This window comes from Umezawaea sp. NPDC059074, from assembly GCF_042738955.1.
Lineage (GTDB): Bacteria > Actinomycetota > Actinomycetes > Mycobacteriales > Pseudonocardiaceae > Umezawaea.
The window spans coordinates 57672-173014 of sequence record NZ_JBHYHC010000004.1 but is presented as its reverse complement, the minus strand read 5'-3'; the positions used below and the strand labels follow the sequence as shown (position 1 = coordinate 173014).

General features: G+C 71.4%; 98 protein-coding genes (2 of these 98 cut by a window edge). 63 read left to right on the top strand and 35 right to left on the bottom strand.

The genetic code is table 11. The features are described 5' to 3' along the window. From ACFWW9_RS03555 to ACFWW9_RS03525, 7 genes are all read left to right on the top strand, one after another. A protein-coding gene (locus ACFWW9_RS03555) for an MFS transporter (protein WP_390370964.1) crosses the window boundary here: on the top strand, positions 1–347 show its final stretch. The gene continues 889 nt to the left of window position 1, outside the view; 347 of the gene's 1236 nt are visible here — the last part of the coding sequence; its start codon lies off the left edge, out of view; the stop codon is at positions 345–347. A 208-nt stretch (positions 348–555) separates the two neighbouring features. Continuing rightward, on the top strand, positions 556–1314 hold the full coding sequence (locus tag ACFWW9_RS03550) for a class I SAM-dependent methyltransferase (protein WP_390370962.1): 759 nt from the start codon (positions 556–558) through the stop codon (positions 1312–1314). Continuing rightward, the gene (gene ectB, locus ACFWW9_RS03545) at positions 1311–2576 is read left to right on the top strand and encodes a diaminobutyrate--2-oxoglutarate transaminase (RefSeq protein ID WP_390370960.1); all 1266 of its coding nucleotides are present in this window, start codon (positions 1311–1313) and stop codon (positions 2574–2576) included. Before ACFWW9_RS03550 ends, ectB begins: the two co-directional genes overlap by 4 nt. A 35-nt stretch (positions 2577–2611) precedes the next feature. Next, positions 2612–3595 carry an isopenicillin N synthase family dioxygenase gene (locus ACFWW9_RS03540; protein ID WP_390370959.1) on the top strand — a complete coding sequence of 328 codons (984 nt, stop codon included), beginning with the start codon at positions 2612–2614 and terminating at the stop codon, positions 3593–3595. Beyond that, positions 3592–4275 carry a 7-cyano-7-deazaguanine synthase gene (locus tag ACFWW9_RS03535; RefSeq protein ID WP_390370957.1) on the top strand — a complete coding sequence of 228 codons (684 nt, stop codon included), beginning with the start codon at positions 3592–3594 and terminating at the stop codon, positions 4273–4275. Before ACFWW9_RS03540 ends, ACFWW9_RS03535 begins: the two co-directional genes overlap by 4 nt. A 55-nt stretch (positions 4276–4330) precedes the next feature. Beyond that, positions 4331–4924, top strand: coding sequence for a GTP cyclohydrolase I (folE, locus tag ACFWW9_RS03530; protein ID WP_390370955.1), 594 nt, complete (start codon positions 4331–4333; stop codon positions 4922–4924). Positions 4925–5012: 88 nt separating this feature from the next. Continuing rightward, positions 5013–5585: a TetR/AcrR family transcriptional regulator gene (locus ACFWW9_RS03525; RefSeq protein ID WP_390370954.1), complete on the top strand. Its 573-nt coding sequence runs from the start codon at positions 5013–5015 to the stop codon at positions 5583–5585. Positions 5586–5606: 21 nt separating this feature from the next. Here the strand turns inward: ACFWW9_RS03525 and ACFWW9_RS03520 are convergent, their stop codons facing one another. After that, positions 5607–6572, bottom strand: a complete 966-nt coding sequence (locus ACFWW9_RS03520) for a PDR/VanB family oxidoreductase (RefSeq protein WP_390370953.1) — start codon at positions 6570–6572, stop codon at positions 5607–5609. Positions 6573–6796: 224 nt separating this feature from the next. Here ACFWW9_RS03520 and ACFWW9_RS03515 point away from each other — a divergent pair, with 224 nt between their 5' ends. Genes ACFWW9_RS03515 through ACFWW9_RS03505 form a run of 3 tightly spaced genes read left to right on the top strand, consistent with a single transcriptional unit; the run spans position 6797 to position 9319 of the window. Next, positions 6797–7177, top strand: coding sequence for a DsrE family protein (locus ACFWW9_RS03515; protein ID WP_390370951.1), 381 nt, complete (start codon positions 6797–6799; stop codon positions 7175–7177). A 4-nt stretch (positions 7178–7181) separates the two neighbouring features. Then, a complete protein-coding gene (locus tag ACFWW9_RS03510; protein WP_390370950.1) occupies positions 7182–8084 on the top strand; it encodes a pyridoxamine 5'-phosphate oxidase family protein in 903 nt (300 codons plus the stop codon). 53 nt (positions 8085–8137) lie between these two features. After that, entirely contained in the window at positions 8138–9319 is a 1182-nt protein-coding gene (locus ACFWW9_RS03505; RefSeq protein ID WP_390370948.1) for a trans-sulfuration enzyme family protein, read from the top strand. A 2-nt stretch (positions 9320–9321) separates the two neighbouring features. Here the strand turns inward: ACFWW9_RS03505 and ACFWW9_RS03500 are convergent, their stop codons facing one another. The 7 genes from ACFWW9_RS03500 to ACFWW9_RS03470 form a co-directional block, all read right to left on the bottom strand. Then, on the bottom strand, positions 9322–9831 hold the full coding sequence (locus ACFWW9_RS03500; protein WP_390370947.1) for a hypothetical protein: 510 nt from the start codon (positions 9829–9831) through the stop codon (positions 9322–9324). An 11-nt stretch (positions 9832–9842) separates the two neighbouring features. Further along, entirely contained in the window at positions 9843–14228 is a 4386-nt protein-coding gene (locus ACFWW9_RS03495; RefSeq protein ID WP_390370946.1) for an RHS repeat-associated core domain-containing protein, read from the bottom strand. Continuing rightward, a complete protein-coding gene (locus tag ACFWW9_RS03490; protein ID WP_390370945.1) occupies positions 14225–14542 on the bottom strand; it encodes a type VII secretion target in 318 nt (105 codons plus the stop codon). Before ACFWW9_RS03490 ends, ACFWW9_RS03495 begins: the two co-directional genes overlap by 4 nt. Then, positions 14539–14958: a YbaB/EbfC family nucleoid-associated protein gene (locus ACFWW9_RS03485; RefSeq protein WP_390370943.1), complete on the bottom strand. Its 420-nt coding sequence runs from the start codon at positions 14956–14958 to the stop codon at positions 14539–14541. The genes ACFWW9_RS03490 and ACFWW9_RS03485 overlap by 4 nt, the downstream gene beginning before the upstream one ends. A gap of 144 nt (positions 14959–15102) precedes the next feature. Further along, positions 15103–16950, bottom strand: a complete 1848-nt coding sequence (locus ACFWW9_RS03480) for a RiPP maturation radical SAM C-methyltransferase (RefSeq protein ID WP_390370942.1) — start codon at positions 16948–16950, stop codon at positions 15103–15105. Then, on the bottom strand, positions 16940–17287 hold the full coding sequence (locus ACFWW9_RS03475) for a hypothetical protein (RefSeq protein WP_390370940.1): 348 nt from the start codon (positions 17285–17287) through the stop codon (positions 16940–16942). The genes ACFWW9_RS03480 and ACFWW9_RS03475 overlap by 11 nt, the downstream gene beginning before the upstream one ends. After that, the gene (locus ACFWW9_RS03470; RefSeq protein WP_390370939.1) at positions 17284–20061 is read right to left on the bottom strand and encodes a BTAD domain-containing putative transcriptional regulator; all 2778 of its coding nucleotides are present in this window, start codon (positions 20059–20061) and stop codon (positions 17284–17286) included. Before ACFWW9_RS03470 ends, ACFWW9_RS03475 begins: the two co-directional genes overlap by 4 nt. A gap of 168 nt (positions 20062–20229) precedes the next feature. Here ACFWW9_RS03470 and ACFWW9_RS03465 point away from each other — a divergent pair, with 168 nt between their 5' ends. Then, a complete protein-coding gene (locus ACFWW9_RS03465; protein WP_390370937.1) occupies positions 20230–20805 on the top strand; it encodes an RNA polymerase sigma factor in 576 nt (191 codons plus the stop codon). A gap of 113 nt (positions 20806–20918) precedes the next feature. Further along, positions 20919–21482: a hypothetical protein gene (locus ACFWW9_RS03460; protein WP_390370936.1), complete on the top strand. Its 564-nt coding sequence runs from the start codon at positions 20919–20921 to the stop codon at positions 21480–21482. Positions 21483–21606: 124 nt separating this feature from the next. On the opposite strand, the gene ACFWW9_RS03455 is transcribed toward ACFWW9_RS03460, so the two are convergent. Beyond that, entirely contained in the window at positions 21607–22401 is a 795-nt protein-coding gene (locus ACFWW9_RS03455) for an SDR family NAD(P)-dependent oxidoreductase (RefSeq protein WP_390370934.1), read from the bottom strand. A gap of 57 nt (positions 22402–22458) precedes the next feature. Here ACFWW9_RS03455 and ACFWW9_RS03450 point away from each other — a divergent pair, with 57 nt between their 5' ends. Further along, positions 22459–22899 carry a MarR family winged helix-turn-helix transcriptional regulator gene (locus ACFWW9_RS03450; RefSeq protein ID WP_390370932.1) on the top strand — a complete coding sequence of 147 codons (441 nt, stop codon included), beginning with the start codon at positions 22459–22461 and terminating at the stop codon, positions 22897–22899. A gap of 5 nt (positions 22900–22904) precedes the next feature. On the opposite strand, the gene ACFWW9_RS03445 is transcribed toward ACFWW9_RS03450, so the two are convergent. Further along, positions 22905–23543 (bottom strand): DNA alkylation repair protein, encoded by a 639-nt coding sequence (locus ACFWW9_RS03445; protein WP_390370978.1) that lies wholly within the window; start codon positions 23541–23543, stop codon positions 22905–22907. 50 nt (positions 23544–23593) lie between these two features. Beyond that, positions 23594–25528, bottom strand: coding sequence for an asparagine synthase (glutamine-hydrolyzing) (asnB, locus tag ACFWW9_RS03440; RefSeq protein ID WP_390370930.1), 1935 nt, complete (start codon positions 25526–25528; stop codon positions 23594–23596). A gap of 354 nt (positions 25529–25882) precedes the next feature. Here asnB and ACFWW9_RS03435 point away from each other — a divergent pair, with 354 nt between their 5' ends. The 11 genes from ACFWW9_RS03435 to ACFWW9_RS03385 all read left to right on the top strand — a co-directional run bounded on the left by ACFWW9_RS03435 (position 25883) and on the right by ACFWW9_RS03385 (position 39102). Next, positions 25883–26479, top strand: a complete 597-nt coding sequence (locus ACFWW9_RS03435) for a TIR domain-containing protein (RefSeq protein WP_390370929.1) — start codon at positions 25883–25885, stop codon at positions 26477–26479. Then, the gene (locus ACFWW9_RS03430; protein WP_390370928.1) at positions 26476–28119 is read left to right on the top strand and encodes a tyrosine-protein kinase family protein; all 1644 of its coding nucleotides are present in this window, start codon (positions 26476–26478) and stop codon (positions 28117–28119) included. The genes ACFWW9_RS03435 and ACFWW9_RS03430 overlap by 4 nt, the downstream gene beginning before the upstream one ends. An 11-nt stretch (positions 28120–28130) precedes the next feature. Beyond that, a complete protein-coding gene (locus ACFWW9_RS03425; protein ID WP_390370926.1) occupies positions 28131–28736 on the top strand; it encodes a hypothetical protein in 606 nt (201 codons plus the stop codon). Beyond that, a complete protein-coding gene (locus ACFWW9_RS03420; protein ID WP_390370924.1) occupies positions 28733–31837 on the top strand; it encodes a helicase HerA domain-containing protein in 3105 nt (1034 codons plus the stop codon). Before ACFWW9_RS03425 ends, ACFWW9_RS03420 begins: the two co-directional genes overlap by 4 nt. A 159-nt stretch (positions 31838–31996) precedes the next feature. Further along, entirely contained in the window at positions 31997–32266 is a 270-nt protein-coding gene (locus tag ACFWW9_RS03415; RefSeq protein ID WP_390370922.1) for a hypothetical protein, read from the top strand. Between the two features lie 347 nt (positions 32267–32613). After that, positions 32614–33102, top strand: coding sequence for a hypothetical protein (locus tag ACFWW9_RS03410; protein WP_390370920.1), 489 nt, complete (start codon positions 32614–32616; stop codon positions 33100–33102). Positions 33103–33363: 261 nt separating this feature from the next. After that, positions 33364–34275, top strand: coding sequence for a sulfate adenylyltransferase subunit CysD (cysD, locus tag ACFWW9_RS03405; protein WP_390370918.1), 912 nt, complete (start codon positions 33364–33366; stop codon positions 34273–34275). Further along, positions 34275–36098, top strand: coding sequence for a sulfate adenylyltransferase subunit CysN (gene cysN, locus ACFWW9_RS03400; protein WP_390370916.1), 1824 nt, complete (start codon positions 34275–34277; stop codon positions 36096–36098). Before cysD ends, cysN begins: the two co-directional genes overlap by 1 nt. Beyond that, a complete protein-coding gene (locus ACFWW9_RS03395; RefSeq protein ID WP_390370914.1) occupies positions 36095–36835 on the top strand; it encodes a 3'(2'),5'-bisphosphate nucleotidase CysQ in 741 nt (246 codons plus the stop codon). The genes cysN and ACFWW9_RS03395 overlap by 4 nt, the downstream gene beginning before the upstream one ends. Before the next feature lie 84 nt (positions 36836–36919). Next, positions 36920–37792, top strand: a complete 873-nt coding sequence (locus tag ACFWW9_RS03390; RefSeq protein WP_390370912.1) for a LysR substrate-binding domain-containing protein — start codon at positions 36920–36922, stop codon at positions 37790–37792. Between the two features lie 11 nt (positions 37793–37803). Then, on the top strand, positions 37804–39102 hold the full coding sequence (locus ACFWW9_RS03385; protein WP_390370910.1) for an FAD/NAD(P)-binding protein: 1299 nt from the start codon (positions 37804–37806) through the stop codon (positions 39100–39102). A gap of 50 nt (positions 39103–39152) precedes the next feature. Here ACFWW9_RS03385 and ACFWW9_RS03380 read toward each other — a convergent pair whose 3' ends face one another. The 5 genes from ACFWW9_RS03380 to ACFWW9_RS03360 form a co-directional block, all read right to left on the bottom strand. Continuing rightward, positions 39153–40805 (bottom strand): hypothetical protein, encoded by a 1653-nt coding sequence (locus ACFWW9_RS03380; protein ID WP_390370909.1) that lies wholly within the window; start codon positions 40803–40805, stop codon positions 39153–39155. Between the two features lie 318 nt (positions 40806–41123). Then, a complete protein-coding gene (locus ACFWW9_RS03375) occupies positions 41124–43016 on the bottom strand; it encodes a M20/M25/M40 family metallo-hydrolase (protein WP_390370907.1) in 1893 nt (630 codons plus the stop codon). 14 nt (positions 43017–43030) lie between these two features. After that, a complete protein-coding gene (locus ACFWW9_RS03370) occupies positions 43031–43801 on the bottom strand; it encodes an SDR family NAD(P)-dependent oxidoreductase (RefSeq protein WP_390370905.1) in 771 nt (256 codons plus the stop codon). Positions 43802–43812: 11 nt separating this feature from the next. After that, the gene (locus tag ACFWW9_RS03365) at positions 43813–44733 is read right to left on the bottom strand and encodes a sulfotransferase (protein ID WP_390370903.1); all 921 of its coding nucleotides are present in this window, start codon (positions 44731–44733) and stop codon (positions 43813–43815) included. Beyond that, on the bottom strand, positions 44726–45589 hold the full coding sequence (locus ACFWW9_RS03360; protein WP_390370902.1) for a family 3 encapsulin nanocompartment shell protein: 864 nt from the start codon (positions 45587–45589) through the stop codon (positions 44726–44728). Before ACFWW9_RS03360 ends, ACFWW9_RS03365 begins: the two co-directional genes overlap by 8 nt. Positions 45590–45824: 235 nt before the next feature. On the opposite strand from ACFWW9_RS03360, the gene ACFWW9_RS03355 reads away from it, so the two are divergent. The 7 genes from ACFWW9_RS03355 to ACFWW9_RS03325 are packed head-to-tail and all read left to right on the top strand — an operon-like array spanning position 45825 to position 52529. Then, entirely contained in the window at positions 45825–46007 is a 183-nt protein-coding gene (locus tag ACFWW9_RS03355; protein ID WP_390370900.1) for a lysine biosynthesis protein LysW, read from the top strand. A 27-nt stretch (positions 46008–46034) separates the two neighbouring features. Further along, positions 46035–46901 (top strand): RimK family alpha-L-glutamate ligase, encoded by an 867-nt coding sequence (locus ACFWW9_RS03350; RefSeq protein ID WP_390370898.1) that lies wholly within the window; start codon positions 46035–46037, stop codon positions 46899–46901. Continuing rightward, complete coding sequence (gene argC, locus ACFWW9_RS03345) at positions 46898–47923, top strand: N-acetyl-gamma-glutamyl-phosphate reductase (RefSeq protein WP_390370896.1); 1026 nt, start codon at positions 46898–46900, stop codon at positions 47921–47923. The genes ACFWW9_RS03350 and argC overlap by 4 nt, the downstream gene beginning before the upstream one ends. Positions 47924–47960: 37 nt before the next feature. Continuing rightward, on the top strand, positions 47961–48821 hold the full coding sequence (locus ACFWW9_RS03340; RefSeq protein ID WP_390370894.1) for a transketolase: 861 nt from the start codon (positions 47961–47963) through the stop codon (positions 48819–48821). Beyond that, positions 48818–49759: a transketolase family protein gene (locus tag ACFWW9_RS03335; RefSeq protein WP_390370892.1), complete on the top strand. Its 942-nt coding sequence runs from the start codon at positions 48818–48820 to the stop codon at positions 49757–49759. Before ACFWW9_RS03340 ends, ACFWW9_RS03335 begins: the two co-directional genes overlap by 4 nt. Before the next feature lie 5 nt (positions 49760–49764). After that, on the top strand, positions 49765–51375 hold the full coding sequence (locus ACFWW9_RS03330) for an AMP-binding protein (RefSeq protein ID WP_390370890.1): 1611 nt from the start codon (positions 49765–49767) through the stop codon (positions 51373–51375). 8 nt (positions 51376–51383) lie between these two features. After that, positions 51384–52529: an acyl-CoA dehydrogenase family protein gene (locus ACFWW9_RS03325; protein ID WP_390370888.1), complete on the top strand. Its 1146-nt coding sequence runs from the start codon at positions 51384–51386 to the stop codon at positions 52527–52529. Positions 52530–52687: 158 nt separating this feature from the next. On the opposite strand, the gene ACFWW9_RS03320 is transcribed toward ACFWW9_RS03325, so the two are convergent. Next, entirely contained in the window at positions 52688–53248 is a 561-nt protein-coding gene (locus tag ACFWW9_RS03320) for a CGNR zinc finger domain-containing protein (protein WP_390370886.1), read from the bottom strand. Between the two features lie 483 nt (positions 53249–53731). Between ACFWW9_RS03320 and ACFWW9_RS03315 the strand changes: the two genes are divergently transcribed. From ACFWW9_RS03315 to ACFWW9_RS03245, 15 genes are all read left to right on the top strand, one after another. After that, positions 53732–55168: an MFS transporter gene (locus ACFWW9_RS03315; RefSeq protein WP_390370884.1), complete on the top strand. Its 1437-nt coding sequence runs from the start codon at positions 53732–53734 to the stop codon at positions 55166–55168. Between the two features lie 285 nt (positions 55169–55453). After that, positions 55454–55672, top strand: a complete 219-nt coding sequence (locus ACFWW9_RS03310; protein WP_390370883.1) for a hypothetical protein — start codon at positions 55454–55456, stop codon at positions 55670–55672. A 19-nt stretch (positions 55673–55691) separates the two neighbouring features. Next, the gene (locus ACFWW9_RS03305; RefSeq protein ID WP_390370881.1) at positions 55692–56855 is read left to right on the top strand and encodes a 3-hydroxybenzoate 6-monooxygenase; all 1164 of its coding nucleotides are present in this window, start codon (positions 55692–55694) and stop codon (positions 56853–56855) included. Between the two features lie 134 nt (positions 56856–56989). Further along, on the top strand, positions 56990–58003 hold the full coding sequence (locus ACFWW9_RS03300; RefSeq protein ID WP_390370879.1) for a ketoacyl-ACP synthase III family protein: 1014 nt from the start codon (positions 56990–56992) through the stop codon (positions 58001–58003). Between the two features lie 15 nt (positions 58004–58018). Further along, positions 58019–59107: a 3-deoxy-7-phosphoheptulonate synthase gene (locus ACFWW9_RS03295; RefSeq protein WP_390370877.1), complete on the top strand. Its 1089-nt coding sequence runs from the start codon at positions 58019–58021 to the stop codon at positions 59105–59107. Positions 59108–59129: 22 nt separating this feature from the next. Then, positions 59130–61451 (top strand): amino acid adenylation domain-containing protein, encoded by a 2322-nt coding sequence (locus tag ACFWW9_RS03290; RefSeq protein ID WP_390370875.1) that lies wholly within the window; start codon positions 59130–59132, stop codon positions 61449–61451. Between the two features lie 206 nt (positions 61452–61657). Next, complete coding sequence (locus tag ACFWW9_RS03285) at positions 61658–63004, top strand: salicylate synthase (protein WP_390370874.1); 1347 nt, start codon at positions 61658–61660, stop codon at positions 63002–63004. Continuing rightward, positions 63001–64056, top strand: a complete 1056-nt coding sequence (locus ACFWW9_RS03280) for a ketoacyl-ACP synthase III family protein (protein WP_390370873.1) — start codon at positions 63001–63003, stop codon at positions 64054–64056. Before ACFWW9_RS03285 ends, ACFWW9_RS03280 begins: the two co-directional genes overlap by 4 nt. 2 nt (positions 64057–64058) lie before the next feature. Continuing rightward, positions 64059–65729, top strand: coding sequence for a (2,3-dihydroxybenzoyl)adenylate synthase (locus tag ACFWW9_RS03275; RefSeq protein ID WP_390370872.1), 1671 nt, complete (start codon positions 64059–64061; stop codon positions 65727–65729). A 2-nt stretch (positions 65730–65731) separates the two neighbouring features. After that, positions 65732–65989, top strand: coding sequence for a phosphopantetheine-binding protein (locus ACFWW9_RS03270; RefSeq protein ID WP_390370871.1), 258 nt, complete (start codon positions 65732–65734; stop codon positions 65987–65989). Further along, positions 65986–67458: an amidohydrolase family protein gene (locus tag ACFWW9_RS03265; RefSeq protein WP_390370869.1), complete on the top strand. Its 1473-nt coding sequence runs from the start codon at positions 65986–65988 to the stop codon at positions 67456–67458. The genes ACFWW9_RS03270 and ACFWW9_RS03265 overlap by 4 nt, the downstream gene beginning before the upstream one ends. Next, the gene (locus ACFWW9_RS03260; protein ID WP_390370868.1) at positions 67455–68231 is read left to right on the top strand and encodes a 2,3-dihydro-2,3-dihydroxybenzoate dehydrogenase; all 777 of its coding nucleotides are present in this window, start codon (positions 67455–67457) and stop codon (positions 68229–68231) included. The genes ACFWW9_RS03265 and ACFWW9_RS03260 overlap by 4 nt, the downstream gene beginning before the upstream one ends. A gap of 26 nt (positions 68232–68257) precedes the next feature. Then, a complete protein-coding gene (locus ACFWW9_RS03255) occupies positions 68258–68902 on the top strand; it encodes an isochorismatase family protein (RefSeq protein WP_390370866.1) in 645 nt (214 codons plus the stop codon). Between the two features lie 118 nt (positions 68903–69020). Next, a complete protein-coding gene (locus ACFWW9_RS03250; RefSeq protein ID WP_390370864.1) occupies positions 69021–70910 on the top strand; it encodes an anthranilate synthase family protein in 1890 nt (629 codons plus the stop codon). 379 nt (positions 70911–71289) lie between these two features. Further along, positions 71290–71895 (top strand): DNA-binding response regulator, encoded by a 606-nt coding sequence (locus ACFWW9_RS03245; protein ID WP_390370862.1) that lies wholly within the window; start codon positions 71290–71292, stop codon positions 71893–71895. Here ACFWW9_RS03245 and ACFWW9_RS03240 read toward each other — a convergent pair. After that, positions 71892–73067, bottom strand: coding sequence for a sensor histidine kinase (locus ACFWW9_RS03240; protein ID WP_390370860.1), 1176 nt, complete (start codon positions 73065–73067; stop codon positions 71892–71894). The genes ACFWW9_RS03245 and ACFWW9_RS03240 overlap by 4 nt on opposite strands. A gap of 265 nt (positions 73068–73332) precedes the next feature. Between ACFWW9_RS03240 and ACFWW9_RS03235 the strand changes: the two genes are divergently transcribed. Both ACFWW9_RS03235 and ACFWW9_RS03230 read left to right on the top strand, forming a co-directional pair. Continuing rightward, a complete protein-coding gene (locus ACFWW9_RS03235) occupies positions 73333–74133 on the top strand; it encodes a BTAD domain-containing putative transcriptional regulator (RefSeq protein ID WP_390370858.1) in 801 nt (266 codons plus the stop codon). 74 nt (positions 74134–74207) lie between these two features. Next, entirely contained in the window at positions 74208–74813 is a 606-nt protein-coding gene (locus ACFWW9_RS03230) for a DNA-binding response regulator (protein ID WP_390370856.1), read from the top strand. A gap of 234 nt (positions 74814–75047) precedes the next feature. On the opposite strand, the gene ACFWW9_RS03225 is transcribed toward ACFWW9_RS03230, so the two are convergent. The 4 genes from ACFWW9_RS03225 to ACFWW9_RS03210 all read right to left on the bottom strand — a co-directional run bounded on the left by ACFWW9_RS03225 (position 75048) and on the right by ACFWW9_RS03210 (position 80600). Beyond that, entirely contained in the window at positions 75048–77393 is a 2346-nt protein-coding gene (locus tag ACFWW9_RS03225; protein ID WP_390370854.1) for a sensor histidine kinase, read from the bottom strand. A gap of 79 nt (positions 77394–77472) precedes the next feature. Further along, positions 77473–78111, bottom strand: coding sequence for a hypothetical protein (locus ACFWW9_RS03220; protein ID WP_390370852.1), 639 nt, complete (start codon positions 78109–78111; stop codon positions 77473–77475). Positions 78112–78155: 44 nt separating this feature from the next. Further along, complete coding sequence (locus ACFWW9_RS03215; RefSeq protein ID WP_390370851.1) at positions 78156–80420, bottom strand: TOMM precursor leader peptide-binding protein; 2265 nt, start codon at positions 80418–80420, stop codon at positions 78156–78158. A gap of 18 nt (positions 80421–80438) precedes the next feature. After that, positions 80439–80600 (bottom strand): hypothetical protein, encoded by a 162-nt coding sequence (locus tag ACFWW9_RS03210; RefSeq protein ID WP_390370849.1) that lies wholly within the window; start codon positions 80598–80600, stop codon positions 80439–80441. A gap of 239 nt (positions 80601–80839) precedes the next feature. Here ACFWW9_RS03210 and ACFWW9_RS03205 point away from each other — a divergent pair, with 239 nt between their 5' ends. Together ACFWW9_RS03205 and ACFWW9_RS03200 are read left to right on the top strand one after the other, a co-directional pair. Beyond that, positions 80840–81625: a BTAD domain-containing putative transcriptional regulator gene (locus tag ACFWW9_RS03205; protein WP_390370848.1), complete on the top strand. Its 786-nt coding sequence runs from the start codon at positions 80840–80842 to the stop codon at positions 81623–81625. A gap of 78 nt (positions 81626–81703) precedes the next feature. Continuing rightward, positions 81704–81907: a hypothetical protein gene (locus ACFWW9_RS03200; protein WP_390370846.1), complete on the top strand. Its 204-nt coding sequence runs from the start codon at positions 81704–81706 to the stop codon at positions 81905–81907. A 145-nt stretch (positions 81908–82052) separates the two neighbouring features. Here ACFWW9_RS03200 and ACFWW9_RS03195 read toward each other — a convergent pair whose 3' ends face one another. The 5 genes from ACFWW9_RS03195 to ACFWW9_RS03175 all read right to left on the bottom strand — a co-directional run bounded on the left by ACFWW9_RS03195 (position 82053) and on the right by ACFWW9_RS03175 (position 87975). After that, positions 82053–82637, bottom strand: coding sequence for a YdeI family protein (locus ACFWW9_RS03195; protein ID WP_390370845.1), 585 nt, complete (start codon positions 82635–82637; stop codon positions 82053–82055). Positions 82638–82734: 97 nt separating this feature from the next. Further along, positions 82735–84618 carry an NAD(P)-binding domain-containing protein gene (locus tag ACFWW9_RS03190; RefSeq protein ID WP_390370844.1) on the bottom strand — a complete coding sequence of 628 codons (1884 nt, stop codon included), beginning with the start codon at positions 84616–84618 and terminating at the stop codon, positions 82735–82737. 212 nt (positions 84619–84830) lie between these two features. Then, positions 84831–85310 carry an SRPBCC family protein gene (locus tag ACFWW9_RS03185; protein WP_390370843.1) on the bottom strand — a complete coding sequence of 160 codons (480 nt, stop codon included), beginning with the start codon at positions 85308–85310 and terminating at the stop codon, positions 84831–84833. Next, positions 85307–86890 (bottom strand): aldehyde dehydrogenase family protein, encoded by a 1584-nt coding sequence (locus tag ACFWW9_RS03180; protein WP_390370842.1) that lies wholly within the window; start codon positions 86888–86890, stop codon positions 85307–85309. Before ACFWW9_RS03180 ends, ACFWW9_RS03185 begins: the two co-directional genes overlap by 4 nt. 140 nt (positions 86891–87030) lie before the next feature. Continuing rightward, entirely contained in the window at positions 87031–87975 is a 945-nt protein-coding gene (locus tag ACFWW9_RS03175) for a helix-turn-helix transcriptional regulator (protein WP_390370840.1), read from the bottom strand. Between the two features lie 91 nt (positions 87976–88066). Between ACFWW9_RS03175 and ACFWW9_RS03170 the strand changes: the two genes are divergently transcribed. After that, positions 88067–88483, top strand: coding sequence for a VOC family protein (locus ACFWW9_RS03170; protein WP_390370839.1), 417 nt, complete (start codon positions 88067–88069; stop codon positions 88481–88483). 123 nt (positions 88484–88606) lie between these two features. Continuing rightward, positions 88607–89488, top strand: a complete 882-nt coding sequence (locus ACFWW9_RS03165) for a TIGR01777 family oxidoreductase (protein WP_390370837.1) — start codon at positions 88607–88609, stop codon at positions 89486–89488. Between the two features lie 64 nt (positions 89489–89552). Here ACFWW9_RS03165 and ACFWW9_RS03160 read toward each other — a convergent pair whose 3' ends face one another. After that, complete coding sequence (locus tag ACFWW9_RS03160) at positions 89553–90086, bottom strand: pyridoxamine 5'-phosphate oxidase family protein (protein WP_390370835.1); 534 nt, start codon at positions 90084–90086, stop codon at positions 89553–89555. A gap of 216 nt (positions 90087–90302) precedes the next feature. Here ACFWW9_RS03160 and ACFWW9_RS03155 point away from each other — a divergent pair, with 216 nt between their 5' ends. Then, positions 90303–91109, top strand: a complete 807-nt coding sequence (locus tag ACFWW9_RS03155) for an alpha/beta fold hydrolase (protein ID WP_390370833.1) — start codon at positions 90303–90305, stop codon at positions 91107–91109. 3 nt (positions 91110–91112) lie between these two features. Here the strand turns inward: ACFWW9_RS03155 and ACFWW9_RS03150 are convergent, their stop codons facing one another. Beyond that, a complete protein-coding gene (locus ACFWW9_RS03150) occupies positions 91113–93932 on the bottom strand; it encodes a TIR domain-containing protein (RefSeq protein ID WP_390370832.1) in 2820 nt (939 codons plus the stop codon). A 170-nt stretch (positions 93933–94102) separates the two neighbouring features. Here ACFWW9_RS03150 and ACFWW9_RS03145 point away from each other — a divergent pair, with 170 nt between their 5' ends. The 3 genes from ACFWW9_RS03145 to ACFWW9_RS03135 all read left to right on the top strand — a co-directional run bounded on the left by ACFWW9_RS03145 (position 94103) and on the right by ACFWW9_RS03135 (position 100376). Continuing rightward, entirely contained in the window at positions 94103–95923 is a 1821-nt protein-coding gene (locus ACFWW9_RS03145) for a protein kinase (protein WP_390370830.1), read from the top strand. Next, on the top strand, positions 95920–98076 hold the full coding sequence (locus ACFWW9_RS03140) for an ATP-binding cassette domain-containing protein (protein WP_390370828.1): 2157 nt from the start codon (positions 95920–95922) through the stop codon (positions 98074–98076). Before ACFWW9_RS03145 ends, ACFWW9_RS03140 begins: the two co-directional genes overlap by 4 nt. 68 nt (positions 98077–98144) lie before the next feature. Further along, positions 98145–100376, top strand: a complete 2232-nt coding sequence (locus ACFWW9_RS03135) for a tetratricopeptide repeat protein (protein ID WP_390370826.1) — start codon at positions 98145–98147, stop codon at positions 100374–100376. Here the strand turns inward: ACFWW9_RS03135 and ACFWW9_RS03130 are convergent. From ACFWW9_RS03130 to ACFWW9_RS03110, 5 genes are all read right to left on the bottom strand, one after another. Continuing rightward, positions 100373–103240 carry a TIR domain-containing protein gene (locus ACFWW9_RS03130; RefSeq protein WP_390370824.1) on the bottom strand — a complete coding sequence of 956 codons (2868 nt, stop codon included), beginning with the start codon at positions 103238–103240 and terminating at the stop codon, positions 100373–100375. The genes ACFWW9_RS03135 and ACFWW9_RS03130 overlap by 4 nt on opposite strands. Before the next feature lie 81 nt (positions 103241–103321). After that, positions 103322–105436 carry a tetratricopeptide repeat protein gene (locus ACFWW9_RS03125; RefSeq protein WP_390370822.1) on the bottom strand — a complete coding sequence of 705 codons (2115 nt, stop codon included), beginning with the start codon at positions 105434–105436 and terminating at the stop codon, positions 103322–103324. 30 nt (positions 105437–105466) lie between these two features. Beyond that, complete coding sequence (locus ACFWW9_RS03120; protein ID WP_390370820.1) at positions 105467–106477, bottom strand: SEFIR domain-containing protein; 1011 nt, start codon at positions 106475–106477, stop codon at positions 105467–105469. Continuing rightward, complete coding sequence (locus ACFWW9_RS03115) at positions 106474–107625, bottom strand: toll/interleukin-1 receptor domain-containing protein (protein ID WP_390370819.1); 1152 nt, start codon at positions 107623–107625, stop codon at positions 106474–106476. Before ACFWW9_RS03115 ends, ACFWW9_RS03120 begins: the two co-directional genes overlap by 4 nt. A gap of 111 nt (positions 107626–107736) precedes the next feature. Further along, entirely contained in the window at positions 107737–108321 is a 585-nt protein-coding gene (locus ACFWW9_RS03110) for an RDD family protein (RefSeq protein WP_390370818.1), read from the bottom strand. 191 nt (positions 108322–108512) lie between these two features. Between ACFWW9_RS03110 and ACFWW9_RS03105 the strand changes: the two genes are divergently transcribed. Genes ACFWW9_RS03105 through ACFWW9_RS03085 form a run of 5 tightly spaced genes read left to right on the top strand, consistent with a single transcriptional unit; the run spans position 108513 to position 113190 of the window. Then, the gene (locus ACFWW9_RS03105) at positions 108513–109457 is read left to right on the top strand and encodes a flavin reductase family protein (RefSeq protein ID WP_390370816.1); all 945 of its coding nucleotides are present in this window, start codon (positions 108513–108515) and stop codon (positions 109455–109457) included. Between the two features lie 31 nt (positions 109458–109488). Further along, the gene (locus ACFWW9_RS03100; protein WP_390370815.1) at positions 109489–110556 is read left to right on the top strand and encodes an LLM class flavin-dependent oxidoreductase; all 1068 of its coding nucleotides are present in this window, start codon (positions 109489–109491) and stop codon (positions 110554–110556) included. Next, entirely contained in the window at positions 110553–111311 is a 759-nt protein-coding gene (locus ACFWW9_RS03095; RefSeq protein WP_390370814.1) for an alpha/beta fold hydrolase, read from the top strand. The genes ACFWW9_RS03100 and ACFWW9_RS03095 overlap by 4 nt, the downstream gene beginning before the upstream one ends. Further along, the gene (locus ACFWW9_RS03090; protein ID WP_390370812.1) at positions 111308–111691 is read left to right on the top strand and encodes a carboxymuconolactone decarboxylase family protein; all 384 of its coding nucleotides are present in this window, start codon (positions 111308–111310) and stop codon (positions 111689–111691) included. The genes ACFWW9_RS03095 and ACFWW9_RS03090 overlap by 4 nt, the downstream gene beginning before the upstream one ends. Before the next feature lie 20 nt (positions 111692–111711). Then, positions 111712–113190, top strand: coding sequence for an aldehyde dehydrogenase family protein (locus ACFWW9_RS03085; RefSeq protein WP_390370810.1), 1479 nt, complete (start codon positions 111712–111714; stop codon positions 113188–113190). Here the strand turns inward: ACFWW9_RS03085 and ACFWW9_RS03080 are convergent. Further along, positions 113177–113914, bottom strand: coding sequence for a FadR/GntR family transcriptional regulator (locus ACFWW9_RS03080; RefSeq protein WP_390370809.1), 738 nt, complete (start codon positions 113912–113914; stop codon positions 113177–113179). The genes ACFWW9_RS03085 and ACFWW9_RS03080 overlap by 14 nt on opposite strands. Positions 113915–114280: 366 nt before the next feature. Between ACFWW9_RS03080 and ACFWW9_RS03075 the strand changes: the two genes are divergently transcribed. Together ACFWW9_RS03075 and ACFWW9_RS03070 are read left to right on the top strand one after the other, a co-directional pair. Next, positions 114281–115213 carry an ABC transporter substrate-binding protein gene (locus ACFWW9_RS03075; protein WP_390370807.1) on the top strand — a complete coding sequence of 311 codons (933 nt, stop codon included), beginning with the start codon at positions 114281–114283 and terminating at the stop codon, positions 115211–115213. Next, positions 115210–115343, top strand: the start of a protein-coding gene (locus ACFWW9_RS03070; RefSeq protein ID WP_390370805.1) for an amino acid ABC transporter permease. It continues 760 nt past the right edge of the window; 134 of the gene's 894 nt are visible here — the first part of the coding sequence; the start codon lies at positions 115210–115212; its stop codon lies off the right edge, out of view. The genes ACFWW9_RS03075 and ACFWW9_RS03070 overlap by 4 nt, the downstream gene beginning before the upstream one ends.

The window sequence follows — 115343 nt, the reverse complement described above, 5'->3', positions numbered from 1 at the left end:
CCAGCTTCACCTGGACGGCGGTCCTGGTCGTGGCCGCGGCGCTCATGGGCATGGCGGTGGGGCCCAGCTTCGTCGGCCTGTACACGACCGTCGGCGAGCAGTCCCCGGCGAGCATGGCCGCGGAGACCCAGTCGTGGATCAGCTCGTTCGTGTCGCTGGGCGGAGCCCTGGGGGCGGCGCTCAGCGGCGTCGTCATCCAGTCGCTCGGGCCGGGGGCGCTGCTGGTCGCCGCGGCGCTGTCCCTCGCCGTGGCCGCCGTGGTGGCGCACGTGGCCGTGCGGACGAAAGCGGCGGAGCTGCCGCCCGTGGACGACACCCGTCGGGTCGCGACCACGGCGGGGCGTTGACGGTCTTTTCCCTCGACGGCGCTTTTCGGGGAATTGCCGATCGCAGCGGCAGAAACGGGCAGAATCGGATAGCGCGAGGCAGTTTGGCCTTCACCGGTGGATTTGCTTCCCGGCGGGACCGTAGGGTCGAAGTCACAGCTTCCGGCAAGGGATTTCCGCCATCGTCGGATCCTTCTCCCGCTCACCTCGCAAAGGAGGGGATTGCCCGATGAATCCGGAGTTCTACTCCAAGGTCGCCGAGAAGTTCGGCGGCTACTCCAGTGGGGCGCGGCGCACGACGGTCCACCCCGAGGAGGACCCGGAGGTCCTCTTCGACCGGATCACCACGGAGCTGGCCGACCCGGCGGCGCGGCTGCTGGACGTGGGGTGCGCGGACGGGCGGAACCTGCTCGCGATCGCCCCGTCGTTCGGCCACGCCCACGGCGTCGACCTCTCCCCGGAGATGCTCGACTCGGCGGCTCGCTCGCTCGCCGAGTCCGGGCTGGACCACGTGGAGTTCTCGCTGCGCGACGCCTCCTCGACCGGTTTCCCCGACGGCGCTTTCGACGTGATCACCTCCCGTCGCGGGCCGCTGTTCGCCGAGGAGTTCCACCGGTTGCTGCGACCCGGCGGCTCGCTGGTCCACCTGGGCATCGGCGAGCAGGACGTGCGGGCGCTCAAGGAGGTCTTCGGCCGCGGCCAGCTCTACCGCCGCTGGGAGGGCGACCCCGTGTCCCACGAGGAACGCGGTCGGCTGGAGCGGGCGGGGTTCACCGTGCTGCGCGAGCAGGCCGTGCCGTTCCAGGAGTACTTCCACACCGCAGCCGACCTCACCCGCTTCCTGGAGGCGGTGCCGATCTTCGAGGACTTCGACCAGGACCGGGACCGCGAGCTCTTCGACCGGTACGTCGAGGCGGCCTCCGAGGAGCGCGGCATCCTGCTGGACCGGCACTGGTTCGTGCTGCACGCCCGCCGGGGTGACCGGTGAGCGTCTTCGAGGCACTGGAGTCCGGTGTCCGCAGCTACAGCCGCTCCTGGCCGGTCGTGTTCGCCCGCGGGCGCGGCGCCCGCCTGTTCTCCGAGCAGGGCAGGCCGTACCTGGACTTCTTCGCGGGCGCGGGAGCCCTGAACTACGGGCACAACGAGCCGAACCAGCAGAAGGCGCTGCTCGACTACATCGCGGGCGACGGCGTGACGCACTCGCTGGACATGTTCACGACGGCGAAGCGCGACTTCCTGGAGACCTTCGACGAGCTGGTCCTGCGCCCACGTGAAGCCGACTACAAGGTGGTCTTCGCGGGGCCGGGCGGCACCAACGCCGTCGAGGCCGCCCTCAAGCTCGCCCGCCGGGTCACCGGCCGCCAGCTCGTCATCAGCTTCACCCGCGGGTTCCACGGCATGACGTTGGGCGCGCTGGCCGTCAGCGGCAACGCCCGCAAGCGCGCCGCCGCGGGCGTGCAGCTGACCAACGTCGTGTCGATGCCGTACGACGGGTACCTCGGCAGCGACCGGTCGGACCTCGAGTACCTCCTCGGACGGCTGCTCTCCGATCCCGCGAGCGGGTTGGACCTCCCCGCCGCGGTCATCGTCGAGACGGTCCAGGGCGAGGGCGGCGTCAACGTCGCGCGCGTCGAGTGGCTGCGCGGGCTTTCGGACCTGTGCCGTCGGCACGGCATCCTGCTGATCGTCGACGACGTCCAGATGGGCTGCGGGCGGACCGGCGGGTTCTTCAGCTACGAGGACGCCGGGATCGTGCCGGACATGGTCTGCCTGTCGAAGTCCATCGGCGGCTACGGCCTCCCGCTGTCCCTCACGCTGATCCGGCCCGAGCTGGACGTCTGGAAGCCCGGCGACCACAGCGGGACGTTCCGCGGGGTGTCGCTGGCGTTCGTGACGGGAGCGCAGGCGTTGCGCACCTACTGGAGCGACAAGGCGTTGGAGCGGTCCACGCGGACGAAGGGCGACCACGTCGCCGCCGCGCTGCGGAGCACGGCGGACCGGTTCGCCTCGGCGGGGCTGGAGGTCCGGGGCCGCGGTCTGGTGTGGGGCCTGGACTTCGGCGCCGCGGGGGAGGCCGGAACGGCCGCGAAGGTGTGCGCCGCGGCGTTCGACCGCGGCCTGCTCGTGGAGACCTCGGGCGCGCTGGGCGAGGTGGTCAAGCTGCTGCCGCCGCTGATCGTCGACGACGCCGAGCTGGCAGAGGGCCTCCAGATCATCGACGACAGCGTCGGAAGCGTCCTCGGCGGGTGAGCGCGCACGCAAGCACAGCAAGGAAGGACCCGGTCATGTCCCCAGGTGTACCGACGATCGACCTCGCCCGCTGGGTGGACGGCTCGGCCGCCGAGCGCGCGGCCATCGGCGAGCGGCTGGACACGGCCCTGCGCCGCACCGGCATGTTCCTGCTGAGCGGCCACGGCGTGCCGCGCGAGGCGGTGGACGAGCTGCGCGCGCGGGCACGGGAGTTCTTCGCCCTGCCGCGGGACGTGAAGGCGCGGTACGCGGTCGAGGCGGCCTGCGACGGCGGCTGGCTGGAGATGCACCCGCCCGGCGGGGTCGGCGTGGAGGTCGAGCACACCGCCGGACCGCCGGACCTGCACGAGTCGTTCTACGCGGGGCCGGGGCACGCCACCGGTGACGCGGAGCGCGACCGCGTCAACTACCCGGCCAACCGCTGGCCCGCCGAACTCCCCGCGTTGCGGACGGCGGTCGAGGACTACACCGGCCACCTGCTCCGGGTGTCGCGCGTGGTCAACGAGATGTTCGCGACCACGCTCGGGCTGCCCGCCGATTTCTTCACCTCGCGGGCCGAACGGGCGACGTGGACCCAAAACCTCAGCCTCTACCCCTCGCTGAACGCGATCGGCGGCGTGGCGGACGGCCAGTTCCGCAACGGGCCCCACACCGACCTCGGCACGTTCACGGTGCTCAGCCGCCAGCTCGGCGTGGGCGGCCTGCAAGGCCACGACGACGAGGAAGGCTGGTTCGCGCCCCCGTACGACCCGGACGCGCTCATCGTCAACCTCGGCGACCTGATGGAGCTGTGGACCGACGGGCGGTGGCGGGCGCTGCTGCACCGGGTGCTCCCGCCCAGCGCCACCGCGCCGGACGAGGAACTGCTGTCGCTGGTGTTCTTCTTCGAGACCGACCCCGACACGATGGTCGAACCGCTGCCCGCACCGCTGGGCGGTGGCCGTGGGGCGGCTCCCGTCCGGGCCCGGCAGAGCGTGCTGGACAAGCTCGGCGTGACGGTCGGGGGCGAGGTCCGATGAAGGTCGTGGCCGTGGTGTCCGGCGGCATCGACTCCGTGGTGATGGCCCACCACCTCGCCGCGCAGGGGCACGAGCTGCACCTGGTGTCGGTCGACTACGGGCAGCGCCACCGCAAGGAACTGGACTGCGCGGCCGCAGCGGCCCGCAGGCTCGGCGCGCCCTACGAGCAGGTCGACCTGCGGGGGCTGAGCGGCGTGATGCGCGGGTCCTCGCTGACCGATCCGGGGGTCGACGTCCCCCGGCCGGACCGGCCGACCGCGGGGAACCCCAACATCGTCCCCAACCGCAACGCGGTGCTGCTGTCCGTCGCGTTCGCCCTGGCGGTCAGCGTGTCCGCGCGGGCCGTGTCGGTCGGCGTGATGGCCGAGGACGTCGGGCCCTCCGACACCTCGCCCGAGTTCCTGCGGCGGTTCCTGGAGATGGAACGCGTGGCGACGCGCGGCTCGGTCGACGAGGAGCTCGAACTCCTGGCGCCGCTGATCGAACTCCCCAAGACCGGGGTGATCTCGCTCGGCGAGGAGCTGGGCGTTCCGTGGGAGCGGACGTGGACGTGCTTCCGGGGCGAGGAGGTGCACTGCGGAGCCTGCGCGGCGTGCACGGAGCGGCGCGGGGCGTTCACCAGCCTCGGGCTGGCCGATCCCGTCCCGTACCGGGAACCCGCGCTCCCGTTGTCCACCTAGGACGTCCGGCGGCGCGACCCTGACGTAACCCGCAGTACGAGAGGAAGCAGCACGGATGTCATCGACGGTCGACATGGAAGACTGGGCGAGCGGCCGGATCAGCTCGGGGAGCGAGGACCCCCTGGTCGACATCGGCCGCCGACTGCTCAAGGAAATCGGCGAGGACCCCGACCGCGACGGTCTGCGCACCACGCCGGAGCGCTTCGCGCGCTGGTGGCGGGAGTTCATCGACTACGACCCCGGCACCATCTCGACGCTGTTCGAGACCACGACGAGCGACCAGATGGTCACGGTGTCCGACATCGAGGTGTGGTCGCTGTGCGAGCACCACCTGCTGCCCTTCCGGTGCTCCATCACCATCTCCTACCGGCCGACCGGGAGCCTGCTCGGCCTGTCGAAGTTCGCGCGCATCGCCCACCGGCACGCCCACCGCCTCCAGGTGCAGGAGCGGTTGGTCAGCGACATCGCCCGTGACGTGTCGGCCATCACCGGCAGCCCGGACGTGGCCGTCGTCGCCAGGGGGGAGCACCTCTGCATGACGATGCGCGGGATCAAGACGAGCGCGAACATGACGTCGACCTCGTACCTCGGCGCGTTCGGCGACGACGCGACCCTGCGCGCCGAACTGCTGGCGATCACGCGCCCCTGACCGGGGTTCGAGGCGCACCCCCGGCACCGGAGCGGCCGGTCTCGGGGGTGCCGAGCGTATTTGACTGAAAGTTCGGTAACATGGGGGGATGGCGCGACCACCTTCCATCGACGAAGCCGACCTGCTGGACCTGCTCGTGTCGGTGTTCCGCGAGAAGGGGTTCGACGGGACCGCGATCGGCGACCTGTCGGCGGTCTCCGGACTCCAGCGGGCGAGCCTCTACCACCGGTTCCCGGACGGCAAGGAGCAGATGGCGGACGTCGTCCTCGCCAAGGTCGGCAAGCGGTTCCTGTGGATCCTGGAGCCGATGCGGGAGGAGCGGGACGTCGCCGAGGGCGTGGAGGAGACCGCCCGCCGCCTCGGTGACTTCTACGGCGCGGGCGCGTTGTCCTGCGTGCTGGACACGATGACGCTGGCCGGGACGCCGGAGAAGATCCGGGAGCACGCGCGGGCGCTCGCCAGGACGTGGATCGACGCCATGGCCGAGGCGTCGCGGCGGGCCGGGCGTCCGGCCGACGAGGCGACGCGCGCCGCGAAGGACGCGTTCCTCCGCATCGAGGGCGCTCTGGTGCTGGCGCGGGTGACCGGCGACACCGAGGTCTTCGCGGAGACCGTGGCGCTGCTGCCGGGCATCCTGCTGCCGGGGCCGGAGGAGGGCTAGTCCTCGGGCCCCGGCCACCGGTCACAGGTCGAGCACCAGCCTGGGGCAGCGGGAGCGGGAGACGCAGATCATCATCGTGTCGACGGGCTCGGAGTGGTCCAGGTAGTCGTCCCGGTGATCGGGAACGCCCTCCAGCACCCGCGTCTCGCAGGTGCCGCAGAACCCCTGCGTGCACGAGTAGTCCGCCTCGACGCCCGCCTCCAGCAGGGCGTCCAGCACCGTGACGCCGTCCTCGACGCGAACGTCCACTCCGGACACCGCGCAGTGGACGTCGAACGCCGCGCCCTCGGGTGGGACGCCGTCCGCGATGAAGCGCTCGACGTGCAGTGAGCCGGGTTCCCAAGCGGCGCAGGCGTTTTCCACGGCCTCGACCATCGACTCGGGGCCGCAGCAGTACACGGCGGTGCCCGCGGTCGGCGTGCCCAGGACGTCGGCGATCGGGACGCGCCCCCCGGTGTCGCTCGGCACGAGGTGGACGCGGTCGCCGAACGCGCGCAGGTCGTCGGCGAAGGCCATGGTGGACGCGGACCTGCCGCCGTACCAGAGGGTCCAGGGCGTGCCGGACCGCTCGGCCTCGACGACCATCGGCAGGATCGGCGTGATGCCCACGCCGCCCGCCACGAACACGTAGCGCTCGGCCGGGTCGAGGGCGAAGAGGTTCCTCGGCGCGCCGACGGTGAGCGAGGCGCCCTCGACGGCGTGGTCGTGGAGCCAGGCGGAGCCGCCGCGCGAGGGTTGTTCGAGCAGCACGGCGACGCGCCAGCGCGACCGGTCCGCCGGGTCGCCGCACAGCGAGTACTGGCGGGTCGTCCCGGTCGGGAGGGTCACGTCGACGTGCGCGCCGGGCCGCCACGGCGGCAGGTCGCGGCCGTCGGCGGCCACGAGGGTCAGGGCGACCACGCCGGTCGCGACCTCGGCGCGCGCGGCGACCGTGACGTCCAGCCGCTCCTCGGTCGTGACGGGTGGCAGGGCTTGGTCGACGCTCATGGGGACTCCTCGGGGAGGGGATCGGAAGGCAATACCGAACGTACGGTAAAAAACCGCGAACGCAAATCCGAGTCCCGTTTCGGACGTGCATCCGTTGGGGTGCAAAGGAAGCGGTCGGATCGGACGATGGCGGTCGGCGGTGAGGTGTCCTGGGTCACTTGATATTTACCGATCGTTCGGTAACGTGAGTGCCGTCAGCCCTTCCGAGCACGAGGAGCACGTTCATGAGCAGCAAGACCGCCGTAGTGGTGCTGTCCGACCCGTCCACCGGCACCGAGGAGGCCGTGGGCCGGGTGTTCAACGCCTTGGCCGCGGCCTGGGACTTCGCGCAGGGCGGCGAGGCCCTGGTGGTCTTCCAGGGCACGGGCACCCGGTGGCCCGCGGTGCTGGCGGACCCGGCCCACCCCGCGCACGAGCTGTACACCGCGGTGAAGAAGCAGGTCGCCACGGTGGCGTCCGGCGGCTGCGCGATCACCTTCGGCGCGACCGAGGGCCTGGAGGGCGAGGGCATCTCCACGGTCGCCCAGAACCAGGCTCCGGGCACCGTCGGTGTCGGCAGCCTGCGCGAACTGGCCCAGTCCGGCTACACCGTCCTGACCTTCTGACGTCGTGGCCGACCTCGCCGATCGACTCGCCTTCCACCCCGGCGAGCTCGCGGCTCAGCGGGTGGCCGGCACCTCCGAGTTGGCGGCGAGGGTCCGGCCGATCATCTCGGGCGCGATCCCGCGCGGCGCGTTCGACTTCCTGACCCGCCAGCGGATGCTGGTCTTGGGCGCCCAGGACCGCGACGGACGACCGTGGGCGACCACGCTCGTCGGGCAGGAGGGGTTCCTGTCCGCCCTCGACGAGCACACCCTGCGGGCGGGAGCCCGTGTGGTGGGCACGGACCCGCTGGCCGAGGTGCTGCGGGACGAGGCGGACGTCGGGACCCTGGTCATCGACCTGGTGGCGCGCAAGCGATTGCGGATCAACGGGCGGTGGCGGCCGGTGGACGGGGGCGGTGAGGTCGACGTGCACCAGGCGTTCGGCAACTGCCCCAAGTACATCCAGGCGCGGGTCATGCGGGACGACGAGTCCGCGGACTTCCACCCGGTGGCGCACCGGGGGCGGGAGCTGGACACGCTCCAGTCCGTCCTGGTGTCGACCGCCGACACGTTCTTCGTCGGGACGGCCGCCGCGGGCGGCGTGGACGTCTCGCACCGCGGTGGCAACCCCGGTTTCGTGAAGGTCCTCTCGGCCACCGAGCTGAGCTGGCCGGACTACGTGGGCAACGCGATGATGATGACCGCGGGCAACATCGGCCTGAACCCCTTGGCGGGCCTGCTGTTCCCGGACTGGGAGTCGGGGTCGACGTTGCAGCTGACCGGGACCGCCGAGGTCCGCCGGACCGAGGGCTCCACGCGCGGCCCGGAGAACGGCCAGGAGACGGTGTTCACGATCGCCGAGTCCGTCTGGACGGAGAACGCCTTCCCCGCGGGCTGGTCGGAACCGGCCTACTCGCGCTTCAACTGAGCAGGGGGTCGGGCGCCTCCCCGCCCGACCCCCGACCCGAGTGGACGGTGACGATGACGCACATCCCGAACCTGACGACCCGCGCCGCGCGAGCAGGCGCCCACAGCCCGCCGGGGCGGGCCCTGCCGCTGGCGCCCGCGCTGCACCAGACCACGGTGAACACCTACCCGGACCTGGCCGCGCTGCACCGGGTCCTCGACGGCGAGGAGGACGGGCAGGTCTACTACCGCTTCGGCCACTACAACGGCCAGGTGCTCGAACGGGCCGTCGCCGACCTGGAGGGCGCGGCCGACGCGGTGGCCACGGCGTCCGGCATGGCCGCCCTCACCGGCGTCGTGCTCGCCCTCGTCGAGTCTGGCGGTCACGTCGTCGCCGACCGCAACGCCTACGGCGGCACCCGCCACCTGCTCGACGTCGACCTGCCGCGGCTCGGCATCGAGACCACCCTGGTCGACGCCGCGGACCTCGCCGAGGTGGAACGGGCCCTCACCCGGCGCACCGGGCTCCTGCTCGTGGAGGCGCTGACCAACCCGACGGTGCGCGTGCCGGACCTGCCCGCCCTCGTGGACCTCGCCGCGGGCTTCGGAACCACGGTCGCCGTCGACGCGACGTTCGCCAGCCCGGCGCTGGTCCGGCCGCTCGACCACGGCGCGGACCTGGTCTGGCACAGCGTCCCCAAGTACCTCGGCGGCCACTCCGCGGCCATGGGCGGCGTCGTCGCGGGCGACGCGGGCCTCGTCGACCTGGTCCGCCAGTCCGTCGTCAGCCTCGGCGCGACCCTCGGCCCGTTCGACGCGTGGATGGCCCTGCTGGGCCTGAAAACCCTTCCCCTGCGGATGCGGGCGCACACCCAGGGCGCGGTGGCCGTCGCCGCGTTCCTCGCCGCGCACCCGGCGGTCGCGCACGTCCACCACCCGAGCCTGCCCGGCCACCCGCACGCCACCACCGCGGCCCGGCTCTACCCCGAGGGAACGGGCGGGATGCTCTCGTTCGAGCTGGCAGGCGGACGCCCGGCCGTCGACGACCTCATCCGCCGCCTCGGCCCGGCCATCCCGCTGTCCCCGAGCCTCGCCGACGTGGCGACGACCCTCGTCCACCCCGCCACGACCACCCACCGCTCACTGCCGCCGGACGAGCTGGCGCTGCTCGGCGTCACCGAGGGCCTGATCCGCCTCTCGGTCGGCGTCGAGGACCCCGCCGACCTCGTCGCCGAACTCGGTGCGGCCCTCGGCTGACGTCACCAGCCCTCGACGAGTCCCCACCAGAGCGAGGACTCGTCGACGGTGGGGTCCTTCTCCCGCACGACCTCGAAGAACCGGTCCAGCCGGTCGTAGGTCTCGTCGTCGAACGGCGCGGCGCGCAGGGCGGTGTTCACGCCGTACCAGCGCCACGCCGTCTCGACGAGCAGCGCGCCGGAGCCGTTGATCCAGAACCGGGGGACGGTCGACGTCTCCAGGGTGGAGAAGCCCTCGACCGTGCCGGTGTCGGCGGCGGTGAGCACGTCCGCGTTCGCGAGCGTGCCGAGCCGGTAGCGGACCTGGTCCTCGTCCTCGACCACCGCGTCGAACGTCGGCTGGAACTGCGTCGGCGCGACGACCGGCAAGCCCCACCGCCGGTAGGCCCCGACGTCGGCGGCGGGCAGCCGCCACGCCGCCGCCGACTCGGGCGGCACGACCCGCACCGAGGGCACGACCAGCTCGTCCAGGGGCGCGGTGAGCGAGTGCTCGTACAGTTCGAGTGGCTCCACGGCGTCGAATCCTACGGGTGGCCCTGGGACATCCACCGGTTGATCGCCGACCAGTTCTCCCTCCGGGTGCCGTCCAGGCTCCAGGTGATGGCGGCGTTCTTGTACTGGCCGACGACGCCCGCGCAGTCGTGGTTGGGCATCGAGCAGGGCACGCGTTCGGAGTAGATCCGGGTCACCTGGTCCGGTTGGATGCCGCGGGCCTGGAGCTCGGCCTGCATGATCTGCTCGGAGTGCAGACCACCGGGGTCGTTGGCCTGCACCAGGTACTGCTTGCCGGTCGGCGTCTCGTACTCGTACACGGCGACGTTCTGGTGCGAGCCGACGCCCTCGGACAGCCGGCGCTCGTAGGCCATCTTGGACAGGTCGGTCTCGCCCAGCCGCACCGGGCCCTGCCTGCCGCACACCGCGAGCCCGTACGGGTCGATGAACAGCAGCGGGTTGCCCGCGTACGCGTAGTGGTTGGGCGACGGCGCGAGCCCGAGCGGGTCGGGGCCGGTGTAGCGGCCGGTCCGCGGGTCGTAGTAGCGGAAGACGTTGTAGTGCAGGCCGGTCTCGGCGTCGTGGTACTGGCCGGGGAAGCGCAGCGGGCAGTCGGTGGTGGCCCGCGCGCCCAGCAGCGCGCCCCACGCCGAGAACGCGGCCTGCCAGCTCAGCCCGCCGCCCGCGTCGACCAGCGCGGTCGGCCTGCCGATGTGGTCGGTGACGACCGCGTGGAACCCGGCGGCGTCGAGCTGCGCGAGCGGCGTGAACGTGCCCGCCTCGTGCACCCACGTCGTGACCCCGACGCCGGCGACGTGCTGCTCGGCCAGGTCGAAGCCGTCCCAGGCGAAGTCGACGCGCAGCTCGCCGCAGACCTTGGCGCGGCGGCGGCCGAGCGCGTCGTAGAGGTAGTGCCACGTCCGACCGTCCGGTGTGGACACCGCGACGAGCTGGTCGTAGGCGTTCCACGTGTAGCGGGACAGCAGGACCTGGCCGGAGAGCGTGCGCTGCCGGACCTCGCTCACGCGGCCCTGGCCGTCGTAGGTGTACGTCGTGCGGCCCGCGGAGCGGAGCAGGCCGCGATCGAACTCCCGCTGTCCCTCGGTATCGCCGCCGGGCAGCCACGCGGCCGCGGTGACGTTGCCCGCGAGGTCGTAGTCGTAGCGCTCGGTGTTCTCCGGCGAGAGGACCGCGGCCACGCGGCCCATCACGTCGAGTTCGACGCGTTTCGCGCCGTCACCGACCAGTTGGCCGTCCGGTCGCCAGCGGAATTGCTTGCGCTGCCCCGCCACGTCCTGGGTGAGGAGCCGCCCGGCGGCGTCCCAGGACTGGGTCAGCACCGGACGGGCGTCGAGGTGGTGGGCGGTGGCGCGGCCGAGGCGGTCGCGGTCGACCGTCAGCGCGTGGCCACCCGCCCGCACCGAGGCCAGACCGCCCAGCGGGGCGTAGCCGTAGTCCACGGCCGTGCCCGAGGGCGTCACCCGGCGCACCCGCCTGCCTGCGGTGTCGTAGCTGTTGACCAGCGCGTGGCCGTTGAACGTCTCGTTGAGCACCCGGCCCGCGGCGTCGCGGGTGAACGTCAGCTCGCCCGTCCCGTTGACCGCGCGGGTCAACTGCCCCCGCGAGTCGTACTCGTAGGTGATCTCCCCGTCGTCGCTGAGCTGCCGGACGCGACGGCCCAGGGCGTCGTGGTCGAACGTGACGGTCTGGCCCGCGCCGTTGGTGCTGGCCACGACCCGGCCCGCCGCGTCGTGGGCGTAGGTGACGACGCGGCCGTGGAAGTCCCGCTCCCGCACCAGGTTCCCGGCCGGGTCGTACTCGTAGGTCCACGTCCGGCCCTGCGCGTTCGTCACGGCGGTGACGCGCTGCTCGGTGTCGTAGGCGAACGCCGTCCGCGCGCCGTCTGCGGTGGTCCGCGCGGCGGGCAGGTCGAAGTCGCCGATCTCGAACGCCGTGCGCCTGCCCCCGGCGTCGACGTGCTCGACGAGGTTGTCCTCGCCGTCGTAGCGCCAGGTCTCCCGGCCGCCGTCCGGCCCGAGCCGCCACGCGGGCTGGCCGTCGACGGTCCAGCCGTAGCGGGTCGTGCCCTCCAACGGGTCGACCACGGCGACGAGCCTGCCGAAGACGTCGCGCTCGTACCGGTGGCGGTTGCCGCGCGGGTCGACCATGGTGATCGGCAGGCCCGCGGCGTTGCAGGTGATGACGCTGGTCGCGCCGGTCGCGTCCGTCCGGCTCGCGAGGTGCCCGTACGCGTCGTAGGTCGTGCGGGTCGTCCCGCCCGGACCGGTCTCGGCGAGGAGGTTGCCGCGGTCGTCGTAGGTGTACTCCGTGGTCGCGACACCGTCGGAGACCGAAGTGGACAGTCCGAACCCGTTGTACGCCAGGCTTCGCGTCGATCCGGTCGGCTCGACGATCTCGACGACGTGCCCGGCCTCGTCGTAGCGGTAGCGCGTCGTGTTGCCCAGCGCGTCCGTGCGGGCGAGCAGGCGGTCGTAGCGGTCCCACTCGCTGGTCACGCTGTGCCCCAAGGGATCCACGACCCGGACGATCTGCCGCAGCGCGTTGAGGTGGTAGACCGACTCGTTGCCGAGCGAGTCCTGCACGGTCGTCGCCGAGTCGTCGTAGCGGAAGCGGGCGTTGAGGATGCCGCCGGTGCCCTCGGCCCACGCCACCCGGCCGCGCGCGTCGAAGTGGTAGCGGTACTGCGTGCCCTTGCGGTCGGTCCAGCCGACGATCCGCCCCTCGCCGTCGTAGTCGAAGACGTGCGGCCTGCCGGACGCGTTGGTCACGTGCGTCAGGTCGCCGGTCTCGTTGTAGCCGAACGACATCAGCGGGATGTCACCGAGCCGGTAGCCGGTGACCCGGCCGCGCGCGGTCTCGACGGTGACGCGGTAGCCGCCGGAATGCCTGATCTCCGTGGGCATCCCGTCCGCGTCGGTGAGGAAGTCGATGCGGTGGTCGTTGCGGTCGGTGATCGCCCGCAGCGGCGCGAGGCCCGCCACGCCGGACGGCGCGAAGTGCAGGACGTGCCCGTCGGGCCGGGTGATCCGGTACGTGCCGTCGAGGTCCAGCGCCAGCGGCCAGCGCGGGCCCTCCACCGGCAGGACCGCCGCGCCCGGCGTGGGCGTGGGGTAGACGAGCAGGATCGCGTCCGCACCGGCGAAGCACACGCCTTGGGCGTCGACCTCCAACCGCTGGTCCACCGTGGACGCCCAGGACCGGCCGAACAGCCTGCCGACGCGGTAGGAGGAGATGTGCGTCCGTCGCAGCACGAGACCGAGGTCGGCGGGCAGGGTGACGTCGGTCTGGGTGAGGAACATGTCGCCGGTGACGACGTCGACCGGGTCGCCGCAGCCCGTGCGGTTCTCCGCCTCCTGCACGGTCGACCGCGGGTCCTCGGTCTGGCTCCGCACGGAGGAGTCCTCGCCGGGCGGCTTCCCGTTGCCCAAGGGCTCGCCGGGAGTGCCCTCGGCGGTGGAGGCGTGCGTCTCGCCGCCGGGCGGGGCGTGCTCGCCGCCCGCGGGGTGCGGTTCCGCGCTGGAGACGTGGGTTTCCCCGCCCGCGCTGGACACGTGCGTCTCGCCGCCACCACCGCCCGTGTGCGGTTCGGCCGACGACACGTGCGTGCCGCCCTCGCTGGCGTGCAGGCGCGGCTCCTCGACGTGCCCGTGCAGCGCGGCCATCACCTTCTGCACGCCCTGCCAGATCTCCTCCAGCTTGCTCATGATCGGCCGCAGCTTCTCGACCGAGTTGATCAGCTTCTTGATCGTCGCGCCGATCTTCTCCGTCCACGCCGCGACCTGCTCGACGACCTGCGCGATGACGAACGGCGTGCCGAGGCCGAGCGAGAACACCTCCTCCAGCGCGTCCTGGATGAAGTCGCCGACGGCCTGCGTGACCATGTCCCGCACCAGGGCGCGCACGACGCCCGTGATGATGCCGACGACCTTCACGACGGTGCTGATGGCGTTCGCGCAGGTCGCGATCGTGGAGAGGCCGTCGGCCCGCTCCGCGACGTGCTTGCGGTAGGCGTCGGCCGCAGGTCCGGACCAGGACGCCGTGTCCTTCGCGACCGCGTCCGCGAGGCTCTTCCCCGCGTCCTGCACGGCTTTCGCCACGTTCGCCCACGTCTGCGAGTACGCGGCGATCTGGTCGCCGTCGCCCGCGAGCTGGTTCAGCGCGTCCTGCAACGGCTTGACGTGCTCGATCAACCAGTTGAGGCCGTAGGAGATGAGCGTGCCGACCGGGTTCATCGCCATGGTCAGCAGGTCCATGCCCGCGCCGAGCGTGGAGATGCCGCCCTCGACCCAGCTCCCGGACTCGACCGCGTCGTAGACGCCCGCCGCGTCGTCGATCAGGTTGATGCCGGTGTGCCAGGTCGTGGAGTCCTGCTTCTGGGCCAGGAGGGGGTTGCTCACGAGACTCTCCCCTCGATGGCGGAGAAGCCGCTCGCGTTGGACCGGTCGACGGTGTCGTAGTGGTCGGCGGTCGCCGTGATCTCCTTGCCCGTCTCGGTCATCGCGGACTGCGCGGCCCGCAGCGCGAGCACGCCGGGAGCGCTGACGGCCATCACGATCGGCACGAACAGCGGGCCGCAGATCATCCCGTAGGCCTGCACGCCGACCGTGACCTGCTGGGCGGCGTCCACGGCCTGGCCCAGGGTGTCGGCGACCTTGCGCAGCGACTCGACGTGGGTGTGCAGGTCGCTCGGGGTGACCTGGTAGCCGGTCATCGGTCCATCACCGACCCGAAGTCGTCATCGTCGTCGGACTTGGGCGGGCGCGGCGTCTCGTCGGTCTGCGGCTCGGGGAACCGGGCGCGGTAGGTGCCGACGACGGTGTCCACGGTCTGCTTGTCGTCGCCGATCGTCTCGGCCATCACCTCGGCGAGCTTCTCCGGCAGCCGGGCCTGCGCCCGGCGCATGGTGAGCAGGACGGCCCTCGCCAGCTCGTCGTGGTCCTTGATCCGCAGGTCCGTGACGTTGCCGCCGGAGTCGATCGACACGGTCACCGGGCCTTCCACCTCGGTGACGGAGATCGACTGCGCCTGGACGCGCATCTCCTGGTAGCGCTCGGCTTTCGCCTTCGCCTGCGCGACCCACGCGTCGATCCCCGCGCTCGCGCTTCCGTTCGCCGCCGGACCAGTCATCACGATCCCCTCCACCGAGTTCGAGCGCTCGGTGCGACGAACACTCTGTTCCCGGAGTTCCCGTGCGAGCGCGGAAATCCTTGAGCGCCATCCGATTGGCGCATGACAAACGGGAGCGTTCCCCGCAAACCGCCCAAGAGGACGTCAGCGGCCGGGAGTGGCGGGCAGGGCCAGCGCCAGTGCCAGGTCCTCGTCCAGGAACAGGAGACCGCGCTCCTGGAACCGGCGGAACGCGTCCCGGACGACCTCGACCGACAGGTCCGTCCCGAGTTCGGCCCGGACGGCCGCCGCGGTGCGCGGCCGGTCGACGCAGGCGAGGTAGATCTCCGCGAGGGTGTCGTGGAACGCGTACGTCCCGTCCTGGCCCTGGTGCCGCGCGTCGGTGATCTGGAGGAACCCCGGCGCGGACCGGTAGACGAGAGCGGGGCGGTCGGGCGACCGCCAAGCCGCTCTCCACGCCGTCACGGCCATCCGCAGCGCGGTGTACGCGGACGGGGGGAGAGCGGGGGCGTACTCGAACACGTAGGCGATCCGGTCCAGCGCCATCCCGGCCGGGTACACCAGCCGGTAGCTCGCCTCCGGGACGGGCGGTCCCAGGCCGAACCGGTCCGGCTGGGCGTGCAGGGGGCTGAAGCGCTCGAGCCAGAGCCGGTCGGCGCTCTCCGGCGGACGCAGGTGGACGAGGTGCGGGACGACCGCCGTCTGCCGCGCGTAGTCCTCCGCGGTCTCGCCGGGGAACCCCCACAGGACGTTCCAGGACACGTCGATCCCGTAGTACGCCGCCCAGCGGAGCAGGTTGACGTTCTGCGCGGCGCGGACGCCCTTGTCCATCAGCCGCAGCACGGCGGAGCTGAGCGACTCCAGGCCCGGCTGCACCCGCGTGACGCCACCGCGCGCGAGGACCGCCAGCTGCGCCCTGGTCAGGTTCGCCTTCACCTCGTAGAAGATCTCGTAGTCGGCCCGGCTGTCGGCGATGGCCGGGAACAGCTCCTTCAGGTACCGCGGGTCGAGGATGTTGTCGACAGCCTCGAAGCGGAAGGCGCGGTACCGCCTCGACTGGTGGGCGAGCTCGTCGAGCACGCGCCTCGGCGACTTGGAGCGGAACCGCATCGTCGACCCGTTCAGGCCGCAGAACGTGCAGTGGTGCTTGGCGCCCCACCAGCACCCCCTGGCGGACTCGAAGGGGATCCGGACGTCGTGGACGGGCAGTCCCCGCTTCGCCATCCGGTCGAAGTACTCGCCGTACTCCGGGTCCGGCAGGTCGTCCAGCCGCTCGTGCGGCGGTGCGGGCGGGGTCGCGACCACGTCGTCGCCCACCCGCCGGGCCACTCCGGGAACCGCCGCCGGGTCGGTCCCGGCGGCGAGCGCGGACAGCAGCTCGGGGAAGGCCCGGTCGCCCTCGCCGATGACGGCGAAGTCGACGCACTCCACGGCGCGGACCAGTTCCAGGCCCATCTCCCCGTCGAAGTTCGCGCCGCCGAACACCGTCACGGTCGCCGGGAACCGCCGCTTCAGCCGCCGCGCCAGCGCGATCGACGCGGCGGTCTGCTGGAAGGTCGCGCTGAAGCCGACGACCCGCGCCTCGTCCTCGGCGAACTCGGCGACCAGGCCGTCGAGGAACGCCGGGACGTCCTGGTCGCGGATCCGCAGCAGCCGGTCCCGCGCGCTCTCGGACGGACTCGCCAGGTGGCCGAGTTCGTCGGCGAACTCCAGCAGCAGCTCGTCCTCCTGGTCGGGAGCGGCGTCCCCGAAGGCCTCGCGGGAGAACAGCCACTCGCCGACCAGCCTCGCGCACTGGTCGGCGAGCAGCCGGTACAGGTCCACGCCGATCCGGGCCGCGAAGTCGACGTTCGCGTGCAGGGTGCGCACCGGGAAACCGTGCCGCCGCCCGATCGCCGCCAGCAGTCCTAATTGGATGGACGGCCGGTCGACGTGCATGAACGGCATGGACACGAGGACCGTGGGCCACGCGGCGCACTGGTCAGTCGTCATCGTCCACGGAGCTGACACCAGCGGGCGAGGACTTGACGATCATCGCGTTCCTGGCTCCGAACGCGTCGAGATCGGTCACGTCGCACACCAGTTCCGAGGTGGCGTAGCCCGTGATCAGGCCGACGGTGGTCGGTGTGAACGCCGTGTCGAACTGCTCCTCGATGGACAGGCGTCTCACCGGAGCGAGGCCGGAGATGGGATCCCAGGCCGCGACCTCGCGCGCCACCTTGATGATGGAGGCCAGCAGGTCGCTCTGGTCCAAGGGCAGGTCGCCTTTCAGGGCACGCAGCTTGGTGAAGAGCTTCTCGGCGGTCGAGTCGCTTTCGGGGGTGGTCATGATCTTCCTTTCGGTCGGTTCTGCTCCGTGGGGTCGAGGTCAGCCAGCTTCGCCCGCACCTTGGCGGCGTCGATGTGGCCGAGCTGGTCGAGGATCTCCAGCGCGTGCAGCCAAGCGGCGCGGGTCGCGTCGAGGTCGCCCGTCGCGCGGTGCACGTCGCCGAGCGACGTGAGGGCGTAGGCCTCGCTGAAGCGGTAGCCGGACTCGCGGAACAGGTCGACGGCGGCGAGGTAGCAGTCGACGGCCCGCGCGTGGTGGCCGAGGTGTTCGTGGGAGTAGCCGAGGCTGTGCCAGGTCTGGCCCGCGCTGAGCTGGTCGCCCAATGTCGCCTGGAGGGCCAGCGCCCGTTCGCAGTGTTCGATCGCCACGAGGTGGTCGCCCGCCAGCGCGTGGAACCAGCCGACCGCGTTCAGGCACTTGGCCTGCCCCACCTCGTGCCCGGCCGAGGTGAACAGCGCCAGCGCCCGCTCCGCGTGGGCGAGCGCCTCGGTGGTCCGCTCCTGCCGTTCGAGCATCCACGAGAGGTAGTACCGCACGTGGGCCTGCCCGACCCGGTCGTCCGCGTCGCGGTACAGGTCGAGCGCGACGGCGAACCGGAAGCGGGCGTCCTCGTACTTCTCGAACCACACGTGGGCGCACCCCACGTAGCACTGCGCGAAGGCCTGCTTCACCGGGTCGCCCAGCCGTCGCGCGGCGGCCAGCGCCACGGTGAGGGAGTCGGCCTCGTCGTGCCAGTGCCCCTGGTAGGCGAAGAAGCGCCGCATCGTCCAGGTCAGCTCCCACACCTCGGCGTCGAACTCGGGGTCCTGGTGCAGGGCGGCGAGCAGCACCTGGTGCTCGGTGTCGAACCACTCCAGCGCGCCCCCGTGGTCGGACGCCAGTTCCGGGGTCACGCCCGGTGCGAGCGCGGTCAGGGTGGGCGGGTCTTCCCGGCGCGGGTCGAGCAGCCGGTCGGCGTGGTTGGCGCTGTGCAGGTAGTGGCCGAGCACCCGGTGGGTGGCGGCGAGCCGGTCGGCCTCGGAGTCGAGCGAGCGGGCCAGTTCCCGTGCGTACGCGCGCAGCAGGTCGTGGCAGCCGTAACGGCCGGGGCTGCGTTCGTCGACGAGGTGGGCCCCGGCCAGTTCCGCCAGCAGCGGGCGCGCGCCGCCAGGGGGAGACCCGGCCAGGCTCGTCGCCGCGCGGGTGCCCAGGTCGGGGCCGGGGTGCAGTCCGATCAGCCGGAACAGCCGCGCCGCCGGAGCGCTGAGCTGGAGGTAGGACCAGGAGAACACGGCACGCGGGTCGGTGGCCGGGTCGACGCCCGCGAACTCGTCCAGCCCGCCCCTCGCCTCGCGCAGCTCGCGGGCCAGCGCGGCGAGGGGGAACCGGGGGTGCAGCGCGGCCCGCGCAGCCACCACCGAGAGGGCCAGCGGGAGCCGGGCGCACAGGTCCACGATCTCGTCGACGGCGTGGGGTTCGGCCGCTGTCCGCCGCGCGCCGAGACGTCCGGCCAGCAGCTCCCGCGCCTCGTCGACGTCGAGCAGGTCGACGGGCACCGGGCGAGCGCCGTCGACGACCAGGCCGGAGAGCTGGTCGCGGCTGGTCACCAGCGCCCGGCCGTCCGGCGAGCCGGGTAACAGCGGGCGCACCTGCTCGGCGTTGCGCGCGTTGTCCAGCACCACCAGCACCCGCCGGTTCGCGAGCAGGCTGCGGTACAGCCCGACCTGGGCGTCCAGGCCCGCCGGGAGCTGCCGGGAGGGGACCCCGAACGCGTCCAGGAAGCCGCGCACGGCCTCGGCCGGGGCGACCGGCGACCCGGTCGGGTCGAAGCCGCGCAGGTTCACGTAGAGCTGCCCGTCGGGGAAGTCGGCTCGGGCCCGGTGCGCCCAGTGCACGGCCAGCGCGGTCTTCCCGACCCCCGCCGTGCCGGACACCACGACGATCCGCGCCGTCCGAACGCCGTCGTCGAGGTCCCGCAGCTCCTCCGCGCGACCGGCGAAACCGGGGACGTCGGGCGGGAGCTGCGCGGGCGTCGCCGTCGTCGGGCCCCGGTGCGACGACGGCGCTTCGCCGCGCAGGATCGTGGCGTGCAGGGCGCGCAGTTCGGGACCGGGATCCGTGCCCAGTTCGTCGGCGAGCCTGCGCCGGACGACGGCGTACCGCTCCACGGCCTCCGCGCCCCGGCTCGCCGCGTGCAGGGCGCGCATGAGCAGCCCCTCCAACGGCTCCGACAGCGGGTACTCCGCGACCAGGTCGGGCAGCGCGTCGAGCACCGCGTCGGCCCGGCCGAGGTCGAGCTCGACCTCGCCCCACCGCAGGACCGCGTCCAACCGCCGCCGCTGCCAGCTCTCCCGGACCTGGTCCACCCACGCGCCCGGCACGCCCGCGAGCGGCGTCCCCCGCCACAGGCTCAACGCCTCCGCCAGCACCGCGGCCCGGTCGACGTCCTCGGTCCTCGGGTTCCGGCCCCGGTCGACCAATCGGGAAAACCGGTGCAGGTCGATCAGATCGGGATCGACGTCGAGGACGTAGCCCGCATTCCTGCGGTCTATTCGCGCGATTCCGCCGGCTTTCTTGAGGATTTGTCGGATTCGGCTGACGTGTGAATACAGCACATTGCGCGCCTCGGCGGGAGGGGCGTCGTCCCACACCCGGTCGATGAGGGTCTCGATCGCGACCGGCCGCCCAGCGTCCACCGCCAACACCGCCAGCACGGCCTGCTGACGTGGGGTTCCGAGGTCCAGCGGCCCGTCGTCGACGTGGAGTCGCACCTCCCCGAACAGCCGGAGTTCCATGCCGCGGGCTCCTGGTGCTCGACGGGGCAGGAAATGCGCGCCCGTCGATGCTGCCCGCTCCGCAAGGTCGCCGCAAGGTCGTCGACCAGGGAGTGCCGGAATCGTGAATCGGGTGGAGCCCGGCGCGGAACGGCCGAGTCGGGGCCGCGGTGAACGGGGAGGGCGGAAATGCGCCGCGAAACGTCCGTGGGGGTGCTGCTGGAAAGCGCCGCGCGAGGGTCCGAAACGGCGTGGCGGGACCTCGTCCGCCGCTACACGCCACTGGTGGCGGCGATCTGCCGCCGGTACGGGGTCGTCGGCGCGGACGCCGAGGACGTCGGCGGGAACGTCTGGCTGCGGGTCGTGCTGCACGCGGCCGCGATCCGCGAGCCGGAGGCGTTGCCCGGCTGGCTGGCCACGACCACCCGGCACGAGTGCGTGGCGCTGCTGCGCGCCAAGCACCGCGAGGTCCCCGACGACCGGGAGGCCGTCGACCTCGCCGAACCGGGCGCGGACGCGGACCTGCTCGGCGACGAGCGGCGGGCCACCGTGCGCCGCGAGGTCGCCAGGCTGCCGAAGCGCGACCGGGACCTGGTGACGATGCTGCTCTCCGACGCCTCGCCGTCCTACGCGGAGATCAGCGCGAGCCTCGGCATGCCGATCGGCACGATCGGGCCGACCAGGCAGCGGTGCCTGGCGCGGCTCCGGCGCACCACCGCCATCGCGGCCCTGCTGGACGACGAGGTCCACGGCCGGTCCGCCTAGCGTCGTTGTGCGGCTCATGGTTGTCGGACGGCCCGCGACCCCGGCCTGATACGCGTATCACGCCGGGGTCCCGCTCCGTCTGCCTCTCCGACAACGACGACGAGGAGTCCGACATGAGCGTCACGCTGACCGAGTCCGAACTGGCCGCCCTGTACTGGTGGCCGTTCCCGCCGCCGGAGGACGAGTTCGGCTGGGACTACGGCTTCGTCGCCCTGCGGCACCGGTTCACCGCCACCGCGGCCGACGAGCGGGCGGCGTCCCCCGACGACCGGGTGCGGTGGGTGGCGCTCGCGGCGGGCACGGCGATCGACCGGGCGTTCGTCCTCCAGCAGACCGCCGACCACCTCGGCGGCGACGCGGTGCGGGCGGCGAACCGCGCGGCCTTCGGGCTCTACGTCGACGGTGTCGTCGCCTCGCCCCCGAAGTGCGAGGTGCGGCAGCGGGCGGCGGGCTGGACCACGGTGGTCGTGGGCGGGATCGTGATCAAGATCCCGCCGGTGTCGGAGCCGCCCGTGCCGCCGCACTGGGACTCCGACGAGCGCCTGTCGCGGGTCGACCTGATCGGCGTCGCCACCAGGTTCCAGGCCGCGGCCGCCGTGACGACCTCGCCCGAACTGGGCGAGGACCTGCTCACCGCGGCCGAGTCCCTGTTCGCCGCGGCCGAGGAACGGTTGTAGGGCCGCGTTTCGCGCGAGTGGAGGTGAGTGGAGAAGTGAAGATCGTCCTCACGCCGGGCGTGGCCGTGAAGCTGTGCTGCTGGGTGCTGGTCCTCGGTCTCGTGTGCGGCTGCTTGCTCTGGGGTTAGGCGGTTTCCGGCTCCCGCGCGACCGGCGTGCCGTGGACCGGCACGCCGGAGCGCGCGGCCAAAGTGTCGAAGGCCCGTTGTTCCGCGGCGCGCTTCTCGGTGAAGTCGGGGTCGGCGGTGAAGCCGAAGCCGACCTCCGGGTGGGAGCCGTCCAGCAGCGGGAACACGGTGTCGCAGAACTCGTCCAGGTCCGCGCCGTGCGCCTGGCCGGGGCCCGCGAGTTCGGTCGCCACGGCAGGCGGGATCAGTTCCACCACGCGGATCGGCGTGGCTTGCAGCGCGTGGCGCAGGGTCATCGTGTAGCTGTGCATCGCGGCCTTGGCGGCGCTGTAGACCGGGGCGAACGCCTGGGGGAAGAAGGCTCCGCCGGAGGTGACGTTGACCAGCACGCCGGGGCGGCCGTGGGCCAGCATGAGAGGGACGAGCAGCCGTCCCAGGTGGATCGGCGCGGCGAACAGGATGTCGATCTCGTACTGGACCTCGGGCCAGGGGGCGTGGTCGGAGGCGATGCCCACCCGGCGCTGGACGCCCGCGTTGTTGATCAGGACGTCGAGGTCCGGCATGGTCCGCCGGACGTGGTCGGCCAGGTCCTGGCGCCCCTCGGGGGTGCCGATGTCGTTGGCGAGGGTCTCGACGCCCGGCAGACGGTCGGCGACCGCCGCGAGCTTGGCGGCGTTCCGGCCGGTGATCATGACGCGGTGTCCCGCCGCGTGGTGCCGTTCGGCCAGGCCGAGGCCGATGCCCGAGCCGCCGCCGGTGACGAGCACCGAGTGCTTCGCTTGAGTTGCCATGTAAACTATCATGCGCCCACGGTTGTTTACATGGCAACTCGAGGTAGGGTGACCCGCATGACGCAGCCGCTCGACGACGCCGAGATGGCCCGGTGGATCGCCTGGAAACGCGCGAACGACGCCGTCCTCGCCGCGGTCGCGCAGGAGATCCACACCGCGGCCGGGCTGTCCGCGGCCGACTTCTCGGTCCTGTCGCGCGTGATCGAGAACGGCGAGGGCGCCCTGCCCCAGCAGGACCTCGGCGCGATGCTGGACTGGAAAGCCGCCCGCCTGTCCCGCCAGCTCTCCCGCATGGCCGAGCGCGGGCTGCTGCGGCGCGAGACCGCACAGGGCAGGCGCGTGCTGGTCGTGGCCACCGACGAGGGCCGGGCCGCGCTGTCCGTCGCCCGCCCGGCGCACGCGGCCGCGGTCCGCCGCGCCCTGCTCGACCCCGTTCCCGCCTCCGCCGACTTCTGGACGGTCGTCCGCGACCTCGCGGCACCGTCCGGGCAGGGGTGACCGGGTCAGCCCTGCCTGCTCACCATCTCGGCGATCCACGCCGGGGCGAACGGGGACGTGCAGTTCGGCGGCGTCGGGTAGTCCTTGAGCACTTCGAGGCGTTCGCCGATGGCCACGGCCCGCGCGCGGTGGTCGGCGTGGGAGATGCCGATCTGGGCCAGGCAGTGGTTCATCGCCCACTGCAACCGGTCCGGCGCGTCCTTCATCTCCGCCTCGATCGTGTCCAGCAGGGCGACCAGGTCCACGCCGTCGGGGGTCTTCGCCACCCGGTCCACCGTCAACGCCCACCCGGCGCTCGCGACCACCGGGTCCGGGTCGGCCTGCCAGACGGCCCGCAGCGCCTCGGCGTGCGGACCCTTCTTCACGACGTAGTTCACCAGCCAGTCGTGCACCTTGGGCTTGCGCGCCTCGCGGAGCATCACGTCCAGCTCGTCGCGGGTGAACGCCTTGGGACGGCACACCAGCAGGGCCAGCAGGCGGGCGGCGGTGTCGCCGGTGGCCCACAGCTCCACGGCCAGGTCCTGCTGGGTCTTGAGCCGCTTGGCGACCGCCCGGAGCTTGCTCAGGTTCACGCCGTGGTCGTCGCCGTGCTTCTCGTTCACGGCGCGCGCTTTCGGGTCCTCCAACGCGGCCAGTTCGGCCATCACCTCGGTAACGGTCACGAAGAGCCTCCCGGCCGCGTTGGAGGGAAAGGTCAGAGCCTGACCTGGTAGTTGTACTGCGGAACGTGCACCCGGATGCGGTTCTCCACGAAGATGCCGTGCCAGATCATGAACACCAGCAGCGCCCAGATCTGCCTGCTGCGGTCGAACTCGCCCTGCTTGTGCTCGTCCAGCAGTGCCGCGACGGCGTTCTTGTTCAGCAGGTGCGCGGTCTGGGAGTCGGCGATGATGCCGCGCGCCCAGTCGAACATCTCGTCCTTGAGCCAGTGCCGGATCGGCACCGGGAAGCCGAGCTTCGGGCGGTTCAGCACGTGCGGCGGGATGATCTTGGCCAGCGCCCGGCGCAGCGCGTACTTCGTGGTGCCCTCGGTGAGCTTCTGGTCGGTCGGGATGTCCGCGGCGACCTTGAACACCTCGGCGTCCAGGAACGGCACGCGCAGCTCCAGCGAGTTCGCCATGGTCACCTTGTCCGCCTTGGCGAGGATGTCGCCGCGCAGCCAGGTGAACAGGTCGACGTGCTGCATCCGCGCCACCGGGTCCCAGTTGCGGGAGATCTCGTACCAGGGCGCGGTGACGTCCATGAAGCCGATGCTCGGGTCGTAGTCGCGCAGCACCGCGCGCAGCTGCGCGTCGCGGAAGTTGCGCGCGTTGCCGTAGTAGCGCTCCTCCAACGAGAGCGCGCCGCGGCGCAGCAGGTCCTTGCCGCGCGTGCCCTCCGGGATCTTGCCGGACACCTTGCCCATCAGCTTGCGGACACCGCCGGGCACCTTCTCGAACGGCGCCAGCGACAGCGGCTCGTGGTAGATCGTGTAGCCGCCGAACAGCTCGTCCGCGCCCTCGCCGGACAGCACCGCCTTGACGTGCTTGCGGGCCTCGCGGGCGATGAACCACAGCGGCACCAGCGACGGGTCCGCCACCGGGTCGTCCAGGTACCAGGTGATCAGCGGCAGCTCGTCCATCATCTCCTGCGGGGAGACGACGCGGATGACGTGCCGCACGCCGATGGCCGCCGCGGTCTCGGCCGCGACGTCCACCTCGGAGTAGCCCTGGCGCTCGAAGCCCGACGTGAACGCGATCAGGTTCGGGTTGTGCTGCTTGGCGAGCGTCGCCGTGGCGGTGGAGTCGATGCCGCCGGACAGGAACGCGCCGACCGTGACGTCCGGGTCGGAGATCATGTGCTTGGCCACCGAGTCGCGCATGACGTTCGCGATGCGCTCGTACAGCGCCTCGGCCTCGAAGGGGCCGTTGACCGGCGTGGTGGTGAAGACCGGGTTGAAGTACCGGCTGAACTGCACCTGGCCGCCGGGGCGGACGTAGAACGAGGTGCCGGACTCGACCCGGCGAACACCGGTGTGCAGCGACTCGGGCTCGGGCACGTACTGGAGCACCAGGTAGTGCTGCAACGCCTTGCGGTCCAGCTCCTCGGTGACGCCCAGCACCGGCGACAGCTCCAGCAGGCTCTTCTTCTCGCTGGAGAACGCCACGCCGCCCATGCCCGCCGAGTAGTACAGCGGCTTGATGCCGAACGGGTCGCGCGCGCCGAAGATCACCTTCTCCTGGGAGTCCCAGATCAGGAAGGCGAACATGCCGCGCAGCTTGCGCACGGCGTCCGGGCCGTAGTGGTGGAACGCGGCGACGATCGACTCGCCGTCGCCCTGGGTGGCGAAGGCCGTGCCGAACTTCCGGGACAGCTCCGCCCGGATCTCGCGGTAGTTGTAGATCTCGCCGTTGAAGTTCAGCGTGTACCGCGTCGGTGTCTCCGGCGGACCCCACACCAGCGGCTGGTGCGAGTGCTCGAGGTCGATGAAGGCCAGTCGGTTGAAGCCGTACACGACCTCCGCGTCGGCCCAGGTGTCCGTCTCGTCGGGGCCGCGGTGGCGCTGGCAGCGCAGCGCGGACGCGACGGCGCCCCGAGCGGCGGCCGCGGCGGTCTCAGTGGCGCAGATCAGTCCAAGCAGGCCGCACATCTAGACGTTCACACCTCGGGTAGGTCGAAGGGGGCTCGCCCGGCGTGCGTGGCACGGCCGCCGGCGGTCGCCTCAAGTTACACAGGCTGGGCTTGGTGGTGTCGTCGCCCATGCGCGTCGAACCGGCGGGACACCGCCCGTTGTGGTCTCGACCACGTGCCGGTCGGCGGCCGGGTTGTCCTCACCACCGTGGGACGCGCACGAGCCCCCGACGTTGCTCCGTCGGCCGGGGAACCTGGCCGAGCAGGCGGGAATCCGGTCGCGGGCTCGGTGTCCACCCAGTCCTGTTTTTGTGCCGTTAATGTCCACTTTTTGTCCACTTGGTCCCGGCGACTGGCACCTACTATCTGCTCCGTGTCCGGCTACAAGTTCGATCTCTTCATCAGTTACAGCCGCGAGGGCAGCGTCCAGAAATGGCTGCTGAACCATTTCCACGAGAAGCTGAAGGAGTGCCTGGCCGATCAGTACGCCCCGCCGTTGACGGTCTACGTGGACCGCACGATGCCGAGGGGCGTGCACTGGCCGGAGAACCTGCGATCAGCCTTGCGGCACAGCAAGATCATGCTCCAGCTGCTCACCCCGCCGTACTTCACCTCGCCCTGGTGCATGGCCGAGCTGCGGAGCATGCGGGCGAGGGAGGAAATGCTCGGACTGGCCGGTCCCGAGATCTCCCAGGGGCTGATCTACCCGATCCTGTACTCCGATTCGGAGAATTTCCCGGAAGAGGAGATGTACCGGGCCTGGGTGGACTTCAAGGAGTACGCGCACCCTGATCCGCCTTACCAGCAGACCGTCGATTTCGTGAATTTCCACAAGAGGGTCAACGAGCTCGCGGCCGACCTGGTCCAGCTGGTGCGGCAGGTGCCCGACTGGCGGCCGGACTGGCCGCTGGTCGAGCCGCCGGAGCCCCTGCTCCTCCCGCGACCGCCGTTGCCGAGGTTCGTCGCGTGACAGCGGGCACGGTGATCACGTTCTACTCGTACAAGGGTGGCGTCGGACGCAGCTTCACCCTGGCCAACGTCGCGGTGCTGCTCGCGCGCTGGGGGTACCGCGTGCTCGCCGTCGACTGGGACCTGGAAGCGCCGGGGCTGCACCACTACTTCGCGCCGGTGCTGACCAAGGAGCCCGACGGGGGTGTCGTCGACCTCGCGTACGAGTTCCTCGCGGGCGAGGAGGGGCCCGGCGCGCACGCCGTCCCCGTCGAGTTCGACGGCGGTTCGCTGGACCTGATCGCCGCCGGGCGGGTGGAGGCGGGCAGGCTGCACAGCTCCTACTCGCGGCGGATGCAGGACATCGACTGGGAGGACCTGTACCGGCTGGGGTTCGCCGACTTCCTGGAACGGGTCCGCGGGCGGTGGATCGCCGAGTACGACTTCGTGCTGCTCGACAGCCGGACCGGCGTCTCCGACATCGCGGGCATCTGCACCGCGCACCTGCCCGACCGGCTGGTCGTCGTGTTCACCGCCAACGACCAGAACCTCAACGACGTCGTGGACGTCGTCCAGCGCGCGGACCAGGCCAGGGACCGCATGCCCTACGACCGGCCGCGGCACGTGGTGCTCCCCGTGCTGTCCCGGCTGGACAACCGGGTGGAGTACGAGCGGGCCGAGAAGTGGCAGCGCCGCTGCGCCGAGGTCGTCGCGCCGCTGTTCCGCAACTGGCTGGTCAAGAGCATCTCCGAGGACCTGATGCTGCGGCACCTCACCGTGCCCTACGTGTCCTACTGGAGCTTCGGCGAGCAGTTGCCCGTGCTGGAGGAGCGCGCGCCGTCGGCGGACCAGATCTCGTTCGCCCTGGAGACGGTCGCGGCGGTGATCGCGCAGCAGTTCGACCGCACCGACGTGCTGGCCGACAACCGGGACGCCTACGTGGCGTCCGCGCGCGGCCGTCGTCAGGACTTCACCCTGGACCTGCTGGTGTCCGGCCCGCGGGCGTTGATGCGCGCCACGAACGAGCTGGTCGAGGAACTGCGCGTGCTCGGCCTGCGCGCCGAGTGGTCCGGCTCGGGGGACCGGGACTTCCTGGAGCAGATGGGCGACCCCGGCGAGCACCTGTGCCTCGTGGTGGACGGGACCCTGAGCCGCTGGCAGACCACCGAGGCCGAGCGGTTCGTGCGGCACGCGCTCGGCGTGGACGGCGCCCAGCGGCAGCTGTTCTGCGTGCTGACCCGCGGCACGGACCGCGAGCGGCTGCCCGGCTTCCTGCGCAACCTGCGGCACCTGGAGTTCGACCAGGCCGTGCGACCCGTGCGCGTGGCGCGGGAGTTGTACGGCCTCATCAAGGCGACCCCGGTGGCAGAAAGCCCGCCGGACCTCGAAGCGCTGCGGACCGCCGCGGCCGCGTTGCGGGGCCTGCCGGACGACATGGCCTCGATCAAGCGGATCGCCCTGGTCGAGGAGATCGTCCAGGGCATGGCGGAGGCCCTCGACGGCCACGACTTCGCCGCGCTGCTGGAGCAGGCGGCGGACCTGGAGGTGCTGGGCAGGGGACGCGGTGGCGGCCACCGGTTCACCCCGCCCCCCTCCGTTCGGCACGCGGTCGAGCGCCTGCGCGACCGGATCGATCGTCGGATCGACGCGTTCACCCACTGAAAGGCGGCCTGATGTCGGACAAGTACGGGACCAGCGGCAGGGCGGCACTCCTGGTGCTGATGCTGGAGAACCGGGAGGTACCGAACACCGAGCTGGTGGCGCAGCACAAGATCAAACTCGGGCCCAAGGAACGCGCGGCGCTGAACGAGGACGGTCTCCTGGAGACCGCGATGGACGCCCGGCCGTACCGGCACCGGATCACCGACAAGGGCATCGACTGGTGCGCCACCGACATCGTCGAGACAGAGCTGCCGCCGCGGTCGGGTCCGCGGGCGCGGGCCCACCGGGAGCTGCTGCGCCGCGTCGTCCCGTTCCTCCAGAGCCACGGGCTGCTGGCCCAAGCGATCCGCTCCGGAGCGCTGGAGTCGTTGATCCGCGCGGTCTACCTGGATCTGGCCGACGGGCCGCAGGACTGGATCCGGCTGGCGCGGATCCGCCCCGGCCTCAACGGCGCGACCAAGAGCGAGGTGGACGAGGCGCTGGTGAAGATGCTGAAGACGGGGACGGTGCACCTGGCCCCCGACTCCAACCGCAAGGTCCTGACCGAGGCCGACCACGAGGCGGCGATCCGGATCGGCAACGAGGACCTGCACCTCATCGCGATCGAGGAGTCATGACCGAAGACCTGCGCGAAGCGCTGGCCGTGCTGCGCTTCAACTCGGCCGAGACACCGGACGACGTCTGGCACACCTCCCCGTCCCACATCGAGGGCCTGCACACGCAGCCGGAGCGCCGCATCCAGGCGGGGATCGCGGACGCGCGGGCCAGCATCGGGCCGAGCCCGGTCGGGCTGGTGCTCCAGGGGCGCAAGGGCGTGGGCAAGACCCACCTGCTGGGGTCGGTGCGCCGCATGGTGCAGCAGGAGGGCGGCTACTTCTTCCTGATCGAGCTGACGTCGGGCGACGCCTTCTGGGACGACGTGGCCGACGCGATGCGCAGCGAGCTGCGCCGGGCCGACGACGCGGGCGAGCTCCAGCTCACCTCGTTGCTGGCGCAGCTGTGCCGGGGAGCCGACGTGTCGGAGGAGGTCACGCGGGCGGTGCTGGGCGAGGCCGAGCTGACTCCGGACCACCTGCGCGCCTTCGTCACCGGCCTGCGCAAGGTGGACAGCCGGATCGCGGTGGAGTGCGGCGACACGATCCGCGCGTTGACGCTGTACGCCTCCGAGCACGCCGACGTCGGCCTGGCCTACCTCCAGGGTTCCGACGACGCGGAGGAGGAACGCCGCCACTGGGGCATGCAGACGAGGTCCAAGCCGTCCCGGACGCTGGTGCGCGACATCTCGCGGGTGCTGGCGATGACCGGCCCCTGCGTGATCGCCGTCGATCAGCTGGACACGCTGGTCAACAAGAGCCAGGACGCCATCGAGGACAGGGCGACGACGGGAACCGAGCTGGCGCAGGAGATCGCGCTCATCTCGGACGGGCTGATGCAGCTCCGCGAGACGACCAGGCGGACGTTGACCGTCGTGGCCTGCCTGCCGAACACGTGGGCGCAGCTGAAGTCGATCGCCAGCGACACGGTGTCCGACCGCTTCACCACGACGCCCATCCTGGCCGCCATCCTCGACCCCGAGATCGGCCGGACGCTGGTGGGGAAGTGGCTCGGGGTGATCTACCAGCGGTACGGGTTCACCCCGCCGCACCCGACCTGGCCGGTGGCGCCGAGCGCGTTCGGCGAGGCGTGGATCGCCCACACGCCGAGGGACCTGCTCAAGCGCATCCACGCGCACGCCGAGACGTGCCTGTACGGCGACATCCGGGAGATGACGTCGTTCGACGAGCAGCAGGCTCCCGAGGCGCCCGCGCCCGCCGGTCCGGAGCCGGGCTACTTCGCGGAGTTCGACGCCCGGTTCGCGCTGCTGCGGGAGAAGGCCGACGTCGCGGCGGCGGACCTCAAGCAGTACAACGAGAACGAGCTGATGCCGTCGTTGCTGCTGGCCGGGCTGAAGTCGTGGATCACCGAGGTCGGCAACGACGAGCTGAAGTGGCGCCACGAACCGCTGCCGGAGGAGGACATGCGGCTGCACGCGGGGCTGTGCCTCACGGTGAACGAGGCGCTGGACACCGACGAGCGCTGGGGGTTCCGGCTCATCGCGAGCAGCCACGGCAACCGGGTGCTGCGCAAGCTGCGCGAAGCCCGTGCCGCCGCGCAGGTCCGGGCCGGGTCGAACAACCGGCACCTGGTGCTGATCCGCAACGCCGACAAGGGGTGGACGGGGCAGAAGACCAAGGTCGAGGTCGCCGCGCTGGAGCAGGCGGGCGGGCAGCGGGTGGACGTCTCGGACGACGACCTGCGGACGTTCAGCGCGCTCAAGGAGATGCTGTCCGCGCAGACGCACCAGCTGCTGTCGTGGCTGGTGGCCCGCAAACCGGCCAGCAGCACCACGTTCCTGCGGGAGATCCTGCCCGACCCGGCGAAGACCAGGACCGGCCACCAGGAGACCCGGCCCCCGCCGTCGGCCTCGCCCTCACCGGCTTTCCAGCCCCCGCCGTCGGCGGGGGAGATCGTGCTCGGGACGCGCGGCGAGATCCGCGTCGAGCTGGAGTCGCTGCGCAAGCACGCCATCATCTTCGCGGGCTCCGGCAGCGGGAAGACCGTGCTGCTGCGGCGGATCGTCGAGGAGTGCGCCCTGCGGGGCGTCTCGGCGATCGTGCTGGACCCGAACAACGACCTCGCGCGGCTGGGCGACGCGTGGCCGGAACCCCCGGCGGACTGGGGCCCCGGCGACGCCGAACGGGCCGCCGAGTACCTCGCCGAGACCGAGGTCGTGGTGTGGACACCCGGCAGGGCGAGCGGACGCCCGCTCAGCTTCCACCCGTTGCCGGACTTCGCGGAGGTCCGCGAGGACGCCGACGAGTTCGCCGCGTCGGTCGAGGCCGCCGTGGCACGACTGGTCCCGCACGCCCGCGTCGCGAACGGCACGAAGTCCGCCGTCCGAGGCCGAGCCGTGCTGCGCGAGGCCATGACGTACTACGCGCGGCGAGGGGATCGTGACCTGGCAAGGTTCGTCGACGTCCTGGCCGACCTCCCGGAGGGGGTGAGCAGCCTCAGCACCGCCGTGGCGACAGCCGCTGACCTGGCGGAAACCCTGCGGGCGGCCATGGTCAACGACCCCTTGCTAGGAGATCCAGGCGCTCCAACGGATCCAGCCGCACTCCTCACCCCGACCCGTGGCAAACGCGCCCGGATCTCGGTGATCAGCTTCATCGGCCTGCCGTCGGAGGAACAACGCCAGGGCTTCGTGAGCCAGTTGCACCTGGAGTTGTTCGCCTGGATCAAACGCAACCCGGCCGCCGACCGCCCGTTGGGCGGCCTGCTCGTGATGGACGAGGCCCAAACGATCACGCCGCCAACCACGTCAACAGCCAGCACCAGAACCACGATCCTGCTGGCCTCCCAGGCCCGCAAGTACGGCCTGGGCCTACTACTGGCCACGCAGGCTCCGAAGGGCGTCCACAACCAGGTCGTGGGCAACGCCACCACCCAGTTCTACGGCAGGCTCAACAGCCCGGCCCAGATCGCCGCGGCAACGGACATGGCCAGAGCGAAGGGCACCACGATAGGCGACATCTCGAAACTCGAACGCGGCCAGTTCTACGCCACCGGCGACACCTTTACCTTCCGCCGCATCCACACCCCGCTGTGCCTGAGCCACCACCCCCCAAGCCCACTACGCCTGGAGGAGGTCCTGGACCGCGCCCGCGAGGGGCTGTAACCACAAGGGACCGCGCCCGATCGGGGTGCGGTCCCTTGTGGACGGTCTGGGGTAGTTCGGGCCCGCAGTGGCCAAAAAGCGGTCATTTGCCCCGTTTCGCTGGTCCGTGCGCGGAGGGCGTTTTACCGTCGACCACCGGTGATCACTGGCACAGGAGGGGTGACGACGGTGGGACTCGACAGCGATCGCAAGCAACTCGCGGCGAAGCGCAAGGAGCACGACGAGGTCAAGGGGAAGGCCGACGAGCTTCGCCGCAAGGCCCAGGAGAAGCACGAGGAGGCGCGGAAGGCCTCGGCCGACGTGCAGAAGTTCCAGAAGGAGGCCAAGGTGCTGGACCGCAAGGTCGCGGCGCGGGCCGCCGACATCGGACGCCTCCAGGGCAGGATCTCGAGGACCGAGGTCGCCGAGGCCAAGCGGGCCGCCCGCTAGCCCGGACCTGCTCCTCCGAGCCCGCCGATTCCGGGGAACCGGGATCGGCGGGCTTTTCGTCGTGGTCCGAATGGGTCATCGCCCTGATCGCGTCAAATTCGTAACCCTGTTACCGTCATGGCCCCACCGTTTTTCCTCACGGTCGAGTTCTGTCCTGCTCATGGTGTTTCCGAGTTGTGAGCGGAATTCGAGGATCGTGCGACCGGAGGTCCAGGGACGCCTTACAGGATCGTGTCCGACCGACTCTGGGAGGAACGATGGGCGACGCCGGGAAGGTGTGCGAGACACCGGTCTGCGCGCATCTCGTCAAGGCCGGATTTCGTTTGTGCGGCCAGTGCAGGCAGGGGGTGGCTCGGGAGCTCCTGTCGTTGCCCGTGCTGTTCCGGGACTGCGACGCTGGGCCGCCTGGGATCGTGGACGTGCGGGAGGCCGGGCGGGTGTGCGCGGACATCGTGGACATCCTGTCCTCCTGGTGTTCGCTCGTGGTGTGCGAGCGCGGCGGGATCGCGCCCGCCACGAAGACGGTCGAGGACATGGTGGTCTTCCTCGACATGAACCTGGTGTGGCTCGCCAAGCACGACGCCGGGGGTGACTTCGTCGTGGAGGTGCGGGAACTGGCCGCCGCCGCGCGCGGGGTCGTCGTGCCCCGCGAGGTGCTGGGCGTGTGCGACCGCGGCGGTTGTGGGCGGGACATCGTGGCCGGTGGCGTCGACGTGCGGTGCGAGGCCGGGCACGAGTGGCGGCCCGCGGAGTGGCTGTCGCTGGGCAAGCGGGTGCGGAGCACCGCGGTCACCGGGCAGCGGGCGCGCAAGCGGCGGTCCGGGCGGCGGTCGTGAGCGCGGAGCCGCGGACCTGGTCCTGCGGAGGCAGGCGAACGACGGCGCGGCGCGTGCTGGTGAAGGTGCCGAAGCGCTGAATTCCGGGTGGCCCTTCCCCGAAGCGGGGAATGGGCATTTCCTCGAAAAGCATTTCGTTTATCAAGTGAAAGTGTGTTCCGACTGTTGTCGGGGTGGATGGGGAAGTGCCACGCTATTTCACGCGGCACCGTCGTGTCGATCTGCTCCTGCTCTCTCTCATCTCGAAGGGATGGGTCATTCGTGACTATCACGTACGAGCTCTCTCATCTGAGGGCGCTTGAAGCCGAGGCAGTGCACATCTTCCGCGAGGTCGCCGCGACCTTCGAGAAGCCGGTGCTGCTGTTCTCCGGCGGCAAGGACTCGGTGGTGATGCTCCACCTCGCCGCGAAGGCGTTCTGGCCCGCGCCGCTGCCGTTCCCGGTGATGCACGTGGACACCGGGCACAACTTCGACGAGGTCATCGACTACCGCGACGTCACGGTGGCCAAGCTCGGCATCCGGCTCGTCGTCAGCAGCGTGCAGGACGACATCGACGCGGGCCGCGTCGTGGAGGAGACCGGGGCGGGCGCGAGCCGGAACCGGCTCCAGACCGCGGCCCTGCTGCGCGGCATCACCGAGAACGGCTTCACGGCCGCGTTCGGCGGGGCCCGGCGCGACGAGGAGAAGGCGCGGGCCAAGGAGCGGGTGTTCAGCTTCCGCGACCAGTACGGCGCGTGGGACCCGCGCAACCAGCGGCCCGAGCTGTGGAACCTCTACAACGGCAAGCACCGCAAGGGCGAGCACATCCGGGTGTTCCCGCTGTCCAACTGGACCGAGCTGGACATCTGGCAGTACATCCAGGACGAGGAGATCCCCCTGCCGTCGATCTACTACGCGCACCGCCGGGCCGTGGTGCCGCGCGACGGGATGCTGTTGGCGCACACCAGGTTCCTGGAGCTCCAGGAGGGCGAGGAGCCGGTGGAGATGCTGGTGCGCTTCCGCACCGTCGGCGACGCCACGTGCACCGGCTGCGTCGAGTCCGACGCCGTGACGCCCGAGCAGGTGGTCGAGGAGGTCGCCTCCACGCGGGTCACCGAGCGCGGGGCCACGCGGGCGGACGACCGGATTTCCGAAGCGGGCATGGAAGACCGCAAGAAAGAGGGGTACTTCTGATGGGACCGCTACTCCGGATCGCCACCGCCGGCAGCGTGGACGACGGCAAGTCGACCCTGATCGGCCGCCTGCTCTACGACTCCAAGACCATCTTCACCGACCAGCTCGCCGCGGTCGAGCGCACCAGCCGCGAACGCGGTGACGACACGCCCGACCTGTCGCTGCTGACCGACGGCCTGCGCGCCGAGCGCGAGCAGGGCATCACGATCGACGTCGCCTACCGCTACTTCGCCACGCCCAAGCGGAAGTTCGTCGTCGCGGACACCCCCGGCCACCTCCAGTACACGCGCAACATGGTGACCGGCGCGTCCACCGCGGACCTGGCGCTCATCCTCGTGGACGCCCGCAAGGGCGTGCTGGAGCAGTCCCGCAGGCACGCGTTCATCGCCAGCCTGCTGGGCATCCCGCACCTCGTGGTGTGCGTGAACAAGATGGACCTCGTCGGGTGGTCGAAGGAGCGGTTCGAGGAGATCCGCGAGGACTTCCGCCGCTTCGCCATGAAGCTCGACGTGCACGACCTGTCGTTCGTGCCGATGTCCGCGCTGCTCGGCGACAACGTCGTGAACCGCAGCACGGAGATGTCCTGGTACGAGGGTTCCTCGCTGCTGCACCACCTGGAGGAGGTGCACGTCGCGTCGGACCAGAACCTGATCGACGCGCGGTTCCCGGTGCAGTACGTGATCCGGCCGCACCAGGACTTCCGCGGTTACGCGGGCACGGTGTCCGGCGGTGTGCTCAAGCCCGGCGACGAGGTCGCGGTGCTGCCGTCCGGGTTCACCTCCACGATCAAGGACATCTGGGGCCCCGGCGGCGATCCCGTCGCGGAGGCCTTCCCGCCCCAGGCCGTCACGATCGAGCTGGAAGACCACATCGACGTCAGCCGCGGCGACCTGATCTGCCGCCCTGGCAACCGCCCGCACATCGGGCAGGACCTGGACGCGATGGTCTGCTGGTTCACCGAGCAGTCGTCGCTCAAGCCGGGCACCAAGTTCACCGTCAAGCACACCTCGCAGCAGGTGAAGGGCACGGTGCGCGAGCTGGACTACCGGCTCGACATCAACACCCTGCACCGCGACGAGGGCGCGGAGACGTTGTCGCTCAACGAGATCGGCCGCGTCCGGTTGCAGACGCAGACGCCGCTGCTGTTCGACCCGTACAAGCGCAACCGCGGCACCGGCAGCTTCATCCTGATCGACGAGGCCACCAACAACACCGTCGCGGCGGGCATGATCATCGGGCCGCGCGCGCAGACGGCGAACGTCGTGTGGCACGCCCCCGCGGTCACCCGCGAGCAGCGGGCCACGCAGGGCCTCACGATCTGGCTCACGGGGTTGTCCGGCTCGGGCAAGTCGACCGTGGCCGTCGAACTGGAGCGGCGGCTCGTCGCGTCCGGGCGGCCGGCGTACCTGCTGGACGGCGACAACCTGCGGCACAGCCTCAACGCCGACCTCGGGTTCAGCGCCGCGGACCGGTCGGAGAACGTCCGCCGGACCGGCGCGGTGGCGCGGTTGTTCGCCGACGCCGGCAACATCGCGATCGTCTCGCTGATCAGCCCCTACCAGGCCGACCGCGAGGAGGTCCGGGCCGCGCACGAGGCCGCCGGGCTGGCGTTCGTCGAGGTCTTCGTGGACACGCCGCTGGAGGTCTGCGAGAGCCGCGACCCCAAGGGCATGTACGCCAAGGCCCGCGCGGGCGAGATCCGCGACTTCACCGGTGTCGACGCCCCCTACGAGGCGCCGGAACGGGCCGAGCTGGTGCTCCGCCCCTCCGACGGCGACCCGACGGCGCTGGCCGCCGCCGTTCTCGCGCACCTCGACCGATGAGCGGCGGGGACGCGCGGCTGGCGGCCCGGCTCGCGCAGGACGCCGGGCGGCTGCTGCTGAAGCTGCGGGAGTCCGGCGGACCGGACCTGGGCAAGCGGGGCGACGCCGAGGCCAACGCGTTCCTGCTCGCGGAACTGGACGCGTGGCGGCCGTTCGACGCCGTCCTGTCCGAGGAGGCGGTCGACGACCCCGCGCGGCTCGCGGCGAGTCGCGTGTGGATCATCGACCCGCTGGACGGGACGCGCGAGTACGGCCTGCCGGGCCGCACTGACTGGGCCGTGCACGTGGCCCTGTGGCAGCGCGACCGCGGCATCGTCGCGGCCGCCGTCGCGCAGCCCGCTCTCGACCTGGTGCACGGCACCGACGACGTCGTGCGGGATGCGGGCGCGGCTCCAGCGGCGCCGCGCATCCTGGTGAGCGACAGCCGTCCTCCCGTGTTCGCCGCGGGCATGGCGGCGGACGTCGGGGGAACGTTGGCGACCATGGGTTCGGCGGGCGCCAAGACGATGGCCGTCGTGCGGGGCGAGGCCGAGGCCTACGTCCACGCGGGCGGTCAGTGGGAGTGGGACTCGGCCGCGCCGGTCGGGGTCGCTCTCGCCGCGGGACTGCACGCGTCCCGTGTGGACGGTTCGCCGCTCGAGTACAACCAGCCCCACCCGTACCTGCCCGACCTGCTCATCTGCCGCGAGGACGCGGCGGGACGGCTGTTGACGGCCATCCGGGCGCACAGCGCCTGACGTGGCCTCCCCACGGGACCGTCCGGATGCCGGACGGTCCCGTTGTCATACCTGCGGTCATGCCGCCGCACAGGAGGTGCACGCATGTATCACGATCTCCAGATCAACCGCCTACGAGCACTGGTGACCGTCGTCGACCTGGGTGGGTTCCGACGGGCGGCCGAGGCCCTGCACGTCACCCAACCCGCCGTGAGCCAGCAGATCCGCCAGCTCGGCAGCCTCGTCAAGGGGCCGATCTTCCTGTCCACCGGCCGGGAGCTCCAACTCAGCAACCAGGGCGAGGAACTGCTCGGCTACGCCCGCCGCATCGTCGCGCTCAACGACGAGGCGGTCGACCGGTTCGTGCCGCCGTCGGGTCGGATCCGCCTCTCGCTGGGGGTGGGGGACCAGCTCGCCGAGGCGCTGCCGGAGATCCTCGGACTGCTGGCGCGGGGGATGCCGCACGCCCAGGTGAGCGTGCGCACCGGGCTCAGCGAGTCGTTGGAGGCCCAGGTCGGCGCGGGCAGGCTGGACCTGGCGCTGCTGTTGCAGATGCGGCCGCAGTTGGCGTCGACGACGACCCACGAGCTGGGGCGGTTGAAGATGGACTGGTTCGGCCGACCGGTGCACACCGACGGCGCCGAGTTGCCGCTGACGCTGTTCACCGAGCCGTGCACCCTGCGCAGCAAGATCGTGGACTGCTTCAACGACTCGCACATGCCGTGGCGCGTGGGCTACGAGGGCGCGGAACTGGTGGGGCTGCGGGCCGCGGCCAAGGCCGGGCTCGGCGTGGCGTGCCTGGTCGCCAACAGCGACGAGCTGTGGGGCCTGGAGCGGACGGAGCGGGACATGCCCGCGCCGCCCGGACCGCTGCCCGTGACGATGGCCGTCTCGCCGGGCGCGGCGACGCCCGGTTTCGTCCGGGTCGCCAAGCGGGCCTTGCAGAACGCGCTGCACGGCTACCCCTTCGCCGAGTAGAGGACGACGACATGCAGCACTCCAAGCCGCGGATCGTGATCGTCGGAGCGGGGGCGGCCGGGACGGCGGTCGCGCTCCGGCTGGCGGAGACCCGCCGGGACGTGGGCATCGCGCTGGTGGACCCGAGCCGCGCGGCCGGTCGTGGGGTCGCCTACTCGACCGCCAAGGCCGCGCACCTGCTCAACACGCCCGCGGCGAGGATGAGCGCGTTCCCCGACGAGCCGGACGACTTCGTCCGGTGGACCTCGCGGACGCTGGGCCGGGAGGTCGGGCCGGGGGAGTTCCTGCCGCGGCACCACTTCGGCAGCTACCTCGGGTGGGCGCTGGCGAACCACCCGGCGGTCCGCCGGATCCGCTCGCGGGCCGTGGGGATCACCGGCCGTGAGGTGCGGCTGTCCTCGGGCGAGGCGCTGCCGTACGACGCGGCGGTCCTCGCCCTCGGGGTGTTCCCGCCGGACTGCGAGTGGGCGCCTCCGTCCCTGCGGTCGTCGGGCCGGTTCGTCGCGAACCCCTGGGCCCCCAACGCGGTGAGTGCCGTGCCGGACAGCGGGGACGTCCTGCTGGTCGGCACCGGGCTCACGATGGTCGACCTGGCGATGGTGCTCGACCGGCCGGGCCGGGTGGTGCACGCGGTGTCCCGGCACGGCTCGCTGCCGCGCGAGCACGCCCCCGTGACGCCGGTGGCCGCACCGGACCTGAGCGGGTGCCACTCGCTCGACTCGCTGCGCTCCCTGGTGGCGCGGCGGGTGCGCGAGGAACGCGACTGGCGGGCCGTGGTCGACAGCCTCCGCTCCTCGATCCCCGCGCTGTGGCAGCGGTTGCCGGAAGGCGACCGCGCGCGGTTCCTCGAGGAGGACCTGCGCGGGTGGGAGGTGCGCCGCCACCGCATGCCGCCTGCGGCGGCCACGCAGATCCGCAAGCTGCGGGAACGGGGGAAGCTGGTGATCCACGCGGGAACGGTCGCGTCGGTGTCCGGCGACCTGGAGGTCACGCTGTCGTCGGGGCGCGCGCTTCGTGTCGGGTCGGTGGTGAACTGCACCGGCGCGCAGGCGGATTTGAGTCGAGTGGACGACCCGTTGGTGCGGTCGCTGCTCGACAGCGGGATGGCGCGACGGGGGCCGTTGGGACTGGGGTTGGCGACGGCGCCCGACGGACGGCTGCCGGGTGTGGCTCCACTGTGGACGATCGGGGCGCTGCGCCGGGGAGACCTGTGGGAGACCACGGCGTTCCCCGAGATCCGCGACCAGGCGGGTGCGGTAGCCGAAGCGGTGCTGGCGTCGGTGACCGACGAGGTCGCCGAGGCGGCTTGACGTTCCGGCATGCGAAGAAGCCCGGCGATCCAGGTGGTCGCCGGGCTTCTTCAGATGAGGCTCCCGATCACGGTCAGGTCGGTGGCCACCTCGGTGACGGTCGACCGAGCGGAGTTGAGGAGTTCATCGAGCAGCCGGAGGCGGAGTCGGTCCTCGGTCGTCGCGCCACCGTTCTTGCCGCGCGCACGGTCGTGGATCTGCTTGCTCACGTGCGGCTGCACGATCACGATCCTGATCGGGCTGGTCGCGTCGAGGATTTCCAGCGCCTCGAGGAACTCGGTCCTCGAGGCGGTGCGGACACCGAGGTCCCAACAGGCGGGCCGGGAGACCCGTGGTGGGGACAGGGCCTTGAGCAGTCGTCGACGGTCGGTGAACACCAGGTTCTTCACCGCCTGGCTCACGACGACCTCGTACGGCGCCACAGCGACCCGACGGCTCGGGGCGCAGCTGTTGGCGGCCTTCACGTGGATCAGACTCAGCGTGCCCTCCGGCGAGATGTGCAGGAAATCGGCTATCTCGCCCGCCCCGTCGTCGCAGGTCAGCCACCCGTCCTGGTACCTGTTGACGACCCAGGCGAAGAGCGATCGGTCGCCTTGCGTCGCGGTCTTGTCGTGGATGTCCTGTGACCCCTTGAACGGTGGTTTCTCCTGTTCAAGGGCGTAGCCGGAGAAGTCCTCGAAAGACCAGTTGGGGAAGGCGAAGTCACGAGGGCGCTCCTCCCAGATCCGGCCGTTGACGATCGTGTGGCCGGAGCTGTAGTACACGGAGAGGAGGCTTTCGCCCTGGTGGAGGGCGTCGAGCACCTGACGAACCGGGCCGGGGTTCGTTGGCGTGCCGCCGAACCCGATGTCGAGCGAGAACCCGTGAGGAGCAGGTTTCGGTGTGCCCTTGAGCTGACCGCTGGTGCTTCCAGCAAGGCCGACGTCGAGGAAGATCCGCGGCGAGTTGGATGCGCCGGTCAGGTCGAGCACAGCGTCCTGCAACAACACGGCTGCCTCGCACACCGAGTCGGGGGTGTGCGACGGGAGGTCGTCGGATGGCACCACTCTGATCTCATAGGCGCCTTTGACGTTGTCAAGGCTGAAAACTTCCCGCGCGAAGTTGGCGAACACCTCTTCGCCGGAACCATGAGCGAGTTCGTTCTCGATCAAGTCGAGCAGTTCGACTACCGCGGTGACGAATGTGGGGAAGTCCGGTGACGGCTTGAACCACGCGGACGACTCGGCGAGCGAGCTGCCGATGATCCCGTTGAGCACCACCCGGTTCGGGTCGTCCGGTAGTTCCGAGCGCGCCGCTCCGACGGTGTACGTGCCGTCGGCGGCCGGATTGGCGGTGTCCTGCAGCCTCTGCCCGCCAGTGCTCTTGGTGTCCGCCTTGGTGGTTCGGGGTCGATGCACACCGCGGGTCCACAGGCTTTTGGCGTCGCCTCGGTGTAGCGCTCCCTCGAGCACACGAGGAGGTATGCGGATGAACTCCGGCCTCGGCGGCTTGTCCAGCCATCGCTGAAGGCGGTTCTGAGCAGAATTGTCGCAGTGGACCGCGACGAGCTTCCGCCGTCTCAGTGCGACAGTCAGGCGGTGGACGGTGTCCTCGAACTCCGAGCCCTCCGCGGCCCAGGTCGGTCGATCGCGCTGCTGTCGCACGAATCCGGTGAGCTGGTCGACACCACCGTCGAGATCGACGCCCTGGTTGGCGGCCAGCACGCGGACTTCCCGCCCTGAACGACCGCGACTCGGCGTGGTGAGCTGCTTCCGCAGGACCTCGAACGCGACGGTGGGGTCGTTCGCCGTGCACTGGAGGATGACGGCCGCGACGTAGGGGTGAATGGTCTGCCAGTCGAGAACTCCCGGCTCGTCGCTCATCGCGCACCCCGCTCGATTCTCCGACACGCGTCGGAATCCTTGCGGGAATGGCGTCGGGATGGCTTGAGCCGTCGTTAGCCGGAGTAGTCGCTTTCACCTGAACGGTTGAAGCGTGGTCGGTGGCCCGCGGGGTGGGTCTGCCCCCGCGGGCCACCGGGCTCAGGTGGACTTGCCCTCGATGGTGGCCGCCAGTTCGCCCGCGCGGACCACCCAGTTCGCCACGGCCTTCGCCAGGACGGTCCTGGAGAGCCTGAACTCCTCGGCCAGGATGTGCTCGTCCGGGGTGTGGTCGAGGGAGGCGTCGCCAGGGCCGTAGGCGACCATGGGCACGTCCCGCCACCTGGTGGCGAGGGTGTTCATGTCGCTGCTGCCCTTCTTCGCCAGGAACCTCGGGGTCACGTCCGCGTCCCGGAAGGCGCGGGAGAACGCCTTCACCAGCGGGCTGGAGCGGGGGGTGGCGTGGCCGGGGGTGGCGCGCAGGACGGTCACGTGGACCGGGGCCGCCGCCGCGGTGATCACGGCCGCCAGCTCGTCCACGTCGGTCGAGTGCGGGACGCGCACGTCGAACACCGCCTCGCCCACCTGGACGTCGCCGCCGTTGCGGGCGTCGACACCCAGGACCGCCATCATCGCGTCGGGGGAGAAGTCCGCGATCGCCTTCCGCAGCACGGTGACCACGTCGACCAGCTGGTCCGCCGCCGTGGAGACGCCGTTGCCCGCCGTGTGGCCGACCGGGGTGCTGATGGACAGCCGCACCTTCAGCAGGCCGTTGTAGCTGATCGTCAACGCGCTCGCGCCGCTCGGCTCGCCGACGACGACGGCGTCCGCCGTGTAGTGGTCGCGCACGTAGAACGCGCCCGCCGCGGTCATCTCCTCCTCGACCGCGCCGACCACGCGGACCTGCGCCCACGACGGGACCTCCATCTCCGCCAACGTCTCCAGGAACGCGACGAGGCTGCCCTTCGCGTCCACGCTGCCGCGGCCGTAGAGGACGCCGTCCTCCCAGCGCGCGGGCCAGCGGTGCGGCACGGTGTCGAGGTGGCCGAGCATCAGCAGCTTGTGCGGGCCGGTGCCGCGGGTGGCGACGAGGTTGCCCGCGGCGTCGATCTCCGAGTCGATGCCGTACTCCGTGCACCAGTCCATCAGGTAGTCGGCGAGTTCGCGCTCGTCGGCCGAGACCGACGAGATCTCCACGGTCCTGGTCAGCAGCGCCAGGTCCTCGGCGGGCGGCGCGGCCCGCCAGAAGCGGGTGCCGGACGCGGGCGCGAGGACGTGCGGGCCGGTGATCGCCACGTCGGAGCCGCCGGTCAGGGCGATCTCCGCGGCGCGCACCTTCTGCTTCATCCGGCCCTTGGCGTACTGGCCGCCCTCGCCCGGCAGGATGTGCGCCTGCCGCGAGGTCGGGTCCGACGGGTCGGACAGCAGGCCCGGCGTGCCGGTGACCAGCCGCAGGTGGTCGGCGTCCAGCGCGTTCGCCAGTTCCGCCGCCAGGACGTCCGCGTCCACGTTCAACGCGGACCCACCGGCGCTGTCGGCGACCGGCGGCGAGACGCACACGACGTCGAACGCGTCCAGCAGCGCGCGCAGCCGGTCGGTGTCCACACCGGACACGACGCCCGCGCGGTGGTCGCGGATCACGCCCACCCGACCGTCCTGCACCGCGCGGATCGGCGGGTTCGCCGTCCCGGCGACCACCGCGTCGTCCTGCGCGACCGCCGCGTGCACGGTCAGCCCGCGGGTCGACAGCGCGCGGCGGACGCGGGGGAGCGTCACGCGCTCGTAGGCGTCGACGATGTGCGCCATCTCCTCCGGCGGGCAGTAGCGCACGTCGTCGCCGTTGCGCAGCTGCAGGAACCGGATGGGGCGGCCGATGTTCTCGTAGTGCTCGACGATGCCCGCCGCGCCACCGGCCACGAGCAGCACGCGCGCGCCGCGGTGGTGGATCTCGGCGAGCTCGTCGAAGACGTTCTCGTGGTGCAGCGAGGCGCTGCCGATCTTGACCACGTACAACGCCGCCTTGCGTGTGTGGGCGACGTGCCCGAGTACGGACATCCTTCCGCTCCTTGTCAGCCGATGCCGCGGGTGTTGCCGCCGTCGGCCACGAGGACCGTGCCGGTGACGTAAGAGGCCTGTTCACTGGCGAGGAAGGTGGCGAGCGCGCCGAAGTGCGCCACGTCCCCGATGCGCCCCAACGGGATGCGCGCGGCGACCTTCGCCAACTCCTCCTCGACGTTCTCCCCGAACTGCTCGTCGAGGATCGGGGTGCGGTGGAATCCGGGGGCCAGCACGTTCACCGTGACGCCGTTGGCGCCGAGCGCGTGCACCAGGCCCTTCATGTGGCCGAGCATGCCGAGCCTCGCCACGGACGACAGGCCGCTCTCCGGGTGCGGCTGCCGGATCGACTCCGAGGCGATCATCAGCATCCGCCCCCAGCCGTTGGCCTTGAGGATCGGCAGCGCGGCCAGGGTGATCGCCACGTGCGGCAGCAGGTTCCCGTCGACGGCTTCCCGGTAGTCGGCCACCGAGAAGCTGTCGACGGGACCGAACGGGACGCCGCCGGTGTTGGTCACCACGATGTCGAGCGAGCCGAACTCCTCCGCGGTCTGCCGCACCCACGCCGCGGCCGCGCGTTCGTCGCAGATGTCGACGGGACTGCTGAGCACGTCACCCGTGCCCATCGCGTTGACCTCGGCATGGGCTCTGGCCAGTCGGACCGGGTCCCGTCCGCAGATCGAGACGTGCGCGCCCTCCGACGCGAACGCCTTGGCCACGGCGAGACCGAGTCCGCTGCTCGAGGCCGCCACCAGTGCGACGCGCCCCTTCATCCCGAGGTCCATGAGCTCCGTCCTTACTTGATCGGCAGTAGCCGGTAGCCGTAGCGCGCGAGCAGCGGGAGCGCGGGCACGGACGCGGCGGTGATCTCCTGCTTGGTGAGCTGGGCGCGCCACCGCTCGTCGGAGCGGATGGACGTCCTGCCCTGGCTGAGCCGGTCCGGGTTGCCCGTCACGGTGTGGTTCTCGCTCAGCGTCACGGTCCCGTCGGCGTCGACGGGGGAGTCCCCGTCCAGGCCCGCGAACCGCATGACCTCCGCGACGACCTCGCGCGGGTTCGCGCACAGGTCCTCGTGGCGGACCCTGAGGTAGCGGTCCGGCGCCGCGCGGCCGAGCAGCTCGGACGCGACGTTGAAGGCGGTCCAGAAGGCGCTGCTCTCCGCGGGCGTCCTCGGGTCGATGTAGTCCTTGGCGCGCTTGTAGGAGAACGCCGTCGGACGCGGGTCGCGCACCATGTGCAGGATCCGCACGTCGAGGTCGTCGCGGCCCAGCAGGGCCGCCGCCTCGCCGGGGTACTTCGACCCGTCGACGATCAGTCGCTCCGCGCCGTTCTGCGCGAGGAGCCCGTAGATCGCCGCGGTGCGGCCGGTGGCCTCGTCGACGGCGCGGGACGACCGGCCGCCCTTCGTCCAGTCGGCCAGCCGCGCCCTGGTGTGCCGGGTGCGCAGGAACCGCTGCTGCTGCACGGCCATCCGTTGTGCTGCGGCGGGTTCCGCCGTGCCGTTGGCGTAGAGCACCGACGACCACAGGTCGCACTCGGTCAGGTCACGCCCGCAGCCGCACTGGGTGTTGGTGCCCTCCTTGAGGACGCCGTTGCGCCACAGGTAGTGCAGCTCCCCGACGTGCAGCACGCCGGGCAGCTCGTTGAGCACGTTGCCCAGCAGCGTGCTGCCGCTGCGCATCCAGCCGGTGATGTAGAGGACCCTCGGCTTACTCATTGCCGCTCTTCCAGGACAGCGTCATCAGGTGCTGCGGCAGGTGCACGGCCAGGCCGATGCGGCTGGACGCCTCGAACACGTCACCGCCGTCGACGCCCTCGCCGCGGCGCAGCGCGATGTGCGCGACGCTGGGCAGCAGCAGCGTGAACGCGGCCCGGAAGTCGCCCAGCAGCAACGTGTCACGCGGGATCATGCGCGTGCGGGACACGGTGATGCCCGCGAGCTGGAGCCTGCCGAGCAGCCCGGTGCGGACCATCTCCCAGTAGGTGAACGGGTGCGCGACGATGCCGTCGCACGAGCCGCCGGTCTCCTCGACCTCGGCCGCCGCCTCGGTGACCGCGCCCTCCAGGTCCAGCGGCGAGTCCGTGTGCCGCGTGCCCGGCAGGTTCAGCAGGCCGGTGATGGCGCCGTCCGCGGTGCCGTTGAGCAGGGACTGGTTCTCCACCACGGACAGGCGCACCAGGACGCGGAAGTCGACGAACTGCGGCAGCAGCTCCGGGTGGTCGAGCAGGCCCTCGGGCACGGGGACCCGCGCGACGAGGTCGGTGAGCGGGGTCTGCGCGAGCCGCGGGACGAACGCCGCCTCGGGCGTGGTCGCGTAGGAGGTGCCCGACTCGGTGAGCGCGCCCTTCGGCGGCTCGTACACGAAGGTGGCGGGCCCGTCGGTGACCTGCGCGGTCTTCAGCAGGTGGCGCACGGGATAGCGGGGGCGCGACGCGAACAGCGGGAACGCGGCGGGCAGGTGGGTGCCGAAGGGCACCACCAGGTCGCCCGCGCCCAGTGCCGTGGTGACGGCCGTCGAGAACACCTCGCCGGGCGTGCGGTCGAGGTCCGCGACGGTCAGGGTCCCTGTCATCTGCACTCCTCATTCGATGCGTGAAAGCCTGTGGATGAGCTTAGTGATTTCTTCCTGAATTTTTACCGTCCGTACAAGAAGTGCTGCTTATATTATCGGTGATCATTCCTTATCGGCCCAGTTCATAAGGCCGCTCATATGTGTTGAGAAGGGGTGTTTATTGGATATTTTCACGTCCGGGGGTTAAATTTGTCCTACCTGATCACGCACCGCAACAAAACTGAGGGGCGAGCTAATGCAGAAGACCGTGTACGGCGCCGAGTGCCCGGAGTGCGCCGCCGAGGTGACCCTCGAGGCCGACGCTCGGGTCAGCGAGATCGTCGAGTGCGTCGAGTGCCGCAGTGAGCTGGAGATCGAGTCCACCGAGCCCCCGACGCTGATCCTGGCGCCCGAGGTCGAAGAGGACTGGGGCGAGTAGATCACCCTCCCAACGAGCAAGGGACGCATGACGATGAATTCGGTAGCTCCCCGCCTCGGCATTCTCGCTTCCCGAGTGCGCTTCGAGGAGAAAAGCATCATGACCGCGCTGGAGAAGCGCGGAGGCGTGTTCGAGCACCTGGACCCCAGGACGTTGTCCGTCGCGGGCGGCACGACCTGGACCGGGCCGGACTTCGTCATCAACCGCGAGGTCGGCCATTACCGCGCCCTTTACGCGGCGAGCGCGTTGGAATGCGTCGGCGTGACGGTGCTGAACACCGCCGCGGCGACGCACGTGAGCGGCGACAAGTGGCACACGTCGGCAGCCCTGCTGAAGGCCGGGCTGCCGACGCCCGCCACCTCGCTGGCCCTGACGTCCGACGCCGCGCTCAAGGCGTTGGACGAGCTCGGCTACCCGGCCGTCATCAAGCCGCTGGTCGGCTCGTGGGGACGGCTGGTCACCAAGGTCACCGACCGCGAGGTGGCCACCGCCGTCCTCGAGCACATCGAGGCCCTCCCCTCGCCGCAGGCGCACATCGTGTACCTCCAGGCGCTGGTGGGGAAGGCGGACCGCGACATCCGCGTGGTCGTCGTCGGCGGGGAACCGCTCGGCGCGACGCACCGCCGGGGCGACGAGTGGCGCACGAACGTCGCCCGCGGCGCGGTGAGCGAGCTGTGCCCGCTCACGGACGAGATCACGGACCTCGCGACCAGGGCGGCCGCCGCGGTCGGCGCCGACATCGCCGGGGTCGACCTGATCGAGGACGAGGAAGGACGCCTTACCGTGCTGGAAGTCAACGACCGGGTGGAGTTCAGGGGCTTCCAGAGCGCCCACCCCGAGGTCGACGTGGCGGACCGGATCGTGGACCTGCTGCTCGCGAGGGCCGCGTCATGATCAGGGTGGCCGTCCTCGGCGCCGCGGGCTACATCGGCGGCGAACTGCTCCGCGTGCTCCTGTCCCACCCCGAGGTCGAGCTGGCCGCGGCCACGTCCCGCAGCCTGCACGGCCGCCAGATCGACGGCGTGCACCCCAACCTGCGGGGCCGCACCCGGCTCACCTTCAGCCCCGAGGACCAGCTCGACCACTACGACGTGCTGTTCCTCGCCACCCCGCACCGCGAGACCATGGCGCGGATGCCGGAGTTCCTGAACCTGGCGAAGACCGTCATCGACCTGTCCGGCGACTTCCGCCTCGGCGACGTCGACACCTACGAGAGCTACTACGGCGTGCCGCACACGGCGCCCGAACTGCTCGACACGTTCGTCACCGGCCTGCCCGAGCTGCACCGCGACGCGCTGCGCACGGCGGACCGGATCAGCGTGCCGGGCTGCATGGCCAGCGCGGGCATCCTGTCGCTGACCCCGTTGGCCAAGGCCGGTCTCATCACCGGCGAGGTCACGGTCGACGCCCGCACCGGCTCCAGCGGGTCCGGCGCGAAGGCGGGCGCGGAGAACCTGCACGCCGAGCGGAGCGGGGCGCTGCGCGTCTTCGCCCCCACCCGGCACCGGCACGAGGCGGAGATCTCGCAGGCGACCGGCCTGCCGATCCGCATGACGGCCACGGGTGTCGAGGCGGTGCGCGGCGTCCAGCTCCTCTGCCGGGCGCGGCTCGCCGACGGCGCCGACGAGAAGTCCATCCGCTCCGCCTACCGCCAGGCCTACGGCGGCGAGCCGTTCGTCCGCGTGGTCGCGCAGCGGCGCGGCATGCACCGCTTCCCCGACGCGAAGATCCTGTCCGGCTCCAACTTCTGCGACGTCGGCTTCGCGCTCGACGCGGGCTCGCCGCACGTCACGGTGATCTCGGCGCTGGACAACCTCGTCAAGGGCGGCGCGGGCAACGCCGTGCAGTGCATGAACGTCCGCTACGGCCTGCCGGAGCGCCACGGCCTCGAGTTCACCGGCTTGCACCCGAACTGATCCCCCGAGATCGACACAGGGCGAAAGGACAAAAGGCATGAGCAGCAGCACGGTCGCGCTGCCCGACACGACCTCCGGACCGGAGCTCGCCGACCTCGGCGAGGTCACCGCCCGGATCAGGGAACACGTCGTGAACATGTGCGCCGGTCCCGAAGGCGGACACGTGGGTGGCTCGATGTCGCTCGTCGAGATCCTCGCCACCCTCTACTTCCGCGTCATGCTGGTCGACCCGCAGTTCCCGGCGTCACCCGACCGCGACGTGCTGCTGCTCAGCAAGGGGCACGGCGGGATCGGTCTCTACGCCACCCTCTGCGAGGCGGGGTTCTTCCCGGCGTCGGTGCTGGCGGACTACGGCCTGCAGGGCGGCGCGCTGATGGCGCACCCGAACACCGAGCTGCCGGGCGTCGAGATGCCGACCGGTTCCCTCGGCCACGGCCTGGCGCTGGGCATCGGCTACGCGCTCGCCACCAGGCTGGACGAGAGCGACCGCCGCACGTTCGTGGTGATGGGCGACGGCGAGCTCCAGGAGGGCTCGGTCTGGGAGGCCGCCTCGGTGGCGGCGTCGCAGAAGCTCGACAACCTGATCGCGGTGATCGACCGCAACGGCCTGCAGATCACCGGCGGCACCCACGAGGTCAACGACCTCGAACCGCTCGGCGACCGCTGGCGCGCCTTCGGCTGGCGGGTGTTCGAAGTGGACGGTCACGACGTCGACCAGCTGACCGACGCGCTGTCGGCGCAGCCCGAGGAGGGCAGGCCCACCGTGGTCATCGCCCGCACCGTCAAGGGCAAGGGCCTGCCGATGGTGGAGAACCAGACCCGCAGCCACTACGCGAAGTTGGGCGACCGGCAGCGCCGCTTGGCGCTGGCCGCGCTGGAGAAGGGACGGCGGTCATGACCGCTGCGGTGAAAGTTCTGTCGTCGAGGGAGGTATACCGCGACATCGTCGCCGAGCTGCTGCCCCGTGACGAGCGGATGATCTGCCTCGACACCGACACGGGGTTGTTCAGCGGCGTCGACTTCGGCGCCGCGAGCAACCGGTACGTCAACATCGGCATCGCCGAGCACACGCTGATGGGTGCGGCCGCCGGGCTGGCGAAGGAGGGCCGCCTCCCGTTCGTGAACACGATGGCGGCGTTCGCCTGCTCGCGGGCGGTCGAGGCCGTCAAGATCGACATCGCCTACAACAACCTGCCCGTCCGCATCGCCGCCACCCACTCCGGGGTGTCGGCGGGGCACCTCGGCCCCACGCACCACGCGCTGGAGGACCTGGCCGTGATGCGGACGCTGCCGAACATGACCGTGATCGTCCCCGCGGACGCGGCGACGACGGACTCCCTGGTGCGCCAGGCGCTCGCGCTGCCCGGACCGGTGTACCTCCGGCTCGGCCGCAACGCCACGCCCGACCTGCCCGCCGGCCCGCCGGTGAAGCTCGGCCAGGCCCAGGTGTTGCGGCAGGGCACCGACATCACGATCGCCGCCTGCGGCTCCTACCCGGTGCTCGCCGCCATCGAGGCGGCGGAACTCCTGGAGGCGCAGGGGATCGAGGCCACGGTGCTGCACGTGCACACCGTCAAGCCGCTGGACACCGCGACCCTCGCGGCCGCCGCGGGCTTCACCGGAACGGTGATCACCGTCGAGGAGCACTGGCGCACCGGCGGCTTCGGCGCCGCCGTGGCCGAGGCGCTCACCGAACTGCTGCCCGTCCGGGTCCACCGGCTGGGGCTGCCCGACCGCTTCGTCGGGGTGTCCGGCTCGCAGAGCTACCTGCTCGGACGGGCGGGCGTCACGGCGGCCGCCATCGCCGAACGGGCCAAGACGAGCTTGAGGGGTTGAGACCAGTGAACGACGTCTACAGGTCTGCGGGGTGGTGGCGCGACGAGACGATCCTCGACGACCTCCGGCGTGCGGTCGCCGCCACGCCGGACAAGACCGCCCTGGTCTGCTACCAGGGCAGTGAGACCGGCACGTTCGGCCCGGTCTCGCTCACCTACCGCGAACTCGGCGACAAGGTCGAGCGGATCGCGGGCAACCTGCACCGGCTGGGCGTGCGCCACGGGGACGTGGTCACGTTGCAGCTCCCCAACAACTGGCAGCTGGTGGCGCTGATCCTGGCCTGCGCCAGGATCGGCGCCGTCGCCGGCCCCGTCGTCCCCATCATGCGGCGGCGCGAGGTCGAGTTCACCACCAGCCTCACCGGGAGCCCGGTGTACATCGCCGCGGCCACCTTCCGGAAGTTCGACTACGCCGAGATGAGCGCCGAGGTCGCCGCGGCCGTTCCCACGCTGCGGCACCGGATCCTGCTCGGCGGCGACGGTTCCGACGGCGCGCTGGACTTCGACCGGGAGCTGCTGGAGCGCGAGTCGAGCCTGGACGGGGCCGTCGAGGCCGGTCCGGACGACCTCGCCCAGGTGATGTTCACCTCCGGCACGACCGGCGAGCCCAAGGGCGTCGTGCACAGCCACAACACGCTGTACTCCATGAACAAGGCCCAGGCCGACGTGCTGCACCTCTCCGCCTCCGAGGTGACGGCGATGGGGTCGCCCACGACCCACCAGGCCGGCTACACGTGGAACCTCGTGATGCCGCTGCTGCTCGGCGCCACCTCGGTGCACGTCGACCACTGGGACGCGCGGGTGATGCTGAAGATCCTCCAGGAGCAGCGGGTCACGTTCTTCATGGGCGCGCCGCCGTTCCTGTCGGACCTCATCAACTGGCAGAAGGAGACCCCGTACGACCTGTCCGCGCTGCACACGTTCGCCACCGGCAGCGCGCCCATCGCGCCGCTGCTGGTCGAGCAGGCGCGGGACGTCCTCGGGTGCAGGCTCTACGCGCTGTGGGGCATGACCGAGAACGGCTGCGTCACGATCACCCGTCCCGAGGAGCCCGTGATGCGGGCGGCCGAGAGCGACGGGACCGCCGTGGCGGGCATGGAGGTCCGGATCGTCGACCGCGACTTCGGCGGCCCGGTCCGGAGTGGACAGGCCGGGCTGTTGCAGGTGCGGGGATCCGCGCAGGCGCTCGGTTACTACCGTCGTGAGGACGTCTACGCGAAGTGCGTGACCGACGACGGCTGGTTCGACACCGGCGACCTCGCCCGCGACGACGGCCACGGCGGCATCCGGATCACCGGGCGCGTCAAGGACCTCATCATGCGCGGCGCGGAGAACATCCCGGCCGTCGAGGTCGAGGCGGCGCTGCTGCGGCACGAGGCCGTGCGGGACGTGGCCGTCGTCGGCTACCCGGACGAGCGCCTCGGCGAGCGCGCGTGCGCGGTCCTGGTGACCGGCGGGATCACGTTGACGATGGACGACGTCCAGTCCCACCTGGACGGCCTCGGCATGGCGAAGCACTACTGGCCCGAGCGCCTGGAATTCGCTTCCGCGTTGCCGAGGACACCGTCCGGAAAGATCCAGAAATTCGCCCTGCGCGACCAGATCCGGGCCCAGTAGGAGGGGTAATGGATTTCGAGTTCACCGCCGAGCAGAAGGCGTTCGCCAAGAGCGTCGCGGACTTCGCGGCCGAGAAGATCGCACCGTTCCGCCACGAGAACGACGTGCGGGGCGCCTACCGCGAGGGCCAGCTCGCGGACATCGCCGCGGAGGGGTTGTTCGGCCTGCGGGTGCCCGCCGCGTACGGCGGTCTGGAGCTCGACGCGGTGAGCGCCGGGATCGCGCTGGAGGAGCTGGCGGCGGCCGACCTCACGGTCTGCTTCCCGGTGCTCAACGCGGCGCTGGTGGCCGGTGTGCTGGCCGCCAACGGCACCCCCGAGCAGCTCGACCGCTGGCTGCCGCCCATCGCCTCCGGCGAGGCCGTCGTCGCCGTGTGCCTCACCGAGCCGGACCACGGCACGGACGCGGCGAACATCGTGATGACCGCCGAGCCGGACGGCGACGGGTGGGTGCTCAGCGGCGTGAAGGCGTCCATCATGGCCACCGCGTACTCCACGCACGGCCTGGTGTTCGCCCGCACCGGCGGGCCCGGCGCGCACGGCGTCACGGCGTTCTACGTGGGCCTGGACGACGAGCACGTCACCAAGGAGCGGCTCAGCGACCTGGGCTGTCGGGCCGGTGGCCGAGGCAACCTGGTGTTCGACGGCCTGCGCGTCGGGCCGGAGGACGTGGTCGGCGGGCTCGGCGTCGGGTTCGTGGAGGTCATGCGCGGCTTCGGGTTCTCCCGCGCGCTGATCGCCCTGATGGCCATCGCGCTGGGCCGGGTCGCGATCGACGAGGCCATCGCCCACGCCTCCAAGCGGGAGGCGTTCGGCCAGGCTCTGTCGAAGTTCCAGAGCGTCGCGTTCCCCTTGGTGGAGCACGCCACGTTCATGCACGCGGCCCGCCTGCTGTCGTTCCAGGGGCTGACCAAGGCGGACGAGGGTCTCGACCCGCGGCTGCCGTCGAACATGGCCAAGTGGTGGGCTCCCAAGGCCGCCATGGAGGCCGTGCACCAGGCCCTGCTCGTCATGGGGCACTTCGGCTGGGCCGAGGACGGTCCGATCGCGCAGCGGCTGCGCGACGTGATCGGGCTCCAGTTGGCCGACGGGACGGCCGCCGCGACGAAGCTCGTCGTGTCGCGTCACCTGTTCGGGAAGAAGTTCGCGCCGTGACGTCCGATTGCTGAATTCATCAGCTATTGCGGCATGAAATATGCACGTGCTTTTGATGATTGACGCCCTGGTTGGGTTAGTCCGCCAACCACATACTGGATTTCCACCGGGAATCGGTCGGGAATCGGTATGTCGGCGTCGAGGGGAGTTCGGCAGTGTCAGCCTTGTTCGCGCTTCGCCTGCCGGTAGACGCGCATCTTCGCCCGTGTCCCGCAGACCGCCATCGAGCACCAGCGGCTCGCCCGGTTGCGGGAGCGGTCGTAGAAGGCCCACTCGCACCGGTGCTCCTGGCACGCCTTGAGGCGCTGCCAGGAGCCGTCGGTGACGGCTCCCACCACGGACGCCAGCACGATGCCCAGCGCGCCGCGCACGTCGCTCTGCGCCGGGGCCAGTCCGGGACCGCTGTCCTCGGTGAACTTCACGACCAGCGGGCAGTCGCGGGCGATGTGCTCGAACGTCCGGTGCGCCTCGGGGTCCGGCTTCCCGCCGTTGTTCTCCCGCAGCAGCGCGCGCAGCGACTCGCGCAGCGCCACGGCGTCCTGGCGGTCGAGGTCGTCGGGGTTCGCGCTCGCGAAACCGTTGCGCCCCAACCACTCGCCGAGCCCGTCGGCGGTGGCGAACTCGTCCGGCCCGAACTCGACGTTGACGCTGTTGACGAAGGACTGCACCAGCGCGAGTCCGCCGGGCGCCTCTTCCCTGTCTCCTGGTTGTTTCTTCACCCCGGCCATGTTACTGGTCAAACCCGTTCGCCGGGAGTGACGATTTCACGAGACCGCCCTGCGACGGTCAGCCCGATCGTCGAGTCAAACGCGACGAAGACGCAGTTCAGTGGACCCATGACCGTTGAGGAAGACACGAGGACCCCTCGGACGAACGCGGTGTTCGTTCGGGGACTCGGTACCGGTGTCGGGTTCTCGACGGTCTCCGCCGACCGCGTACGTCTCCACGCCGTCCAGCTGGAGCGAAGGCGCCGGGAAACCGGGGCCGCACTCCACGTCCCGTCGGGCCGCTCGCCGCGTCACGCCGAGTCGCCCGGCCAGTTCCTGGCCTGCCCAGCGTCGGGGGGTCGGTAGCAGAGAGGAGACGCGACATCAGGGCTGACGGGTCACCTACGCGAGCCGTTCTCGCCCCCAGGTTTGGTCAGGATTTGTCCTAAGTGCGCACTGCTCTGCCAGGCGCACGAGGAGACAGGAGAAAGGAACATGGACACTCAGGTTACGAAGCGGCCTCCGCTGCTCCTGCTGTGCCTCGCCCAGTTCATGCTCACGCTGGACTTCGCGATCGTCAACGTCGCCCTGCCGTGGATCAAGAGCGACCTCCAGTTCAGCAACGGCGCGCTGCCGTGGGTCGTCGGCGCGTACGCGCTGTTCTACGGCGGCTTCCTGCTGCTGGGCGGACGCGTCGGCGACATCATCGGTCGCAAGCGCATGTTCGTGTGGGGCCTGGGGATCTTCACCCTCGCCTCGCTCATCGGCGGCATCGCCACCACCCCGATCGTGCTGATCGCCGCCCGCGCGCTCCAGGGCTTCTCGGCCGCGGCCGTCGCCCCCGCCGTGCTGGCGATGATCGGCGCCGGGTACCCGGAGGGCAAGGAGCGCGCCAAGGCCATGGGCGTGTTCGGCGCCGTGTCCTCGGTCGGCTTCGCGGGCGGTGTGCTCGCCGGTGGCGTGCTCACGCAGCTGTTCGACTGGCGGGCCGTCATGCTCGTCAACATCCCGGTCGGCATCGCGATGGTCTGGCGCGCCGCGGTGCGCCTGGACGACGACAGCAAGCAGACCCGCACCGTCAAGATCGACGTGCCCGGCGCCATCCTGGTGACCGCGAGCATGTGCTCCATCGCCTACGCGCTGACGCTGGCCTCCGACCAGGGCTGGGGCGCCACCAGCGTCCTGATCCCGCTCGTCGGCGGCGTCGTCCTGCTCGGCGTGTTCCTGGTCGTGCAGACCAAGGTGGCCTCGCCGCTGGTCCCGCTCTCGATCTTCCGCAACCGCGCGGTGTCGGGCGGCAACCTGGTGGCGTTCCTGTCCGGTGGCGTGATGTCCTGCTCCACCTTCTTCATCACGCTGTACATGCAGCACATCCTCGGGTTCAACGCGATCCTCACGGGCCTCGCGTTCTTCCCGCAGGCGCTGGTCGTCGTGTTCGCCTCCCTCCCGGTGGCGAAGTCCACGGCGTCCATCGGCCCGCGGCCGCTGCTGATCTTCGGCGGTCTGTTCCTCACGGCCGGTTCCGCGTGGCTGGCCTTCGCGGGCGCCGACGGCTCGTTCGTCGTCAACGTCCTGCCGGGCGGCATCCTGCTGGGCGTCGGCGTCACGGTCATGATGATCAGCACGGCCGCCGCCGCGATGACCGGCGTCAAGCCGCAGCAGATGGGCCTCGCGTCCGGTCTGTACAACTCCAACCGCCAGCTCGGCGTCGGGCTCCTGCTCGGCATCGCGGTGGCACTGGCGACGCTCGCCAGCGGCTCCGGCAACGGCATCACCGCCGAGGGCTTCCAGACCGCGTTCTGGTTCTCCACGGTCATCTCGGCCGTCGTGGTGGTCATCGCCGCGATCGTCCTGCCGAAGGCCAAGGCCGGTCCCCTGGTGAACGCCGAGCCGGTCAAGGAGTCCAAGCCGGCACCGGTGGCGGGCGCCTAGTCACACCCGCACCACCCAAGGGCTGGTTCCGGCACACGCCGGAGCCAGCCCTTTCGGCGTGTCCGGAAGCGCTTGGAGCGGCCGCTGAGCCGGTCCTGGCGCGTTTCGGCGTGTCCGGGGGTTCTCGTGCGGCGTCCGTCCACTGTGCCCGGTCCGAAATACCACTTCCCCTTGCGTGTCAACGGTCCCAACGAGTAGCAGCGCTTATCGCCCGGCCGTTGTCCCGGTCGTGTTACCACCGTACCGTTTTAGGTAGTAACCACGGCCGAAGTCGAGGAGGGCGGTATGAGCCACCACCAGATATTGCGGGAATTCGGAGAGCTCCTGTTCACCCAGCCGGGCCTGCACTCGCCTCCGGCCGCGGTCGCGGCCTGGTACCTGCGCAAGGCCGCGCTGTTCGAGGTGATCGCCGCCGACGGCGGCTCGGACGCGGCCGACGCGCGCAACCAGGCGGAACTGGCCCACAGGCGCGCACTGCGCCTGATGGAAGACCGAGCGGCATGAGGCGAAGGACGACGGAGACATGGCGGACATACTCATCGTCGGTGGCGGCATCGGCGGTCTCGCGACGGCGCTGAGCATCGCCGAGCAGGGACATCGGGCGGTCGTGCTGGAGCGCGCCCGGCAGTTCGCGGAGATCGGCGCGGGCATCCAGTTGGGGCCCAACGCCTTCCGCGCCCTGGACCGGCTCGGCGTCGGGGACAGGGCGCGCGAGCGCGCCGTGTTCATCGACGAGCTGCGGTTCATGGACGGCACGACCGGCGAACGGGTCGCGGGCATGCCGCTGACCGGCGCCTACCGGACCAGGTTCGGCAACCCCTACGCGGTGGTGCACCGCGGCGACCTCTACCAGACGCTGCTGGAAGCCTGCCGCGCCAACGAGAACGTCGTGCTGCACGCGGCCACCCCGGTCGTGCGCTACAGCCAGACCGCGGACGTGGTCACGGCCCACACGGCGAACGGCGAGGCGTTCCGGGGCGTGGCGCTGATCGGCGCCGACGGCATCCGCAGCGGCATCCGCGGGCAGCTCGTCGGCGACGGCGGGCCGCGGATCTCCGGGCACTCCATCTACCGCAGCGTGATCCCGATGGACCTGGTCCCGCACGACCTGCGCTCCAACACGGTCACGCTGTGGGCGGGCCCCAAGTGGCACTTCGTGCACTACCCCATCGGCGGCGGGGAGTTCCTCAACCTCGCGGCCACCCGTGACGACGACGCCCGGCAGGAGCTCACCGGCGTGCCGGTGGAGAAGACGTTCGTGCTGGACCAGTTCCCGAGCCTGAGCGAGACGGCCAGGAGGCTGCTGGAGCTGGGGAACGACTGGCGCAGCTGGGTCCTGTGCGACCGCGACCCGATCGACGTCTGGACCGACGGCCGCGTGGCGCTGCTCGGCGACGCCGCGCACCCGATGCTCCAGTACGCGGCCCAGGGCGCCTGCCAGGCGCTGGAGGACGCCGTGGTGATCGGCGGGCTGCTCGACGGCTGCCCGAGCGAGGTGCCGCAGCGGTTGGAGAAGTACAACGCCGAACGCCGTGAGCGCACGGCCCGCACGCAGCTCGTCGCCCGTGAACTGGGCACGCGGCTGTACCACCCGGCGGGGGAGAAGGCCGTGGAGCGCAACGCGATGCTGTCCGCGTTCAGCGCCACCGAGCTGCACGACCAGGTCGCCTGGCTGCACGGCGCGTGAGTTACCGGCGTCGGCGATTCGCCGGGCCAAAACGAGAAGCAGGCCTAATCGCCGGACCATTGTTGCCCACCTGGTTACCACCGTAATGTCATAGGCGGTAACAAAAACCCGACAAAACGGAAGGATCCACTGCGATGCGGTTCGATGACATCTGGATCGCTGGAACGGGCGGCACCCTCGGTGACCTGGTGCCCATCGAGAACGCGATCGCGGACGGGTCCTACTCCGCCGAGGTCGCCCAGGCCACCGGCATGGTCTCCGTCGCCCAGTCCGCCCAGGCGGGGCCGGAGATGGCCGTGGTCGCGGGACGGGCGGCGATCAAGGAGGCCGCCGAGAACGGCGTGGAGATCGCGCCGGACACCCTGCACCTGCACAGCCACGCCAACTACCAGGGCATCGACATGTGGCCCGTGGCGAGCTGGATCGCCAAGGAGCTGATCGGCCCCAAGCTGGAGGGCCAGCCGACGGTGATCTCCGCCGCCTCCAACGGTTCGCTGACCAGCCTGGAGCTGGCGGCGAACACGCTGATGGCGGGCCAGCGCGACACCGCGCTGATCACGATCGGCGACCGGTTCGCCGCACCGGTCGACCGCTGGTACCTCTCGCCCGGCATGGTCTTCGGCGACGGCGGCGCGGCGGCCGTGGTCACCCGCGGCAGCGGGCTGCTCCAGCTCCGCAGCCTCGTGTCGGAGACCGACACCGCGCTGGAGGGCCTGAGCCGCGGCGACGAGCCGTTCACCGCGGCCCCGGTCGGCCAGCCGGACATGCGCAAGCGGACGAGGGAGTTCCTCGCCCACGGCGGCCTGTCGCTCAGCGACGTGCGCAGGCGGGCCGGTGACGGCACGGCCAGCGTCGTGACGCGGGCGCTGGCCGAGGCCGAGGTCGAACTGGACGACGTCGACTGGTTCATCACCCCCTTCGTCGGCCGGTCGCTGTTCAAGGACAGCTTCATCCGGCCACTGGGCTTCACGCCCCGCAACACCCTGCTCGAAACCGGTCTGACCATCGGCCACCTCGGCCCGGCGGACCAGATCTACGCCCTGAGCCACCTCGTGGCAAACGACCTGCTGGAGCCCGGAGCGAAGGTGCTCCTCCTGGGCACCGCCATGGGTTTCACGTTCTCCGCGGCAGTGCTGACCGCCCCCTAGGAAGGACCTCGACCAATGCGCTCCATCCGGACCATCGACTCCCGCATCGCCGGTGTCGAACCGCTGGTCTCGCCCGCGGAGCTCCGCGCCGAGATCCCCGCCCCGCTCGCGGCAAGGGAAACCGCCCTGCGCGCCTCCGACACGATCAAGCAGGTGCTCAGCGGCGAGGACGACCGACTCCTCGTCATCACCGGCCCGTGCTCGATCCACGACCCCGACGCGGCGCTCACCTACGCCGAGCGGCTCGCCAAACTCGCGAGGGAGGTGGAGAACGACGTCGTGATCATCATGAGGGTCTACGTCGAGAAGCCCCGCACCCGCACCGGCTGGAAAGGACTTCTCAGCGACCCCCACCTCGACGGCTCCAACGACGTGAACAGCGGCCTGCGGCTCACCCGCGGCCTGATGACCCAGATCGCCGCCACCGGCCTGCCGATCGGCTGCGAGTTCCTCGACCCCTCCGTCCCCAGCTACCTCGCCGACGTCGTCGCCTGGGGCTGCGTAGGTGCGCGCACGGTGCAGAGCCAGACGCACCGCCAGTTCACCAGCGGCCTGAACATGCCGATCGGCTTCAAGAACGCCACCAGCGGCGACGTCCTGGACGCCGTCGACGCCATCGTCTCCGCCTCCCAGCCGCACACGTTCCCGGCCATCACCGACGACGGCCGCACCGGCGTCGTCACGACCACCGGGAACCCCGACGGCCACGTGATCCTCCGCGGTGGGGGAGCGGGCCCGAACTACGGCCCGATCGACGTCGCCAAGAGCCTGGACCTGTTGAGCCAGGCCGGGTTGAACCGGAGCCTCGTCATCGACGCCAGCCACGGCAACAGCGGCAAGGACCACAAGCGCCAGCCGCTCGTCGTCGCGAACCTCGCGCAGCGCCTGGCCCGCGGCGAGAGCGGCATCGCCGGGATCATGCTGGAGAGCTTCCTCGCCGAGGGCGCCCAGAAGCTCGTCATCGGCAAGACCGAGGACCTGACCTACGGCCAGAGCGTCACCGACGCCTGCGTCGACTGGGCCGGGACGGTCCGGATGGTCGAGCAGCTCGCCACCGCGGTGGACACCCGCCGCGCCGCCTACTCGTCCGTCCTCGCGGGCTGACCGGGAAAGGAACCAGACGCACATGAGCACGACCAAGAGCACCTCGCTGCCCCTCGCCCGGCCCGCGGGCGGCGAGCGGACCGGAGCGCTGCACCGCCGACCGGTCGACGTCCCCGCCTCCTCGACGCAAGCGAGCCAGGACACCGCCGTGGTGGCCGCCCTCGCCGCGTTGATCCACCGCTACACCGCCGAGACCAGCGTGGTCGTCGGTCGGGGCACGTTCGGAGCCGTCCACGTCGCCGTCACCGGCGAGACGACCATCGGCCAGCTCCGGACCGCGATCGACGCCACGCCCGTGGAACTGGTCGACGGCAAGGCCTTCCACGCCGTCGTCACCGATGTCAGCGACTCCCCTCTCGCCGCGCTCACCGTCCTCAGCGGACCGGGCTCGGTGGAACTGCTGACCGCTCAGGTGGAGTTCGGCGCGGACGCGGCCGACCAGTACGCCCTGCACCTCGGCCGGGCGCTCGCCGCCTCGCCGGACACGCGGGTCGCCGACGTCGAGCTGCTCGACGAGGAGGACCTGCACCGCATCCTCGTGGCCTGGAACCAGACCGACGAGGAGGTGCCCGGCGGGTTCTTCCACGAGGAGATCGCCGCCATCGCCCGGCGCACGCCGGACCAGGACGCGGTGGTGTGGCCCGGTGGCAGGCTGTCGTTCCGCGAGCTGGACGAGCAGTCGACCCAGCTGGCGCACCGGCTCCAGTCCCTCGGCGTGAAGCGCGGCGACAACGTCGGCACGTGCTTCCCGCGCGGGCCGGAGAGCCTGATCGGCCAGATCGCCTGTTTCAAGCTGGGCGCCGCGGCCATCCTGCTCGACCCCGACTTCCCCGGCGACCGCGTGCGCTTCATGATCGAGCACGCCAACGCCGTGGTGGTGCTGACCATGAACGCCCACGAGCACGTCGTGTCCGGCACGACCAAGATCGTCACGCTCGACGGAACCGACTGGAGGACCGAACCCACCACCCCGATCGACGTCCGTGTGGAGGCCGATGACTTCATCCACATCTGCTACACCTCTGGTTCCACCGGTGTGCCCAAGGCCGTGCTGGTGCGGCACGGGGCGGCCAGGAACCTCATCTACAGCATGCGAACGCTGTGCGGCATCACCAGTGAATCGCGCGGAACGTGGTTGGCCGCACCGGGCTACGGCATGGTGGAGGTCGAATGTTTCTCAGTTCTGGCCGCGGGTGCGCCTGTGCGCATCCCCGAGCCGTCGGTGGTGACCTCTCCGGAATGGCTGCGGGACTGGTTCGTCGCGGAGCGGATCACCCACACGCTGCTGATGAAGGCCGTGTGCGAGCGGATCCTGACCCTCGACTGGCCGTCCGAGACGGCGCTGGAGAACATCCGGATCTGTGGCGAGCGTGTGCAGTCGTGGCCGGATGCGTCCCTGCCGTTCCAGGTCCTCAACTTGTACGGTTCCGCGGAGGCCACCGTGGTCGCCATCTGCGACATCACCGAGCTGGGCCGAAGTCTCGGTGAGGACGGGAGGGCCCGGCGCACGCCGCCGATCGGCCGTCCCACGCAGAACGTCAAGACGTTCGTGCTCGGCGAGGACCTCAAGCCGGTCCCGCCGGGGGTGGTCGGGGAACTGGCGATCACGGGCGACAGCCTGTCCGCCGGGTACCTGAACCAGCCCGAGGCCACCGCGGAGAAGTGGATCCGCAACCCGATCGACCCCGAACGCCACCCCGTCCTCTACCGCACCGGTGACCTGGCGCGGTACTGGCCGGACGGCGGGATCGAGATCGTCGGTCGGACCGACAACCAGGTCAAGGTGCGCGGCAACCGCGTGCACCTGGGCGAGATCGAGGCCGTGCTGGCGTCGCTCCCCGGCGTCGGCCAGGCCGCCGTCCTCGCCAAGACCGACGACAAGGGCGACACCCGGCTCGTCGCCTACCTCGAGGCCGAACCCGCGCTGGAGCCGGTGGTCAGGGACGTCCGGAAGGCGTTGCAGCAGAAGCTGCCGACGTTCATGGTGCCCTCGGCGTACGTGGTCGGCGTGTTCGAGCTGACGACGAACGGCAAGATCGACCGCACCAAGCTGCCCGAGCCGCCGAAGTCGCGGCCGGACGTCGACACCAACTACCAGGAGCCCCGCAACGACGTGGAGCGCTCGTTGCAGGAGCTGTGGGAGAAGGCGCTCGACCTGGACGCGGTCGGCGTGCTGGACAACTTCTTCGACCTGGGCGGCGACTCCATGCGGGCGGCGTCGCTCACCGCGCAGATCGGGAAGTTCTTCGCGGTCGACAAGGACCAGGACGACCTGTTCTTCGAGCTGTTCGACAAGCCCAACATCGCGGGTATGGCGGTAGCGATCTCCGCCATGACGGGCTGATAACCCGCGCTTCTCGAAAAGGCCTGCCCCGGACGCGTCCGGGGCAGGCCTTTTCGTGTTTGCAACGCTTTTCTCGTTCCCGACGCGCAATCGAGTAGGAGGCCTTATCGCGGAGCCATTGTTGTGGGCCGATGACCTCCGTAACTTAATAGGTGGTAACGCGCCCCGGCCGAAAGTTCCGCCAAGATCCGAGAGGACGCCCGCAGATGAGCTCCACCATCTCGAAGCACTACTTCGAAACGCAGATCCCGCTCTCCGTCGACCCGATCACGGTCGCCAGCAGGTTGGCCGCGTCCGGCCTGCACGAGTCCTACGTCGTGTACGAGACCGGCGGCACCTGGTCCTACGCGGGTGGCGTGCGCTCCGAGCTGACCCTCGACCGCACCGGCGCCGTGCTCAAGCAGGAAGGCGCGGACGACGTCGTCCAGCCGTGGACGGGCAAGCCCCTCAAGCAGATCGCCGAGCTGCTCGCCACGGTCACGGTCCCCGCGTGGCGCGCCTACGGCTGGGCCACCTTCGAGCTGTCCTACGCCAAGGACGGCAACCTGGACCACGTCAGCGACAACCGCCTGCTGCACCTCATCGTGCCCAAGGCCGAGGTCCGCATCATCGAGGGCGCCGCCCACCTGCGCGCCTCCGACCAAGAGACCCTGGCCGCCCTGCTCACCGCGATCCGGACCGGCGTCGACGCCCCCGCCGCCGCCACGCGGCCGCTGGACGTCCGCGGCCTGGGCGTCGAGCAGTACCAGCGCTCCGTGCAGCTCGCGGTCGACTCCATCAACGCCGGCGACCTGCACAAGGTCATCCTGTCCCGCGTCGTCGACGTGGACTACGACGTCGACCTGGTCGCCACCTACCGCGCCGGCCGCGAGGGCAACAACCCCGCGCGCTCGTTCCTGCTGAACCTGGGCGGCATGGAGGCCACCGGCTTCAGCCCCGAGATCGTCGTCAAGGTCTCCGCCGACGGCCACGTCGTCAGCCAGCCCCTCGCGGGCACCCGCGCCCTGACCCCCGACCTGCTCGTCAACGAGCAGCTGCGCAAGGACCTGTTCGGCTCGGCCAAGGAGGTCTACGAGCACGCCATCTCCGTCAAGGTCGGCACCGACGAGCTGACCGACGTCTGCAAGCCCGGCTCCATCGAGGTGCCGGAGTTCATGGCCATCAAGGAGCGCGGCACCTGCCAGCACCTGGCCTCCAAGGTCGCCGGTCAGCTGGCCGACGGCTTCGCCACCTGGGACGCGTTCGGCGCGGTCTTCCCCGCCGTCACCGCCTCCGGTGTGCCGAAGGCGCCCGCGTACCACGCGATCCGCAGCTTCGAGGCGGAGTCCCGCGGCCTGTACAGCGGCGCGGTCCTCACCGTCGACTTCACCGGCGAGATGGACGCGGCGCTGGTGCTGCGGTCCGCGTACCGCCAGGACGGCCGCACGTGGCTGCGCGCGGGCGCGGGCATCGTCGGCCAGTCCGAGCCGGAGCGCGAGTACGAGGAGACCTGCGAGAAGCTCGACAGCGTCGCCCGCTTCCTGGTGCCCGCCACGGGAGGGAACGGGGGATGAGGGCCGACGACGTCTACCTCGCCGGGGTGGGGACCCACCTGCCCCCGGCGGTGACGACCGAGCACGCGGTCGCGGAGGGCTGGTACGACCAGGCCGACCGCGCGGCCTCCGGGTTCGAGAGCGTGCTGGTCGCGGGGGACGTCCCCGCACCGGACATGGCCGTCGACGCGGCGCGGAAAGCGCTGGCGATGGCCGGGATTCCGGGTGAGGACTTCGGGGCCCTGGTGCACAGCACCACGTACCACCAGGGCCCCGACGGCTGGTCCGCCCCGCACTACGTGCTGCGGGAGACGGTGAACCGGCCGATCTCCGCGATCGAACTGCGCCAGGGCTGCGTCGGCATGATCGCCGGCCTGGAACTGGCCGTGCACCGGCTGACCGCCGACCACGAGGCCGACGCCGTCCTGCTGACCACGTCCGACAACTTCTCCGCCCCGATCGTGGACCGGTGGCGGGCCGCGAAGCTCTTCCTGCTCGCCGACGGCGGCGCGGCCGCGGTGGTCTCCCGCCGCGGCGGCTTCGCCAAGGTCCTGTCCGTCGCCGCCTACAGCAACCCCGGAATGGAGGAACTGCACCGCGGCGGGGAGGACCTCTTCCCACCCGGCATCACCCGCGGCGTCTCGCTGAACTTCGAGGAGCGCAGCGACCACTGGCGCGACCAGTGGGCCAAGGGCGTGGCGCCGCCGATGGGCCACCTCGGCGAGTGCGTCGCCGGAGCGGCCGAGAAGGCGCTGGCCGACGCGGGGATCGGGATGGAGAAGATCGCGCGGGTCTGCCACGTGGGCTTCGCCCGCGGCCCGCTGCACGCGATCTACCTGGACGCGCTGGACATCGACGCGGACCGGGGGAGCTGGGAGATCACCCGCCGGACCGGCCACGTCGGCGCGGCGGACCCGTTCATCGGGCTGGAACACCTGTGGCGCACCGGGGCCGTGGTCCCCGGCGACCACGTCATGTTGATCGCGAACGCGCCCGGCATGGAGGCGGGCTGCGCGGTCCTGGAGATCGTCGCCCCCTACCGGGCCACGTCAGCCGAAACCGACGAGGAGTAGAGATGCTGGACGGATGCACGACGTGGCCCGCGGAACTCGCCGCCCGGTACGTCCGAGAAGGCCTGTGGCGCGGCGAGAACCTGGGCGGCCTGCCCAGGACGTGGGCCACGCGCAACGGGGACCGCACCGCCCTGGTGCACGGTGACGTCCGACTGTCCTATGCGGACCTGGCGGACCGGATCGACCGCGTGGCGGCGGGGTTCCGCAAGCAGGGGATCCGCGCCGGTGACCGGATCGTGCTCCAGCTGCCGAACGTGCCGGAGTTCGTGGTCGTCGCGTTCGCGCTGTTCCGGGTGGGGGCGAAGCCGGTGTTCTCGCTGGCCTCCCACCGCTCCAACGAGATCCGCCACCTGCTCGCGCTCTCCGGCGCGGTCGGCTACGTCACGCCCGGCGTGCACCGCGGGTTCGATCACACGATCCTCGCGCAGCAGATGCTCGCCGAGGTCCCCACCTTGCGCCAGGTCTTCGTGCTCGGCGAGGACCACGGCATCGACGACGCGCGGCTGATCCCGCTCGCGTCGGTCGACGCCGACCCGGTGCCGCTGCCCGTGAGCGACCCGTCCGACGTCGCGTTCTTCCTGCTCTCCGGCGGGACGACCGCGCTGCCGAAGCTGATCCCCCGGACGCACGACGACTACGCCTACCAGACCAGGGCCGTCGCGGAGGTCTGCGGCATCACCGCCGCCGACGTCTACCTCGCGGCGCTGCCGGTGGAGTTCAACTTCACCTGGGGCTGCCCCGGCGTGATCGGCACGTTCGTCTCCGGCGGCACGGTCGTGCTGGCCGAGGACCCCGGCGCCGAGGACTGCTTCCGGCTCATCGAGCGGGAGGGCGTCACGTTCACGTCCGTCGTGCCGACGGTCGCGCACCTGTGGCTGGAGTCCCGCGAGTGGGTCGAGGCGGACCTGTCCACGCTGAAGGTCGTGCAGATCGGCGGCGCGAAGCTCCAGCCGGAGCTGGCCGCCCGCATCCAGCCCGAGCTGGGCGCCCGGCTCCAGCAGGTGTTCGGCATGGCCGAGGGGCTGCTGTCCATGTCCCGCGCGGACGACGACCAGCACTCCGTCGTCCACACCCAGGGGCGGCCCATCTCGCCCGCCGACGAGATCCGCATCGTGGACGAGAACGACGACGAGGTGCCCGCGGGCGTGACCGGCGAGCTGCTGACCCGCGGCCCGTACACGCTGCACGGCTACTACCGCGCGGAGGAGCACAACAAGAAGGCCTTCACCGAGGACGGGTTCTACCGCTCCGGTGACCTGGCCCAGCTGACCGCCGAAGGACGGTTGATCATCGAGGGCCGCATCAAGGACGTCGTCATCCGCGGCGGGGACAAGATCTCCGCGGGCGAGGTGGAGGGCCACCTGGTGACCCACCCGGCGGTGTCCAGGGCCGCGGTCGTGCCGGTGCCCGACGAGTTCCTCGGCGAACGGATCTACGCGTTCCTGGTGCACGAGGGCCGCGAGCCCGCGCTGTACGAGCTGAAGCGCGCGCTGCACGAGCGGGGTCTGGCGGAGTACAAGCTGCCGGACCGCGTGGAGTACGTCGCGGCCTTCCCGCTGACACCGCTGGGGAAGGTCGACAAGAAGGTCCTCGCCGCCGCGGCGAAGGACCCCGCCCTCTCACGGGACTGGGCACCCGTGGACCTCACCGAACCACAGGAAAGGGTGAGCTAGCCATGCCGCAGAACGTACTGGGACCGTCCACAGCGGACTCGCTGCGCGAGGTCGTCGCCGCGATCGTCGGCACGCCCGCCGCGGAGATCCCCGGCGACGCCAACCTGGTCTTCCTCGGGCTCGGCTCGCTGGAGATGATGCGGCTGGTCACCCGCTGGCGCCGCGAGGGCCTGGCCGTCGAGTTCTCCGAGCTCGCGGCCGAGCCGACCATCGACGCGTGGGCCACCCACCTCGACGAGGCCGGGCGGGCAGTCGGATGACCGAGCTGCTGATCCGCGGCGGGTACCTCTACCCGGCGGACGCGGGCGCGTCCGTCGTCCCGAACGGGTCGGTGCTCGTCTCCGGCGGCAGGATCACCGCCGTCGGTCCCGCCGCCGAGGTCCAGGCGCCCGAGGGCGTCCGGGTGGTCGACGCCACCGGGAAGATGATCCTGCCCGGTTTCGTCAACGCCCACTGGCACGACCTGTTCGCCATGCGCCTCCCGTTCCGGGGGACGCTCCGACCCCCGCACGACCGCGACGACCAGCCCGCGTTCATGGCGCTGGGCGGCAACCTCCAGGCCATCTCGACGGCGTTCGACTCGTTCACCGACAAGATCGGCCAGCTGACCGTCGACGAGGCCGACGCGATCGCGCGCTACTCGATGTGGACGCAGCTGCGCACCGGCGTCACCACGCTCGGCGACGTCGGCTCGTTCAACCGGCCGGAGTCCCTGGCCGGGGCGGCGAAGTTCCTCGGGATGCGGGCCTCGGTCAGCACCTGGGCGAGCGACGCGGTCTGCGCCCCCGGCGAGACGCGGTTCCGCCGCACCCGCGACGCGGACGGTGTCCTGCAAGGGATCGAGGGCCTGCTCCGGCACGTCGCGGCGGACACGTCCGGCCTGCTGCGGGCCCGGCCGACCTCGGTCTACGGGGTCAACATGACCGACGAGCTGGGCGCGGGCTTCGCCGAGCTCGTGGCGAAGTACGACGTGCCGTTCGCCACGCACGTCGGCGCGCTGCGCAACGAGTACGAGGTCTCACGGGCGTACTACGGGGCCACGCCGGTCCGCCGGTTCGCCGACCTCGGGCTGCTCTCGCCGCGGTTCATGGCCGTGCACACGGCGTTCGTGGACGAGGACGAGGGGAAGCTGCTGGTGGACAACAACGTCCACGTGTCGTTCTCGCCCGCCAAGTACGGCCACGCGGGGGAGTCGACGCTCACCGAGACCCGCGCGATCCCGGAGTTCCGCCGGGCGGGCCTGGACGTGTCGCTCTCCACCGACGGCGCCGCGCTGCCGGTGGGCGGCATGGTCGAGGCCATGAAGGTCACCTACCAGGTGGTCAACGAGATGTACGCCGACCCCACGGAGGTGCTGCCGACCGACGCGCTGGCCATGGCCACGCGGATCGCCGCGAAGGGCCTGGAGTGGCACGACATCGGCAGCCTGGAGGTCGGCAAGCAGGCCGACGTCGTGCTGGTCGGGATCGACGACTGGCGCTACCTGCTCAACCCGCGCCCGCTCGAGGGCTTCCTCGCGCTGGGCGGCTCCGCCGACGTCGACACCGTGATCGTCGCGGGCAACGTCCTGGTGGAGGGCGGTCGCGCCACCGGGTTCGACGAGCGCGAGCTGGAAGCGAACTACCTGGAGGCGCTGGGGTCCTTCTCCGTGCGCGCGCTCGGTGTCGACCCGGAGGTGGTGGCCGCCCGGACCCGGCGGCCCGCCGGACGAGGGGGTACGGGGACATGAGACAGCGGATCGCCCTGGTCACCGGGGCAGCGGGCGGCATCGGCGAGGCGGTGGTGCGCGCGCTCGCCGAGGACGGCACCGCCGTCGCCGCCGTGGACGCCAACACCGAGGGCCTGGCCCTCGTCGTGAAAGGACTGGTCGAGGAGGGGCACCTGGTCCGCGGCTACACCCTGAACGTCGCGTCGAGCGAGGAGGTCAACGCCGTCGTCGCGCGGGTCGAGGACGAACTCGGCCCCGTGTGCTACCTGGTCAACGCCGCGGGCGTGCTGCGCACCGCGGAGGCCGTCGACCTGCTGGAGGAGGACTGGGACCTCACGTTCGCGGTCAACACCACCGGCGTCTTCAACGTCAGCCGCGCGGTGGCGCGGCGGATGATCCCGCGCAAGCACGGCGCGATCGTCACGGTGGCGTCCAACGCCGCCAAGACGCCGCGCTGGAACATGGCGGCCTATGCGGCCTCCAAGGCCGCCGCGGCGAGCTTCACCAAGTGCCTCGGCCTGGAACTGGCCCGGCACGGCATCCGGTGCAACGTGGTCGCCCCCGGCTCCACGGACACGCCGATGCTGACCTCCCTGTGGGCCGACTCGGACGGCGACGCGCTGAAGGCGTCGATCGAGGGCACGCCGGAGCAGTACCGCGTCGGCATCCCGCTGGGACGCCTGGCGCAGCCGGGCCACGTGGCGGACGCGGTGCTCTTCCTGCTGTCCGACCGCGCGGCGCACATCACCCTGCACGACCTCACCGTCGACGGCGGCGCGGCACTCGGGAACTGACCCCCACCAAGGAATCTGGAGACATCATGGCGATCCCGGTGATCGAGTCGTACCCCATGCCGACGGAGCAGGAGCTGCCCGCGAACATCGCGCGCTGGACCATCGACCCCAGCCGCGCGGTCCTCCTCATCCACGACATGCAGAACTTCTTCCTCAGCCCGTTCCAGCAGGAGCAGGCCCCGATGAGCGACCTCGTGCGCAACGTCGCCGAGCTGAAGGCGCGCTTCACCGCGCGCGGCGCGCAGGTCGCCTACACCGCCCAGCCCGGCGGCATGTCCGACGCGGACCGCGGTCTGCTCAAGGACTTCTGGGGCTCGGGCATGTCGACCGACCTGGAGCACCGGCAGATCCTGCCGAGCCTCACGCCCGACGCGGACGACATCGTGCTGACCAAGTGGCGGCCGAGCGCGTTCGCCCGCACCGACCTGCTGGAGCGGATGCGCGCACAGGGCCGCGACCAGCTCGTCATCTGCGGCGTCTACGCCCACGTCGGCATCCTGATGACCGCGCACGAGGGGTTCTCCAACGACATCCAGACGTTCCTCGTCGCGGACGCCGTCGCGGACTTCTCCCTGGAGTACCACCGGATGGCGCTCGACTACGCGTCGTCGCGCTGCTCGGTGACCGTGTCCACCCGCACCGCGCTCTCCATGGTGGACGGCGAGTTCTGACGGATCCCCTGGCGCGTAAGCGCTTCTCCAGCGCGCCGAGGTACACCAGCCGAGCAGGCCCACGTCTCGAGAAAGGAGCGGGCGCCCCCTCCCGTGGAGGGAGGCGCCCAACACCCCCATGACTGTTTGGCTGGATCGGATCCTGGGGCCGGACGCGCCGCCGTTCGCCCTGCTGCACCGGCCTGGCTCGGCCGGGCCCGACCGGGTCGACCTGCTCTTCGGCGACGTGGCCGAGGTCGACCTGATCGCCGACATCCCCCTGCGGGAGGACGGACCCGAGGACCGGCACGACGTCCTCGTGCTCCTGCCCTTCCGGCAGGTCCGCGAACGCGGATTCCACTACCCCGACGACGGCGAGCCGCTCATCGCGATCACCGTCACCGACCAGGAGGTGCTGCCCTTCGACGAAGTCACCGCGGAACTACCGGACGGCGCGATAGAACTCGGTTCCGGCGAGTTCGACCTCGACGACGAGAGGTACGCCGAGGTCGTCCGCCGGGTGCTCACCGAGGAGATCGGCGAGGGGACGGGCGCGAACTTCGTGATCAAGCGCTCGTTCTCCGCCGAGATCACCAACTGGTCGCGGACGACGGCGCTGACGTTCTTCCGCAGGCTGCTCGGCCGCGATCCGGGCTCCTACTGGACGTTCCTGGTGTGCACCGGCGGCCGCACGTTCGTCGGGGCCTCGCCGGAGCGCCACGTGAGCCTCGACGCGGGCACCGTCGTGATGAACCCCATCAGCGGCACCTACCGCTACCCGGAGACCGGCCCCGAGCTGGACGGGGTGCTCAAGTTCCTGTCGGACACGAAGGAGGCCAACGAGCTGTACATGGTGCTGGACGAGGAGCTGAAGATGATGGGCCGGGTCTGCGACCTCGGAGCCCGCGCACTCGGCCCGCACCTCAAGCAGATGGCGCGCGTCGCCCACACCGAGTACCTGATCGAGGGCCGGTCCTCCCTCGACGCGCGGGAGGTCCTGCGCGACACCCTGTTCGCGCCCACCGTCACCGGCGGCCCGCTGGAGAGCGCCTGTCGCGTCATCGCCCGCTACGAGCCGCAGGGCCGCGGCTACTACGCGGGGGTGGCGGCCCTCATCGGCCGCGACGCCCACGGCGCCCAGGCGCTCGACTCGGCGATCCTGATCCGCACCGCGGACATCTCCGCCGAGGGCCGGATGACGATCGGCGTCGGCGCCACGCTGGTGCGCGACTCGTCGCCGGAGTCCGAGGCCGAGGAGACGCGGGCCAAGGCCGCCGGGCTGCTGGCGGCGCTGCGGGGGGCCTCGCTGCCCCCGGTGGCCGAGGTGCCGGACCTGAGCGGCCACCCGGCCGTCCGGCAGGCGCTCGCGGAGCGCAACCTCCCGCTGTCGGAGTTCTGGTTCGCCCGGCCCGAGTCCCGCTCCCGGCGGGTGCCCGCGCTGGACGGCAAGCGCATCCTGGTGATCGACGCCGAGGACACGTTCACCTACATGGCCCGGACCCTGATCGGGTCGCTGGGCATCGACGTGACCGTGGCGCGGTTCGACTCCGACTACCGGCTCGACGGCTACGACCTGGTGATCGTCGGGCCCGGCCCCGGCGACCCCCGCGAGGTGCACGACCCGAAGATCGCCGCGATGCGGGCCGTCGTCGCGACGCTGCTGGAGCGGGGCACCCCGTTCTTCGCCGTGTGCCTGGGCCACCAGGTGCTCAGCACCATGCTGGGCCTGCCGGTGCGGCGGCGCGACGAGCCCAACCAGGGCGTTCAGCGCAAGATCGGCCTGTTCGGGCGGACCGAGCTGGTCGGCTTCTACAACACCTTCTCGGCCCGGTCGGACGCCGACCGGTTCCCCTGCGAGGCGCGCGACGGCGTCGTGGAGGTGTTCCGCGAGGACTCCAGCGACGAGGTGCACGGCCTGCGCGGGCCGGGCTTCGCCTCCGTGCAGTGCCACCTGGCGTCCGTGCTCACCCGCAACGGCGCCGACGTCCTGGGGGAGATCCTCGGCGACCTGATGAGCGAAGGGAACTGATGCGCACGCGACTCCGCGCGACGGCGATCGGGTGGTCCGTCTCCTCCGGGGTGGGCCACCCGATTGTCCCGGTCCGCGCGCACGGGTGCTCGAATCGCGACATGCGGTCCGCCGCCGCGTATTGACGGCGGGTCCGCGGTCTCTGGCCGTGGATGCGTAACGCTGATATGTTTCGCATTGTTTACCGGTTGACCGGGTTCGTTGTCGTGGCTAAGGACTTCGGCCCGCTCCGGGTCACGGCCGGTGACCCCTCAATTACCCATGTCATTTTCTATTGGAGCGTTCGGCTGAGTGTTTTCTGCATTCGGCGCAATTGCATGTACAGGCCCCTTACGGAGTGTAAGACTCTGGTACCGGAGCACACATGCTAGGGGGCTGGATGATCAGGGTGTTGCTCGCCGAGGACGTGCAAATGGTGCGCGGTGCCCTCGTCGCGCTGCTCGACCTGGAGCCGGACATACAAGTCGTCGCGTCCGTCGCCAACGGTGACGAAATCTTTCCGGCGGTCATGCAGAACAAACCCGATGTCGCGGTGCTGGACATCGACCTCCCCGGCATGGACGGCCTTTCCGCGGCCGCGCTCATCCGCGACAGCGTTCCGGAGACCCGCACGCTCATCCTCACGAGCCTGGGGCGACCCGGAACGCTGCGCCGCGCGCTCACCGCCCGCGTCAACGGGTTCATCCTCAAGGACGCGCCGATCAACCAGCTCGCGGACGCGATCCGCGGGGTGTCGGTCGGCAGGCGGGTGATCGACTCGCAGCTCGCGCTGGCCGCGTGGGACGGCGACGAGTGCCCGCTCACCCCCCGTGAGCTGGAGGTCCTGCGGCTGGCGGCGGACGGCGCGAACGCGATGGAGATCGCGAAGCGGCTGTTCCTGTCCGTCGGCACGATCCGCAACTACCTGACGACGGTCACCATGAAGCTCGAGGCGCGCAACCGCGTCGACGCGGTCCGCATCGCCCGCAAGTCCGGCTGGCTCTAGCCCGCCAGCTCCTCCTCGGCCTTCTCGGCGGCCTCCACGGCCAGGTCGAGCGGGATCGACGCGTGCAGGTGGAACCGGTCGTCGTCGACGTGCCGGGCGGTGACCTGGCCGCCGATCTCGCGCACCCGCTCGGTCATGTTCCGCACGCCGCTGCCGGACCGGTCGCGGGTCCCGTGGCCCGCGCCGTCGTTGACGATGTCCAGCAGCACCAGCCGACCGCACCGGCGCACGCTGATCTCGCAGTTCTCGGCCTTGCTGTGCCGGAGCACGTTCGTCACGCCCTCGCGGACCAGCGTGGCCAGCACGGTCGCGGCGGGCTCCGGCACCGGCCGGTCGTCCAGCTCCAGCCGGACGTCGATGTCGGCCGAGGTGAGCACGGCCTTGGCGGAGGTGACCGCGTCCCGCACCGACAGCAGCCGGTAGCCCAGCGCGACGGACCGCACGTCGACCAGCGTGAGCCGGGTGATGTCGATGATCTCCGCGACCGACTCGCGCGCCTGTTCGGGCTGGTCGGGCAGCATCCGGTGGACCAGCTCGCTCTTGAGCTTGATCGCGGACAGGCCGTAGCCGAGCAGGTCGTGCAGGTCGCGGGACACCCGCAGGCGCTCGTCGGCCACGGCGCACAGCGCCAGCTCGGTGCGCGACTCGGCCAACCTCGCGGCCAGCGCGGCGAACCACGGCAGGCCGTGCACGACCAGTCCGGTCAACGCGGCCGCGACCACGCCGAACAGCACGGTGGTGGCGTCACCGCCGGTGGCCGCCTGCGCCGCGCCCGCCGCCGCGACGGTCAGCCCGAACGCCACCCTGCCCGCGGGCGCGGGGAACACCAGCAGCACGCTGCCCGCCAGCAAACCGGGGAGCGCGATCCACGAGTGGTGAAAGGCGAATACCGGGACGAACACGAGCGCCATCTGGCCGGTCACCACGAGTGGCCCGATCGGGAACCGCAATGGCGCGTCCGGTCGGCAGAAATAGAACAACTGCACGGATGACAACAAGACAATGACGGCGATGGCGACCGCCGAATGGGTGAAGTCGCGACCGGCCAGCAGCACGTGGCCAATCTCGACGACGGCCAGTCCGCACATCACCGCGAGGGCGCTCCGGGTGGTGCGGCGGGCAGGCCAGAGCGACAGCCGGACACTTCCGGGCGGATGGGCCTGTGCCGTCATTTCTGCCCCCAGGGACGCACCACGGCAAATACTACAAGGGCGTCCTCCGCTCGTGCTCCGACACGCGGAGGAATGCGGTTCGCCCTTCATCACTACCCGCGCTCGGACTGCTACCGAATGCAGTTTTCCTCGACCGGGTGAAACTTTCACCGCGTCGGACATTACTTGGTCACTGTGGATACGTGCCGCGGTATGTGGCGTCACCTGGCACCGATCGGATGCACTGGTAGTGCGCAAACCGGACATCGAGACTGGGGAGAGTTCCATGGAGATCAAGGTGCTGGGACCACTGGAAGCCCGCCTGAACGGCGTGTCGATCACGCCCACGGCGAGCAAGCCGCGGCAGCTGCTCGCGCTGCTGGGGCTCCAGGCGGGACAGGTCGTGACGGTGCCCACCCTGATCGAGGAGCTGTGGGGCATGACGCCCCCGCGCAGCGCGCTCACCACGCTCCAGACCTACGTCCTGCGGATCCGCCGGAAGATCGAGGCCGCCGCGCCGCACCCGCACGCGAAGGACGTGCTCGTCACCAGATACGGCGGCTACCTGCTGGAGGCGGGGCCCGACAGCGTGGACGTGGCGGCCTTCGAGCGCTCCGCCAAGGCGGGCAGGCTGGCGTTCGACGCGGGCAGGCTGGAGGAGGCGTCCACGCTGTTCGGCGCCGCGCTGGCGGTCTGGCGCGGCCCGGTGCTGTCGGACGTGAAGATCGGCGTGCGGCTCGGCATGGAGATCACCCGGCTGGAGGAGAGCAGGCTCGGCGTCCAGGAGACCCGCATCGACGCCGAACTGCGGCTCGGCAGGCACCAGGCGCTGCTCGGCGAGCTGTCCATGCTCACCGCCCAGCACCCGATGCACGAGAACTTCCGCGCGCAGCACATGCTGGCCCTGTACCGCTCGGGCAGGCAGTGGCGCGCGCTGGAGGAGTACCGCTCGCTGCACGACCGGCTGGTCGAGGAGCTGGGCCTCGCCCCCTCCGAGCGCCTCCGGCAGCTCCAGCGGGCGATCTTGAGCGCGGACTCGGGCCTGGACGTGCGCGGCGGCGCGGTCGTGCCGCAGCTGGCCTCCTGAAGGGGTTCCGGAATGCCGATGTCGAGGAGTCTGGCGCTAGGGTGTGCCGGACCGGGTGGAGGGAAACGGCGGGGATGATCAGGATCTTGCTGGCCGAGGACATGCACATGGTCCGGGGCGCACTGGTGGCCCTGCTCGACCTCGAACCCGACATCGAGGTCGTGGCGGAGGTCGAGTCGGGGGACCAGATCATCCCGATGGTGCGGCTGCACCGCCCGGACGTGGCCGTCATCGACATCGACCTGCCGGTGCTCGACGGCCTCACCGCCGCGGGCACCATCCGCGCCACGATGCCGCACGTCCGCACGCTGATGCTCACGTCGCTGGCCCGGCCGGGGACGCTGCGCCGCGCGCTGGCGGCGGGCGTGGACGGCTTCATCCTCAAGGACGCGCCGCCCGCCAAGCTCGCCACCGCGATCCGCGACGTGGCGGCCGGGCGGCGGGTCGTCGACTCGCAGCTCGCGCTCGCCGCGTGGGACCGCGGGGAGTCCCCGCTGACCGAGCGCGAGCTGGAGGTGCTGCGGCTGGCGGCCGACGGGACCGACGCGCCGGACATCGCCCGCGCCTTATCCCTGTCCGCGGGGACCGTGCGCAACTACCTCACGACCATCGTCACCAAGCTGGACGCGCGCAACCGCGTCGACGCGATCAGGATCGCGTCCGACGCGGGCTGGCTCTAGGCACTTCCCCACGGGCCGTCCGGGCCCGCGCGAGCCTCGTCCGCCACCGCTCACGCCCGTCGCAGAAGCCCTTCGGGGCGTGCGGCGGGCGTTTGTCGTGCCGGGTGCGTCCACATCGGACCGACGTGCTCGCGGGTGTGGCGGTGGGGGAGTGCCAGCGTATCCGCGTTGGTTGGCCTTGGTACGTCAGAGGGGGACTGCGGAAGGGGAAGGCGATCAGTCCACAGGGGACGGTCAGCTCAGGGGGATCTCGGCCTGGAGCCGGTAGGTCGTGCCGTCCGCGCTGCCCGCGCTGAGCGTCCCGCCCACGTCGGTCACGCGGGCGGTGAGGTTCGGGATGCCCGACCCGCCGCCGATGACCGCGGACACCACCCGTGCCCGCGACGGCCTGCTGCCCGCGGGAGCCAGGCCGTCGTTCACGATCTCCATCGTCAGCCGGTCGCCCCGGCGCGCCAGCGTGATCTCGCAGTTCTCCGCGCGGCTGTGCCGCAGCAGGTTGGTCACGCCCTCGCGCAGCACGGTGGCGAGCGCGGTCCGGACGTCCGGCGACAGCTCGCAGGGTTCCAGCCGCATCGTCACGTTGATGTTCGCGGCGGTCAGCAGTTCCCGCGCCGACACCGTCTCCTCGTCCAGCGACAGCTCGCGGTAGGAGGACGCGACGGCACGCACGTCGGCGAGCGCCTGGCGGGAGATGTCGATGATCCCGGACAGCTCCTGCTGCGCCCGCGACGGGTCGCGGTCCACCACCCGGTGGGTCAGCTCCGACTTCAGCGTGATGGCCGACAGCGAGAACCCGAGCAGGTCGTGCAGGTCTCGCGCGAAGCGCAGGCGTTCGCGGGTCACGGCCAGGTCGGCGAGTTCCGAGCGCGCCTCGTACAGGTCCCGGACCGTGGTGCGGAAGCGGGACAGGGCGAACACGACCAGGCCGTGGTTGATCGTCACGAGCACGCCGTAGGTGACGCTGATCGAGTCGCCGCTCAACGCGTACTGGATCCCGCCCATGCTCGCCATCACCGCGAGGAACATCGGCAGGCCGAACCGGGCGGGCAGCGCGAGCAGCAGACTGCCCGCGAGCAGGCCGGGCAGGCCGAGGAACGGGTTCTGGAACAGCGCGATCGGCAGGTAGGTGGCCGCGGCCAGCACGCCGAGCAGCGCGTAGCCCTTCGGCGAGCGCACGCGGACCGACGGGCGGCTGAAGAAGCCGAGCACGAGCGCCAGCGACGTGAGCACGCACGCCTCGGCGACGACCTTGCCCAGCAGCCCCATGTTCGCGGCGACCACGAACACCGTGGCGTTGATCGCGTAGCCGCAGAACACCGCGGTCGCGATCACCTGGCCGAGCCGGGGCGCCAGCGCGTGCCCCTGCTCCAGGCGTCGGCGTAGCGACTTCGTCGTGGCCGGCTGGTCGTCGTCCTCGTCGTCGTCCTCGGGGTGCAGCGGGACGACCGCGCGCAGCCGGTAGGTCTCGTCCGGGCCGGGCCCGGCGGTCAGCTCGCCGCCGAGGCCCTCGACGCGGGAGGTCAGGTTGCCGATGCCGTTGCCGTGGTCGACCGGCTCGTCGGACTCGCGCACGCCGTCGTTGACGATCTCGATGGAGACCGTGCGGTCGTCGCGGACCACGGTGATCTCGCACTGCTCGGCCTTGCTGTGCCGCAGCAGGTTCGTCACGCCCTCGCGCAGGACGGTCGCGAGCACGGTGCGGGTTCGGGTCGGCAGGTCGCCCCGGTCGCACTTCACGGTCACGACGACCTCGGCCGCGGTGAGGACCGAGCGGGCGGACGCCATCTCGTCGTCCAGCGACAGCTCGCGGTAGGAGGAGGCGACGGCCCGCACGTCGGACAGCGCCTGGCGGGAGATGTCGAGGATCTCGGCCAGTTCACGGCGGGCCCGGTCGGGGAGCCGGGGGACCAGCCGGTGGGCCAGTTCGGTCTTCAGCGTGATGGCGGAGAGCGAGAACCCGAGCAGGTCGTGCAGGTCGCGGGCGAAGCGCAGGCGTTCGCGGGCCACGGCGAGGCCCGCGAGCGCGGACCGGGTGTCGTCGAGGTCCTTCACCAGCGATCTGAGGCGGGACAGGCCGTACACCACGAGGCCGATCACGGCCGTCAGGTTGATGATGTACACCGTCTCCAGCGGCGCGTCGGTGATCAGGTACTGGAGGATCCCGTTGGCGATGGCGACGGCCGCGAACACCGGCCACGCCGCCAACGGCCGCAGCACGAGCAGCGCGTCACCGGCCAGGAAGCCCTGCATCCCGGTCCAGCCCTTGCCGTAGAGCGCGATGGGTCCGAGCACGACGACCGCCTGCACGAGCAGCGCCGCGTAGCCCCGTTTGCCGCGCACGTCCGCGGCCGGGTTGCTGAAGAAACCCAGTTGCAGCACCATCATCACGGCGAGGCTGAGCACGGCGGGCGCGACGTGGGCGAAGGTGGCCTGCTCCGCGACGACGTACTGGAAGGCGTTCACGACGAAGCCCGCGAACACGACCGTGACGACGAGGAGCGCCAGCCTGGGGGCGAGTCCGGCCGCCCTGCCCTTGCTGTCGCGTCCCTGCGGCGCTACGGCGTCGAGGCGTTCTGCCACAACCACTCCCATACCAAGAGTTGGGGACCTCGCCGTACGGGCGTCATGCTACCGGTGCCCGAACGGTGTTTTGTCTGGTTCACCGGGAGCCTTCGGTGAGGATGAACCCCGCGCTGGCCAGGTACGCCACGACGTCCGCGACGATGTCCTGGTCGACCTGGAGCCTCTCGGCGACCTCGGCGACCGTCGTCTTGCCGTCCAGCAACTGCTTCGCGATCCCGGTGGCCGGGGTGCGGTGCAGGACCACGAGGTAGGGCGGACCCGCGCACACGAGCGCCTGGTCGCCGTGCACGTCCTCGATCCGCGCTTCGGGCGGGAACTCGATCGGGTCGTCGTCCTCGATCTGCGGCCACCGGAACACCGCGTCGCCCACCACCGCCTCCAGGGACAGGATCGGCCCCGCCCCGTCGTGCAGGCCCAGCGACGGCACCACGCAGCCGCCCAGCTCGTCCAGCGTCAGCCGCAGCCGCGGCCACTCGGTGCCGCAGTAGCCCTCGGTCCGCCAGCGGTTGAACTCGGCGAACAGCACGGGGATGTTCTCCAGCGACACCGGGCCCAGGCTCATCCGGTTCAGCGCCTCCCGCACGAGCGGGCTGTCGTCGCTCACCTCGACGTCACCCCACCTGCCGTGCACGGTCAGCCGGTGCCCGACGGCACTGACGTACGTGTCCTCCAGCAACGAGAAGAGCGGTCGCCCGGAGGGGAAGTGAGATGTCACGGCACTACTCCAACTCTGCCCAGGCCGCGCTAAACCGACGCCGGTCACAGGAACATCGGAACCGGGTTGAGTTCGTCGAACGCGGCAGGTCGCTCGACCCTCCCCAGGCGTACCGGGACGGAGTAGAGCCGCCCTGGAGCGAGTCTGGACCAGAAGTGCCTCATGCCGGGGACGACGACCTTGACCACGGGAAGCCCCACGTCGGGGCGTGTCTGGTCCAGCACGAGAAGCTCCAGTCCGCGTTGTTCGAGGCGAGTCCGGATCGACTCGACGTCCAGCAGCAGGTCGGTGTGCGGCGTGTAGCGGAAGTCCGAGATCCGCCGCGCCGGGGCGAACGGGTCGGGCAGCAGGTAGGGCTGGTTGCCCGTGGAGCAGTTCCGCAGCCAGTTGCGCAGGTCGACGTCCATGCGCCGCCAGTCCTGGTCGCGCAGGGTCGTGATGGACGGCATCACCTGGTTCAGCTCGGTCAGCGCGCGCCGCACGGCGACCCTCGGGTCCAGGTGGGCGCCGAAGCCGAACATGACGTCCTCGCGCGGCCCGTCGAGCCGCCGCGACACCGCAGCGACGACCGGGATGTCCAGGTCGGCGGTCAGGTCGAGCACCCACACCTCGCGGCCCAGCTCCGCGTAGACGTCCCGCAGCTCGTCGACGAACGGGTCGCCGATCGAGTCCAGGTCGATCGCGGGCATCCGGGTGCGGTTGTACCACCAGAGGGCCACGGCGTCGCGCTCCACGACCTCCAGCAGCCCTTGGAGGACGGCGTCCTCGACGCTGCTCCCGGCCGCGCAGCCGTTGGAGTTCGCGGTGATCGAGGCGGGCGCGGGGGCCCCGTAGTAGAGGGAGCCGGTCGGCAGCAGCCGGTGGCACTGGTTCGTGAGCGACCACACCGGCGTCCAGTCGAGCACGCCGTGCTCGTCGAACGGCTCGGGCACGTGCTGGAACGGCGAGTGGGCGGCGTTGCGCTCGACCCGGTCCTCGAACTGGCGCTGGTCGAAGAGCTGGAAGGAGTCCGGGTGCACGGCGTCGTCGCCGATGCCCCGGTAGCTGCCGCGGACCGTGGCCTCGTCGCCGTGGTAGCTGCCGCTGTGCCGTTCGAGCGCCTCGCACAGCGCGCCGACCTCGGCCTGCAACGGCGTGACGCCCTTGCCGCCGTTGTCGCAGCGCAGGGTCGAGCGGAGCCCGTCGAGCCCGCCCGCGCACGCGGCGGCGTTCGTGCCGGAGCGGTAGGAGTGGAAGAAGTCGTGTCCGCGCTGGTCGCGGCGGATCTCCTTGACCACGCCGGTGACCGGGCTGACCAGGTGCCGGTAGCGGTCCAGCACCTCCTGCGGGGACGCGGACCGGTGGCCGCCGGGGTCGCGGGAGCGCTTGAGCCGCGATCCCAGCCGCACGGGGGCGTTGGTCCGGTCGCGCACCAGGTCCGGCTCGCCGCAGCCCGCGCACTGCGGGATCCGGTGCACCTCGTGGTGGGTGACCCGCATGTCCAGGCTGTCGTACATCCAGATCTCGCGCTGGCCCGCGTGTCGGTAGCCCGCGAGCCACTTGGTGGCCTCCAGCGCGGCGACCTCGGTCGCGGTGCCCGCCACCGACGGCAGGCCGACGGCCGGGCGCGCGGCGGGACCCAGCCTGCCGCTCACCGACTGCACGTGGGCCTCGGCCGGGCGGTTGGCCGACAGTCGCGCGGCGAGGCAGCGCCAGCAGGCGCCCTCGCCGGGGGTGAAGAACGGTCCGACCCACACCTGCGTGCCGGTCGTCTTGAGCAGCAGCCACGGCGTGCCCGCGGCGCGGTGCCGCTCGTCGACGGCGCGCAGTTCGGGGTCGAGGTAGTCGCCGCACACGACGACGGCCAGGTCAGCGGGCTCGGTGTGGTCGAGACCCAGGTCGCCGACGGCGACGTCGAGGTCCGCGCGGACCAGCGCGCCGACCACGCCCTTCTGGCACGCGCCCCCGACGGTCACCACCCGCACCCGCCCGGCGCCCGCGCCGCGCACGGCGGCCGAGGCGTCCAGCCCGGCGGCGTCCCAGTAGGCCAGTGCGGGCCGGTTGTCCTCGTCCGGCGCGACCGCGCCGATCAACCCGGCCGCTCCGAGCCTGGTCAGCAGGCGTCCGGCGTCGTCGGCGGACACCGCCTCCGGCAGGTCCCGCAGCAGCGCTTCCAGGTCCCGCGTCCCGTCCAGCAGGGGGGCCAGCAGTTCGACGTGCGGTCCCTGGAGGGCCGTCACCCCGCTCTCGGAGAAGAGGTACACCGCCTCGCCGTGGACGATCTCCGGCCTCAAGTGCCGCTTGAACCCGATGCGCTCGTGTCTCCCCATGGCCGCGGTCCCGCTCTCTCAGCCCGCGAGTGCGGAGCGGACGCCGGGGATGGGGCCGCCCTCGGTGTGCACGCTGAACCCGAGGAAGTCCAGGGCGTGACCGGAGGGGCGGTCGAACTCGTAGATGACCAGGTCCAGGTCGTCGGCCAGGGCGTCGGCGGTGCGGGTCGTGGTGTTCATCTCAATCTCCCCAGATGATGTTTGAGCGGCGGATTTCGTGGAAAGTGCTGGTCAGGATTCTGCTGGTGGAGAACGACTCGCCGGTAGTTACGGCGTACCTGCCTCGAACGTGAAGTTTTCATGCCCGGCAGGGGGTGACTTCACGTCGGACTGGTGGTAACGACACTGGGGAAACGAGCGGCCGTGCGGTGGACTGGTGAAGCACCAGGAGGAGTCGGGATCACCGAGGAGGCACGGCGATGCAGATCAAGGTTTTGGGCCTGTTGGAGGCCACAGTGGACGGTCGCTCGGTGCTTCCGACGGCCGCCAAGCCCCGGCAGATCTTCGCCCTGCTGGCGCTGCGCGCCGGTCAGGTCGTCCCGGTCGCGACGCTGATCGAGGAGCTGTGGGGTGAACGGCCCCCGCGCAGCGCCCGCACCACGTTGCAGACCTACATCATGCAGCTGCGCAGGCTCATCGGCGACGACGCCACGGGCGTGCTGGCCACGCGGTTCGGCGGATACCTGCTGGACGTGGCGCCGGAGGACGTGGACGTGCACGAGTACGAGCGCCTCACCCAGTCCGGGCGGCGTGCGGCGGAGGCGGGCGACTTCGAGTCGGCGGCCAGGCTGCTGCGCGGCGCGCTCGACATCTGGCGGGGCCCCGCGCTGGTGGACGTGCCGACGGGCGAGTCCCTGAGCATCGAGGTCACCCGGTTGGAGGAGAGCAGGCTGTCGGTCGTGGAGAGCCGGATCGCCGCCGAGATGCGCTGCGGCAGGCACCACGTGCTGCTCAGCGAGCTGGCCGTGCTGACCGCGCGCTACCCGATGAACGAGAACCTGTGCGCCCACCACATGGTCGCCCTCTTCCGCTCCGGCAGGCAGTGGCAGGCGCTGGACGCCTTCAAGGCGCTGCGCGGCACGCTGATCGAGGAGCTGGGCGTGGAACCGTCGGCGCGGCTGCGGGAGCTGCAGCGCGCGATCCTCAGCGCGGACGCCCGCCTGGACCGCGCGGAGACGCGGGAGATGCAGAAGATGCTGGCCTGACCCGCGTCAAGGAGTCGTCGAGGCTCCTCGGAGCGGGCGGGGCCATCGTGTCGTCACACGGCGGCAGGAGGTGCGGTGATGATCACCGATCCAGCGGGACCCGAGTTGCTCAGGGCGGCGGTCCGGGTGGCGAACAGCCAGGGCTTGTTCACGGTCGCGTCCTACCTGCAACGCGCGGCGAAGGAGCACCTCCTGCACGGGTGCGCCTCCACCGCGGACCCCTGCCCCCACGAGGTCGAGGCGATCAGGATCCTCAGCTCGGGCTACGACCCGAGCCGCTGACCGGTCGCGGTTCCCGACACGACCCGGCGAGCGCCAGGTGCCCATCCCCGAGGCGCCCGTCGCGCGGCCGCCGGGAACCGCGCTCGAACCCCGGACCCCGGATCCCTTCGCCGGATCCGGGGTTCTCGGTGTGCACGGCACGTCCTCACTTCGGCTTCCGCGGCCCGTGCGGCGGGTCGCCGGACGCCAGCCGATCCACGTAGTCGGCGATCCGCCGTTCGCGGGTCTCCGGCTTCTTGGCCTTCTGGAGCGTGAGCAGGATCTGGTACCGGTTACTCCGGCTCAGCGCGTCGAACGCCGCCGACGCCGCGGGGGAGGCGTCCAGCGCCGCCCGCAGTTCCGGCGACACCTCGGCGGTGCTCTGCGGCGCGTACGCCGCGTCCCACCGCCCGTCGGCCTTCGCCGCCTCGATCTGCTCCAGCCCAGCGGGCCGCATCCACCCGGCCTCGATCAGCTCCTGCACGCGGGCGCAGTTGATCCTGGACCACGGGCTGCGCTTGCGCCGCGGCGAGAACCGCTGCGCCCACCAGCCCTCGGGGGTGCTGCCGGAGAACGACTTCCCGTCGATCCAGCCGTAGCACAGCGCCACGTCCAGCGCCTCGTCCCGCGTGATCGACGGGACGTCCGTGCCCTTCTTCGCCAGCGGCACCCACACCTCGTCGGCGACGGCGTGGTTCTCCTCCATCCACGCCTCGAACTCCTCGATCGTGGCGAACACCTGGTGCTCCATCACCGACCTCCCGTCGACAGCCGTCCACACGCTACGGACACGCGCTGGAGCCGCACCGGAGTACAACCCCGGTGCGGCTCCAGCACAAGCGGAACGGTCAGGCGGCCTGCTCCAGCGCCACCAGCTCGCGCACGGCGGCGGGGCGCTCCACCGCCTCGGCGGCGGCCTTGACCCGCTCCAGCGTCGCCGTCATCCCGGCGCGCAGCTCCGCGGTGTGGCCCTCGTACCCGCCGAGCATCATGTTCGCGAACGACGCCGTGCGCTTGCGCTGCGCCTCGCTCTGCCCGGACACGTCCCACCGCTCGGTCACGACGGTGCCGTCACCGTCCTGCTCCAGCCGGTACCCCCACCGCACGCCGTTCGTGGTGGTGTGGAAGGAGAACGCCTTGCCGCGCTCCCACGCCTCGACGGTGTTGCTGGTGACCCAGCGCATCCAGCCGCGCTTGTTGTGGCCGGTGAACTTCGCCCCGACCCCGCGCGTCTCGTCGCGCCAGGAGCACTTCCAGCACTCGGGGCTCCAGTCGCCCATGCGGGTCACGTCGCTGATCAGGTCCCACACGACGTCCGGGTGCGCGTCGATCCGGATCGACACCTCCTCGGGCTGGTAGTCGCTGCTCAGCGGCGTCTTCAACGCGGCCTTGTTGCGCGCCTTCAACGCCTTCCGCGCGAGCTTGGCGCCCTTCTTCCGCGCGCCGCGCAGCTCCGCGAGGTACGGGTAGTGGTCGACCTGCATGGTGTGCCGCTTGGACGTCACGTACCGCTTGGCGAGCGCGTCCTTGTAGCCCTTGATCTCCTTGGCCATCGCCTCGGTCGACGGCAGGGCCGCCTTGCCCTGCAACAGGTCCGCGACCCAGTGCGACTGCGCCTCGGCGAGCACGGTCGTCGCGCCCAGCGGTTGGAACAGCCCGATGAAGTACAGGCCGTCGTGGTTCGGGTCCACGACCCGGTGGAACAGCGACACGTCGTTGTCCGTCGGCGCGATGACGCTCTCGTCCAGGAACGGGAAGCTCACCTGGTAGCCGGACGCGTAGATCACCGCGTCGATCTTCTCGACGCTGCCGTCGACGAAGTGCACCGAGCCGCCGTCGAAGTGGCTGATGTTCGGCTTCACGCCGATGTCGCCGTGGCCGAGCTTCGGCAGCAGCGTCTCCGACACGGTCGGGTGCGAGTTGAACAGCTTGTGCTCCGGCTTGGGCAGGCCGAAGTCCTGCACGCTGCCGATCGACAGCTTCAGCAGCAGCGCCATGATCCACCGCTGCTGCTCGCGCGGCATGACCATGGTGAGGAACGGGCTGATCATGTCGTCGGCGGGCTTGCCGAACATGAACTTGGGGAACACGTACCCGCCGCGGCGGGTGGTGAGGAACGTGCGCTCGGCGACCCCGGAGGTCTCGACCGCGATGTCCGCGGCCGAGTTGCCGAAGCCCAGCACCAGCACGCGCTTGCCCGCGTACTCCTCGGGCGTCTTGTAGTAGTGCGAGTGGATCTGCGTGCCGGTGAAGGTCTCCACGCCGGGGAACGCGGGCTCCGGGTCGCGGGGCTTCCAGTGGTGGCCGTTGGCGACCATGACCGACCCGTAGTGCCTCGTCGTCTCGACGCCGGTGTCGCGGTGCCGCGAGGTCACGGTCCAGCCGCCCTCCTCGGCCGCTTCGACGTGCGTGACCTCGGTGCGGAACGCGATCTTGTCGCGGAACCCGAAGTGGTCGACCAGGTCGTCGAGGTACTCCGACATCTGGAAGACGCTGGGGAACGGCGGGTACTCCTCCGGCATCGGGTAGCAGCGGTACTCCGACAGCTTCTTCGAGGTGTTGATGTGCAGCGACCGGTACCCCGAGGACATGCCGTTGTCGTTGAGGTAGCGCCAGTTGCCGCCGACCTCGGACCCGGCCTCGTAGCAGTCGAAGGGGATGCCGCGCTCGTGCAGGACCTGGCTGGCGGCGAGGCCTGACCAACCGGCTCCGATGATGCAGACGCGATCCATGGTTGCTTCTCCTCGTGATCGGTTCCCGACGTCGGCGGGGGTGGGAATTCCCGGCGCGGGCGTTTTCGGGCGCGCCGGGAATCGCGAAGAAATGAACACGCCGGGCTTCGGGACCGGCCGAGGTGACTGCGGCGGCGAAATGCCGGTAGTCGTCTTTGGTGGAGCGCTGGTGGAGAATCGCTAGAATTTCGGTGGAGCGGGTGGGAAATAGCTCAGACGGGTGACGGAGCCTTTTCCGCGAGGTCCCACAGCAGGTGGGAGCCCTTGGTGACGCGCGCCGGTCCGCCCGCGGCGGAGAGGAGCTGGTGCGCGGTGCGGACCAGCACCCGGCCGACGGCCGAGTCGATCGCGCCCGCCAGGTGCGGCACGTTCGTCCGGAAGTCCACCTCGTAGGTGACCTCGCAGCCGTCCGCGGTGTCCACGGCCGTCCACGCGCCGTACAGGTGCTGGAACTGGCCGCTGATCTGGGCGAACTCGACGCGGAGCGGGTTGTCCGCCCCCGGTCGGGTGCCCTGCGTCCACGTCGCGGCGCCGCCCCGGAAGGCGAGCACCCACGTGCGGAGGCCGTTGCCCGCGTCGGTGATCGAGACGATGTCGTCGGCCTGCTCGGCGAACGTCGAGTCGTCGCTCAACCGGGTGATCACGTCGGCCGCCGACGCCCGGACGGCGGCCTTGAGGATGCGGCTGGTCACGGGGTCTGTGCTCCTTCCGGACGGACGACGCTCACGCCCTGGAGGCGGGTGCTGCGCAGCATGGGGTGGTTGGCCTCGCCGAACGCGCCGCCGGTCAGGCCCGCGCCGCCCTGGTTGGGCAGGAACGGCAGGAACGCGCCGTGCGAGTCGTTGATCTTCAGCAGGCCGCCGTTGGTGACGCCCGAGAGGAACCGGTCGATCGTCTCGGCGCTGGTCGTCCACACCGAGTTCCGCAGGTGGTAGGCGTTGGAGTTGACGAACGCCAGCACCTCCTCCAGCAGGTCGTCGTCCGAGGTGGGGACGTCGGGGACGATGACGGGCAGCAGCGGGAAGAACGTCTCGTCGCGCACCACGGACAGGTCCCTGGCGCCCTGGAGGCCCTCGACCCGGACGATGCTCGGCTCCACGAAGAAGCCGGTGTCCGACTGCGTGCCGTCGACCTCCAGGCGGTGGCCGCCGTGCACGAGCTTCGCGCCCTTGGCCAGCGCCTCGCCGAGGCAGCCGTAGAACCAGTCGACCCCGAGCACCGGCGTGAGCACCACGCCGACCTCGTCCGGGTAGCCCGGCTTGATCTTCTTCGTGGCCTCGACCAGGCGTTCCACCAGCTCGTCGGCGATGGCCGGGTGGGCGACCACCTGGTTGGGCACCGAGCAGATCTGGCCGGAGGACATGAAGAACTGGGTGATCGTGTCCACGGCGGCGTCGAGGTCGGCGTCGCGCCAGACCACGCAGCAGTCGTTGCCCGCCAGCTCCAGGATCGGCTTCTTGCCCGCGGCGATGGCCTCGCGCTCGAACTCCAGGCCCTTCTTGCTGCCGCCGAAGTAGATGACGTCGTTCACGTGCTCGCTGGCCAGCCACTTGTCGACGACCGGGGCACCGCAGAAGGCGTTGACGGTGCCCGCGGGCGCTCCGGCCTCCTCCAGCACCGGCGCCACGACCTCGCGGATGGCGTACATGCAGCTCAGAGCCACACCGCGGGGGGCGCGCACGACCACGGTGTTGCCCGCGAGCATGGCCGTGAGGCCGTTCAGCGCGTTGACCATGGCGGCGTTCTGCGGCGGGTTGATGCACACCACGCCGTCGGGGACCCGGCGCAGGACCATCTCGCGGACGCCGTCGGTCCGGCGGAACTCCAGCTGCGACGCGCAGAACTCCAGCGTCTCGCGGCTCCAGCCGGTGTACGGGATGCCCATGAGCATGCCCTGGGCCGACGAGACCGGCATGCCCTCGGCCACCAGGATCTCGACCAGCGGGTCGCTGTGCTCCTGGAGCCGCCGGGCGATGGCGTGGCCGATCTCCAGCCGGTCGGCGAGCGGGACGCGGCCCCACGCGGGGACGGCCAGCGCGGCGGCCTCGAGCGCCAGGTCGGCCGTGGCCTCGTCGGCGACGACGCACGCCCCGACGACGCTGTCCCCGGCCTGGCGGGGGTCGATGACCCCGAGGTCGAGGTCGCGCTTGAGACCCAGGCTGGGGAAGGTGTCCTCGATCAGCGCCCGCGCGGTGATCGTGTGAACGAACTGCGCGTTCTCGCCGGTGACGTCTCGGCCGCCGATGTAGGCCGGATATACCCCGAACTTCACGTCGCCCCCTTTCACTCGATCCGATTACGGGCTGACGTTTGCGTTTACCCTAAGCCGGTAATACTGTGGGAGCAACGGCCGCATCATCAGCGCTGCTTATCGAAATGATTCCGGTGAAAACAATCAATGCTGTGCAGGGTCTATTCGGCGTACCGGTCGGCGAGTTCCGCGCCGATCCGCCCGAGTTCCGCCTTGACCGACGGGGGCTCGACGACCTCCAGTTGGGCGCCCCACCCGGCGAGGTGCCGGGCGATGTCCAGCGGGGTCGGCGCGGCGACGTGGACGCGCGAGCGCCCGTCGGCGTAGTCCTCCTCCACCCGGCAGTGCCGCCCGAAGTGGGTGCGCAGCACGGACACGTGCCGGGTGGGCGCGAGCACGACCGCCGTCGTGCGGGACCGCTTGTCCTCCACCTCGCCGACGACCCGCTCCCAGGCCTCGGCGAGCACGAAGTCGTCCGGGCGGTCGGCGGGCTCGTCCGTCGGCTCGGTCTCGACGATCCGGTCGACGCGGAAGGTCCGCTGCCCGTTGTCGGTGCCCGCGATCAGGTACCAGACGTCGTCCTTGTCGACGAGGCCCCACGGGGCCACCAGTCGCACGGACCGGTCACGGGCGTGCTTGGCGTAGGTGATGCGGATCTTCCGCCGCCGCACCACGGCGGCCTGGAGGACGTCCACGGTCTCCGGCCTGCGCTTGTCCTGCTCGCCCCAGCGGGCCGGGTCGATCATCGTCGCGCTCGCGGCGGCCTCCGCGTCCGCGCGGAACCCCTTCGGCAGGGCGCGGACGAGCTTGCGCAGCGCCGCCTTCGCCTCGCCGGAGACGGCGGCCGCGGGCCCGACGAGCAGGAACAGCGCCTGCGCCTCGGGCGCGGACAGGCCGCTCAGGTCGGTGCGCGCGCCGCCGACGAGCGACCAGCCGCCACCACGTCCCGCTTGCGGGTACACGGGAATCCCCGCGGCCGACAGCGCCTCGAGGTCGCGGCGCGCGGTGGCGACGGAGACCTCCAGCTCGGTCGCCAGGTCGGCGGCCGTGACCCGTCCGCGTGATTGGAGGAGCAGGAGCGTGGCCACGAGGCGGTCTGCGCGCATGTCACCCAGTTTCACTGACAAAGTGCTCAGATGGTGAGCACTTTAGACCGGATGATGGTAAGTGTCATCCGCTGAAGGAAGGAACCACCCCATGTTGCGAGGCCTCACCACCGTCAACTTCTTCGCCGACGACGTCCCGGCCGCGGTCGCCTGGTACGCCGAGGTCCTGGGCCAGGAGCCGTACTTCGCCCGCCCGGAGGAGGGCACCCCGCTGTACGTGGAGTTCCGCATCGGCGACTACCTGCACGAGCTGGGCATCCTGGACAGCAGGTTCGCCCCGCACACACGCTCGGAGCAGCCCAGCGGTGCGATGGTGTACTGGCACGTCGACGAGCTGGAGGACAACATCGAGCGGCTCCTCTCCCTGGGCGCGACGCTGCACGACAAGCCCACCGAGCACGGGCCCGGCTTCGTGACGGCGTCGGTCGTCGACCCGTTCGGCAACATCCTGGGTCTCATGTTCAACGAGCACTACCTGGAAATCCTCGAGACCCGCTCGACGGTCTGATCCCCGCGGTGGCGGGCGCGGGCGGTCGGGCCCGCCGCCCGCCGCGGGGGCGGTTTCGACTGGTTCGACCGGTTCGAGCGATGCTGAAGCGCCGGTGGAGCGAGCGACCATAACGTCGTTCGCATGCTGATTCTCATCGCGGGATCGACAGGACTCATAGGCAGCGCGGTGGTGTCCGAACTGCGCGGAGCGGGTCACGAGGTGCGCCGGTTGGTGCGGCGCGAACCGGTGGCCGACGACGAACGCGAGTGGGACCCGCCGTCCGGGAAGATCGCGGACGGGGCGTTCGAGGGGGTGGGGGCCGTGGTGAACCTGTGCGGCGCCTCGGTGCAGGGCCGGTGGACCCCGGCCCACAAGAGGCGGATCAGGGACAGCCGCATCGCCCCGGCCGGGGTGCTCGCGGCGGCCGTCGCCGAACACGGCGTCCCGACGCTGCTCAACGCGTCGAGCCTGAGCTTCTACGGCGACACCGGCGCCGACGTCGTCGACGAGGACTCGGGCGAGGGCAAGGGTTTCCTCGCCGAGATGGTGATCGACTGGGAGGCCGCGACGGCCGTGGCGCGGGACTCGGGCGCCAGGGTCGTCCTGCTGCGCACCGGGCTCGTGCTCTCGCCGGACGCCGGTCTGCTCAGCCAGCTCAAACCGGTGATCCGGCTCGGGCTCGGCGGGAGGCTGGGCGACGGCGAGCAGTACGTGGCGTGGATCAGCGTCCCGGACGAGGTCGCCGCCATCCGCTTCCTGGTGGAGAACCCCGAGGTGTCCGGGCCGGTCAACCTGTGCGCGCCGGAACCCGTGACCAACGACGAGTTCATCAGGGCGCTCGGTCGGGCCCTGCGCCGACCGGTCCTGCTGTCCGTGCCGAAGTCCGTGGTCCGCCTCGCGCTCGGCGAGGCCGCCGACGAGCTGGCGCTGATCAGCCTGCGCGTCGTGCCGACGGTGCTGCGCGAGGCCGGGTTCGAGTTCCGGCACGCCGACTTCGCGACCGCCGTCGCGGAAGTCCTCTGACACCACCGAAACGAACAACGAAGCTCCTGGGAACCGCCCCCAGGAGCTTCGCCGCCGTTCACGGTCAGGCCGACACCGCGGCGCGGGCGAACCGGTAGCCGGTCTGCGCGTGCGGGGCCTTGCCGAACGCCAGCACCTTGTCCGGGTCGATCCGGAACACGACGGCCGGGTGGCCCGCCACGTGGGCGACGCCGTCGATCATCTCCAGGTGCCATCCCTTGTCGTCGCTGTACTTCGCGCTGAACGCCGCGGCGATCCCGGTGAGGTCGTCGGGGTCGGTGATGAGCGACGCGCGGCCCTCCACGACCACGTCGAGGCCCTCGGTCCACAGGTTGTTGCCGGTCGTCACGGCGACCTTGCCGCTGTGCTCCAGGTTGCGCATCTTCTGCTCGAACGACGCCGTGCTGAAGAACAGCGCGTTCTCGTGCCACACCGCGACGACCGGCGTCACGTGCGGGCGGCCGTCGGCGCGGACGGTGGTGAGCCAGAACAGCTCCGCGGTCTCCAGCAGGCGCAGGGTCTCCTCCCACGACGTGGGCTCCACGCCGGGTTCGCTGAACCGGACGTCCAGGAGGGCGGTGGGGAAGGTGGTCGGCATCGTTTTTCCTTTCGGCCGCGCGGGTCGGACGGAGACGATCTCGATGAGGGGAATCCCTCGGACGGCGGCGAGGCCGATGTGCTTCCTTCCCCTGACTCCCAGGCTAGGACGGTCGACGCGGACCGGGCAACGCCGTTCCCATAAGGGGTTCTACTCGGTCCGATCAGGACTCCCGGCTCCACCGGCGCTCCACCGGCCCGCGCTAGCGTGCCCCGAATGGGAAACACGCTGAAGGTTCCGGGCGCGACCATCTACTACGAGCACGCCGGATCCGGTCCGGTGCTGCTGTTCATCGGCGGCGGCACCAGCGACACGACGAACTTCGAGCTGGTGGGCAAGCACTTCGAGGACCGCTACACGGTCGTGCACTACGACCGGCGCGGCAACGGCCGCAGCGTCCTGGACGGCCCGCCCACCGCGCAGGTGATCGAGGAGCACGCGAGCGACGCGATCGCCCTGCTGGAACTGCTGGGCAACGGCGAGCCCGCCGACCTGCTGGGCAGCAGCTCCGGCGCGCTCATCGTGCTGGACGTCCTGGCGCGCAGGCCCGACCTGGTCCGCCGCGGCATCCCGCACGAGGCCCCGGCGTTCACGCTGACCCCGGACCGCGAGGCCAACCTGGCGTTCCTGCGGCACGCGCTCGCGGAGTTCGAGCGCGCGGGCGGCGAGGCGGGCATGGCCGTGTTCGGCAACGGCTCCGGCACCCCCGAGGAACTGCTGAACGGCACCCCGGAGGAGCAGGAGACCGCCCGCCGCATCGACGCCAACGTCCCGTTCTTCTTCCGCTACGAGATGATGTCGTTCGTCGACTACCAGCCCGACCTCGCCGCGTTGACCACGGTCAACTCCAGCCTGGTCCCGGCGGTGGGCGTCGACTCCATCGACACCCCTCCGGTGCAGGCGATCCGCATCCTGGCCAAGGAGACCGACACCGAGGTCGCGGTCTTCCCCGGCGGCCACGTCGGCTACCTGTCGGACCCCGAGGCGTTCACCGCCAAGCTCGACGAGGTGCTGAAGGCCTGACCGTCAGCGCTCGCGCCGCTTGTCGAACCGGTCGACGGCCCGCCACACGGCCGAGGGCAGGAACGAGGACAGCCCCAGCGCCACCATGGCCTGGGTGTGCAGCTCGTTGCGCTTGCCGACCTCCTGCCCGACGTCGCGCAGGACCGCGCGGATGGCCTCCTGGCCACCCGCGCGATCGCCCGTGGTCAGGAGCGTCACGCCCAGCTCGTACCGGGTCCGCAGGGTCTCCGGGTGCTCGTGGCCGAGCGAGGTCTCCTGGCCCGCCAACGCCCTGCGGTACGCGGTCAGGGCGGCCTCGTGGTCGCCGCGCTGCGCGAACGCCTGCCCCAGCAGGAACAGCGCCCGCAGGTGCAGGCGGTGGTCGACGCCCAACTGCTGGGCGAGGTCGTCGGGCAGCCGCGAGTACTCCTCGACGACGAGGCTCGGCGCGCCGCGGCCGACCATGGCCCGCAGGTGCGCCACGGCGATCCGCGCGGTCCGCGGGTTGTCCGGGCCGAACGTGTGCCGCGCGGTCTCCAGCAGCGCCCGGAGCTTCGCCTCGGCGGTGCGCCAGTCGTCCTCGGTGGGCAGCCGTTCCAGGATGTGGATGTCGAACTGGCCCTCCTGCACCGTCGCCGTGGCCTCCACCGCGTTGGCGTGCAGGGGGAGCCCGAGCCGCTCGTAGTGGTCGACGACGTCCTGGGCGGCCTTCCGCGCGCCGTGCCGGTCGTCGCTCGCCAGACCGATCTCGGCCAGTTCGAGCCGGGCGGGGATCAGCGCCTCCACCGGGGTCGTGCCCGCGAACTCCGCGAGCAGGGCCGTCGCCAGGGTCCTGGCCTCGGTGAAGTGCCCCAACGACCGTCTGTTGTGGACGTGGGCGGTTCGGACGACGATCTGCTCGACCGGGGACGTGGTGCGCAGCAAGGGATTCGCCAGCGCCGACGTCCACAGCGGAGCCGCGTCGCGGTGCCTCCCCCTGGCGTCCAGCACCTCCGCGCGCACGCAGGCGGCCCGCAGGGTCGTGAGGTCGTCGGTGGCCAACGCCGTCAGGCGGTCCGCGTGCGCCGCGGCCCGGTCGAGGTGGCCCGCCGCGCGCCGGGCGCGGGCGGCGGCCAGCAGGTGCTCGACGTGGTCCGGGTCGAGCGCGTGCAGGCTCTCGTGGAACGGGGCGGCCAACGCGGGCTCACCGCGCCGGTCGTAGTCCCGCGCCGCCACCAGGTTCAGGCCGTTCGCGAACGCGGGCGAGTCGGCCGTGCGGTCCAGCAGCGCGCCCGCGTGCTCGCCGAGCCCGACGTCCTCCGTGCCCGCCAAGGTGATCAGCTTGTACGCGGCGATGGCGGCGACGGTGTTCAGGTCGGCGTCGGGCAGCGCCCGCCGCGCCGCCTGCCGGACGAGCTGGTGCACCTGCCAGGACGGGGAGCTGTCGACGCGGTCCACGAGCATCGCCCGGTCCATGCCCGCGAGGACGGTGTTCGCCTCCGTGCCCGGAGACAGGGCGGCCAGCACGTCGGCGACGAGCACGGCGGGCAGGGGCGTGGCGGAGCAGACCGCGGCCAGGCCCAGCACCGCCTTCTCGGCAGGCGACAAGGTCGCGATCACGTCCTGCACCGTGCGCAGGGCCTCGGCCAGCACGGTGGCGTCGGTCGTGAGGTGGTCCGCGCGGTCTCCCAGGCTCCACAGGCCTTCACGGGCGCGGGACGCCGCCGCGGCGAACAGGATCGCGTACGGGTGGCCGCCCAGCCGCCGCACGACGTCGTCCACCGCACGGGTCTCGGCGGCGGACGCGGGGTGGTCGCGGGTGAACAGCTCGTGGCCGTCGTCGGCCGTCAACGCCCGCAGCCGCACCGGGATCGCGATGTCCGGCGGGAACTCCCGCTGCCCGATCAGCAGCGTGTGGACGCCGGGGGCGTGGGGGATCAGCTCGGTCAGCACGTCCCGCGGCAGCCCGGCGGGGACGTCGTCGACGATCCACAGCGTCGGGGCCCCTTCCCGTGCCAGGCGGGCGTTCCACCACGCGAGCACGGTCGGGCGGGACAGGTCGGGCGGCCGGTCGTCCACGGACTTCGCCAGCTCGACCAGCTGGGCGGTGTGCGCGGCGCGGACGCGGTCGGGCGAGTCGTCGGTGCCGGTGAGGGTGATCCGGTGGGTGCCGCCGCCGTAGAGGAAGCCGAAGTCGTGGACGTACACCTTGGCCAGCGCGCTCTTGCCGATGCCGGTGATGCCGGACAGCCCGGCGACCGGCTGCGACGTCACGGCGTGGATCAGCGGGTGGTCGTGGCGGTGCAGCGCGGAGTGGATCGCCCACCGGTCGCGGTACCGGCCGACGTACGCCGCCGTCGGCTCGCCCGGCGACGTCTGCCGGGTCGTGGCGCGGGCGGTGAAGTCGATCCCGGCGAACGGCGTGCGCACGGCCAGCGTCGCCACCCGGATCGCGGCCACCAGTTCGGCCAGTTCGCTTTTCGATTTCCACGGTCGGAAGTAGCGGTGCGCGGCCAATTCCACCGGCATCAGGTGGTCGGTCCTCGGGTTCTCCGGGTTGACGACCAGTATTCGCTTCTCCACTTCCCCGGTGCGCACCGCGGACAGATAGGCGTGGTGCAGTTCGAACTGGCACGCGGAACGGCCGGGGAACGACGCGGAGTAGTAGGCGAGCATCGTCTTCGACGACCGCAACGCCGTCTGGATGTCGTCGGTGATGCTGTGCGCGAAACGGATGTCGCGCTCGTCCAGGAACGTGCGCACGCCCGCCTTCTCCAGCGCGTCGCGCAGTTCCCGCACCACAGGGCGGTCGTCGCCGCTGTAGGAGAGGAACACGTCGTAGCCGGTCGAATGCGCTTGGACCACGGGGGGAATGGTATTCCCGGAACGGGCGGAGATGATCGGATGTCCTGGATCTGTCGCCTTTTCGACCCCCGGAAAAGGCGGCCACGAACTGTCTCCTATTTGTCCACCAGGTGATCCTCCGGACGGCTTACCCTCGACGTCCTGAACGAGGGAAAAGTGAGGTAAAGCTCATGGGGCGAGCTTTGGGGAGCCAGTACACGCTGGGCGAGCCCCTGGGGTCCGGTGCGATGGGGAAGGTGTACGAGGGCGCGGACCACGACGGTCGGCCGTTCGCCTTCAAACTGCTCCGCAGCGATCTGGTGGACGACCCGGAATTCATCGCCCGCTTCCACCAGGAGCGGTCGATGCTGGTCAACATCCGCGGCGAGCACCTGGTCGCCGTGCACGACCTGGTCGTGGAGGGCAGCACCGCCGCGATCGTGATGGACCTGGTGCCCGGCGGGACCCTGCGCGACCTGCTCGTCGGGTCCGGCACGATCCTGCCCGCCGAGGTGGCCAGGATCGGCGCGGGCATCGCCGACGCGCTGCACAAGGTGCACCTCGCGGGCATCGTGCACCGCGACGTGAAACCCGAGAACGTCCTGATGGACTCCTCCACGCCGACCCGCACGCCCAAGCTCACCGACTTCGGCATCTCCAAGATGACCGGCGGCTCCAAGGTCGGCAAGAGCACCCTGCTGGCGGGCACGCCCAACTATGTGGCCCCGGAGATCGCCAACGGCGGCCAGATCACTCCCGCGGCCGACCTGTACTCGCTCGGCATCGTCCTCTACGAGCTGTGCTGCGGCGTCACGCCGTTCGCCAGCGACTCGGTGTTCCAGGTGCTCCGCAGCCACGGCGAGATGATGCCCGGCAGGCCCGAGGGCGTCCCGGACGAGCTGTGGGACGCCATCTGGGCCCTGCTCCAGAAGAACCCGGCCGCCCGGCCCCGCTCGGCCGACCAGGTCGCCGCCGTGCTCGGCACGCTCTCCGAACGCCTGCGCCAGTGGCCGGTCGGCACCCGCCTCGACACCCCACCGCCCGCCGTCCCGCTGGGACAGGGCAACAACAACGAAACGGTCCTGCGCATGCCCGTCAACGTCCCCGCGCCGGGCGGCAAGCGGAAGCGCCGCCTCCCCGTCGTCCTCGCCGCCGTGGTGCTCCTGGGAGCGGTCGGCGGCATCGGCTACTTCCTGGCCCCCACTAAGACCCCCAGGGCCGAGACCGGGTCGACTTCGGCCCCGACCGTCGGTGGTGGCGACACCGGGGTGAAGACGACCCAACCGACCTCCGCCAAGGTCACCACCACCGTGGCGGACATCAAGCTGACCTCGATGCCGGATCTGGTGGGCAAGAAGCTGGGGGAGGCGCGGGACAAGCTGCCCAAGGACATGAAGGTCGAGATCGTCGACCAGGTGGACGAGTCGAAGCCCGACGGGACGGTCGTCGGCCAAGAGCCCGCTGCGGGGGAAGCGGTGGACGGCAGCGCGAAGTTGGTCGTCGCCCGGCCCGCGATCACGGTCTTCCTCGACCAGGTGAAGCCTTCGGCGGGTCGTTGGGGCACCTCGGACAACGCGTTCACCATCGGGATGGCGGGCAAGCAGTACCTGCATGCGCTCGGCAGCACCACCGACTCCTACTGCACGACTGAACCCGAGTCCGCCGAGTACAACCTTTCCAAGGGGTACCGGCGCTTCGTCGCCGTCGCCGGCATCGGCGACAACGCGCAGTACGACTCGGTGAAGGTGCAGTTGGAGGTCTTCGGCGATGGGCGGCTGCTGACGAGTTCGGCGATCGAGTTCGGCAAGGTGGTCGATCTCGACCTCGATCTCACCAACGTCCTGCGGCTCAAGTTCCAGTGGGTGGTGACCAGCGGCCCGAGGACCTGCGGCTCCAACGTCTTCGCCCTGGGCGAGGCCAAGTTGCTCGGTCTCGCGGGCGAGGTGCCCACCTCGGGTCTGCCGCCATCAGCGACGACCAGCACCAAGCCCGCCACCACGACCACGCGATGACCTCCGACGACCTCGTGGTGAGCGCGGGGGAGCGGCGGTGGACGTTCGGGCCCGGTGTCGTGGTCCGCGTGGGGCGCGGGCCGTTCAACGACGTCGTGCTCGACGACCCGGCGGTGTCCCGCGACCACCTGCGCGTCGAGTTCGACGGCGGGTGGGTGGTGCGGGACCAGGGGACGTCCGGCGGCACGTGGCTCGGTGGTCGGCGGGTGGTCGAGCACCGGGTCGTGGACGAGGCCGTGGTGCGGCTCAGCGAGGTGGTCGACGTCGGGTTCCGCGTCGGGCGGGCGGCGAGCGTGGTCGGGATCGGGCGCGGTCCGGACAACGACGTGGTGCTCGACGACCCGCTCGTGTCGCGGCGGCACGCGACCGCGCGGCGCAGCGGGGACGGGTGGCTGGTCACCGACCTCGGCGGGCTCAACCGGACGCTGGTCAACGGGGTCGAGATCGCCGGGGACGCGTTCGTCGGCGTCGGTGACGTGCTGACGGTCGGGTCGACCGACGTGGTGGTGTCCGCGTCCGGGTTCACGCCGGTCCCGGTGGCGGAGCAGCACCTCGTGGTCGACGGCGTCAGCTTCTCCCTGCCGGACGGGAAGAGGCTGCTGTCCGACGTCGGAATCGACATCCGGCCGGGGGAGTTGATCGCGGTCGTCGGGCCGTCCGGGGCGGGCAAGTCGACGCTGCTGAAGGTGATGACCGGCGAGCTGACGCCGTCCAGCGGGCGCGTCACCTACGACGGGCTGGACGTGCGCGGGTCGGTGCGGTCGCGGATCGGCGTGGTGCCGCAGGACGACGTGCTGCACCTGAAGCTCAGCGCCCGCAAGGTCCTGTCGTACGCGGCGAGGCTGCGGCTGCCCGCCGACACGGGGCGGGACGAGCGGCGGCGGGTCGTGGCGGACGCGCTGGCCGAGGTCGACCTCCGCGAGCAGGCGGGCACGAAGGTGCGCAGCATGTCCGGCGGGCAGCGCAAGCGGGTGTCGATCGCGATGGAGCTGCTCACGTCGCCGCCGCTGCTCCTGCTCGACGAGCCGACGTCCGGCCTGGACCCCAACCTGGACAAGCAGATCATGGGGTCGCTGCGGGACATCGCCGACTCGGGGCGCTCGGTCGTGGTCGTGACGCACAACCCGGAGAACCTCGCCCGGTGCGACCGGATCCTGCTGCTCGCGCCCGGCGGGGTGCCGTTCTTCCTCGGCGCTCCGGACGAGCTGATGGTGCGGTTCGGGTCGGCGGGCTGGCCGGAGATCTTCGAGGCGGCGGCCCAGCACCGCCCGCCGGAGGGGACGCTGACCGACGCCGTCCGCCCGCCCACGGCGACCGCGGACGTCCCGCAGCCGCTGCGGTCGTGGCCGCGCCAAGCGGCGACGCTCGTGGCGCGGCACACCAGGCTGATCGCGGCCGACCTCGGCTACGCGGCGTTCCTGCTGCTGATGCCGCTCGTGCTCGCGGGCCTCGCGCTGGCCGTGCCCGGTTCCGCGGGCCTCGGGCCGCCCGACCCGACCGATCCCGCCGAACCCACGCAGATGCTGGTGCTGCTGTTCGTCGGCGCGGCCTTCACCGGTGGCGCGTGCGGGGCGCGGGAGATCGTCGCGGAACGGGCGATCTTCCTGCGGGAACGGGCGGCGGGCCTGCGACCGCGGGCGTACGCGGCGGGCAAGGTCGTGGTGTTCGGCGTGATCGCGGCCGTGCAGTCGGCGCTGCTGGTCGGTGGGGCGGTGCTGGCGAAACCCGGTCCCTCGGGCGGCGTGGTGCTCGGCGGGCACCCGGTCCTCGAACTCGGGATCGCCCTCTGGCTCACGGCGTTCGCGTCGTGCTCCATGGCGCTGTACGCGTCCGCCCTCGTGCGGTCGGCCGAGCAGGTCATGCCGGTGCTGGTGGTCGTGGTGATGGCGCAGCTCGTGCTGTGCGGCGGCATGATCCCGGTGACCGGCCGCCCCGTGCTCGACCAGCTCTCGTGGCTCACCCCGTCCCGCTGGGGGTACGCGGCCGGGGCGTCCACGGTCGACGTCCTGGCGATCGTGCCCGGCGTGCCCGACGACGACCTGTGGCGGCACTCGGCCCCGTGGTGGGGCCTGTCGGCGGCCGCGCTGGTCGCGCTGGCGCTGGTGTTCGTGCTGCTGCTGGTCAGGAGGCTCACCCGGCTGCGGGCGAGGTGAGGGTTTCCCGTTCGAGTGGAAACGGGAAACGGGTTCTGCCGGTCCGCGCGACGGGTGACGATGGGCGCATGGAAGATCGAGTGGAGTTCGGCAGCGCTCTCCGGCGGCTGCGCGAGGAGGCCGGGCTGTCGCAGTCCGCGTTCTCCGCGCGCATCCACTACAGCAAGGGCTACCTCAGCAAGGTCGAGACGGGCAAGGCGTCCGGCAACCGCGAGTTCGCCAAGGCGTGCGACGTCGCGCTGACCGCCGACGGCGCGCTGTCCGCGCTGATCAGGGGCAGGAGCGACCGGCAGGTGGTGGGCGACGTGGTCACCGCGATCACCGGCCTTCCGCCGACGACCCCGCACTTCACCGGCCGCGGCCCCGAACTGGACCGGCTGGCCGCGTTCCTCGCCGGGGAGGACGGTGAGGGCGCGTGCGTGCTCAGCGGGATGGCGGGGGCGGGCAAGACCGCGCTCGCCCTGCGGGCCTCGTGGGACGCGCGGGAGTCCTTCCCGGACGGGTGCCTCTTCCTCGACCTGCGGGGCCACGCGCTCGGTGTGGCGATGGCCAGCGCGCACGACGCGCTCGACCCGTTGCTGCGCCTGCTGGGCGTGCCCGGCGAGCAGATCCCGCCGCACGTCGACGCCCGCGCCAACCTCTACCGCAGCAGGCTGCACGGCAAGCGCGTCCTGCTGGTGTTCGACAACGTCCGCAGCGCGGCCCAGGTCGCCCCGCTGCTGCCCGCGGAGTCGCGCTGCCGGGTGCTGATCACCAGCCGCAACCGGCTCAACGCGCTCGACGACGCGGTGCACCTGCCCGTGGACGTGCTGCCGCGGCCGGAGGCGGTGGCGCTGTTCCGGGCCGTGGGCGGCGACCGCGCCCGGTCGGCGGAGGACGCCGTGGTCGGCTCGGTCGTCGACCGCTGCGGGCGGCTCCCGCTGGCGATCCGCATCGCGGCCGCCCGGTTCCGCGGTGGTCCGATGTGGACGGTGGAGGACTTCGAGGAGCGGCTGGCGGACGAGACGTCCCGGCTCAGCGTGCTCGACGACGGCGAGCGCAGCGTCGCGGCCGCGTTCAGCCTGTCCTGCCGGGCGTTGACCGACGACGAGCTGAGGCTGTTCGCGCTGCTGGCCCTGCACCCCGGCCACGACGTGGACATCCGCAGCACCGCGGCGCTGGCTGGCGTGAGCCTGGCGAGCACCAGGAGCCTCGTCGACCACCTCGGCGACGCGCACCTCGTGGCGCACGACTCCGCCGACCACCTCACCGTGCACGACCTCGTGCGCGAGTTCGCCCGCGACCAGGTGCTGCCGTCCATCGCGGTCGACGAGCAGGTCGCGGCGGTGCAGCGGATGCTCGACCACAACCTCCTGCTGGCCCGCTCCAGCGACGAGTTCCTCGCCCCGCACCGCTACCGGCTGCCGTTCACGCCCGTGAGCGTGCCGGAGGTGTCGAAGGAGTTCACCGACCGCGACTCCGCGCTGCGGTGGATCGACCAGGAGTGGCCGACGCTGGTCGGCCTGTGCCACCTGGCGTCGGCCCGCGGCCTGCACCGCGCGTGCTGGCAGATCGCGTACATCCTGCGGGACTTCTTCTTCCTCGCGAAGCTCTGGGACCCGTGGATCGACACGCACCTGGTGGCCGCCGCGTCCGCGCGGGCGGCCGGGGACACCAGGGCGCTGGCCATGACGTTGGACAACCTCGGGATGGCGCACGTGGATCGCGGGGACCTGGCCGTGGCGGTCGGGTACTACGAGGAGGCGCTGGAGTTGTTCCGCGAGTTGGGCGACGAGCACGGGACCACCGATGCCGTGTCGAACCTGGCGTGGGCCGCGCTGTACCTCGGGGATCACGTCCGCGCTCTGCGGGACCTGGGTGAGGTGATGGAGTCCTACCGGCGGCAGGGCAAGGCCCGCAACGCGGCCATCGCGTTGCGGGGGATCGCTCTGGTGGAGGTGGAACTGGGCCACACCGCCGATGCCGCTGTGCACGCGGAGCTGGCTCGGCGGGAGTTCGCGGCGCTGGAGTTGGACTTGGACGTGGTGATGTCGGTGAACTGCGTTGCCTGGGCGCACTTCCAAGCCGGGGATCACGACGCGGCCGTGGCGTTGTACGGCGAGGCCGTGGAACTGGGGGAGCGGTGTGGGAGTCGGTACGAGACGGCGCGGGCGTTGACCGGGTTGGGGAACGTCCACCGGGCCGCTGGTCGGGTCGGTGAGGCGGGCGAGGTGTGGGCCAGGGCGGACGAGGTCCACGGCGGGATCAACCCGGTGATGATCGGCGAGGCGCGGGTTCGGTTCGGGGAGACGGCGCTCTAGGTCTGCTTGCGGCCACGGCCTCCCACGGCGGCGCGTTTCAGGCTCATCAGCAGGCGGAACAGAGGGCCGGGCAGGACGACGATCGCTTGGTGCACCAGGGCCTCCAGGGCGTTCTCGCGCCACCAGCCGTGGGTGGTGGCCTGGAGGCGCCAGGTGTGGGCCACCAGTGACAGCGCCTCCACCTTGTCGCCGTTGCCCGCCGCCGCCAGGCCCAGGGCGAAGCGGGTGACCAGGGAGTCGGGGTGGGTGAGGCCCAGTGCGTCCACCTGTCTGGGGAGCACGTCGCCGAGGATCTCGTAGGCGTGGGCCCAGCTGCGTTGGGCGAAGCGCGCTCGGCCCGCTACGGACCTGGCCCGCAGGCGCAGCGGGTGGTCCGCGCCCAGCGTGGCCTCGATGCGGCCGTCGGTGTCGGCCAGGACGCGCAGGCTGCCCGCGGGGTCGGAGGAGTCCAGGAGGGCTTGGGCGTGCAGGACCCGCAGGTGCAGGGTGTGGGCGTTGTCCGGGCCGAACCAGGAGGCCGAGTCGAGGGCGAGCGCGCCGATCCGGTCGGTCGCCGTGCGCCAGCGTTCGCCGGTGAGGTTGAGGTCGGTGAACGCGACCACGAGGTCCGCTTCGGCGGCGACGGCCGCGGCCTCCTTGGCGAGTCTGTGGCCGGACTTCCCGGCCTCCTCGAACAGGGCCACGACCGCGTCGGCGTCCAGACGGGCCTGCTTGGTCTCGCCGTTGAACATCCGTTCCCTGGCCAGCTCCAGGGTCGCGGCGGGCCACTGGCTGTCGGGGGCGTCGCGGCGGATGTCCGGGTAGACGGCGGTGATCGTGGTGATCGCGGCCCGGTGGTCGCCGCGGTGGCGCAGGGCCGCGGCCTTGGCCACGCGGATCTCGTGCCGTTGCGCCTGGGACAGCCACGTCGGGAAGGTGCCGTGCGCCACCACGTCCGGGTGCTCGTGGAACACCTCGTTCGCGCGGTGGTAGTGGCCGCGCAGGTCGTGCGCGGCGGCCGCGAGGAAGCGGGCGCGGAACTCCGACCGCTTGTCGCCGTTGGCTCGGGACCGTTCCAGCACGAGGCTCGCGTGGGCCAGTGCGATCTCGGGGTCCGCCGCGGCCACGGCCATCCGCGCGGAGGTGAGCATGTCCTCGGACCGCCATCGGTGGCCGGTCAAGCGGATCGCCTCGCGGATGGCGTCGCGGGCGGCCGGGGCGTCGCCGTCGCGCTCGTGGACGGCGGCTTGGGAGCGCAGGAGTTCAAGGCGTTCCTCCACGGGCACGGCCTGGTTCGCGGCCAGGTGGACGACGTGCAGGTGCAGGTGCGGCGGCGCGGAGTCGCCGACCCGTGCGGCTATCGCCCGCGCGGCGGTGCGGGCCAGGTCGTCGGTGGTCTCCGGGCCGAGTGCCCGGTGGGCGGCGTCGGCCACGAGCGCGTGCAGCCGCCAGCCCTGGCCGTGGCCCCGTCCGGCGTGGGCGCGGTGGACCAGGCTGTGCTCGGCGAGTTCGGCCAGCGCCGCGGCCACCTCCGAAGTCGTCGCGCGCTGCTCGCCGACGAGCCCGTCGGAGACGAGGTCGGCCGGGAACGGCGCCTGTGCCAGTGCCGCGGCGAAGCCGAGCACCAGCAGGGCCGCTCGACTCCGGGCCCGGACGCTCGCCGTGACGAGGTCGAGTTCCTCCGCGACCAGCTCGTCCAGCCTGCCGGTGAAGTCCTCGGCGGCCCCGGTGCGGTGGCCCGCCGACAACGCGTGCAGCGCGGCGGTCAGCAGGAACGGGTTGCCGCCGTACTGGCGGGACAGCCGGTGGACGGTGGCGCGGTCGGTGTCGTCCAGTTCGGGCCACTCGGTCTGGAACAGGGCCTCGGCCTCGACGTCGGACAGCCCGCCCAGCTCCACCGACGCCGCGGGCCAGTCGGGGGTCGCGGTGCGCGCGGTCAGCAGCGTGTGGACGCGGGCGGACGGCACGACCAGCCGGTCGAGGACCGCGGGCGAGAGGCCGGGCGGCAGGTCGTCGACCACGACCAGCACGTCCTCGCCGCGGCGGGACAGGTGGTCGCCGAGGACCGCGCGCATCCGGTCCGCGTCCAGGTCCGGCAGGTCGAGGCCGAACCGGTCCGCCGCCGCGCGGCGCAGCTCCACGGAGAAGCGGGCGACCACCGTGTCGTCGTCCAGGCTCACCCCGCCGCCCGCCAGCGACAGCCACGCCACGCCGCCGGGGTAGGCGTCGCGGAACAGGAACGCGTAGTGCTCGGCCGCCGAGGTCTTCCCCATGCCGCGCGGCGCTTTCAGCACCGCGACGGCGTGCGGGTGCGGCTTGCGGACGGCCGACAGCAGGCCGCCGTGCAGCGCGCTGTGCACGGCCCACAGCTCCCGGTACCGGCCGACGAACCGGCGGGGCAGGAGAACCCTCGGGTCGAGCCGGGCCAGGTCGTCCGGCTTCGACGGCGGCCCCAGCGGCACGCCGTCGGCCTGCGCGAGCTTGTCCACCACCCGCTGCACCAGGCGGTCGACGTCCGGCTTGTCGCGCCACTTGACGTACCCCGCGTCGGTCAGCTCGATCGGCGCGATGTGCGAGTCGCCGGACTCGGGGTTGACCACCAGCACCCGGTCCAGCGGGTTCCCCAGCCTCCGGGCCGCGAGGAACGCGCGGGTCAGCTCCCACTGGCACGCGTACCGCGTCGGGTAGCGCCGCGAGTAGAACGCCAGCAGGAGCGCGGAGCCGTCGACCGCGGCGGCGAGACCGTCGGTGATGCGGTCGAACTCCGGGGTGTCGGTGTCGCGGAACACGGCGATGCCGCGCTTGCGCAGCGCCCGTTCGATCCGCCCCACCGCGGCCAGGTCGGACCAGGTGTAGCTGAGGAAAACCGTGGGTGAGCTGTTCACCCCTCAACGATGCCGCACACCCGCGCGCGGAAGTGGGGTGAGAAAAGGACAATAGCCGGACAAAGTCTGCCCACCGGGTAATCAGCCCAGCGCGGCGAGCGCGGCCGCGGCCTCCTCCGCCTCGGTCGCGGCGGACAGCCCGGTGAACAGGTCGAGCGCCCTGCGCAGTTCCGCGGCCGCCTGCTCGCGGTCGTCGACGAGCAGCGCCGCCCGCGCCAGCCCGCGGTGGGCGCGGGCCTGCTCGAACAGGCTGCCGAGTTCCACGCCCTGCGCCAGCGCCCTCCGGTAGGCCTCCGCGCTCGCGACCGCGTCACCGGCCTGGGCGTGCACCTCGCCGAGGCTGTTGTGGGCCATCGCCTGGTCCAGCAGCGATCCGCGTTCGACGAACACCGCCATCGCCTGGTCCAGGTGGGCGACGGCGTCGGCGAACCGGCCCAGCTCGGCCTCGAAGATCGCCATGCCCCGCAACGTGATCCCGGCGTTCGTCCGCGCCTCGCACCGCTCGTAGAGGCCCAGCGCGCGGGTCGCCCACTCCAGCGCGCCCGCGAAGTCGCCGCGGCCGTGCAGGATCCACGCGTAGTTGCCCATCGCGTTGCCCGCGCCGCGCAGGTCGCCCAACCGCTCGAAGATCTCCTGGGCCCGAAGGTAGTGCGGCCCGGCTGCCTCGGGGTCGCCGCGCTCCAGCAGCGCCAGCCCCAGGTTGTTGCGCGTGGCGGCCTCGGCCGACAGGTCGCCGAGGCGTTCGGTCGCGGCCAGCGCCACGAGGTGCGTGCGGACCCAGGTGTCCCAGTCCTTGGTGAGGAAGAAGTAGCCGCGCATCGTGTAGGCGAGCTGCCAGATCCGGGCGTCCAGCTCCCGGTCGTCCACCTGGAACAGTCCGGCGATCGCCTCGTGCTCGGTGCGCAACCACTCCAGGGCGTCGTCACGGGTGTCCAGGTCCTTGATCGGCGTGGCCGAGCCGTCCAGCGGGACGCGGAACCGCCGGGGCGTCACCAGCTTGTCCGCCTGCGCGGCGCCGTGCAGGTAGTGGTCGAACAGCCGCACGACCGCCGAGCGCCGGTCCTCGGGGTGGCCCAGCTCGGCCAGTTCGGCGGCGTAGACGCGCAGCAGGTCGTGCATGCCGATCCGGCCCCGCCCGGCGTCCACGGCGACCTGCGCCTGCACCAGCACGGCCAGCAGCCGGTTCGTCAACGCCTGTGGCAGGTCCGCCAGCGCGGCCACGGCGGCGCGGCTCGTGTCGGTGCCCGGCACGAGCCCCAGCAGCCGGAACACCCGCGCCGCGTCGGCGGGCAGCCGCCGGTAGGACCAGGAGAACACCGTCCGGACCGCGGTCCGCGCGTCACCGCCGACGTCGAGCGCGTCCAACCGGCCGTGCTCGTCGGTCAGCGTCTCGACCAGGTCCGCGAGCGTCGCCGTGGGCTGGCAGCGGGCCAGGCCGCCGACGACCCGCAGCGCCAGCGGCAGCCGCGCGCACAGCCGCACCAGCTCCACGACCGCGTCCGGCTCGGCGTCCGCGCGGACGCCGACGAGCCCCCGCAGCAGGTCCAGCGCCTCGGCCTCGGGCAGCACGTCCACCGGCAGCAGCACGGCGTCGTGGTCGACCACCAGCCCGGCGAGGTTGCCGCGGCTGGTCACCAGCACGCACGAGCCGACCCCCGGCACGAGCGGCCGCACCTGCTCCTCGTCGTGCGCGTTGTCCAGCACCACCAGCGTCTTCCGCTCGCTCACCAGTGACCGGAACAGCGCGGCCCGCTCCTCCGTCTCGACCGGCAGCCGCTCCGGCGCGACCCCGAGCGCCCGCAGGAACCCGCCGAGCACCTCGCCCGCCTCGAACGGCCGCTCCGACCCGAACCCGTGCAGGTCCACGTAGAGCTGCCCGTCCGGGAACCGGTCGACGGCCCGGTGCGCCCACGACACGGCCAGCGCCGTCTTCCCCACGCCGCCCATCCCGACCAGCACGACCATCGGCACGGTTCCCGGTGGCGCGTCGGCGACCGCCGCGTCCACCGCCGCCAGCAGGTCCGCGCGCCCGGCGAACCCCCGCGGCGCCGCGGGCAGCTGCCGCGGCACCGTCCGGACCGGCTCGGCCGCGTGGTAGTGCACCCCACCCTCGATCTTGCCCGCTTGGAGCACGTTGCCCGACACGTCCGACATGGTGTTGGTGGTGGACGTCGTCCCCGCGTCTCCGGTCTGCACGCGATCAAGGGAACACGGGACGACCGCGCATCACAACTCCCGGTGCAGCGTCGGGTTGCCCCACGCGAGTTCCGGCAGCCTGGCGGACCGCCCGCCCGCCATGAACGCCCCGGCCATCATCGGCGAGGCCACGGTGTCCGGCCGGTACAGCTCCAGCCGCAGCCGCAGCACCCCGGACACGTCCACGTCCACCGAGCCCGGCTTGCCGAGCGTGGCCTCCACCTCCGGTCCCGGCGACCGGTCCAGGTAGACCCGGAAGTACCCGACCTGGTCGGCCTCGGCGGCGTCGTCCAGCACCCCCACCACGGACGTCAGCCGCCGGTACCGCTTCCCGAGGTCGAACTCCACGTACCCCTTCGCGTCCGCGCTGAACAACGACGGCCGCAGCACCACGCTGTCCCCGTGGTGCGTGCCGTCGATCCGCGCGCCACCCGGCCGCACGTCCGTGCTGCGGCTCAACCACGGCAACGCGGTCAGCAACTCGGTCCGTTCACGCGTCTCGGCCGGGGCCTTGGGCATGCGGGGGTTCGAGATCCGGTACTCGCCGCGCGGCGGGATCGGGTACTGGCCGTGCCCGCTGATCGCGGCCAGCAGCGACGCGACCCCGTGGTGGCTGATCTCGTCGACCAGGAAGTGCGTGGTGGAGTGGGCGTTGAGGAACACCGGGATCTCGTCCACCGACCGCCCCGGCAGCACCACGGGCAGGATCCGCGCGGTCTCGCGCCGCAGGTTCCGGGTCAGGTTGTCCCGCAGGATCGCCGCCTCGAACTGCGACCCCCGCCCGACGTCCGGCGGCGCGCCCCCGTCGGCCCGCCGCTTGTACTCGGGCGACGCGATCACCAGGATGAAGTCCGCCTCGGTGAGGTGCTCGACCGCCCACGCCGACCAGTCCCGCCGGTGATCGTCGTACCACTGGTCCAGGTGCACGTCCAAGCCGACCTCGGACCGCAGGAACGTCGAGAACTCCCGCACCCGGTCCTTGTGCTCCTCGGAGTCGTGCGAGTACGTGACGAAGATCCGCGGCGCCTTCTCCTGCTTCACCGGACCTCCCGGCGAAACGCGGCGACCAGCCGAGCGGCGAGTTCCTCGGCGACCTCGGACACCGCGCGGCGCAAATGCTCGGCGGTGAACGACTCCTCGGGCTCGACGCGGAGGTGCGGCGGGTAGAACGAGTGGATCACGCTGGTGTTCGAGGTCAGGTCCGCACGGGTGCCGATGGTCACCAGGTGGACCGGTTCGAGGCCGACCGCGGGCGCGAACCGGTGTGGGGCGGGCACGTCCAGGTCGAGGAGCGCGACCAGCAGGTCCGCCAGCCGTTCCTCCACGTCGTCGGGGGTCAACTGGATTCCGCCTTGCCCGTGGGGCAGTGCCGTCCACGCGGAGCGCTGACCGGTGCGCCGCACCAGGATCCCGGACGACTTCCGCAGGGTGTTGGCGGTGACGACCCACGCGCCCTGGTCCGACGAGTCGACGACCAGCTGTTCCGCGCCGCCGAAGAGACCGTGCTCCCGACCGTGCCCGGCCAGGTCGTCGGCCAGCGGGGCGAGGCGGCGGACCGGGAGTCGTTCGACACCGCCCACCGGGACCAGGTGCACCTCCAGCGTCGGCGTCTGGGGCCTGCCGCTCAGGTCGCTCCGCCACGACACCGCGAGCGGCTCGCTCAGCGTGAGCGCGCCGGAACCACCGGCGGGCAACCTCCGCGGCGGACCGGGATAGGGCTTGGTCAGCCTGGGTTGGCCGGTGATCACCCGGTACAGGTCTTCGACGCCCCGCTCGCTGATCTCCTCGACCTTGTAGTGGTCGGCCACGTTCGGCTGGAGGAAGAACGGGATCTCCTCGACCCCGTGTCCTGGAAGGAGGACCGGCAGCAGCTTCGGCAGCCAGGTGTCGCGGTCGCCGTGCAGGAGGTCGCGCAGGACCGACGCCTCCGAACGGACGCCGCGGTTCACCGTCGTCGAGCCGAGGCCATCGCCTGGAGCCTTGTAGTCCGGCGACACCACCACGATCACGTAGTCGGCCGTGGTCATCCCCTCGATGGCCCACGTCGACCAGTCCCGCCGTCGGTCCGCGGCCCACTGGTCGAGTTCGGTGTCGACCCCCGACTGCTGGAGCAGCGTCGCCAGCTTGAGCACGTCGGCCTTGTGCTGCTCGGAGTCGTGTGCGTAGGTCACGAACGCCCTGGGTCGCATCGCCAACTCCTCGGTGCGGTGGTGAAGCGCCCAACGTACAACGGTTTCCGAAGTGTTCCCGGCCACCGCGACGGCCTGGTCACGGCATGGCCGGCTTCTGTCCTTGATCTGTCACCGCCGGGCGACCTCGGTGCCGGACAGCCGGTCGTGCAACGCCCGCCGTGTCGGCCCCATCGCGAGCAGCAGGCCCACCACCGACGCGCCGAACACCACCGGCACGGCGATTCCGGTGGGGGAGCCCAGCAGTGAGGCCGTCCACGCCCAGCACACCGCGATGCCCGGCAACCCGAACAGCACGCCGGTCCGGAGGAAGCAGCGGCCGAGGCCGGGGGCGTCGCCGTCGCGCACGACGGCGATGCCGAACAGGGCCTTTCCCAGTGTGCGGCGGAAAAACGCGTGGGCCAGCCAGTCGTAGAGGCACAGCACCGCGAGGGTCACCGCGGTGATCACCAGCAGCACCAACGACACCGCGTTCACGGCGATCGTCGTGACCTGGTCGGCGGCGTCCTTGAGGCCCGCGAAGTCGGCGGCCGCGACGGCTCCGGTGGCGACCTTCCCCGCTTGGTGCACCAGGAGCTTCTCCACGACCGGCACCGCCATCCACGCGAGCACCAGCGCGGGCAGGAACGCGATCAGGTGGTCGACGGCGCGGGCTCCGACGCGCCGCCACCGGCTTGGTCTGTCCGAGTACGGCATCGCGGCGTCCTCTGGGGATCGAAGGCGGATGCCCGGTGGATCGGGGACCGGCGAGGAGCTCGTTACGGGAGCCCACAGGAGAACACCCGATCAGCGGACAGGCCGTAACGCGCTCCCGGAGGGGCCCGATAGCCACGGCCCGCCGGCGAGGGGGTTGTGCCTGCGACGATGGAAGGATAATACTTATGATTATGACCTCCGCTCCCGCACCCCGCTCCTCGCCGGTCGACCGCGGCGAGCTGCGGCGGGCGCTGTCCTGCTTCCTCACCGGTGTCACGGTCGTGACGACCACCGACGGCGACGGCGTGCCGCGGGGGATCACGGCGAACTCGTTCACGTCCGTCTCGCTCGACCCGCCGCTCGTCCTGGTCTGCGTGGACCGGTCCGCGGCCAGCTACCAGGCGTTCTCCGAGTCCACGGGCTTCGCGGTGCACATCCTGGCGGCGGACCAGCGGGAGCTGGCGGCGACGTTCGCGACGAAGTCGCCGGACAAGTTCGCCGGCCTCGACTGCCGGACCGGGCTGGGTGGCGCGCCGATCCTGCCGAGGGCCGCGGCGTGGCTGGACTGCGAGACCGAGCGCCGGGTCGTCGTCGGGGACCACGTGCTGGTCATCGGCGAGGTCCGGGACTTCTCGATGGCCGTGCACCGGCCGCTCGGCTACCACCAGGGCCAGTACGTGTCGCTGATGCCGGAGCAGCAGATGCTGGCGGACCACGCGAGGTCCGTGGAGGCGCTGTGGATCGCCGAGACCCGTGACGGGCAGGTCGTGCTGGAGCGCAGCGGAGCCGGGTGGGGCGTGCCCCGCGTCGCGCTCGCGGGCGAGCAGCTCGACGACGCCTCGCTGTCACGGGCCGCGTCCGCGTCGCTCGGCGTGGCCGCCGAGGTCGCGTTCCTCTACTCGGTGTACGACGACGAGGCCCTCGTGCTCGCCTACCGGCTGCGGGTCGACTGCCGGGGCGAGCGGTTCTCCGGTTCCCTCCAGAGCTTTCCCGCCCAGGACCTGCCCTGGGAGCTGATCGGTGACGCGTCGGTCCGCACGATGCTGCGGCGCTACGCCACCGAACGCCAGGGCGAGGACTTCGGGCTCTACGCGGGCAGCGCCGAGCGCGGCCGCGTCGTCCGGGTCACGGCCTGAGCACCCCCATCCCCACGAGCGGAGGACCGCCATGAAGTTCGCCTTGTCGACCGAGATGCACCGCGAGTCGCCGGACACGCCGATGGAGCGGGTGCTGGCCAACTCGCTGGAGGTCGTCCGGCTCGCGGACCGCGGCGGCTTCCACTCGGTGTTCACCGGGGAGCACCACGGGATCGAGCTGTCGATCGCGCCGAACCCGTTCACCCAGCTCGCCGTGTGGGCCCGCGAGACCGAGCGGATCCGGCTCGGCAGCGCCGTCGTGTGCGCGCCCTACTGGCACCCGATGCGCCTGGCGGGCGAGGTCGGCCTGGTGGACCTGCTCTCCGGCGGTCGCGTCGAGGTCGGCATCGGCCGCGGCGCGTACACCTACGAGTTCGAGCGGATGGCGCCCGGCGTCGACCCGGCGCACGGCCGGGAGGCGCTGGCCGAGCTGGTGCCCGCGCTGAAAGGCCTGTGGGGCGGGGACTACGCGCACGACGGCGCGTTCTGGAAGTTCCCCGCCGCCACCGCCGTGCCGCGGCCCGTGCAGACGCCGCACCCGCCGATCTGGATCTCCGCGCGGCACCCCGACGTGTTCCGCTTCGCGGTCGAGAACGAGTGCGACATCATGGCCACGCCGCTGCACCTGCCGTTCGCCGAGGTCGAGTCGCTCAAGGAGCGGCTGGACACCGCCGTGGCCGAGGCGGGCGGCGGGTTCCGGCCGAAGCTGATGATGCTGCGCAACGCCGCGGTCTACGAGGACGCCGCGAGCGCCCGCGAGGTCGCCGGGCACCTGAAGACGCACATGCGGTACTTCGACACGCTGTTCCGCAACACCGGCGGGGTGCGCGGCGGGTTCGTCGACCTCGCCGACCTGGAGGTGTTGGCGGGCAAGGAGAACTACGACGACGACGCGCTCGTGGACAACCACGTGTTCGGCACGCCCGAGCAGGTGGTGGAGAAGCTGAAGCGGTACGAGGCCGCGGGCGTCGACACCTTCATGTACGGCGCGAGCTGGGGCCTCCCGCACGAGCAGGAGATGCGGTCCCTCGAACTGTTCGCCACCGAGGTCATGCCCGCGTTCGCGGAGCAGCCGGTCGCCGCGGTGGGCGGCCGGTGAGGTACGTCGTCGACGGCGACTCGGACCACGACGAGGTGGTGGTCCTGGTGCACGGCGTCGGGTCCGACCTCACCGCGTGGGACCGGATCGCCGCCGAACTGGCGCACCGGGCCGTCGTCGTCCGCTACGACCTGCCCGGCCACGGCCGGTCCACGCCCCGGAAGTCCACTGTGGACGACCTGGTCGAGGACCACGTCGAACTGCTGCGCCACCTGGCCGTCCCGAGGGCGCACCTGGTCGGGTTCTCGCTCGGCGGGCTGGTCGCGCAGGCCGTGGCGCTCGCCCACCCCGAGGTGGTCGACCGGCTCGTGCTGATCGGCACGGTCGCCGGTCGGACGCCCGCCGAGCGCGAGCGCGTGCTGGCCCGACTGGAGGGCGTGCGGCGGGACGGTCCGGGCGCGGGCGACGCGAGCCGCTGGTTCACCGACGACTTCCGCCGCCGGGAGCCGGACGCGGTGGCCCGCAACCTGAAGCGGACGGCCGAGACCGACCCCGAGTCCTACCTCTCGGCGTACACCGTGCTGGCCACCACGGACTTCGCGGACCGGCTCCCGCTGATCTCCGCGCCCACCCTGGCCATGACCGGCTCCGACGACGTCGGCTCCCCGCCGCACATGGCCGAGCTGATCGCGGCACGCGTCCAGGACGGGCGGCACCTGGTGCTGGACGGGTACAAGCACGGCGTGCTCGACGAAGCTCCCCTGGTGATCGCCGGGGAGACGGCGAAGTTCCTGTTCGAAGGAGAAGACCGGTGACGTCCGATGGCATGGCGGTCCGCCGTGAAGTGCTCGGCGCGGCCTACGTCGACCGCGCGGTGTCGCGCACCGACCCGGTGAGCGCCGAGTTCCAGCCCTACGTCACGGAGGCGTGCTGGGGCGAGATCTGGACCGACGACCGGCTGCCGCGCCGGGAGCGCAGCCTGCTCGTGCTCGGCATGACCGCCGCGCTCGGCCGGATGGCTGAGTTCGAGGCGCACACCCTCGGCGCGCTCCGCAACGGGGTCACGGTCGACGAGCTGATCGCGGTCCTCAAGCAGATCGCCGTCTACTGCGGCGTTCCCGCGGGCGTGGCGGCCTCCGCCGCGCTCCGGGCGGTGCTGGAGCGCACCGCCAACGGCACCGAACTCGGCGACTGACCCTCCACTAAGGACACACCATGCGCCTGCGCGACCACATCGCCCTCGACGCGACGACCCTGACCCACGTGCCGTGGCGGATGTCCATCGGCGGCGAGCGGGTCGCCGCGGCCGAGTCCTTCGAGGTCCACGACCCCGGCACCGGCGAGGTCATCGCCCACGTGCCCGCGGGCGGCGCGGCCGAGGTGGACCACGCCGTCCGCACCGCCCGCGAGGCGTTCGACACCGGCGTGTGGACGAACATCCCCGCCACGGAACGCGCCCGGATCCTGTTCCGCGCGGCCGATCTCGTCGAGCGGCACGCCCGCGTGCTGGCCCGCGTCGAGACCCTCAACCAGGGCATGCCCTACCGCAACGCGCTCACCGGCACGATCCCGGACATCGCCGAGTGCTTCCGGTACTACGGCGGCTGGGTTGACAAGCGGTCCGGCCGGTCGATGTCGTTGTCCGACAACGGCCGCGAGGTGCACGCGTACACGCTGCGCGACCCGATCGGCGTCGTCGGCCTGATCACGCCGTGGAACGCGCCGCTGCTGATGGCGTCGTGGAAGCTCGCCCCGGCGCTGGCCGCGGGCTGCGCGTGCGTGCTCAAGCCCGCCGAGGAGACGCCGCTGTCGGCGTTGCTGCTGGTCGAGATCCTGCACGAGGCCGGTGTCCCGGCCGGGGTGCTGAACGTCGTCACCGGCCTCGGCCACACCGCGGGCGCGGCGCTGACCGCGCACCCGGACGTGGACAAGGTCGCGTTCACCGGGTCGACCGAGGTGGGCAAGGCGATCGTGCGCGCCGCGACCGGCAACCTCAAGAAGGTCTCCCTGGAACTGGGCGGGAAGTCGCCGGTGCTGGTGTTCGACGACGCCGACCCCGACGCCGCGATCACCGGCGCGGCCAAGGCGATCTTCAGCAACGCGGGCCAGATCTGCACCGCCGGCTCCCGCCTCTACGTGCACGAGAAGCTCTACGAGCAGGTCGTCGAAGGCGTTGCCGCGCAGGCGAAGCGGATCGTGCTCGGCCACGGGTTCGACCCGGCGTCGCAGATGGGACCGCTGATCTCGGCCGCACAGCACCGCCGGGTGCTCGACTACGTCGACGAGGGGATCGACGGCGGGGCGCGCGGCCGCGGGGGAGAGGTGTCGCCGGAGCGCGGCTACTTCGTCCGGCCGACCGTGCTCACCGACGTGACCCCGGAGATGAGCGTGGTGCGCGAGGAGGTCTTCGGGCCAGTCGTCGTCGCGATGCCGTTCACCGACACCGACGAGGCCGTGGCGCTGGCCAACGACAGCGAGTACGGCCTGGCCGCCAGCGTGTGGACCCGCGACGTCGGCAGGGCGCACTCGGTCGCCCGGCGGCTGCGGGCCGGCCGCGTGGGGATCAACGTGCACGGCCTGTCCCACATCGCGATGCCCACCGGCGGCTACAAGCAGTCCGGCTGGGGCCGCGAACTCGGGCCCGAGGGGCTGGAGAACTTCCTGGAGACGAAGTCCGTGTTCACCCTGCTGTAGGGGTCAGGTCGTCGCCGAGGCGCGACTTGACCTCGCGGAACAACGTCTTGCCGTAGTCCACGTACGCCGGGCTCTCGGCGTAGCGGAAGTGGTCTCGCACCGCGGTCCGCGCGGCCTCCGGGTCGCCGCTCTCCAACGCCTCCACGATCCGGTCGTGCGAGCCGAGACCCCACTGCTCGGCGCTGTCGGGGTTCGGCGGGATGGAGCTGACGATGATCAGTTCCTGGAGCGGTTCGATGATCAGCTCCAGCGCGGGCAGCCGCAGGGCCTTGATGATCGACAGGTGGAACAGCAGGTGCTCGCGGTGCGCCACCGGCCAGTCGCGCGCCTTGACCGCGTCCTCGAAGGCCACCAGGTGCCCGCGCATCTGCCGCCACGCGTCCTCGTCGCCGACCCGCGCCGCCTCGGCGGCCAGCGAGGACTCCAGCGAGATCCGCGCGTCCAGCACCTGCCCGATCGTGAGGTCCGACCGTTCCATCCGGACGGTCAGCGCGCTCGTCACGGCGTCGTCGCGGGGGATGGACACGAAGATGCCATGGCCCTGGCGGACCTCCACCAGTCCCAACGACTGCAACGTCCGCAGCGCGTCCCTGGTGACGCTGCGGGAGACGCCCAGCGATTCCGACAGCGCCTCCGCCGTGGGCAGCCTGCTGCCCGGCTCGTACTCGTTGTGGATGATCGCCCGCCGGAGCGTTTCCACTACCTGGTCGCTGAGCCTGCCCACGGATTCCCCTCACCGGATGGCTGTGCGCGGCGGAGGCGGACAGCCTCACCGCGCTGATCGTATCGACGCCGCCACGACCCGCTGTCGTGGCTCACCGCACGTGGTCGTCCTCCGGTCACCGTCTCACCGAACGTGACGACCTTGGCTACTTCTGGTCATCAGGGCTGATTACGGGCTTGTTTCGGTCGTTGTTCGTGCTGGAACGAGGTGGGTGCCCATGTTAGCGTAAGGGTATTACTTATCATCCTTGACCGCGTTCGAGCCCTCCCCGACGCCGGTCACGCTCGCCGTCCGCGAGCCGATCCACGCAGGTGCGTTTCTCCTCCTCTTCGCTCTTCGCCACGCATGAAGGTGGGAAATCGAGTCATGAGAGCACGAATCCGCAGAAGCGTCGTCCTGGTCGCCGCGGTGGCGCTGGGTGTCACCGGGTGCACCGACGCGAGCAAGAGCGACACCGGCGGCACGGCCGCGCCCGCGTCGGGGCAGCCCAGTTCGGAACTGGTGCTCCCGCAGGTGGACCCGGCCGTCGCCGCGCTGTTCCCCGACGCCGTGAAGGCCGCGGGGGAGATCCAGCTCGCCGCCGACCCGAGTTACCCGCCGAGCACGTTCAAGGACGACAGCGGCAAGATCGTCGGCATCGGGCCGGACCTCGCCGCCGCCGTCACCGCCAAGGCGGGGCTGAAGATCAAATGGGTCGAGGTGCCGTTCGACGGGATGCTGGGCGGCTTGCAGGCCAAGCGGTTCGCCGCGAGCTGGGCGGGCTGGTCGATCACCGCGGAGCGCCTCCAGATCCTCAACTTCGTCACCTTCCTCAAGGGCGGCACGTCCGTGCTGGTGAAGTCGGGCAACCCCACCGGGGTCAAGGCGGTCGAGGACCTCTGCGGCAAGAACGTGGCCGTGCAGACCGGCACCACGCAGGCCCAGCAGGTGCTCGACGAGTTGCAGAAGAAGTGCGCGGCCGCGGGCAAGGCGAAGATCACCGACGTGCAGCTGCCGCAGCAGACGAACGTGAACCAGGCCGTGGCCACCGGTCGCGCGGAGGCGCTGCTGGCCGACAACTCGCTCACCGCCTACCAGGCCAAGATCCAGCCCGGCGTGTTCGAGGCCGTGCCGAGCATCCTGATCCAGCCGGTCGACGTCGGCGTCGCGATCCCCAAGTCCGACACCCAGCTCACCGACGCGCTCGCGGCCGCGTTCAACGCCATCATCGCCGACGGCACCTACGGGAAGGTGCTGGCGCGCTGGGAGATCACCAACGCGGCGGTGGCCAGGTCCGAGATCAACCCGGCGGCGTCGTGAGCGACGTCCGGACGCGGGTGGACCTCGCGGAGCTGACCGCCATCACCGACACCCGGCCGGTGCGGCGGCGCAAACCCGGCCAGGTCGTGCTGGTGGCGGTGATCCTGGTGCTCGCCGCCGGCGGGGTCGC

Coding starts and splice junctions, on each gene's coding strand:
- ACFWW9_RS03550 (WP_390370962.1), top strand. CDS start 556: ATGAATCCGGAGTTCTACTCCAAGGTCGCCGAGAAGTTCGGCGGCTAC.
- ACFWW9_RS03540 (WP_390370959.1), top strand. CDS start 2,612: ATGTCCCCAGGTGTACCGACGATCGACCTCGCCCGCTGGGTGGACGGC.
- ACFWW9_RS03535 (WP_390370957.1), top strand. CDS start 3,592: ATGAAGGTCGTGGCCGTGGTGTCCGGCGGCATCGACTCCGTGGTGATG.
- folE (WP_390370955.1), top strand. CDS start 4,331: ATGTCATCGACGGTCGACATGGAAGACTGGGCGAGCGGCCGGATCAGC.
- ACFWW9_RS03525 (WP_390370954.1), top strand. CDS start 5,013: ATGGCGCGACCACCTTCCATCGACGAAGCCGACCTGCTGGACCTGCTC.
- ACFWW9_RS03520 (WP_390370953.1), bottom strand. CDS start 6,572: ATGAGCGTCGACCAAGCCCTGCCACCCGTCACGACCGAGGAGCGGCTG.
- ACFWW9_RS03515 (WP_390370951.1), top strand. CDS start 6,797: ATGAGCAGCAAGACCGCCGTAGTGGTGCTGTCCGACCCGTCCACCGGC.
- ACFWW9_RS03505 (WP_390370948.1), top strand. CDS start 8,138: ATGACGCACATCCCGAACCTGACGACCCGCGCCGCGCGAGCAGGCGCC.
- ACFWW9_RS03490 (WP_390370945.1), bottom strand. CDS start 14,542: ATGACCGGCTACCAGGTCACCCCGAGCGACCTGCACACCCACGTCGAG.
- ACFWW9_RS03485 (WP_390370943.1), bottom strand. CDS start 14,958: ATGACTGGTCCGGCGGCGAACGGAAGCGCGAGCGCGGGGATCGACGCG.
- ACFWW9_RS03480 (WP_390370942.1), bottom strand. CDS start 16,950: ATGACGACTGACCAGTGCGCCGCGTGGCCCACGGTCCTCGTGTCCATG.
- ACFWW9_RS03475 (WP_390370940.1), bottom strand. CDS start 17,287: ATGACCACCCCCGAAAGCGACTCGACCGCCGAGAAGCTCTTCACCAAG.
- ACFWW9_RS03470 (WP_390370939.1), bottom strand. CDS start 20,061: ATGGAACTCCGGCTGTTCGGGGAGGTGCGACTCCACGTCGACGACGGG.
- ACFWW9_RS03465 (WP_390370937.1), top strand. CDS start 20,230: ATGCGCCGCGAAACGTCCGTGGGGGTGCTGCTGGAAAGCGCCGCGCGA.
- ACFWW9_RS03460 (WP_390370936.1), top strand. CDS start 20,919: ATGAGCGTCACGCTGACCGAGTCCGAACTGGCCGCCCTGTACTGGTGG.
- ACFWW9_RS03455 (WP_390370934.1), bottom strand. CDS start 22,401: ATGGCAACTCAAGCGAAGCACTCGGTGCTCGTCACCGGCGGCGGCTCG.
- ACFWW9_RS03450 (WP_390370932.1), top strand. CDS start 22,459: ATGACGCAGCCGCTCGACGACGCCGAGATGGCCCGGTGGATCGCCTGG.
- ACFWW9_RS03445 (WP_390370978.1), bottom strand. CDS start 23,543: ATGGCCGAACTGGCCGCGTTGGAGGACCCGAAAGCGCGCGCCGTGAAC.
- asnB (WP_390370930.1), bottom strand. CDS start 25,528: ATGTGCGGCCTGCTTGGACTGATCTGCGCCACTGAGACCGCCGCGGCC.
- ACFWW9_RS03425 (WP_390370926.1), top strand. CDS start 28,131: ATGTCGGACAAGTACGGGACCAGCGGCAGGGCGGCACTCCTGGTGCTG.
- ACFWW9_RS03420 (WP_390370924.1), top strand. CDS start 28,733: ATGACCGAAGACCTGCGCGAAGCGCTGGCCGTGCTGCGCTTCAACTCG.
- cysN (WP_390370916.1), top strand. CDS start 34,275: ATGGGACCGCTACTCCGGATCGCCACCGCCGGCAGCGTGGACGACGGC.
- ACFWW9_RS03395 (WP_390370914.1), top strand. CDS start 36,095: ATGAGCGGCGGGGACGCGCGGCTGGCGGCCCGGCTCGCGCAGGACGCC.
- ACFWW9_RS03390 (WP_390370912.1), top strand. CDS start 36,920: ATGTATCACGATCTCCAGATCAACCGCCTACGAGCACTGGTGACCGTC.
- ACFWW9_RS03385 (WP_390370910.1), top strand. CDS start 37,804: ATGCAGCACTCCAAGCCGCGGATCGTGATCGTCGGAGCGGGGGCGGCC.
- ACFWW9_RS03375 (WP_390370907.1), bottom strand. CDS start 43,016: ATGTCCGTACTCGGGCACGTCGCCCACACACGCAAGGCGGCGTTGTAC.
- ACFWW9_RS03370 (WP_390370905.1), bottom strand. CDS start 43,801: ATGGACCTCGGGATGAAGGGGCGCGTCGCACTGGTGGCGGCCTCGAGC.
- ACFWW9_RS03365 (WP_390370903.1), bottom strand. CDS start 44,733: ATGAGTAAGCCGAGGGTCCTCTACATCACCGGCTGGATGCGCAGCGGC.
- ACFWW9_RS03360 (WP_390370902.1), bottom strand. CDS start 45,589: ATGACAGGGACCCTGACCGTCGCGGACCTCGACCGCACGCCCGGCGAG.
- ACFWW9_RS03355 (WP_390370900.1), top strand. CDS start 45,825: ATGCAGAAGACCGTGTACGGCGCCGAGTGCCCGGAGTGCGCCGCCGAG.
- ACFWW9_RS03350 (WP_390370898.1), top strand. CDS start 46,035: ATGACGATGAATTCGGTAGCTCCCCGCCTCGGCATTCTCGCTTCCCGA.
- argC (WP_390370896.1), top strand. CDS start 46,898: ATGATCAGGGTGGCCGTCCTCGGCGCCGCGGGCTACATCGGCGGCGAA.
- ACFWW9_RS03340 (WP_390370894.1), top strand. CDS start 47,961: ATGAGCAGCAGCACGGTCGCGCTGCCCGACACGACCTCCGGACCGGAG.
- ACFWW9_RS03335 (WP_390370892.1), top strand. CDS start 48,818: ATGACCGCTGCGGTGAAAGTTCTGTCGTCGAGGGAGGTATACCGCGAC.
- ACFWW9_RS03325 (WP_390370888.1), top strand. CDS start 51,384: ATGGATTTCGAGTTCACCGCCGAGCAGAAGGCGTTCGCCAAGAGCGTC.
- ACFWW9_RS03315 (WP_390370884.1), top strand. CDS start 53,732: ATGGACACTCAGGTTACGAAGCGGCCTCCGCTGCTCCTGCTGTGCCTC.
- ACFWW9_RS03310 (WP_390370883.1), top strand. CDS start 55,454: ATGAGCCACCACCAGATATTGCGGGAATTCGGAGAGCTCCTGTTCACC.
- ACFWW9_RS03305 (WP_390370881.1), top strand. CDS start 55,692: ATGGCGGACATACTCATCGTCGGTGGCGGCATCGGCGGTCTCGCGACG.
- ACFWW9_RS03300 (WP_390370879.1), top strand. CDS start 56,990: ATGCGGTTCGATGACATCTGGATCGCTGGAACGGGCGGCACCCTCGGT.
- ACFWW9_RS03295 (WP_390370877.1), top strand. CDS start 58,019: ATGCGCTCCATCCGGACCATCGACTCCCGCATCGCCGGTGTCGAACCG.
- ACFWW9_RS03290 (WP_390370875.1), top strand. CDS start 59,130: ATGAGCACGACCAAGAGCACCTCGCTGCCCCTCGCCCGGCCCGCGGGC.
- ACFWW9_RS03285 (WP_390370874.1), top strand. CDS start 61,658: ATGAGCTCCACCATCTCGAAGCACTACTTCGAAACGCAGATCCCGCTC.
- ACFWW9_RS03280 (WP_390370873.1), top strand. CDS start 63,001: ATGAGGGCCGACGACGTCTACCTCGCCGGGGTGGGGACCCACCTGCCC.
- ACFWW9_RS03275 (WP_390370872.1), top strand. CDS start 64,059: ATGCTGGACGGATGCACGACGTGGCCCGCGGAACTCGCCGCCCGGTAC.
- ACFWW9_RS03270 (WP_390370871.1), top strand. CDS start 65,732: ATGCCGCAGAACGTACTGGGACCGTCCACAGCGGACTCGCTGCGCGAG.
- ACFWW9_RS03265 (WP_390370869.1), top strand. CDS start 65,986: ATGACCGAGCTGCTGATCCGCGGCGGGTACCTCTACCCGGCGGACGCG.
- ACFWW9_RS03260 (WP_390370868.1), top strand. CDS start 67,455: ATGAGACAGCGGATCGCCCTGGTCACCGGGGCAGCGGGCGGCATCGGC.
- ACFWW9_RS03255 (WP_390370866.1), top strand. CDS start 68,258: ATGGCGATCCCGGTGATCGAGTCGTACCCCATGCCGACGGAGCAGGAG.
- ACFWW9_RS03250 (WP_390370864.1), top strand. CDS start 69,021: ATGACTGTTTGGCTGGATCGGATCCTGGGGCCGGACGCGCCGCCGTTC.
- ACFWW9_RS03245 (WP_390370862.1), top strand. CDS start 71,290: ATGATCAGGGTGTTGCTCGCCGAGGACGTGCAAATGGTGCGCGGTGCC.
- ACFWW9_RS03240 (WP_390370860.1), bottom strand. CDS start 73,067: ATGACGGCACAGGCCCATCCGCCCGGAAGTGTCCGGCTGTCGCTCTGG.
- ACFWW9_RS03235 (WP_390370858.1), top strand. CDS start 73,333: ATGGAGATCAAGGTGCTGGGACCACTGGAAGCCCGCCTGAACGGCGTG.
- ACFWW9_RS03230 (WP_390370856.1), top strand. CDS start 74,208: ATGATCAGGATCTTGCTGGCCGAGGACATGCACATGGTCCGGGGCGCA.
- ACFWW9_RS03215 (WP_390370851.1), bottom strand. CDS start 80,420: ATGGGGAGACACGAGCGCATCGGGTTCAAGCGGCACTTGAGGCCGGAG.
- ACFWW9_RS03210 (WP_390370849.1), bottom strand. CDS start 80,600: ATGAACACCACGACCCGCACCGCCGACGCCCTGGCCGACGACCTGGAC.
- ACFWW9_RS03205 (WP_390370848.1), top strand. CDS start 80,840: ATGCAGATCAAGGTTTTGGGCCTGTTGGAGGCCACAGTGGACGGTCGC.
- ACFWW9_RS03200 (WP_390370846.1), top strand. CDS start 81,704: ATGATCACCGATCCAGCGGGACCCGAGTTGCTCAGGGCGGCGGTCCGG.
- ACFWW9_RS03195 (WP_390370845.1), bottom strand. CDS start 82,637: ATGGAGCACCAGGTGTTCGCCACGATCGAGGAGTTCGAGGCGTGGATG.
- ACFWW9_RS03190 (WP_390370844.1), bottom strand. CDS start 84,618: ATGGATCGCGTCTGCATCATCGGAGCCGGTTGGTCAGGCCTCGCCGCC.
- ACFWW9_RS03175 (WP_390370840.1), bottom strand. CDS start 87,975: ATGCGCGCAGACCGCCTCGTGGCCACGCTCCTGCTCCTCCAATCACGC.
- ACFWW9_RS03170 (WP_390370839.1), top strand. CDS start 88,067: ATGTTGCGAGGCCTCACCACCGTCAACTTCTTCGCCGACGACGTCCCG.
- ACFWW9_RS03165 (WP_390370837.1), top strand. CDS start 88,607: ATGCTGATTCTCATCGCGGGATCGACAGGACTCATAGGCAGCGCGGTG.
- ACFWW9_RS03160 (WP_390370835.1), bottom strand. CDS start 90,086: ATGCCGACCACCTTCCCCACCGCCCTCCTGGACGTCCGGTTCAGCGAA.
- ACFWW9_RS03155 (WP_390370833.1), top strand. CDS start 90,303: ATGGGAAACACGCTGAAGGTTCCGGGCGCGACCATCTACTACGAGCAC.
- ACFWW9_RS03145 (WP_390370830.1), top strand. CDS start 94,103: ATGGGGCGAGCTTTGGGGAGCCAGTACACGCTGGGCGAGCCCCTGGGG.
- ACFWW9_RS03140 (WP_390370828.1), top strand. CDS start 95,920: ATGACCTCCGACGACCTCGTGGTGAGCGCGGGGGAGCGGCGGTGGACG.
- ACFWW9_RS03135 (WP_390370826.1), top strand. CDS start 98,145: ATGGAAGATCGAGTGGAGTTCGGCAGCGCTCTCCGGCGGCTGCGCGAG.
- ACFWW9_RS03115 (WP_390370819.1), bottom strand. CDS start 107,625: ATGCGACCCAGGGCGTTCGTGACCTACGCACACGACTCCGAGCAGCAC.
- ACFWW9_RS03110 (WP_390370818.1), bottom strand. CDS start 108,321: ATGCCGTACTCGGACAGACCAAGCCGGTGGCGGCGCGTCGGAGCCCGC.
- ACFWW9_RS03105 (WP_390370816.1), top strand. CDS start 108,513: ATGACCTCCGCTCCCGCACCCCGCTCCTCGCCGGTCGACCGCGGCGAG.
- ACFWW9_RS03100 (WP_390370815.1), top strand. CDS start 109,489: ATGAAGTTCGCCTTGTCGACCGAGATGCACCGCGAGTCGCCGGACACG.
- ACFWW9_RS03085 (WP_390370810.1), top strand. CDS start 111,712: ATGCGCCTGCGCGACCACATCGCCCTCGACGCGACGACCCTGACCCAC.
- ACFWW9_RS03075 (WP_390370807.1), top strand. CDS start 114,281: ATGAGAGCACGAATCCGCAGAAGCGTCGTCCTGGTCGCCGCGGTGGCG.